Below are 112,385 nucleotides of genomic sequence, written 5' to 3'. Positions count from 1 at the left end.
CTTATCGGAAAGCGCCTCCGTGCCGACACGCAGCCGAGCGGCCAGACGTCGTTTGAGGTCCTCCCGGTCCGGTACCTGACGGGCGGCCTCGGTCGACGTCGGCGCTGTTTCCACGGGTGTCCTCTTCCTCTGCCTTGTTTCGGTCTTCGCGTTGTCACTCGGGAATCCGTGCCTGTCAGGCCACGTGGCCAGGACGCCGAATGTTCAGGACTCCGCCGACGCGGCCGGTCTCACTCCGGGAGGGAGCTCACCGGCCATGGCGGCGGCACCCAGGCTGAGCCGTCGCACCTTGCCGCTGGCCGTCCGCGGCAGCGCGCCTCGCCGTGCGATGTAGACATCACTCACCGGCACCCGGAACTCACGGAGTACGGTCAGCCGGGCGCTGCTCACCAGAGCGGCCTCGTCCACCATCCCGGTGGCTGTCCTCCGGGCATCCGCCAGTTCCAGGAACAGCACGAGGTCCTCAGTTGCCGCTGTTTCCCGTGCCACGGCGACCGCGGCAACAGCTCCGAGGTGCTCCGGCGAGGCATCGAGAACCGTCTGCTCGATGTCTGTGGGGGCCAGCAGCCGTCCCGCGTACTTCACGGCTTCCTTCGAGCGCCCGATCACATAGAGCTCGCCGCCGGCCAGCGCACCGAGGTCCCCGGTGGGGACGAGGCCGTCGTCCCCGGCCGCCGGACGTCGTACACCGTCGGGGCCGATCGTCCAACGGGCCGCCGATTCTCCACCGATCCGGATCTCGCCGACTCGTCCTTCGGGCAGTTCCCGCCCGTCCGGGGCTACGATCCGCACCTCGGTGCCCGGCAGCGGGGCGCCGTGCCCGATGAGTTCCCGCACGCCGCCGCTGTCGTCGGCCGACTCCGACGAGGATCGGGGCCGAGGCAGCGGAACCAGTCGTCCGCGCTCCAGCTCGGCCGTGTCGAATCGGCGCACCGCCGAGCCGACCAGCGGGGCCCGGCAGGCGACCGCGACACAGTTCTCCGCCAACCCGTAAGCCGGCAGAAGCACATGGCGGCGCATCCCGTGCCCGGCGAACGTCTCCTCGAACCGCTCGCAAAGCCGCGGCGCGACACGCTCCGCGCCGATGACGGCGACACTCAGCGCGGACAGGTCGACGCCGGCCAGCCGGGCGGGCGCACGCCCCGCGGCGCGGGCAGCCATCTCGTAGGCGAAGGGAGGTCCGGTGGTGTGCGTGGCGCCAAAGTCGCCCAACTGCTCGATCCAGCGCAGCAGATCACGTACGAACGAACCCGGTGGCAGCGCCCGGAAGGCGAATCCCGCGTACAGACTGGCCCAGAAGCTTCCGATCAGGCCCATGTCGTGGGAGAGCGGGAGCCACGACACCGAGCGCCCGGCTGCCATGAGCCCGATGCGTTCGGTGATGGCGTGCAGGTTCACGGCCAGGTTGCGGTGGGTGAGAACGATTCCTCTGGGGGCGGCCAGACTGCCCGAACTGAACTGGACCATGGCGACGTCGTCCGGATCGGGCGTGGGTGCGGGCGCTTCCGCCACATGGGCGGCGACCCGCTCCGGTACGTCTGCCAGAGACAGATGCGCCACCGTCAGTCCGGCGGCGCGAGTCTCCTCCGGGCCGATCACCGGTGCGCCGTCCGACACGTACCAGCGCGCTCCGCCGACCCGCAGCGCGGCCAGCGCCCGGAACCGTTCCTGGGTATTGGCGCCGAGCCCTCTCGGCACACCGGTCGGCACCAGGACAGCCCCGCAGAGCGGGATCGCCAAGGACGCCACCATCGCCACCGTGGTGCTGTCCATCTCAAGTGCGACGGCGTCGCCCCGTTTCACCCCATGCCCGGTGAACCATGCGGCGCGTTCCACGACGCGCGCCCAGAACTCGGGATAGGTCAACTCCGCGTCCCCGGCCACCCCCACAGTGGCCGACACCCCCGAGCGAGCGTGCGTGCGGAGAACCTCGGTCAACGTCGCACACGACCGCGCAAGGTCCCCGTCGTACGCCACCAACTGTTCCTCCTCGACCCGCTTTCAGGACTGCTTCTCCTCAACGAGCAAAGGCGCTACGAGTAACTGACTGAATACGTCACGTACTTAGAGTGGTACGGTGCCGCTCCCGGCGATGCCTCCCATACACAAGACCGATGTGCCCTGCGCGCCCTCGAGCCGGTCGCACCGGGGACGAGCAAGGAGTCGTACGGTGACCCGCTACAGCTTCGACGATCTCGCCGGACAGAGGTTTCTGGTCACCGGTGCCACTGGCTTCGTCGGGCGACGCCTGTGTGCCCGACTCACCGCACAGGGCGCCCGGGTCACGGCCCTGGTGCGAGAAACCTCCGTCCGGTCCGGCCTCCCCTCCGACGCGCGGCTGATCGTGGGCGATCTCACCAGCACGGAGGGTGCCGAGGCGGTCCGCGAGGCGGCCGACGGTGCGGACTGTGTCTTCCATCTCGCCGCAGTGGTCAAGTCCCGCTCCGCCGAGGGCTATTGGCACTGCAACGCAGCGGGCTCCGGGCGACTCGCCGAGGTGCTGGCCTCGCTGCCGTCCCCGCCGCGCTTGGTCGTATGCTCCTCGCTCGCCGCCGCCGGCCCTGCCCGACCGTGGCAGCCGCGGACCGAGGACGAGCCTGCCGCCCCCGTATCCCACTACGGGCGCAGCAAGCTCGCCGGAGAGCTTGCTGTCCGGGAACTGGCCGGCCTCCTGACAGTGGTCGCGATCCGGCCGCCCATCGTGTACGGGCCGGGCGACCCGGCGTTCCTGCCGTCACTGCTGCCGATGATCCGCAGTGGGCTCGTCCTCAAAAGCGGTTTCGGGCCGAGGCATTACTCCGTCATCCACGTCGACGACCTGTGCACGGCGTTGCTCGCGGCTGCGACCCGGGGCAGAACGATGTGTCCCGACGTCCCGGACTCGGGTGTCTACACGGTCTCGGACGGCACGGAACACACCTGGCAGGGGATCTGCCGGACAGTGGCCGACGTGCTGGGCCGCCGGCCCCCGCTGGTGCTCCCCGTCCCGCACACCGTGACGCGAGGGGTCGCCGAGTGTGCGGAAGCACTGGGGCGGCTGCGTGGTTTCGTACCACCCCTCAACCGGGACAAGACCCGGGAACTGCGCTGCGCGGCATGGACGTGCTCAACCGAACGAGCCCGCACGGACCTCGGGTTCGTTCCGTCGATCCCACTGGCCGAGGGAATTGCCGCCACGCTTGCGACTGCCGCGTCGGCCCGGCCGTGAAGCGGGAACGGATCGCCGACAGCAGGCCGCCGAGCCCGGGCCATCTGGAGCCGGGCAACGGTCATGAGCTGGCCTTTCGGATGCCGCGTGCCGCGCGCAGACCGATCGCGCAGGCCCCGCACGCGGCCCCCCCAGAGGGCATTGACGGCGAAGAGCGGGACGATCGCCTGCGGCTGGGCGAGAGGTCCCTGGATCTCACCGCTGAGTATCGGCGAGAGCACCGCGCTCAGGACCAGTGTGGCCGACGCGTAGGCAACGCCGGTGGTGACAAGGGTCAGCAGCGGGTCGGTGACCCGCCTGCGCGCGGTGGCAAGAACCCACACCAGTGAGATGCCCAGGGTGAGCAGCAGCGGCGTAAGGGGCTTGCCCAGTGACTCGCTGAGGCCGACGACGGAGAACAGCGGTCGCAGCAGGCCGCCAGGCGCAGGTCCAGGGCGCGCAGGCGCCGGAGGAGGCCCGGGCGGGTGTCTGTGTTCATGCGTTCATCGTCGGCCGGCGGCCGGCGGCGGGCGCAGGGGCGACGGCCCTCGGAGGACACTTGCGCTACCCCCTCGGTTGCGGTGCCCGGGGTCCGGCTTACCCCCGTGGTTGCGAGGCGGGGCCGCACTCTGTGCGCGGGACGCAGCCCTGGCCTGTACGGTCTTCGTGCCGGTGGCCGCGGCCAGCCCTTGAAGTCCCGGTCCACCAGGGCCTTCTCCAGGCGGTTCCCTGCACCATTCGGCCGCCTGGTCGAGCAGGGCAGTGCCGGGCTGCGTGTACGGACTGGGTGTCGGTGATCACAAGGGACGGGTCCTCTAATCGGCGCCCCTTCCCTGACTTGGCAGCGAAGGAGTTCCTGGATCCGTTGGTCGAGCCCGTCCTCGCGCCACAGGCCGAAGCAGTAGAACACCGCCGACCAGGCCGGGAAGTCATGAGGCAGAAAGCGCCACTGACAATCTGTCCGGTTCTGATAAAAAGAAGATCGCGTTCACGACCTCCCGGAGGTCACAGGACCCGGGGTCCCCGGTCGCTGACCACGCCACCCGGTCCTGTTTCCAGGCCGTGATCAGCGGCTCGATCAACGCCCACTCAGAGATGCGATCGCGAAGTGCCGCACCTCAAGTGGCGCCACGAGGTACTCGTCCTCGCCCGGCAGAACCACAGGCTGGTCACGCCACTGCTCACCGGCGAAGCCGACCAAGTCCTCCTCGCTGCGCCAGCGACTGACGTACAGCAGTGAGCCGGGCGGCGCGAGCAGCACCTCGTGGTCGACCAGCCCTGAATACTGACCGGGAAACTCGCGCACCGCGGAGACGATCCAGTCGTGGAACGCTTCGAAGCGTTCAGGACGTACGCGTGCCTCACTCACCCTGACGATCACGGCCGTCAGCGTTGCACACAGGCAGCCGCGGCGCCAGCCTTGTGCCGCTGCGGAACTGCCAGTTGACTGGTGTTGTTCCGGCCCGAGGCCGCTACCATCGATGCGCAGTGGGCCCGCCTGGAGCCGTCGTTGCCGACGGCCAAGAAGCCGGGACGCCCTCCGATACGGACCAGGCGACAGCTGATCGACGCCATACGGTGGCGGACGCGGACCGGGGCGCCGTGGCGGGATCTCACGCACTCGCCCCGATCGCGTGCTGGCCGACAAAGCCTACGCCTCCCGCAAGAACCGTGCTTACCTGCGATGACGCGGGATCCGCTGCACCATCCCGGACAAGGCGATCACGTCCGCAACCGCAGGAAGTCCGGCGCCCGCGGCGGCCGTCCGCCGAAGTTCCAGGCCGTCAGCGGTGGCCAAGCACGTTGACTACCCGTCCGCTGGGGTCGCGGACGAAGAACCGCCGCACGCCCCACTCCTCGTCCTGCAAGGGGTGAATGATCTCCGCACCGCTCTCCCGCATGACCGCATAAGCCGCGTCCACGTCGTCCACCTCGACGCTCATGTCGGAGGTGACAGGCGCGGTCTTGTCGCTGGTCATGACGCTGATCTGCGCTGCCGGGCTGGACGGGGAGGCGAGCGTCATGATCCAGCCGTGGTTCATGACTTCCTCGAAGCCCAGCAGGCCATAGAACTCCCGGCTCTCCTGCGCGGCCTCCGACTGGATGTTGGGCACAACACGACGAACGGCCATCGACGACTCCAAGTGAGAACGAACGTGTCTCTATGTCTCCCCAGGAGTACTACGGCACGTCCGTCGCCGCACGCACTTTCGCAACACGCCCTGGTCTTCTGAGTTGCGGATGTCCTTCTCCAGGGCCTGGACGGACTTGTGGACGCCTCGTCGTATCTGTTTGTTGGTCAGCTCGGCGAACCATCGCTCGACAAGGTTCAGTCATGACGAGCCGGTCGGTGTGAAGTGCAGGTGGAACCGGGGGTGGCCCAGCAACCACTTCTCCGGGTAGAGGCCCTCGACGTCGTGGACCTTGTGTGGAACCGAGTTGAGCAGTTTCGTCCTTGTTCGACGCACCACCAGCGCAGGCCGGGATGATCCGACATCGCAAGGCCCACGCCTGCGGTGCGCAACGACGCCGCACCCACCCCTCAAGTCCGGCCCGCTCCTGACTCAGAAGACCAGGGAGGCGGATGTCGCCTCTGCCAGGGCGCGGGTGTATTCGAGATCCCAGACCAGGCTGAAGGCCGCCAGCGACGGTCGATCGGCGTGTAGGACGTGGAGCAGGCATCCTGCTCCGATCGCGCCGGTGACGGCGCACCGGCGAGCCGCCGGCGTCCGGCAGACCCGACGGGCGAGGCGCAGCAGCCAGTGCCGATGACGCAGGTCCTCGCGCACCGACGACAGCCGCCCGGAATCGGGCACGAGCTGATCGATGAGAACGTCGAAAAGTGCGCTGAGGGCTGGGACGCGGGTCCATGTCCGGAGGGTGCGATCGCTGTCGTGCCAGACGACGGCGACAGGGTCGAATGCGAGCCGGCAGCCCAGTCGGAAGAGCCGGAAGCCGAGTTCGATGTCCTCCTGTCTGGCCAGACGTTCGTCGAAGCCGCCGACGGCACGGAAGTCCGCGCGACGGACCGCGAGGTTGCCGGTGTAGCAGTGGGTCCACGTCGGGGTGCTCTCGCCGCGGCCCAGCCGAGCGTATTCCCTCCCAGACGATCGGCGTCCCAGTGTGTCCAGGGCGGAAGGCGCCGCCCGGGCGGGGAAAGGATCGGGCCGAGGGACACCACGGGTCCGGCGGCACGGGCCAGTGCGGCGTGGTGCCGGGCGACCAGCTCGGGATGGGAGATGCAGTCGTCGTCGATGAACAGCACGTACGGTGCGTCCGACAGGGCCACACCCTTGTTGCGGCTCGCTGTAGGCCCCACCGACTCCGCATTGCGGATGACCCGGATCGGGCGGGTGGGGTGGGACGCCTCGACGCGAGGCGCCACCGGGTCCCGGCCGCCGTCATCGACCAGGATCACACCGAAGTGCTCGAAACTCTGGCGCCAGAGCGCGCCGAGACAGGCCGCCAGCTTGTGGGCCGGGCGGTCACGTGTCGCGATGACGACGTCCAGCTCGCCGGCTCGCACTGATCCCTGCATGTCCGCCATCACGTCCGCCTTCCCGGTATGTGTATGTTCAGCGGTCGTCCACAGCCACATCGCGGCGCGACCTGTCGTGCTCGGGGGGTATGTAGTGGGAGAACCAGACCGTGCGGTGCACGTCTCCGATGGCGAGCAGGTCCGACACGGTGATGTTGCGCAGTCCGCGCCGCGCCAGTCCGCCGATGAGGAGTTCCGTCATCCTGGCGCGGTCGAACGGAGGGTTGGGACTCGCACCCTCGTCGATGCCCGCGCGGCCGTCATGCGCAAGGACGATGCTCCCTCGGTGGCCTGGGTGATGACACTGTCCGCGACGTCCTGCTCGTTTCCACCGCACCAGTCGAGGCTGTCCAGGTCCCAGACGACACAGTCGAGGCCGACGTCCCGTACGCCGAGATAGCTCCGCACTGTCTGTGCTCCGAACGGGGGCCGGAACAGCCTGACGCGGGCGCCGGCGTCGCGGCCTTTCACTCCTCCACGCCAGTGGCTCATGTCGAAGCCGGACTGCGGACCTATGACAACAGGGCTCCTTGGCCTGAAGAGGGTCACCGGCGGATCGTCGGCGCGATCGCGGATCTGCACTTCGCCCCCAGCGAGATGGCCGCGGCCAACCTCGTACGCGAGGGGGTGGCACCAGACCGGATATTCCTCACCGGGAACACCGGCATCGACGCGCTCTACTGGGCCCGCTCGCAGCCGCGTCAAACGGCCGCGCCCCCCGAAGGGCAACGTCGAATTGTGATCACCACGCACCGGCGCGAGAGCATACCCGACGGGATTGGATCCATCTTCAACGCTGTCCGGCAGCTGGCGAGTCTCTACCCTGACGTGCAATTCCAATTGGTGCGTCACCCTTCTCCGCCAGTCATCCGGATGATCCAGCAGACCCTGAACGGGACCCGTCCCCGGAACGTCGAGGTGCTGGCGCCATGCAGCTACATCCCGTTCACGCATATGCTCGCCGACTCGTATTTGATAGTGACGGATTCGGGCGGCATCCAGGAGGAAGCACCAGCCTTGGGAAAACCGCTTCTCGTGGTCAACCGTCGCACGGAACGCGAGGAGCCCCTCAGGGCTGGGACATCCAACCTCGTCGGAACCGATCAGAACGACATCGTCGCAGCGGTGGCCGCCCTGCTCGAGGACCCCGTCCACTATGCGCACATGGCCAATCGCCATGACCCTTATGGGGATGGCCTCGCCGGTGAGCGGATCGTGAAGGTCCTCGGCGAGGTGATGGCGCCATCGGTGGGGACGGAGTTCCGGCGATGACGGGGGCGTCCTCGATCACTGGTACCGGGTTGTCTGCCGAGACAGCAGAGGCTGCCCGGTGCATCGAGCGATGGTTACTGCAGAGCGGGGTTCAGATCGAGGAGGGCCCCCAGCGCGGAGCGGTCGCCGGATGGCTGGACCGGGAAGGGAATCCAGAGTTCGTCTACCTCGAGATCACCGGCTACTACCTGAACGCGATGGCCTGGTTGGCGTCGGGCGCGGCGAGCTCTCCGGACCGTGCCGCGGATGCACATGAGCACGGTCGGCAGGCGTTGGACTGGATCACCCGCACCTTGTCGGAACAGGGAGTTCCGCCGACGCGGCTGTACCTGTCGGCCGGTCGCTCCGATTGGCGGAACAGCGGCGTGTTCACGTTTGACCTGGCGATGGCAGCGCGGGGAGTCGCATGCTTCGGGGACGTCGCCCGGCACGGCGCATGGCAGAAGCCTGCCGCCGGCCTCTGCGCCATCATCGAAAGCATGTGTTCGGGAGCGTCCGTCCTGCGGTCCCACGACGCGGTCGCCGGCGCGCCACTTCCCGACCGTTGGTCGACGCAACCGGGTCCGCACCACCTGAAAGCGGCTGCGGCCTTGCTCCGGATGCCTGATGGCGTACTCAGGACACCTCTCAGACGGGTCTGCCACCGGACCTGCGATCACGGGGAGGCGATGTTGCAGGAAGCCTGGCCGTGCCGCGAGTTGCACCCGCTCCTCTACGGGATCGAGGGCCTGCTCATCGGGGCGCTCCATACGGAAGGCGAGGCGCTGGAGGTCGTCGAGAGGCTCTACGCCCGCCTCATGGCACTGCAAGCCGCTGACGGAACCCTCGCGGAGACCGTGGGAGGGGGGATCGTGCGTTCCGATGTTCTCGCCCAGGCCTTGCGCATCGGCCTCCTGCTGCGCGGCCTTGGATACCTGCAGGGGGACCACTGGGCCGGACGTCTGGAGGAGCTGACGCGGGCGCTGCTCGGCTTCGTCCGACCGGACGGAGGAGTTCTCTTCTCAGGCGATCAGGACATCGCCAACGTCTGGTGTGCGATGTTCGCCCATCAGGCGCTGGTCCTTCGCTCCCGCAGCGACGATCAGGTCCCCCTGACCGCAGTCGTCTGGGAGTTGTTGGTGTGAGCTCGGCGCATGTCGCCGACGGCGTTCCCTCGGCCGGCCCCCATTGCCCGCCTGCTGAGAAAACCTCAGTAGGCGCCTCGGCGCTCGAGCACGGCCGGTACCGTCCTGACCAGGAGCATGATGTCCATCGCGAGGCCCCAGTTGGCGATGTAGTCCAGATCCATCCGCACCTGTTCAGCGAACTCGACATCGGAGCGGCCGCTGACTTGCCAGATGCATGTGATACCGGGCTTCACAAGCAATCGCTGCCGCCCTCGCGGACCATAATGCTCACACTCCTCCGGAAGAGGAGGGCGCGGGCCGACGAGACTCATCTCGCCGTGTATGACGTTCAGCAATTGTGGCAGCTCGTCGATGCTCCACCTGCGAAGAACGCGTCCCACCGGCGTGACCCTCGGATCGTGACGAATCTTGAAGATGGGACCGGCGCATTCGTTCAGTTCCAGATACGCCGACCGCTGACGCTCCGCATCCAGACACATCGAACGAAACTTGAACATCCTGAAAGGCTTCCCGTCGCGGCCGGCTCGCTCTTGCAGGTAAAAGACCGGCCCCGCGGAAGACAGCTTGATCGCGCATGCTGCCACCAGCACGATCGGCGACAGCAGGATCAGTGCCAGCAGGGCGACAACAATGTCAAGAACACGCTTCCCGAGCAGTTGGCGGCTGCTTGCTGTAAGAAGGCCGCAGTCGAGACGTGGCGGGATATCGGCATCTGCGATCGAGGCGGCCCCCGAGTGGACCCGTACGTCAGAGACTTGATCGGGGGCAGCGGAGTCCTGACGAGTGTCCAAGTGGGGCTGCGTGCGAACATCTAGCGAACAGGACGGACCCTCTGGGCTGGTTTGGTCGGGTTCGGGGGGCACGCAAGCAGTCTGCGGTGGCGCCGAGGCAGGATCATCGGTAATCGGACCCAATTTTTCGCGGCGGGATACCCAGATACGCCCAGCGACGACGCCGCTACTTGGAGCGCCGGTCGCAGGCTTAGCGGGTCGTTCCGAGCTCTGTTGCGGTCAGGACCGTGATCCTCCGTCGTGGCCTCAATTGGGCCTGCTGGCGGGGGCTGGGGTGGATGTCAGTGATGCCTGCAACGATGCTTCGCATGACCAGCACAAGCGACACCGCAACTCAAGCCGCTGACATAGCGGAAGGGCTCTTCAACCTCTCGGGAGGTGTCGGTGCGGCGTCTGTGTCCGTCCTGGCCTACCTGGCCGGAGCGGATCGCCTCGCCCGCCGCGAGGCTTTCCGTCCCGTGTACGAGGCGATCGTGGCGCGTATCGGCGCCCCCACCCTGCTCGGCGGCAGCGTCGCGGGGCCGAGCGTGCGCTGGTGCACTCGTGAACGGGTCCTGCTGCTGTCCGGCGACCATACTCGTGCCGAGCTGTCGGCGCACGACGCCGGCGCGTTCGAGGATGAGGAATGGAAGGTCTTTGACCGCACTCACCCCGGCCTTTTCCCCGGGGAGTCTCACCACTTCGACAAGCTGCCCTACATATGGCAGCTCGACCGCGAAGGTCCTGGTACAGCTTCGTCGTGGACGTACAACGGGGTTATCGTCGCGGGAGATTGGGATCATGCGGTCACGGGTCTGGAGCTCATGCTCGCCGCGTGGGTGGAGCAGTACCCCGTACAGGCCCCGGGTGACTGGATCGGTTTCAACCTGTGGACCGCTCGCGACTGGGGCCGCGACATGATCGTGTCGTACACGCCCGGCGACCACGGGCACGAACTGGCCGTCGGTATCCACGACCGGGGCACCGAGCAGACCCAGGAGCGACAGGCACAGATGCGCGAACGCGGCTGGCAGACCCTGGATGAACACCAGTATTGGCGTACCGACTTGCCGGAGACCGATCCTGACGCGCCCCGGCGGATCGCTGAGCTCACCATCGCAGAGTGTCGTGCCCGCAAGGCCACCTGTCCGGACGAGCTGCGGGCTCATGACATCAGTGCGGGGGACCACGGTGACCTGTGGCTCACCGGGCTGGGGCTGCCGACACACCCCTCCCGCGGCGAGCACTTCTGAGCCCGGGCCCTAGTAGCGTCTGACCAAGTGATCGGACTGTCATCGTGCCGCTGGCTTCTCCTCTGCTCGCAAGGTCTGCTGGCAGGTTCCCGGATCGCGCGGCGGAACAGGACGCTTGCGGTCGACGCTGCTCTTTCAGGCGTCCGTGCGCTGATTGGTCCGGTGCAAGGATGTGGCACCGGACCAACGGTGAGTACGTGGCCCGGCAACGGGCTCCCGCACGTCCCTCGGTGGAGACGTTAGGCTGGGTGGGTGGTCAAGCCGTTCGCGACCATGACACCGGCGGCCAGGTTTGTTTTCGGGATGGGGTCCGAGGAATCGAGGCTCCAGGCGCTCCTCGACGCGCACGGTGGCATGCTCTCTCTGTGGAGAGTGGACGCGCTGAGTCAGTGGGACGACGCCGCGCGTCTCGCTTCCGACGTCCTTGACGCAGAAGAGAGTCGACGTGCGGCGCGCTTCCGCCGGAGCGCGGATCGCCGGTGCTACGTCGTGGCCCATGTGGCGCTGCGAGTGCTGCTCGGCGCCCATCTGGGAATCACGCCCGGTGCGGTACGACTGATCCGGGAGGACTGCCCGTCTTGCGGTGACGCGCACGGCCGCCCCGCGGTGGACGGCGGAGGGGTGCACTTCTCACTGTCCCACAGCGGCGACCTGGTGCTGATCGGGACCGCCGAAGCGCCGGTGGGCGTGGACGTGGAGCGAGTGGCCCGAGCGGACGTCGTCGCGGAGGTCTCGCCTTCACTGCACGCGGTGGAAGTCGCGGAGCTGGCGGCTGAGCCTTACGCCGGTAGGTCACTGGCGTTCGCCCGGATGTGGGTGCGCAAAGAGTCGTACCTCAAGGGGATCGGAACCGGTCTCTCGCGCAGCCCCGCCCTCGACTACGTTGGTGCTGGGCCCCTGCCCGGGCCGCAGGGATGGACCCTCGGCGACGTGGCGATGCCGGCGGGCTACGTCGCGGCATTCGCCATCCGTTCGCCCGGCCACCTCTCGTCCTGACGCAGAACGAGAACGACTCCGTGGCCCCACCCCACAGAGCGAGGGTTCCGTCGGCGATGAAGCGGCCTCGGCCCCGCGTCGGCGGGGACAGCGCACACGTGGGGTAACAGGCCGGCTTCGGCTGGCAGTCGGCCGCCGTCCACGCCCCATATTTCCGCTTCGGTCCTAGCCGCCCTCGTAAAGCCACAGGAACGTGCCCCCTGCATGCAACTCACAGCCCCTCACCGAGTGAAGATGCCATGAAGGGCGCGTAAAATGGTGAAAGTGCCGTAACGCATCGCGGACCGCGCTGGAGGCGGCGCACATGACAGATCCTTACGGCTTCCTCAGGACCCCGCGCAGGCCCAGCGGGGCACGCCCCGTCGAGGAACGACTGAACGACTGGAACGAGGTCCACGCAGGGCAGCCGTTGCTCCCTCTCGTGTCCCAGCAGGCAGGGCGCTGTATGGACTGCGGCATACCCTTCTGTCACAGCGGCTGCCCGCTGGGGAATCTCATCCCGGAGTGGAACGCGTACGCGGCGCGTGGCGACTGGCGAGCCGCGGCCGAGCGGCTGCATGCGACCAACAACTTTCCCGAGTTCACCGGGCGGCTGTGCCCGGCACCGTGCGAGGACGCTTGTGTACTGGCCGTCAACGCCGATCCAGTCACGATCAAGAACGTCGAACAAGCCATCGCCGACCACGCCTGGGAGCGGGGGTACGTACCACCACGGCCGCCGCCGCGGCTGAGCGGGAAAGTCGTGGCCGTCATCGGGTCGGGACCGGCCGGACTGGCGGCAGCTCAGCAGCTCACCCGGGCCGGCCACACCGTTGCCGTGTACGAGCGCGCAGACCGCATCGGCGGGCTGTTGCGCTACGGCATTCCCGATTTCAAGATGGAGAAGTGGCAGCTGGACCGCCGTATCAAGCAAATGAGGGCCGAGGGCACGAAGTTCCACACCGGCGTTCGGGTCGGCAGTGACCTGGACGCCACCGAGCTGTGGACGTGTCATGACGCGGTGATCGTCGCCGTCGGCGCAACGGAGCGGCGAGAACTGCCTGTTCCCGGCCGCGAACTGCGCGGCATTCATCAGGCGATGGACTACCTCACCCTGTCCAACCGGACCAGGCAGAGCGGCTGCACCTCGCCTCCCCTCACCGCCGAGGGGAGGCACGTGGTGATCGTCGGCGGCGGGGACACCGGATCGGATTGCCTGGGCACCGCACTGCGCCAGGGTGCGGCCTCCGTGACGCAACTGGACATCAACCCCGTGCCGGGCGACACCCGGCCCGAGACCGAGCCGTGGCCCGTGTACCCGAAGGTCCACCGGATCTCCCACGCCCATCACGAGGCCCGGGAGCGCCACGGCACGGATCCGAGAGTCTTCTCCTGCGCCACCTTGAGTTTCGAAGGGGAATCGGCGGGCCACGTGTGCGCGGTGCACCTGACCGAGGTGGAGTCGGCGTCCAGAAGACCGCTGCCGGGCACCGAGCGGACGATACCGGCCGAGCTGGTGCTGCTCGCCCTCGGGTTCCGCGGCCCCGAGCGGGACAGCGGCCTGATGGAGCAGCTCGGGCTCGCACTGGACGGCCGGGGGAACTTCGCCCGGGACACCGCCTTCGCTGCCGCGTCGGCGGAGCAGCACAAGGAGCAGCACAAGCGGACCGGGCGCACCGATGCGAAGGGAGTGTTCATCGCGGGGGACGCGGGACGCGGCCAGTCGCTGGTGGTGTGGGCCATCGCGGAGGGGCGGGCCGCGGCGGCGGCCACCGACCACTACCTGACCGGCTCCACGGTGCTCCCGGCCCCGGTCTTCCCGGCAGACCGGCCCCTGACGGCGTGACTCTCCTCTGATCGCTCATCAACTCTCCGTAGGCAAAGGAGTTTGACGGTTAATCGGCTTCGAGTGGCAGCCCGGCAGTGGATGGCGGAGACTCGGAGATGATGATTCGCGACCGGAGGAATTCTCTTCAGGGGTTCGCATGGAAGAAGAATCTGTCGAGGTTCTGACGCCCGCACCGGATGAATCCGCATGTGCCGAGCGCGGATACGCCGGCCCAGTAACCGACACCGAGAAAAACTTCGCCGAAGTGCTGGCGGAGGTTGTGCGCGTCGAACGGGTGTCGGTAGACAGCCACTTCTTCGACGACCTGGGGGCAAATTCCCTCGTCATGGCTCATTTCTGCGCGAAGGTCAGGAAGCGCGCGGACCTTCCGTCGGTCTCGATGAAGGACATTTACCGGAGCCCGACGATCCGAAGTCTCGCGGTGGCACTTGAGGCAACCGCCCCCGCCGCTTCGGAATCATCAATTCCGGCGCAGGCCCAGGTGGTGGAACCGGCCGGGACATTGCGGTACGTCCTTTGCGGAACGGCCCAGTTGCTGCTTTTCCTCGGCTATTCGTGCCTGGCGGGAATCGTCACCGCACGGGGTTACGGATGGGTCTCCGGCGGATCGGGACCGCTCAGCATCTACCTGCGTTCGCTTCTCTTCGGCGGCGCCGCATTCGTGGGCCTGTGCGCCTTCCCGGTCGTCGCCAAATGGATCCTGGTCGGCCGGTGGAGAGCATGTGAATTCCCGGTCTGGGGGCTGACGTATCTGCGCTTTTGGACGGTCAAGGTTCTGCTCCACGCCAACCCGATGATCCTCTTCGTCGGCAATCCCCTGTACGTGCTGTACCTGCGGTCACTCGGCGCCCGGATCGGCAAGCGCGTCACGATCCTTTCGCCCACCGTCCCGGTCTGCACCGACCTGCTCAGCATCGGCGCCGGTACGGTGATCCGCAAGGACTCGCACTTCCTGTGCTACCGCGCACACGCCGGACGTATCGAGACCGGCGGAGTCACCCTGGGCCGGGACGTGTTCGTCGGCGAGAAGACCGTCCTCGACATCGACACGTCAATGGGGGACGGCGCGCAGCTGGGCCATACGTCGGCGCTGTACGTCGGCCAGCGGGTCCCGGACGGCGAGCGCTGGCACGGATCGCCCGCCCAGCGCACCGAAGTCGACTACGTGCGGGTCGCCCCCACGCACTGCGGCACGGCGCGCCGTGCCTGGTTCGGCCTGCTCACCGTGGGCCAGTTGTTCCTGCTGTACGTGCCACTGACGGTTGGCGGCATGTACATGTTGCTCACCGAGCTCCCGGCGCTGGACGACGTGCTCGCCCCCGGCACCGTGGGCTTCACGTCGCCGGCGCTCTACCTCGACGCGCTGATCGTCTCCCTCGTGCTGTTCTTCGGCTTCGTCGTCGTCGGCCTCGCCGCGTTGCTCACCGTTCCGCGCCTGCTGAACCTGGTGATGAGGCCCGACAGGATATATCCGCTGTACGGCCTCCATTACTCGGTGCACAGGGCGATCACACGCCTGACGAACGTGAAGTTCTTCCTCTGGCTCTTCGGGGACAGCTCCTACGTCGTCGACTATCTGCGCGGTCTCGGGTACGACCTGTCGAGGGTGGAGCAGACCGGGTCGAACTTCGGCTCGGACGTGCACCACGAGACCCCCTATCTGGCCTCCGTGGGCAGCGGAACAATGGTGGCCGACGGGCTTTCCATCATGAACGCGGAATTCTCCAGCACGTCATTCCGCGTGTCCCGGGCGTCGATCGGTCCGCACAACTTCCTGGGAAACCACATCGCCTATCCCTCGGGTGCGAGGACCGGCGACAACTGCCTTCTCGGGACGAAGGTGATGGTTCCTCTCGACGGCGAAATCCGCGAAGGCGTCGGACTTCTCGGCTCCCCGAGCTTCGAAATTCCCCGCTCGGTGGAACGCGATTCCCGGTTCGACCATCTGCGGACCGGAGAAAACCTGCGCCGGAACCTCGCCGCGAAGAACCGCTACAACATCCGCACCATGGGCTTGGGCCTCTTCATACGGTGGCTTCACTTCTTCTTCCTCACGTTGATCGGTCTCGCCGCCGTCGACCTGTACGGCGTATTCGGGCAGCTGGTGATAGCCGTGTCGCTGGTCCTCGGCCTCCTGTCCACCGCGGCCTACTTCATCCTGCTGGAGCGCGCCATCACCGGATTCCGCCCGCTGAAACCCCGGTTGTGCTCGATCTACGACCCTTACTTCTGGTGGCACGAACGCCTGTGGAAGGTTCCCGACCACTACCTGAACATATTCAACGGAACCCCCTTCAAGAACGTGATCTGGCGGTCGCTCGGAGTACGGATCGGCAACAGGGTGTTCGACGACGGCTGTTATGTGACGGAGCGGACGCTCACCACCATCGGAAGCGACTGCACGCTCAACGCCGGGAGCAAAATCCAGTGCCATTCGCAGGAGGACGGCACCTTCAAGTCCGACCACAGCGCGGTCGGCGCGGGCTGCACCGTCGGTGTCGGTGCCCTCGTCCACTACGGCGTGACGATGGGCGACGGCGCGGTGCTCGCCGCCGACTCCTTCCTGATGAAGGGCGAGGACGTGCCGCGACACGCTCGGTGGAGCGGAAATCCCGCCGTGGAGTCGCGCGATGGCCACGACGATCCCGCGACGCGGCGACGGTGAGCGGAGGGAGAACGGGCATGCGGACCGAGGCCGGCCGGAATTTCTGGAGCGGTGTGCTCACCGCCGGTGGATCCACCGCGCTCCCGCGTTGGGCGCCGGATCCGGTGCCGGGGATCGCCACGTACGAGACGACGGTCCCGGACGACGTCGCGGCGGCGTTGCACCGGCTCGCCGAGGATCTGGCGATGCCGGTCACCTCGGTGGTGCTCGCCGCGCACGCCAAGGTGCTCGCGGCGCTGTCCGGCGACCTCGAGGTCAGCACGGGCTACGTCGCCGTCGGGGGCGCCCCGCCGCTGCCCTGCCGGCTCACGACCGCACCGGACTCGTGGCGGGAACTGCTGGTACGGACCCGCCGGGCCGAGTCGCACATGCTGGCGCACAAGGACTTCCCGGTCGACGACCTCAGGCACGAGCTGCGCCTGGCAGGACCGTCGACCGAGGCGGTGTTCGATCCGGTCGACGGCGACGGCGACCTGCCCGGAGACGTCGTACTGGGGCTGGGGGTGTCGCGAGACGGCGAGAGGCTCGCACTGCGGTTGCGGTACCGCACCGACGCGCTGGACGCGGACACCGCCGGCCGGATCGCCGGCTACCACCTCACCGCGCTCGCGTTGATCGCCGCCGATCCGGACGCGGGGCACCGGCGGCAGAGCCTGCTCTCCGCCGAGGAGCTCCGGTTCCAGACCGAAGGACTGGCCGGGCCGCACCGGGACCTGCCGGACCGCAGGATTCACGAACTGTTCGAGGAGCGGGTACGGGCCCACCCGCAGGCCGTCGCGGCCATGCACGGCGAGCGCCAGTGGACGTACCGGGAGCTCAACGAACGAGCCAACCGGCTCGGACGGGCCCTGCTGGCCAGGGGGTTGCGCCGCGAAGGTGTCGTCGCCGTGGTGACCGAGCGCAACCTGGACTGGCTGGCCGCCGTCCTCGCCGTCCTCAAGGCCGGCGGGGTGTACCTGCCCATCGAGCCGCACTTCCCGGCCGAGCGCATCGCGGCCACACTGTCCCGCGCCGGATGCGCGCTCGTGCTGACCGAACGCGGCAGCACCGCCACGCTCGACCAGGCCCTCCGCCGGCCGTCCTTGGGCTCGCCGTCCCCCGGCTCGCCGCCCGGAGTGCGGAAGCTCTACGTCGACGAGGTCTACGCCGAGGCCCATGCCGGCGCCGACCTCGGCGTCCGCGTGGCAGCGGACCAGGCGGCGTACATCTACTTCACCTCAGGCTCCACCGGCGAGCCCAAGGGCGCGATGTGCGAACACGCCGGCATGCTCAACCACCTCTACGCCAAGATCGACGACCTGGAGATCGGCGAGGGCCAGGTGGTCGCCCAGACCGCACCCCAGTGCTTCGACATATCGCTGTGGCAGCTGCTCTCCGCGCTCGTGGTGGGAGGGCGGACCCTGCTGGTCGAGCAGGAGGTGATCCTGGACGTCCAGCGGTTCGTGGACAGGATCGCCGACGGCCGGGTCACGGTCCTTCAGGTCGTGCCGTCCTACCTCGACGTCGTACTGTCCTGCCTGGAGCAGCGCCCCCGGGAACTGCCGGACCTGCGATACGTATCGGCCACCGGCGAGGCGCTCAAGAAGCCGCTCGCGCAGCGCTGGTTCGCTGCCGCACCGGGGATCCGGCTGGTCAACGCCTACGGGCTGACCGAAACCTCGGACGACACCAACCACGAGGTCATGGACCGGGTTCCGGACACCGAGCGGGTGCCGCTCGGCCGGTGCGTCAACAACGTGCGTGTCTACGTCGTCGACGAGCACCTGTCACCGGTGCCGCTCGGCGCCCCCGGCGCGATCGTCTTCTCCGGCGTCTGCGTCGGCCGCGGGTACGTCAACGACCCCGAGCGCACCCGGCAGGCCTTCATGACCGATCCGCACGGCGCCGGTCGGCGCCTCTACCGGGGCGGCGACTACGGCCGCTGGCTGCCCGGCGGCAAACTGGACTTCCTCGGCCGCCGGGACAGCCAGGTCAAGATCCGCGGCTTCCGGATCGAGATCGGCGAGATCGAGAACACCCTGCTGCGGGTGCCCGGTGTCCGCGACGGTGCGGTGGTCGTCGCCGAGCGGCCCGACCGCAGCACGCACCTGGTGGCCTTCTGCACCGGCCCGCGGCCGCTCGACACCGGCGTCCTGCTGGACCGGCTGGGCGAGTCGCTGCCCGCGTACATGGTCCCGTCGGCCGTCCACTGGCGGGAAGACCTGCCGGTGACCGCCAACGGCAAGACCGACCGGAAGACCCTGACGGCGCTGGCCGCCGAACTCGACACAGCCGGCGAGGACCGTGGTGCGCCGATGACCACGGCCGAGCCGATGACGCCGGCCGAACAGCGGCTGGCGGCCGCCTGGGCGAAGGTGCTCGGCATCCCGCAGCACCGGATCGGACGGCTGGACCACTTCTTCGACCTGGGCGGCACATCGTTGTCGGCGGTGAAGCTGGCAGTCGCCCTGGACCGTGCGGTGTCCCTCAAGGACGTCGCACGACACCCGGTGCTCGCCGACCTGGCCCGGCTGCTCGACGGCGGATGCGAGCGGTCCTCCGGGCTCCTGCAGCCCCTGTCGGAACCGGACGGTGCCCGGACCGGCGCCCTCGTCTGCTTCCCCGACGCCGGCGGCGGCGCGGTGAGCTTCGAGCCGATGGCCAGGGCCCTGCAGGGCAGCGGACCGGCGGTGTACGCCGTCGAGCCGCCGGGTCACGACGTGACCGCCGACGGCGGACCCTTCGCATCGCAGGCGCAACTGGTCGAGGAGGTCAGCGCCGAGATCGCCCGCCTCGGCCTCACAGAGATCCTGCTGTGGGGCCAGTCCTCGGGTGCCGCGCCGGCTTTGGAGACGGCGAAGAGGCTTGAGGAGCGCGGGGCCGGCGTCCAGCGGGTGTTCGTCGCGGCGCAGCTGCTCGGTGACGCGGCCGCCCGGCGTGCGGCCGTAACCGAGCTGACCGGGCGGAGCGACAACCGGATCGCCGCCGAGCTGAGCGCGGACAGCCGCTACCCCGGGCTCGGTGGGCTTGATGCCGGGCAGGCCGAGCGCGTCGCCGCCGCCTACCGGCACGACGTTGTTTCCGCCCACCGCTATTTCGCGGACGCCCTGGACAGCCCGCCGGCGGTGAAACTGTCCGCACCGGTCACGGTGGTCGTGGCCGCCGACGACCCGATCACCGCGGGCTTCCGGGAGCGGTACCTCGACTGGCAACTGCTGGCCGACCACGTCGAACTGCACGAGCTCGCCAACGGCGGTCACCACTTTCCGCGCACTCGCCCGGCGGAAGCGGCGAAGGCCGTGCTGCGCGCCGCCGAACAACCGACTTCCTGTATGTGACCGACGCGAGTCGAAAGGAGAACGAGATGTCGATCTCATTCCCGGCGTCACCGCTCGCGCTCGACCTGGGCCCCGGCAGACCCCCGCTGCTGAGGACCGGGACCGTGGGCGACCCGGCCCACTGGGCGGCCGAACACGGGGACGCCCTGCACGCCTCCGTCGCCGAGCACGGTGCGGTCCTGGTACGCGGCCTCGGGCTGCGCGACGCGGACGGGACCGGCACAGTCTTCCGACGGCTGGCCAAGGGCCTGATGCCCGAGAAGGAGGCCTTCGCGCCCCGGCGGAACTACGCGCCCGGCGTGTACTCCTCGGCCAAGTGGCCGCCGAACCAGCCGATGTGCATGCACCACGAACTGAGCTACGCCCTCGAGTTCCCCGGCCTGATGCTGTTCGCGTGCCTCGGCGCGCCCACCGAGGGCGGGGCGACCGCGGTGGCCGACTCGTCGGCCGTACTGCAGTCGCTGCCCGGCGAGCTGACCAAGCGGTTCGAGCGGGAGGGCTGGCTGCTCACCCGCAGCTACAACGACGAGATCGGGGCATCCGTGGCCGAGGCGTTCGGCACCGAGGACCGCGGCGCCGTCGAGAGCTACTGCCGCGCCAACGCGATCGAGTTCGACTGGCAGCCGGACGGGGCCCTGCACACCAGGCAGCGCCGCAGCGCTGTGGTGCGCCACCCGGTCACCGGCGCACGCTGCTGGTTCAACCAGATCGCGTTCCTCAACGAGTGGACGATGGCCCCCGAGGTGCGCGAGTACCTGGTGGACGTCTACGGCGCCGACGGTCTGCCGTTCAACACCCGGTTCGGCGGCGGAGATCCCATCGGCGAAGCCGTCGTGCAACTGCTCAACAAGATCTACGAGGACAACACCGTACGCGAGCCGTGGCAGGCCGGCGATCTGATGCTCGTCGACAACGTCCGCACCGCGCACAGCAGGGAGGCCTACGAGGGACCCCGCGAGGTGCTCGTCGGGATGGCCGACCCGGTGCGCCTGGCCGACTGCTCGCCGACCGTGGAGGTGACCACGCGATGACTGCCAGGCGTTCCCCCGCGATGGAATTGATCCCCCGCGAGCCGGTCGGCGCGCCGACGTTCGCCGTCATCTCCGGTGCCCAGGTCGAGGGCGTGCTGCGGGGGCGCGAGAAACAGATCGTGGAGCTGGTGGAGGCCACGTACCGGCTGCACAGCGCCGGTGAGTGCGTGAACCCGCCGTCCTACTTTCTGCGGTTCCCCGACCGCCCGTCCTCCCGGATCATCGCGCTGCCCGCCTCGATCGGGGAGCCGATGCGGGTGGACGGCCTGAAGTGGATCTCCAGCTTCCCGGAGAACGTGGCGGCCGGCATCCCGAGGGCCTCGGCGGTGCTGATCCTCAACGACCCTGCCACCGGCTACCCCTTCGCCTGCCTGGAAGGCTCCATCATCAGTGCCACCAGAACGGCCTCCTCGGCGGCCCTGGCGGCCCAGTGGCTCAGCACCGGCCGACCGCGTCCGACCCGCGTCGGGTTCGTGGGGGCGGGCCTTATCGCCCGCTACATCTACGACTTCCTCGCGGCCACCGGCTGGTCGTTGGACGAGGTCGGTGTGTACGACGTGTCGGCCGACAGCGCGGCCGGACTCCGCTGCTACCTGGAGCAGTCGCAGACCACCGGCCGCATCACCGTGCACGACAGCGCCGAAGAGCTGATCCGCTACAGCGACCTGGTGGTCTTCGCCACCGTCGCCTCGCAGCCGCACGTCAGCGACCTGGCGTGGTTCGAGCACAACCCGTTGGTGCTGCACGTGTCGCTGCGCGACCTGGCACCGGAGATCATCCTCGCCTCATTCAACATCGTCGACGACGTCGAGCACTGTCTCAAGGCCAACACCTCACCCCACCTGGCCGAGCAGCTCACGGGCAACCGGAACTTCCTGCACGGCACGCTGGACGACGTGATGGCCGGACGGGTGACGGTCCCGAGGGACCAGCCGGTCGTGTTCTCGCCCTTCGGCCTCGGGATTCTCGATCTGGCGCTGGGCAAGTGCGTCTACGACGAGGTGGCCCGCTCGGGAGCGCTGCACGTCGTCGACGACTTCTTCCACGAACTGCGGCGTTACGGATGAGCAGCCGAGCGCCCCTTCTTCCCAGCCCTGGCGCACCAAGAGGAATCCCATGAACCACCGGTCCCCGACAAGCCCGTCGGTCACGGAGCCGCAGGACTGCCACCAACAGGCGGCCAAGACTGCTCCGCCGCAGATCAGGAGGCCATCGTGCCAGTCATATCCGTTCCCCAGGCCTTCAATGAAGAGGACCTCTACGTCGACCTCCGGCCGATCTTCAGGACCTCGCTCTTCCTGAAGTGCGAGGGCTTCAACTTCGCCGGCTCGATCAAACTGAAGACCGCGATCGAGATGGTCGAGACCGCCGAATGGGACGGCGTCCTGACGCCCGAGTCCATCATCGTCGAATCTTCGTCCGGGAACCTGGGCGTGGCGCTGAGCGTTATCGCCGCGAGCAAGGGCTACCGGTTTCTGTGCGTGACTGACTCCCGCTGCAACCTGGCGACGAGACTGATGATGGAAGCGCTGGGCAGCCAGGTCCACATCATCTCCACCCAGAACCCCCACGGCGGCTTCCTCGGCGCGCGGATCGACTACGTCCGGGCGCTGTGCGACTCCGACGAGCGGTACGTGTGGCTCAGCCAGTACACCAATCCGAGCAACTGGAAGGCGCACTACCGCAGGACGGCACCGGAGATCGCCCGCGCATTCCCGCGTCTGGACGTACTGTTCGTCGGGGCCGGCACCACGGGCACCCTGATGGGCTGCGCCCGTTACTTCCGGGAGTGGCACCGTCCAGTGCGGATCGTCGCACTCGACAGTGCCGGCTCCGTGTCCTTCGGCGGTCCCCCCGGCCGCCGGATGATCCCCGGACTGGGCATGAGCATGCGTCCACCGCTGCTCGACGAGTCCTACGTGGACGAGGTCATCCATGTCGAAGAGGTGAACACCATCCGCGCCTGCCGTCGTCTGGCCAGACACGGATTCCTGTTCGGCGGCTCCACCGGCACGGTGGTCAGCGGCGCGATGGGGTGGCTGAACCAGCACGACACCCGTGACCTCACCGCGGTGGCCATCGCCCCCGACCTGGGGGAGCGATACCTCGACACCATCTACCAGAGCAACTGGCTGCAGGCCCTCTACGGCCAGGACATGCTCGACTCCGACGAGCCGCCGGTCGGTTCCCGGACTGCCGACACCCACCCCCGCTGACGGGGCGCCGCAGCCGCCTGGCCGGCAAGGGCACCAGACCGGCATCGGCCCAAGTCAGGCGCCCTTCTCCGCCGCCTCTCAGAAGAAGCCGAGCTTCTTCGGGGAGTAGCTCACCAGCAGGTTCTTCGTCTGCTGGTGGTACACCGTCTGCATCGCTCTGACCAGTACAAATGCGCTGTGTGGAGGGATACGGGCAGGAGATGGCCCGGGTATGGTCCGAATCTTGGGAGGGGGACCCGACCAGCGGTCTCAGTTGCTTTGCTGTTCCGAGGGCAGGGCCGTGAGAGGTGCGGGGTTGCGGCTGGTCCAGTGGTGGCGGTGGTGGCGAACGTGGTCGGAATTTATGTAGTGCCACTGATGGCGTTTGAGCTCGGCTCCAAGGCAGTCCTTGACGGTGTCGACGATCGTGAGGTCCTCGGTCAGGACGTATGCTCCGCCGTCGAAGCGGACGTGGCAGTTCGGGCAGAGGCACAGCAAGTTCTCGGTGAGGTCGGGCCGATGAACGGGTACTGCTCGTCCTGGTCCTCGACAGGGAAGGCGCCACGGGCGGACATGCTGGTCATGTCCCAGTGCAGCCGGGAGACGTCAACGACCCCAGCCACATCCAGCCGGCGCAGAAACCCGGCAGCGACAGGCAGAGCGCCCGGACGCTTCTCCACCACTGACGTCACCGTGCACTCAGGACGCCGGCGCTGGGAGCGTTGCCGCGGGGGCCGGGAAGTCATCGACACAACCGGACCAACGCCATACGAATCAACGACCCGCGAAGTACGGGACTAGAGGCACTCCGGCAGCGCCGGGCGTTCCTTGGTGCGTACGGCGGGGAGCCAGGCCGTGGGGGGCTTGGAGCCGGCCGGGAGGCGGACGCGGAACCAGCGGGTGGACCGCCGGTCCTCCTCGTCGATGATGGGCTCCCCGTCGGGCGCCTGGCAGTCGGCGGTGAGAACGTCGCCGTGCCACACCCTGGTCGGTACGACGTTCTCGGCGGTGTAGGGCTGCACGGGATCGACCGCCAGACCCAAGCTGCACCGCGGGTCCCGGTCGGCCCGCTCCTGGCAGCCCCGCTCCGCGTTGTACACCCGGATCGTGCGGGGCGTCGTGGCGCCCGCACCCGGGGTCGCCCGTACCGCGTCTGAGCACAGGGCCGCGCCGACGATCCCGCACAGCGCGGTGGCCAGGACGGCGGCGCGGGCCCGGCCACCCAGCCGTCCCGCCCCCGCATCGGGTGTCTCCTGGTGAGCGGCGATGCGGGCGAGCAGGCTCTCGGCGGTGTGGGGCGCGCGGGTCTCGTGGGTCGGGGCGAGGCAGTCGGCGGCCAGCGCGCGCCAGAACGGCGGTACGGCGTGGTCCATGCGCAGCGGCGCACGCCCCTCGCCGTACTCCTGGACTGCGGCGCCCCGCGCAACGGGTGTGGCCCCGGCGAACGGTGAGCCGCCGGACGCGAACACCTCGTGGATGACGATGCCCAGCGCCCAGATGTCCGCAGTCGGCCGGACCCGCACGCCGAGTTCGCCGAGGGGCGCCCTCCAACGCTCGGGCGGGAAGTAGTCCAGGGTGCCCATGGGAGGCGCGTACCCGTGTGTCCCCGTCAGCTCGGTGGCCAGACCGAAGTCCGAGAGCTTCACGGAGCGGTCGCTGCCCAACAGGACGTTCTCCGGCTTGAGGTCCGCGTGGACCCAACCCGTCCGGTGGAGATGGGCGAGTCCCTCGCAGATGCCCGCGATCAGCCGGCCGCGATCGGCGTCGGGCACCCCCGCGTCGATCAATTCTCGCAGGCTGCCGACGGCCCGTTCCATGATCAGCACGATCGCGCCATCCAGGGCGGGGCGGTCGGGTGCGGCGAGAACGAACGACTCCAGCAGGTCGATCAGTCGGGGATGGCCGGCCCTGCGCCCGAGTTCGACCTCGCGGTGGGCGGATTCCACGATCCTGCGCGCCTGGCGCGGCGCGAGCCCGGCGGTCGGCATGATTTTGAGCGCGACGTCGGTGGGGCCCGGGGGCTTGGTGGTCCCGCCGGTCTGGTCCGGGTGTCCGCCGGCGGGCCGCGCCGCGTACACCGTGGACCACCCCCCGGCACCGATCAGCTGGGTGACCACCCATTTTCCGACCTGATAGCCGGGTGGGAGCAGGTCCGTCCGGTCGCATTCCGTGGTGCCCCCCAGGCCGTGCGGCGGTCTCATCGTGCGGTCTGCCGCTTCCGCCCGCCGGCCCCTGCCAGGGGCGGCAACAGCGCGAGGTGCTCCTCCCGTACGAGTCCGAACCGCAGCGCCAGCCCGACGATCTCCTCCCGCTTGCCGTTGCGGCGGTCGCCCTTGCCGGGTTCGTGGGCGTCCGGGACGCCGATGCGCAGCTTCTCCTCGGCGAGGTAGTCGATGTGGGAGCTGACCGCGCGAGCGGTCAGCTCGCCACAGGCGAGGTGCCCCCTGAGCCGCTCGACGATCTGGGGAGTGGTGGGGACCGCCACGCGCGACTGGTCGCGCAGGCGCGGTTCGCAGAGCGCGACCAGGACGAGGAAGTACGTGGCGGTCTCGTCCAAGGAGTACGCGGTGACCGTGTTGCTGCCCCAGGGGGCACCCATGGCCTCCGGGTCCAGGTAGACGTGGTCGGGAGCGAACACCTGGAAGGAGATCGTGACCTCTCCGCGTGTGGGCAGCACGACGCGTGAGAACTCGAACGGGATCGACGCCCCGACCCGTCGCGGCGGAACCCTCAGGTATTCCCCCGCTCCCTCCGGGTTCTCCACGAGATAGCTGTGGGTGGTGCTGTGGTTGGTCAGCTGCCAGTGGTCCTCGGTCACCCGGATCTCCCCGGCGAGCCGGGAGATCGCCGGGTCGTCGAGGCGCAGTTCGACGGGAATCGCTGTGGAACCCCGTCCGAAGCGGGCGCTCTCGCCGGGGCCCAGCCTCAACGTCACCGCGTCATCGTGCGGTTCGCCGCCATCGGCGCCACCGCTTCCCTGTGGCAGATGGACGATTACGCCGCTCACCGCTGCCCCCGTTCCCCGCGTCGCTTGTTCGACCAGCGGAACGATACTCATCTCTGAGGGGCATTCACCGGCGTACTTCGGCCAATCACCGCAGTCGGCCGCCCGGGGCCGTGGATACCTCGTTCCCGACCGCGCACAGTGGGGAAAGTCACGGAACGGGGAGGGCAGGAGCGCCGGTCAGGGGGAGCGGCGGCGCTGATGAACCGCCGAAGCCCCGTGCACTTGGCGAGATTCGCACGCTCTGCTCACAGGGTGGGGCTTCCCGACACCAGGGGCGCGACCGTGCGGTCTCCGAAGGCCGTCCACGGCTGCCACCCGCCATTGGGCCGGGCCTGGACGCGGGTTCGCATCCGGCCCGCGGCGGTGACCGCGAAAACGTGCAGCCGCCCGGCGGCGTCGGGCGCCGCCGTGGGCGTGGCGACGAGCCGGACGCCGGGCTCGCCGGACTCCGCGCCGGGGTGCGTGTCCCCGCCGGGGGCGACCTGCCAGCGGTGGCCGAGCCGGGCGCCGCCGGGTGTCAGGGAGAACGCCTCCAGCCGGCCGTCGGCGTTGACGGCGAACGCCGGGGCGGCGGCGCTCCAGCCGAACAGCGGCAGCCACTCGCCCCAGCCGCCGCTCGGCACGGTCTGCCGCCGGACGAAGGTGCCCACGCCCGACGGTCCGATCGCGGCGACGGTGAGCCGGCCGCTGCCGTCCCTGGCCACCCGGGGCGCGGCGCCGGCCGCGGTGCCGAACCGGTGCCATGACGCGGTCCAGGGGCCGCCCGGCGCTTCCTGCCAGCGGTGGTCGATGCCCGAGCCGCCGGGGGCGAGGGTGAAGACCTCCAGCCGGCCGTCGGCGTTCGCCGCGACCACCGGTGGCGCGCCCGCCGCCCCGCCGAATCCAGGCTCCCACGAGTCCCAGGCCCGGGATCCGGCCGACCTCTGCCGTCGCCGCGCGACGGAGGCGCCACCGGGGCTCAGAGCGAAGACCTCCAGCCGGCCTTTGGCGTCGCGGGCGACGGCGGGGGCGGCACCGGCCGGGCCGCCGAACTCCTCCCAGTCGTACCAGCCTCCGTCCGGCCGCTGCACCCGGTGGTGCAGGTTGACGCCGCCCGGGGCGAGCGAGAACACCTCGAGCCTGTTGTCGGTGGTGTGGCCGAGCGTGGGAACCGCACCGGCGGGCCCCCCGAAGGGCTCCCACTCCGACCAGCTGTCCGTGTGCGGGTCGATCTGGACACGCCGCAGCATCGCGCGGTCGGTGGCGTCGAGTGCGAACACTGTCAAGCGGTCGTCCACGTCGAGACCGGCCACCGGGTTGTCGGGGCTCTGCCACGGCGGTGGCGTGTCCTGCCAGGTCAGGGGCGCCATGTACAGCCCGTTGCGGAACCAGCCCGCGGCGCTGGCGTACCAGCTCTCCCCGTCGTGGACCACCTCGACGGCGTGACCGGGCACATGCCCCGCGTATCCGGCGAGCTCGAAACGGAACGGGTCCCGCGACGCGAGGACGTCGGTGCCCTCGTAGCCGTTGCGCGGGCCGATGAACAGGTAGTACCAGCCGTCTCGTTCGACGACGTACGGCGACTCGGTGACCGAGACGGTCGCGTCCGTGCTCGCGTCGGTGAACGCGACGCCCGGGTCGCTCCAGTGCAGCAGGTCGGCGGAACGCCGGCAGGCCACGACATGGTGGCCGCCCCGGCCAGAGAGTTCGGTGTAGTACATGACCCACTCGCCGCCGGATCGCAGCACCATCGGGTCACGCGCCGCGAGGCCCCGGAACAGCGGGCCGGACGGCTCGCGGGTCCAGGTGAACAGGTCGGTCGACGTGGCGAGGTTGACTGCCGCGCCCTTCGCGCCGCCCGCGGCGTAGAACATCCAGAACCTGCCGCCCGCCTCGACGACGTGGGGCGCCCACAGGTGTTCCTCACCGAAGTAGGACGGGTCGACGGTGAGGGCGTCGGGATGGCTGGTCCACGGCCCGTGCGGGCTCGGCGCGGAGGCGTGGGCGAAGGAGATCTCCTCCGCGCTGTCCGGGGATTCGCCGCGCGGCGCGCTGTTGCCGACGATGCCGAACAGGTGCCAACGGCCCTGCGCCTCGATCAGCGTGTGGTCGTTGAGATAGCGGGGGCCCGCGGAGGTGGACGGGTCGTAGACGTACGTGAAGGGTCCCGCGCCGACCCGTTGAGGGGGCGGGGCGTCCTCGGGGGCCGCGGCGCCGGCCGGGCCGGCGCCCAGGAACGGGAGGGCGCCGGCGGCGGCCGCACCGCGCAGCAGGCTCCGTCTGCTGATCGGAAGCATGAGTTCCTTCACAGGGGTCAGTCGACCGCGGGGCCGGCGGAGTTGTTGAGCCAGATCCAGCCGGACCAGGTGGCGAAGCCGGTCTGCCATTTGTGGAAGGTGCCGGTGTTGCTGGTACCGAAGACCTCGATGCGGCCGTCGGCGTTGGCGGCGGTGGTGACCTCGGTGCCGCCGGTGCCGAAGGACGCCCAGTCGCTGTAAGGGGCGTTCACGGCGGTCTGCCAGATGTGCATGGCGGTGGTGCCGTTCATGGCGAAGACTTCGACGCGGCCGTCGGGGGTGCGCTCACTGGTGAGCTGCGAGTCGGCGGGGCCGCCCACCGGTTTCCACTCCGACCAACTGGACGGGCTGGTTTGGTACCTGTGGAAGACGCCGACCGGGCCGGAGGCGAAGACCTCCAGGCGGCCGTCGGCGTTGTGGTCGACCGTTAGGTCCCGGCCGCCTTCGCCGAATCCGGTCCACGAGGACCAGCCGCCGTTGGGGGCGCTCTGGTACCGGTGCTGGAAGGTGGCGCCGCTGAGAGCGAAGACCTCCAGGCGTCCGTCGGGTGTCTTCCCCATCTCCACCCGGCTGTCGGCGGGGCCACCGCCTGCGGACTCCCATTCCGACCAGCCGCCGTTCGGGGTGACTTGATACCGGTGGAAGAGCCCGGCCGGGCCCGAGGCGTAGACCTCGATGCGGCCGTCGGCGTTGACGCCGGCCGCGGTGTCCCGGCCGCCAAGGCCAAAGGACTCCCATCCCGACCAGCCGCCGGCCGGGCTCGACTGCCAGCGGTGCTGGAAGGTGCTCCCGTTGATGGCGAGCAGTTCCAAGCGGCCGTCGGCGTTCGGCGCGAGGGCGAGTTCGGCGTTGCCGGGCCCGCCGAGCGATTCCCATTCCGACCAGTTCCCGTTGACCTCCTGCTGCCAGGCGTGGTGAATGCCGTCGGCTGCGGCGGCGAACACCTCAAGACGCCCGTCCGCCGACCGGGCCGACACGACCCGGCCCGACTCCGATGGATACACCGGCGGTTTGGGCCGCGGGCCGGTGCCCGGGGTGCAGGGCAGGATCACGCCGCGCTCCGCGAGGTAGACCTCGGGGTCGATGCCGTAGGAGGTGGACCGGTCCCCCCAGATCCGCAGATGCAGGTGGGGGCCGGTGGAGTTCCCCTCGGAGCCCATCAGGGCGATCTGCTGGCCGGCCGCGACGCGGTCGCCGACGGAGACGTCCCGCCGCACCATGTGCCCGTATTCGGAGATCCTCCCGTCGGGGTGCAGGATCCGGATCCACTGGCCGTAGTCGCCGGTGTACCCGGAGATGGTCACCTCGCCGTCGCCGACGGCGTAGATCGGCGTTCCGACGGCGCTGGCGATGTCGACGCCGTTGTGGCGGCTGTGGAAGTGCTGGGAGACCATACCGGTGGCCGGGCAGGCCGCGGTGGCGGCGACGGCGGTGGTCCGGGCGGCCGCGGCCGGAGTCGCGGGCAGCAGCGTCGGTAGCAGCAGGGCGGCTGTCAATGCGAGAACCCAGGTCAGTGCGTGTCGGGAAAGCCCTGGAAGCACGAGTCCTCCTCCCCTTGGCAGTCGGGGTGAGTGGGATGGACGGTTGGGGTCGTGCGGACGGGCGGTACGGAAGCTAGCAACAGCGCGGCCCCGAAAGACCCCGGAAGGTTACGGACTGACAGGCGCGATCACGTTGACTAGCCGCCCGTTGTCGCTGGTCATCGAGATTTCATCGGTTCTCCTTACCGTGGCCGCGTTCAGACGACGGCCCGTACGACAGGGGGAAGGACTGCGATGGCACGCAGGAGATACAGAGCGAGGCTGCCGATGGCGGTCATGGCCGCTGTGGTGGTGATGAGCTCGCTGGCGGCCACCGGGTCGGCGGCCACAGGCGTGGCCGCCGACGACGGACCGGGCCCTGACAAGCCGATGATCCGCTACACCGAGTACGGAATTCCGCACATCATCGCCTCGAACTGGGAGGGGCTGGGAACGGGCTACGGATACGCGGCGGCCAAGGACAACATCTGCACCCTGGCCGACACCTATCTGATGGTCACCGCCCAGAGGTCCCGCCACCTGGGGCCCGACGGCAGGGCAAGTCCCGGCCAGAACCAGAACACCACCACCAACCTCAACAGCGACCTGTACTTCCAGCGCATCAAGGACAACGGGGTGGTGGAGCGGCTCCTCGAGAAGCCCGCTCCCGACGGACCGGAGCCGGAGGTCAAGGAAGCCATTCGCGGCTATGTCCAGGGATACAACAGGTACCTGACCGAGACCGGCGTGAACAACATCACCGACCCGGCCTGCCGCGGTGCGGCCTGGGTGCGGCCCATCACGGAGCTGGACGTCTACCGCCACGCGCATGCCGAGATCATCATGGGCAGCGCCGACGCGCTGCTGGACGGCCAGGTGAACGCCGCACCCCCGGGGGCCTCGCCCACGGCGCAACCGGCGTCCTCACCCGCGAAGACCGCCGCGAAGATCCGCGACGCGATGGCGGTGAGCCGTGAACAGAGCATGGGCAGCAACGCGTTGGCGGTCGGCTCACAGGGTGTGTCCGGTGGCACCAGCATGCTGCTGGCCAACCCGCACTTCCCATGGCAGGGCAAGAACCGGATGTGGCAGAGCCAGCTGACGATCCCGGGCAAGACCAACGTCTCCGGGGCCAGTCTCCTGGGATTCCCCGCGGTCAACATCGGCTACAACGAGAACGTAGCCTGGAGCCATACGATCGCCACGGTGGCCCCGTTCGGGCTGTTCGACGTACAGGTGGATCCGCTGAACCCCACCAAATACCTGGTGGACGGCGCCTGGGAGCAGATGTCCTCGCAGCGGGTCGGGGTCGACGTACGGCAGCCGGACGGCTCCCTGTCCAAGGTCACCCGGACGTTGTGGTCCACCCGCTACGGCCCGATCACCACATCGATGCAGGGCGTCCCGCTGCCGTGGGTGGTCAGCGCGCACGCGGTACGCGATGTGAACATGGATAACCTGCGAGCGCTGAACAGCTGGTTCCGGCTCAACCAGGCCACGGACGTCCATGACGTGGTGAACACCCTGGAGACCACGCAGGGCGTCCCCTTCTTCAACACCGTAGCCTCCGACCGCAAGGGCAACGCGCTGTACGCGGGCATCCAGGCCACCCCGAACATCACCGACGAGCACGCGCGATCATGTCTCACGCAGACCGGTCAGCTGCTGTTCAACCAGTCACTGCGGCTGCCGAATGTGCCACCGATCTCCATCCTCGACGGCAAACGCAGCGCGTGCGACTGGCCCGAGGACCCGAACGCGGCCGCGCCTGGCCTGCTGGACCCGCACAAGCAACCGCGCCTGATCCGGTCCGACTTCGTGGGCAACGCCAACGACAGCGCCTGGCTGGCCAATCCCGAGCAGCCGCTGGCTTTCCCGCGGGTGATGGGTGACGCCTCGGCGCCCCGGTCCCTGCGTACCCAGGAGCTCATCCTGACCGCGCAGAACCGCATCAGCGGCACCGACGGTCTGCCGGGCAAGGGCTTCACACCGGAGACCATGGGGAAATTGCTGTTCGCCGACAACAGCAGGGCGGCCGACCTGGCCCTCAACGCCACGGTGACGATGTGTCAGAACGCTCCGTTCGGGCTCATCCTGGTGGACGGCAACCTGGTCAACGTGAGCGAGGCATGTCCGATCCTGGCGGCCTGGAAGAGCCACGACTACACGGCGGACAGCCGGGGGTCCTGGCTCTTTGCGAACTATTGGTCCCTCCTGCTCAATGGCCAGGGGGTGGAAAAGCTGCCGTGGCGGGTGCCTTTCGATGCCAAGGACCCGGTGCACACGCCCAATTCGCTCGACTCCGGCAGCTCCGCCGTCCGCGAGGCATTCGGTCGAGCCGTGCTGGCACTGCGCAAGGCGGGCATTCCACTCAACGCCCCACTGTCGGACATCCAGAAGGTCATCCGCGGCGGTGAGCAGATCCCGATCCACGGCTCGATCAGCCAACTCGGTGTGCTGAACGTGATCACTCCCGGCCAGGTCGACGGAAAACTGGACATCCTCTACGGATCCAGCTTCGTCCAACAGGTGCGGTTCACCGCCGACGGTCCGCCGCAGGCGTCCTCCGTCATGGCCTACTCCCAGTCGGCCAACCCGAATTCGCCGCACTACGCCGACCAGACCAAGTTGTTCTCGGCCGGCACGTGGGTGACCGAGCGGTTCACGGAGGACCAGATCGCGGCTTCACCGGAATTGCGGACCAAGGTTTTGAACTGAGAATGCAGACAACCTCACAAAGGGGAACGCAGTGACAAGAAGAGCACATTGGCGCCGACTGGCGGTGGCGTGGATGCTCGCCGCCGTGGCCGTGGTCGCGCCGACGGGTTCGGTACAGGCCGCCGACGGAGACACCAGGCCGCCGCCGATGGCGAACGGCTTCGGCCTGACCCAGGTCGGCGCGGCGACAGGAAGTGCCACCAACTTCTACCTGACCGTGACCACACCCGAGGTCGCGGGGGAGCAACACATCAAGATAATTCTGCCGAGCGGCTACTACGACGCTCCGGACCGGCGCTACCCGGTGCTGTACTTCCTGCACGGTTCGCCTGACGATCCGGTTCAGCAGACGTATCCGGCGCTGTCGATGTCCGATCAGATGATCACCGTCATCCCGGACGGCGGCGCTCGGGGCTGGTACGCCAACTGGCTCAACCAGAAGACCGCGGCCGGTGCCCAGAACTGGGAGAACTTCCACCTCAAGCAGGTGGTTCCGTTCATCGACGCGAATCTGCGGACCATCGCCACCAAGAAGGCCAGGGCCATCGCCGGCATCTCCATGGGCGGCTTCGGCGCCTTCCGCTACGCCCAGGTCCGTCCCGACCTGTTCAGCCACACCGCGTCCCTGTCAGGAGACATCGACATGTCGGCCAGGTCCATGGACCTCCGGCTGGCCGTCGTCGCCACCCTCATCGACGCGGAGGGCGCGGCCTGCGGCTCGGCGTCCGGATTCTGCGACCCCAAGAACTCTTCCTACAAGCCCGCTGTGGACAGTGACGCCGCGTTCGGTTCGCCCTACCCGGTGTTCAACGCGGACTGGCGCTGGAACGAGGTCGACCCGTCACAGCACATGGACAGACTGGCCAAGGGCGGAGTGAAGGTCTCCGTCTACGTGGGCGACGGAGGCGGCTCGCCCCTCGAGCCGGAGTTCTGGGTCGCGGGCGCGGCCAAGAATGTCAAGGCCGCCATGGACGCTCTGCGCATGTCCTACTACTACGTCAACTACGGTGACGGGGCCGGATGGGGCACCCAGTGCAACGGCGGCCACAACGCAGGCTGCTGGGAACAGGACCTGCGGGACCTGATCCCCAGGCTGGAAAGGGAATTCGCCGCCTGACGGCAAGGGCCCGCCGTCGTCCCGCCCGCCGCTGGCGCGGTCTGCGGGACGACGGCGGGAGCGCGTTCCGGAGCTTTCATTCCCGGATCGGGGCCCCAGCCACGACGACGGCTAGGTGATCGCGGGGCCGGCATCGTTCAGCCAGGCCCATTCCGACCAGATGGCGAAGCCGGTCTGCCATCGGTGATAGACACCGGCGTGGCTGGTGCCGAACACTTCGATGCGGCCGTCGGCGTTGTTGCTCGCCCCGACCGACGTGCCGCCGCCACCAAAGTTCTCCCACTGCGAGAACCCCGCGTTCGGGCCGGTCTGCCAGGCATGGCTCGCGGTGGTGCCGTTGATCGCGAACACTTCCACCCGCCCGTCAACCGTCCGCGACGTGGCCAGCTCGGCCTGGGGGATCCCGCCGGTGTCGGCCCACGCCGACCATGAGGTCGGGCTGGTCTGCCAGCGATGGAACACTCCCTCGGCGTTGGAGGCGAACACCTCGAGTCTGCCGTCCTGGTTGTAGCTGGCGGTGACGGCACGTCCTCCGGTGCCGAAGTTCTCCCAGGAGGACCAACCGCCGTTGACACCGGTCTGGTTGAGGTGCTCGAACGTCGAGTCGGACAGCGCGAAGACCTCGAGCCGTCCATCGGGCGCGTTCTCCATGGCGAGTCGCGCGTTGACCGGGCCGCCGCGGGTGCCTTCCCAGCCCGCCCATCCGCCGCTGGGCGCGGTCTGCCAGCGGTGGAACACCCCTTCGGCGTTGGAGGCGAACACTTCGATCCGGCCATCGGCGTTGTTGCCCGCCGCCAGTCGGTGCCCCCCGGTGCCGAAGTTCTCCCAGGCGGACCACCCGGCACTGGGCCCGGTCTGCCACATGTGATCGAACGTACTGTCCGAAAGCGCGAACACCTCCAGTCGGCCGTCCGCGTTGGACGCCACCGCCAGCTGGGCGTTGCGCGGACCGCCCGCGAGCCGCCACGGGGACCACGCGCCGTTCACCGCGGTCTGCCACGAGTGGTACACGCCGTCGGAGCCGGCGGCGAACGCCTCGAGGCGTCCGTCCGCGGACCGCCCGGACACGACCCGGCCGGAACCGTACGGGTGCTTGGGACCGCTGCTCGTACCGGCCCACAGGGCGTTGGCGATCAGTGTGGCGTCGCCCGCCTCGATCCCGTACAGGTGGCGCAAGTCCTCTCGCGGTTGCTGCACGCGCCAGCACACCTCGCCGATCGGCGCGTGGTTCCACGAGCCGCCCGGATACACCTCGTCCGCCGCGTTGAAGAAGGCGTTGGTGGCGTAGGCCGGGTCCAGGCGCTGCTCGCGACTGCCCCACCAGCCCTGCTGCTGGAACAGCCCGATGCTGGTGTGGTCAACGGCCTGGGAGTAGTTGTTCATACTGGTTTCCACGATGATCGTGGCGATGGCGATCGCCGCCGCCTTCGGGCTGAGCCCGCGGTCCTTCACCGCCTGTGTGACCATCCGCGCGCAGGACATCTTGTACGCGTTGAGATAGCCGGCCATCTTCGCATTGAGCTGCGGGTTGAGCTGGTCGGCCATGATGCCGTCGGTGACCGAGGGACCGGCCGGATCACACGGGGCGGTCGGAATGGCCAAGCCTTGTGGACCACTGAAGTACCGGGAGACGCCGTACCGGTCGTCGCCCGGCCGCGGATCAGGGCCGGGTCGGGCGACGGCGACCGAGGCGGTCATCCCGATGACCAGCGCCCAGATACCGGCCACCCAGGCCAGTCTGGTCAATACGCGGTATAAACCGGGTCTTTCCATAGTGTGCCCCTCCGTCGAGAACTCCGGTCGTTGGCGGCCGACAGTGGAGGGCACCGATGAAATACCGATGGAATCGGACCCCTCGCGTTGCATCGGGGCGCGTTTCATCGGGATGTCATCGGCCGCTGCCAGTGTCGTGACGCATAGGCACACCACATGGGGAGGATCGAATGCGAGCGAAGAGGATGACGGCCGCGTTGGCCGGACTTCTGCTGACGGCAGGGCTGTCGGTGACACAGGCGTCCACGGCGCAAGCCGCCACGGCTCCGTGCGAGGGCACCTACACGATCGTCGTCGGCGGCACGGGAAGCTCGTGGCACAACGACAACTTCACCGGCAACATCCAGCAGCACGTCGGGTACCCCACCCAGATTCCCAACGGCGCGAGCGCCCGGGCAGGCGTCAATGAGCTGAACCGGCTGGTGCGCGACCAACGCGCCGCGTGCCCGGGCCAGCATGTCAAGATGGGTGGGTACTCCTTGGGCGCCGCGGTGGTGCACATCTGGGTCACCGAGAACTGGCAGACCTTCGACAACGTCAACGCCATTCTCATCGCGGATCCCAAGCGCCAGGCCGGACCCGGTGCCAACGGGGGATCCGTGCCGTTCGGCGGCATCATTGGCGCTCCGCTCGCCGGCGCCGACAAGTTCTTCGGCAACGTACCGGTCAAAACGATCTGCCACTGGGACTACGTCTGCGACGAGTCCGCCGGCATCTGGACGTACCCGGGCAACCACATGAACAACTACCCCCACGACTTCAACATGGATCACCACAACGACAGCGCCAACGAACAGTGGTACAACGGCGCCTGGCATCCCGCCTCCTGGTGATCAGGAGACGGTGGAGGAGCCGGCCCAGGGGTTGAGGCCGAGGCCGGCTTCGTCACCGCACAGAATCATCTGGTGCGCCCGCCGCAGCATCCGGCTCGGGAGAACCCCGAGGTCGTCGGCGAGACGGCGGCGGGCGCGCTCGAACACCGTCAGGGCATCGGCCTGGCGTCCGTTGCGGTACAGCGCCTGCATCAGCATCGCGGCCAACGGCTCGTTGAGGGGGTGCGCCGCCGACAGGGCGAACAGCTCGGCGATCGCCTCCGCATCCTGGCCAAGGCGCAGCTGCCACTGCAACTTGCGCTGCACGATGGCAATCCTGCGCTCGGTCAGCCGCAGCCTTTCCAGTTCGGCGAGCGGCCCTGGCAAACCGGCCAGGGGCTCCCCGCGAAACAGCCCCAGCGCCAGGGCGCAGAGACGGACCGCCTCAAGCGGTTCGCCCGCCCGATCGGCCTTCCCGATACGGGTGACCAGCTCCTCCACGCGTGCCACGTCCACGTCCACCACGCCGGGGACCAGCTGGTATCCGCGGAGACCGCGTGCGATGACCGAGTCCGGGCCGTCCCCGGCGCGCAGGGCCTTGCGCAACCGGTAGATGTACACCGGCACCACGTTCGCGACCGGAGGCTCCATTCCCCATACGTCATCGAGTAGTTCCTGCTGGCTGAGGGACCGCCCCGCGCCCAGTGCCAGGGCCGCCAGGACGGCCTGCTGGCGCAGGTGCCCCAGGTTGAGGGACTGCCCGTCCCGCCCCGCCTGCAGCGGCCCGAGCAGGGAGACCTGCACCTTCGGTCCCGCCGCTCGCACGGCGATGGCCCGTGGAACCGGTCTCACCGACCGTGTGCGGGGGCCGCGTCCGGGGGCGGCCAGACCGCAGTCGAAGGCGTGCACGATGGCGGCGGCCCGGTCGCGCAGACCGAGCTTCACCAGGATGCGCGCGAGGTGCTCGGCCACGGCGTCCTCGGAGAGGGCGAGCGCGGCGGCGATCTCGTCGTCCCGCAGGCCGCAGCCCACCGCGGAGAGCACTCGGCGTTCCTGATGCCTGAGCACGGCGGCGGTAGGGCGGTCGGTGGTGGTGGTCGGCATCGCAGCTCCCCGGGCTCCGGACGGGTCGGTCTTGCGGGCGCCGTCGACAAGGTAGTGGGGGGAGCGCCGGGCCTGGCATCCGGAACGATCCGGAGTGACACACGCGTCCGCATGTCATCCACACTCGCGGAGAATCCTCTCAACGGGCTCAGGTGGAACGCTCCGGCGGTCAACGAGGAAGTGAACCCGGCTGCCGTTCCCAATCCGGCCCAGGTCGCCCGGCTGCTCGCGGCGGTTGCCCAGCAACGTGGGCGCGGTCCTCACCTTGAGGCGTTCTTCGGCTGTATGTACTACGCGGCCATGCGGCCGACGGAGGTCATTCACCTCCGGCTCGATCAGTGCCATCTGCCCAAGACCGGGTGGGGGATGCTCAACCTGTCGGGCGGTGTCGTCACCGCAGGCAAGGTGGACGGACGACGGCGCGGTGTACGAGGTGCACTCGCTCAAGCGCCGCGCGGCTCCGCGACCCGGCCTGTGCCCGTCCCGCCGCAGTTCGTATGCATCCTCCGTGCACACATCGAACGGTTCGGCGTGGCGCCGGACGGCCGGACGGAGCTGCGTATGGCACGACATGGGCGCGGGCACGGAAGCACGTCCTGACCCGCACGGAACTCGCCTCCGGGCTGGCCAAGCGGCCCTACGATCTCCGGCACGCCGGGATCTCGTTCTGGGTGTACTCCGGTGTGGACCCGGCCGAATGCGCTCGCCGAGCGGGCCAGAGCATCAATCTTCTCTTTCGCCACTACGCCAAGTTCCTGGACGGCGTCCGGGAGCAGGCCAACCGCCTCATCGAGCAGTCCATGCAGGAGTGGGACCGCGTCAGCCAGGACGCGGCGCCTGCGGGGTAAGTAGGGGTTTTGGTCCGTGACTGGTCCGGAAGCGCTGGTCAGAAGCGGGATGGCGGTGGGAGGAACTGGGAGACAACGTAAACGGGGCCCTGCTCTGAGCGGGGCGAGCCGAAGGCGCCTGACGGGCAAACGTCCAGGTCAGGCGCCTTCTTTCGTGCCTCTAGAAGAAGCCGAGCTTCTTCGGGGAGTACGACACCAACAGGTTTTTCGTCTGCTGGTAGTGCTCCAGCATCATCTTGTGGTTCTCGCGGCCAATGCCTGACTGCTTGTAGCCGCCGAAGGCCGCGTGCGCCGGGTACGCGTGGTAGCAGTTCGTCCAGACGCGGCCTGCCTGGATCGCACGGCCAGCGCGGTACGCCGTGTTGATGTCGCGCGTCCATACGCCGGCTCCGAGGCCGTACAGCGTGTCGTTCGCCGTCCTGATCGCGTCGTCGAAGCCCGCGAAGGACGTCACCGCGACGACCGGGCCGAAGATCTCCTCCTGGAAGACCCGCATGCGGTTGTCGCCCTCGAAGATGGTCGGCTGCACGTAGTAGCCGCCAGCCATGTCACCGTCGTACTCCAGCTGCTGACCACCCGTGAGGACCTTGGCTCCTTCCTGCTGCCCGATGTCCAGGTACGAGAGGATCTTCTGGAGCTGGTCGTTCGAGGCCTGGGCGCCGATCATCGTGTCGGTGTCCAGTGGGTGGCCCGCGGTGATCTGTTCCGTACGGGCGATCGCCGCCTCCAGGAACTCGCCGTAGTGGCCGCGCTGGATCAGCGCGCGGGACGGACAGGTGCACACCTCGCCCTGGTTGAGCGCGAACATCGTGAAGCCTTCGAGTGCCTTGTCGCGAAAGTCGTCGTCGGCGTTCCAGACGTCGTCGAAGAAGATGTTGGGGCTCTTGCCGCCCAGCTCCAGTGTCACCGGCTTGATGTTCTCGGAGGCGTACTGCATGATCAGCCGCCCCGTCGTCGTCTCACCCGTGAACGCGATCTTCGCGACGCGCGGGCTGGACGCGAGCGGCTTTCCGGCCTCCACGCCGAAGCCGTTCACGATGTTGACGACGCCAGGAGGCAACAGGTCGGCCACCAGGCTCATCCAATAGTGGATGGACGCCGGCGTCTGCTCGGCCGGCTTCAGGACGACCGCGTTTCCGGCCGCCAGTGCGGGCGCCAGCTTCCAGGTCGCCATGAGGATGGGGAAGTTCCAGGGGATGATCTGCGCGACCACACCGAGGGGCTCGTGGAAGTGGTACGCGACGGTGTCGTCGTCGACCTCGCTGAGCGAACCCTCCTGCGCCCTGAGCGCACCCGCGAAGTAGCGGAAATGGTCAATGGCGAGCGGGATGTCGGCGGCCAGGGTTTCGCGGATCGGCTTGCCGTTCTCCCAGCTCTCCGCGACCGCGAGCTCCTCCAGATGCGCTTCCATACGGTCGGCGATCCTCAGCAGGACGTTCGCGCGGTCGCCCGCCGCCGTACGCCCCCATGCGGGAGCGGCGGCGTGCGCCGCGTCCAGGGCGCGCTCGACGTCCTCGGCGGTGCCGCGGGCGATCTCGGTGAAGGGGCGGCCGTTGACCGGGCTCGGGTTCTCGAAGTACTGGCCGCGGGCCGGAGCGACGTACTCACCGCCGATCCAGTTGTCGTAACGGGGCTGGTACGAGACGATCGCGCCGTCGGTACCGGGCGCAGCGTAACGGGTCATCTCCGTGGCCTCCCTCTGGCGCCGCCCGCCGTTGGGCGGCGCTCGGCGTGAGGCTAGGAGTCCGTACGTTGCGATCAGGTTGCGGGGCGAGGCGAGGTGCTGGGCGGTTCAGGTCGCCTTGAGCATGTCGGCGCACTTCTCACCGATCATCATCGTCGTGATGCACGGGTTGACCGTCGTCAGAAACGGCATCACCGACGCGTCGGCCACCCTCAGCCCTGTCACGCCCTTGACCCGCAGCTGCGGATCGAGCGGCGAGCCGGCGTCGTCCGTCGCGCCCATCCGCACGGTGCCCGCCGGGTGGTAGACGGTGTTGTGGGTCTCGCGGATGTACGCGAACAGCTCCTCGTCGGTCGTGGCGTCCGGGCCGGGCGCGAGCTCGGCGCCGGCCCAGTCGGTCATCGGCGCCTGGGCGGCGATCTCGCGGGCCAGGCGCAGCCCGTACGTCATGACACGAATGTCGTGCTCGTGTGTGAAGTAGCGCGGGTCGACCTTCGGCTTGTCCCGGTAGTCGCGGGTGCGCAGGCGGACCGTTCCCGTGGAGCGTGCCCGGGTGATGTTGGGTGTCAGACAGAAGGCGTTGTCCGTCGTCGGATAGCCGCGCCGGTACGTGTTCAGGTCGAACGGCACCGAGCCGTAGTGGAACATCAGGTCCGGCCGGTCCAGGCCCGGTTCGGTGTCCGCGAAGATGCCGATCTCCCACCACTGGGTGGAGGAGGTGACCATGGGCTGCTTCGCCTCCCACATGATCACGCCCTCCGGGTGGTCCTGGAGGTGGGAGCCGACTCCGGGGGAGTCCACCCGTACGTCCACACCACAGTCCCTCAGGTGGTCGGCGGGCCCGATGCCGGACAGCATGAGCAGCTTCGGCGAGTCGATGGCCCCACAGGCCACGATCACCTCTCGCCGGGCGGCGACCGCCCCGGTGTGAATGGTGTCCGGCTGGAGGTACTCGACGCCTGTGCAGCGCCGGCCGGTGGCGCCGCCGTGGCCGGCGGCGTCGTTGCCGTCGTCGAACAGGAGCCGCCTCGCCAGCAGCCCGGTACGCACCTCCAGATTCGGCCGCTTGCCGAGGACCGGGTGGAGGTACGAGACGGACGCGGACGAACGGGTCCCGTCGTCCCGCGAGTTGATCTGGAACCAATGGGCACCGCGCACCACCGTAGTGCCGGTGTTGAACGGTGTGGTGGGGATGCCGACGGCCGTGCAGGCCTGGAGCAAAGCCGCTCCGCACGGGTCTTTCGGCGGGATCGTACGGATGGTCACCGGTCCGGAGCGGCCGTGGTGGTCCCCGGGCGCGTCGTTGGTCTCCAGGCGCCGGTAGAGGGGGAAACAGTCGGCCGCGCTCCAGCCCGTACAGCCCAGTGCGGCCCACTCGTCGAGGTCCTCGGCCGGTGCCCAGAAAGCGATGCAGGAGTTGTGCGAGGAGCAGCCGCCCAGCACCTTGGCGCGGGCGTGCCGCATGAAGCTGTTGCCGTTCTCCTGGGGCTCCACCGGGTAGTCCCAGTCGTAACCGGACTCCAGCAGGGCCATCCACCGGTCGAGCCGCAGGATGTTGTCGTCGCCGACGTCCGAAGGGCCTGCCTCCACCACGCAGACGGTGACGTCCGGGTCCTCGGTCAGGCGCGCGGCGACGACGGCGCCGGCTGTACCACCGCCGACGACGACATAGTCGTACTCGGCCAGGACGCTCTCTGAGGGCATCTCTTCTCCAGGCAGGCAGGCAGGAAGATTCGGTGTGTTCAGGGGGCGGCGGACGCAGGCGGTGGCGGAGCGTCCACGGCCTCGAAGCGGTGCTCGTCCAGTACGCCGGTCTTGTGCCGCTGCACGAACCAGTAGTAGGCGAAGCCGCCGAGCGCGACGATGCCGATGAAGAGGAACGCGCCCCACCGCAGATACCAGTGCTGCGGCCCTGTCGCGTTGTACACCTCGGCGCGCGGCCACGCGAGGTTGATCGACATGGCCGCGCCCCACACCACGGCGACGATGTTGACCGGCAGCCCGAACCTGCCCAGCGAGAAGTTGCCTTCGACGGGCTCCCAGTCACCGCGGAGCCGCTTGATCAGCATGGGCACGGTCACCATCAGATAGGCCACGTAGATCATGATGATCGCGATGCTCGTGATCACGGAGAAGATCTGCGGCTGATTGATGTTGATCACGAGGATGACGACGGCCACCACGCCGATCACGACGGCGGGCACCACGGGCGTGTGGAAGCGGGGGCTGACCCGGGCGAGCACCGAGCCCGCCGGCAGGTTGTTGTCCCGTGCCATGGCGAACATCAGCCGGATGCCGGCGGCATGTACGGCCAGTACACAGACTGTGATCGCGACGACCACGGACCACAGGAACATCTCGCCGATGGTCGAACCGAGGGTCTCCAGTACCACGTACTGCAGACCGCCCGTGGACAGCTCCTTCGCGGCCAGATCCGGCACCGCCATCAGAGCGAAGAGCAGGATGAACCCGCCGATGAGGAAGGACGCGACGAGCGCCCGCAGGATGGCGTGGGGCGCGTTTCGGCCTGGGTTGTGGGACTCCTCGCCGAGTGACGACGCCGTGTCGAAGCCGTACATGACATACGCGGAAGCCAGCGAGGCGGTGAGGAACGCCCCGAAGTAGCCGAGGTTCTGGCCGCTTCCGAGGCCGTACGTCTCCGTCAGGGCGGTGGCCGGGCCGCGGGTGATGTGTGCCGCGAGGAAGATGATCAGGGCGACGGCGGCGATCAGCTCGATGAACACTCCGGCGGAGTTGATCCGTGCCATGAGTTTGACGCCGAAGGCGTTGACGAGGGTGGAGAAGAGGACGAGCACCGAGCCGAGGAGTACGGCGTTGGCGGCCGCGTCGGTCTTGCCGGTGCCGTCGCCGACGAACTGGAACCAGTCGTCGATCTGCGGGAGCGTGATCTGGTACGCGAGTGCCACGGCCGCGAGCGTCACCATGGTCGCCGTCATCATCATCCAGCCGCCGAGCCAGCCGATGTGCGGGCCGCCCATGGTCTTGGCCCAGTTGTAGACCGATCCTGCGACCGGATAGCGGGCGGCCAGTTCGCAGAAGCACAGGGCCACCATCAGCTGGCCGGCGAAGACCATCGGCCATGACCACCAGTAGGCGGGGCCGCCGAAGCTCACACCGAAGTAGAAGAGCTGGAAGGTGCCGGTGAGGATCGAGATGTAGCTGACGCCGGCGGCGAAGGTGTGGAAGTTGCCGAGCGTACGCACCAGCTCAGGGCGGTAGCCGAGCTCGCCCAGGGCGTCGTCGTCGTGCTGCGTCTGGGTCCGGGCCGGAACATCCGGTTCCGGAGCTCCCGGTCCCTTTCCGGCGGCGTCCGTACTCATGCGAACCACCTCATTCGAACCACCTCAGCGGATTCGGCGCGAGATTGCGCCAGATGTGTTTGGCCTCCTGGTACTCCGCCAGTCCGGCCGGGCCCAGTTCACGGCCAAAGCCGGACTGCTTCATTCCGCCCCATTCCGCCTGGGGCACGTACGGGTGGAAGTCATTGATCCATACGGTCCCGGCCCGCACCCGGGACGCCACGCGCTGGCCGCGCGCCACGTCCTCGGTCCAGACCGCGCCGGTCAGCCCGTAGAAGGTGTCGTTGGCGAGCGCGACGGCCTCGGCCTCGTCGTGGAACGTCTCTACGGTGAGTACCGGGCCGAACGACTCGTCCCGTACGACCGACATCCCGGGCGTGCAGCCGTCGAGCACGGTCGGCAAGTAGTAGAAGCCGTCCCGCAGCGCCGGGTCGTCGGGCCGGGTGCCGCCACAGCGCAGCACCGCGCCCTCTGCCAGCCCGGCCGCCACGTATGCCTCGACCTTGTCGCGGTGCGCGGCGGAGATGAGAGGTCCGGTGCGGGCGTTCTCGTCGAAGGGGCCACCGAGCGGGATCGCCCGCGCGCGTTTCACCAGCTCGGTGACGAACGCGTCGTGCAGTTCGTCCTGGACCAGCAGCCGGGCCCCGGCCGAACAGACCTGGCCGGAATGCAGGAAGATCGCCATCAGGGCGTAGTCGACCGCGGCCTCGAAGTCGGCGTCGGCGAAGACGATGTTGGGGTTCTTGCCGCCCAGCTCCAGGGCGACCTTCTTCACGGTCGGAGCGGCGGCAGCCATGATGCGGCGTCCGGTGACGAGCCCGCCGGTGAACGACACCATGTCGACGCGCGGGTCCTCGCTCAGCGGCGCGCCGACGATCGGTCCGGCGCCCAGGACGAGGTTGGCGACGCCGTCGGGCAGTCCGGCCTCGGCCAGCAGCTTCATCAGCATGATGGCGGTGTGCGGGGTCAGCTCGCTGGGCTTGAGTACGAACGTGTTGCCCGCCCCGATGGCGGGAGCGACCTTCCAGGCTGTCTGAAGGAGCGGATAGTTCCATGGCGTGATCAGTGCGCAGACCCCCACCGGTTCGTGCACCACTCTGCTGTCCACGTCCGTGTTGCCCGTATCGACGATCCGGTCGGAGCCGCCGGACGCTGTCAGGTTGCCGAAGTAGCGGAAACAGTGGGCGATGTCGTCCATGTCGTACTGGCTCTCGACGAGCCGCTTCCCGGTGTCCAGGGATTCTGCTCGCGCGAAGGCGTCCTTGTCGCGTTCCAGCAGTTCCGCGACGCGCAGGAGCAGCCCGCCGCGCTTGTCGGCGGGAGCCGTGGGCCAGGGGCCGCGGTCGAAGGCGTCACGGGCCGCCGCGATCGCCGCCGAGACGTCCTTGGGGCCCGCCTCGTCGACGGTCGCCACCAGGGTGCCGTCGGCGGGGCAGCGGATCTCGCGAACCTGCCCGTCGACGGCGGCGGTCCATTTGCCACCGATGAACAGCTCCGGCATGGGGATTCCTCCGGGTTCGGATGGGCGGGCACCCGGGTGGCGCCCGTTCCGGACGCGCTTCTGCGGTGCTTCGCCAGAAAAGAGCGCTCCGTGGAACGACCCTAAGGAGGCCCGGACGTCTTCGCAGTGTGGGAGCCGTCATCCGGCAGAAGGGACGTCGATCGTGAGGCGCCGGTCAACCGCCGCCCTGCCAGGTGTCGAGCTCGCGTACGCGCGTGAGCGCGGCCGGCCGCTGTTCCCGGGGGAGTACGGATGCGAGCGCCTGCCAGACGCGCAGATCGTCCTGCCCCCACGGGCTGTACGCCCAGTCCGAGAGCAGCCCGGGATCGCCGCGGGCTATCAGGGCGTCCCGTAACTGGTCCTCCAGGCGCCGTCGCAGACGTACCACCCCGGGGGCCAGGGAGGCGGGCAGCAGCGGGCCGGCGTACCCGCTCATGGCTGCGGTCGTGGCGCCGGACGCCAGGCGCCTGGCGACGGTGTCGAAGTCCGTGTCGACGGGAGTGGCGAGCCGGTAGGGGCGGGAGAGGAGCAGTGCGGGGCCGAGCAGATGGCGTAACCGGGAGAGCTCGGCGCGCAGGGTGACGGGGGTGACCGATTCGTTCTCGTACAAGGCGATGACCAGCTCGTCGCCGGTGAGGCCCTCGGGGTGGCGGGCGAGCAGGACCAGGATCTCGCTGTGGCGGCGGCTGAGACGCACTTTGCGGCCCTCTACGACGAGCAGAGCCTCGTCCCTGCCCAGTGCCCCGAGCTGGACGGGGGAGCGGTCGGGCGGTGCAAGGAGTGCGAGCCGGGACTCGGCCGCACACGCGACCGCCTGGACGAACGCCAGGCTGTGCGGATGCGCGAGCCCGTTCCCACCGGTGATGTCGACGGCTCCCAGGAGCCGTCCGGTGTGCGGATCGTGCACGGGAGCGGCGGCACAGGTCCAGGGCTGCACCGGCCTGCTGAAGTGCTCGGTGGCGAAGACCTGTACGGGCCGGTCGAGGGCGACGGCCGTACCCGGCGCGTTCGTTCCCATCGCGGACTCGGACCAGCGGGCGCCCGGCACGAAGTTCAGCCGCCCGGCGCGCCGGCGGGTCCCCGGGTGTCCCTCGACCCACAGCAGCAGGCTCTGCGCGTCGCACACCGCGAGCAGATGCTCGCCGTCGCTCACGAATGCGCCCATCAGCTCGCGGAACAGTGGCATCACCCGGGCCAGCGGATGCTCGTCGCGGTACGAGCCCAGGTCACCGTCGGTCAGCTCCACACGGGCCGTCGAATCGGGGCTGACGCGGGCCCGCGCGGACCGCCGCCAGGACTCGCCCACCACGGCCCTTACGCGCCGCTCCAGCCGCCCCGTTGCGGTGAACGCCTCGTGGGCCCGGCGCAGTTCACCGATGCGCTCGCCAGGATCGGCGCCGGATTCCAGGGCCACCCATGTATCGATCACTTCGGCCTCCCGGGCCATCGTGACGGAGGTGCGGTGACCCGGCAAGCACGCACCGTTCGTTCAGGGCCGTGGCAGGGCGGCCGCGTCTCGCGCAGCTGCTGGTGGAGGCCCTGGTGTGGTTCCCGCAGGCAGCCACTCCTTGCGGACCTTCGCAACGCAGGCGTAGCCGCGCGCCGGCCAGGGTGATCAGGCCGTTGCGCCGGCAGAGTTCAGGAGGACGGTGGCGAGTGCCGCCGCCGGATCCTGATCGGCCGGGCCGGCAGGCGTCCACCGCCCGCCCTCCTTGCGGTACGGCCACCAGCGTCCGTCTCGGCCGCACCGCAGCTGGGCGTCCGCACCGACGACGGTCCACCGGTTGTGCTGGGCCCGCAGCTGTGGACGATCATCCTCCTCCCACGCCTCAGCCAGCCGTGTACGGGCGCGCGCGAGGGCCTCCGGCTCCGGCGACCACTCCTCCTCCAGTACGGCGAGCGCGGCACGCCCTCCGTACTGCCAGGCCCGTACGGCCAGGGTGAGGTCGGCCCGTTCCCGTCCGGAACCCGACGCGAGACGTGCGACGATCCGTGGTCCAGGCCCGCCGGCGGCCAGCCGCACCGCGTCCTCCTGCGGCGTCAGTGGCTCTTCAACCGGCTGCTGTTCATGCCCGTCCGACAGCGCCTCGGCCAGGAGACGACGCGCACGCCCGGCCGCGTCCTTCGCCAGGAACTCCAGCGCCGCGACATCGATCCCCGGCGCGGCCCCCGCCTCCGTGTCGAGAGCCGGCGGCCGGCCAGGCTCTTCAGGGAGTGGCGGAGGAGCCGGCAGGGGCGGCAGCATGTCCCGTGCCGCGAACGCCTCGTCGGCCCGCACACCCTCCGGCTCAGCCCCGCCGCCGTCCCCTTCCGGTGTCTCCTGCGGAGAGGCCAGGGCGGCGCTGCGGGTCTGCAACTCGTCGAGCAGTTCCCGCTCACCGCGCCCCCGCAGCAGCAGCAGGACGAAGGGGTCCTGATCCAGCAGACGTGCCACCTGGTAGCAGAGCGCCGCCGTGTGCGGACAGTGATCCCATGCGTCGCACGAGCACTCGGGCTCCAGATCGCCGATGCCCGGCAGGAGTTCCGCTCCCGCAGCCGCCGCGTCCTCCACCAGATGAGGCGGCATCTCCCGGTCAAGGAGCGCGGCGATGTGCCCTGCCCGCTCGACCGCCATGTCGAGGAAGCGGTCCCACTCCTCGCCGCTCAACCGCTGCAACAGCACATCACCGCGGTACGCCGAGCCGTCCTTCTCCCGTACCACCGCCGTGATCCGGCCGGGACGTACCGACACGGCGCCGACCGCCCCCTCGCGCGCGTACCTGCGGCCCCTTCTGAGCTGTTCGCCGTCGAGGGCGGTGTCCTCCAGCGCTTTTATCCACGCACGCCCCCACCACGTCTGCGCGAAACCGCGCCCCCGCGCGGGAGGCAGTGCATCGAAGGTGCGCTCCGTTTCCCCCGCTGCTCACCTGTCTCGTCCAAGTCGCTCATCGTGTGCCCCCTCGCAGCTCCACCAGGTCCGCCAGCTCCGCGTCGGTCAGTTCCGTCAGCGCGGACTCGCCGTTCCCGAGAACGGCATCCGCGAGCTCCTTCTTGCGCGCGAGCATTCCGGCGATCCGGTCCTCGATGGTTCCTTCGGCGATCAGCCGGTGCACCTGCACCGGCTGGGTCTGCCCGATGCGGTACGCCCGGTCCGTGGCCTGAGCCTCGACCGCCGGGTTCCACCAGCGGTCGTAATGCACGACATGGGCGGCCTTCGTGAGATTGAGCCCCGTGCCCGCCGCCTTCAGCGACAGCAGGAAGACCGGGACCTCACCGTCCTGGAACCGCTGGACCATGGCTTCGCGCTCCGGCACGGGCGTACCGCCGTGCAGGAACTGGGTGCTTGTGCCGCGCGCCGCGAGGTGCTTCTCCAGCAGCCGCGCCATCTGCACGTACTGCGTGAAGACCAGCACGCTCGCGTCCTCCGCCAGGATGGTGTCGAGCAGCTCGTCCAGTAGTTCCAGCTTCCCGGAGCGGCCCGCGATCCTGGGCCGCTCCTCCTTCATGTACTGCGCAGGGTGATTGCAGATCTGCTTCAGCGCGGTGAGCAGCTTCACCACAAGCCCGCGCCGGGCGAACCCGTCGGCCGCCGCGATCTCGGCGAGCGTCTCGCGGACCACCGCCTCATACAGACCGGCCTGTTCCGCGGTGAGTGACACGGCGTGGTCGGTCTCCGTCTTCGGCGGCAGCTCCGGAGCGATCCCGGGATCGGACTTCCGGCGCCGCAGAAGGAACGGCCGTACCAACGTGGACAGACGCTCGGCGGCAGCGGGGTCGTTGCCGCCCTCGACCGACTGTGCGTAGTGCCTGCGGAACGTTCCGAGCCGGCCGAGCAGCCCGGGTGTCGTCCAGTCGAGGATCGCCCACAGCTCGGAGAGGTTGTTCTCAACAGGTGTGCCGGTGAGCGCCACGCGCGCGTGGGCGTCAATCGTGCGCAGTTGCCTGGCGGTCGCTGAGTACGGGTTCTTGACGTGCTGCGCCTCGTCGATGACGACCATCCCCCACGGCTCGGTCCGGGTGAGCCGCGCGGCGTCGCGCCGCATGGTGCCGTACGTCGTGAGGACGAACTCTCCGTCGGCCAGGGCGTTCAAGCCGCGCGAGGCGCCGTGGAACCGGCGTACGGCGGTCCCTGGAGCGAACTTCTCGATCTCACGCTGCCAGTTGCCCATCAGGGACGTGGGGCAGACCACCAGTGTCGGGCCCGCCGTCCGCTCGTTCGTCTGCCGGTGCAGATGGAGGGTGATGAGCGTGATGGTCTTGCCGAGGCCCATGTCGTCGGCGAGGCAGCCGCCGAGCCCGAGGGACGTCATGTGGTGCAGCCAGTTGAGGCCGCGCAGTTGGTAGTCGCGCAAGGTCGCCGCGAGTGCGGCCGGCTGCGGAACCTCCCCGTGCCCCGGCCCCTCTGGGTCGGCGATCCGCTCTCGCAGCCCCGCCAGCCACCCCGATGCCTGTACGTCGACCTGGCGGCCGTGCAGCTCCGTGCGGCCTGTCAGCGCGGCACTGAGTGCATCGATCGCGGTGACCTTGCGGTCCTGTGTCTCCCGCGCGCGGCGGGCCTCTTCGGGGTCGATGAGGACCCACTGGTCGCGCAGGCGCACGACCGGCCTGGTGGCCTCGGCCAGTTGGTCGAGTTCCTCCCGGGAAAGCTGCCGGCCCCCCAGCGCGAACCGCCAGTTGAAGGCGAGCAGAGCGTCGGGTGACAGGAAGGACGGCATGCCGGACCGCGTCTTCCGCGGATTCTCCGGATCTTGCGGGCTCTCGCTCTCGCCGGGCGGCCCCACGACCGCGCGTGCGGTCAGTTCGCGTGCCAGCTCCTTCGGCCAGTGCACCTGGACTCCGGTGGCCGCGAGCGCCCGGGCGGCCTCACCGAGCAGCTCGGTGACCTCCTCGTCCGCCGGCTCGATCGCGTCGGGCACGGCAGCGGACAGAAGTGGCGCGAGCGGTGGCCACGCGCGGGCGGCGCGGCGCAGGGCCAGCAACGCGTGCATACGGGCGCGCGGTCCGAACGCCGGACTGGTCGGGCTCGTGCCGGCCCACACCTCCGCGGCGTCAGCGACCAGCGAAGGGTCGCTGACACTGTGCATCTGGAGAACGACACGGAAGGCGGGCCCCGCCTCGACGGACAGCTCCACCCGCAGGGAGATCCGTACGCCCGCGTCGTGCCCGGCGGCGACATCCGCCGCCCAGGCACGCTGCTCGGGAAGCCGCCGCGGCTCGGCGCCGGCGTACGCGGGACCGGCCGCGGCCGTCTCCGCGGCGGGCGTACGCGGCAGCCCGTCCGCGACCGCGTCGAGGAACGCGCGCAGCAGCTTCTCGGGAGCGGGCAGCCGTAGCGGCCGTTCCGCGGCATCGAGGGGTACGGCGTGCGCTGCGGGTGGCATGGAGGCCGCCAGCTCGCGCATCCGTTCCTGGTCCCCGGCGGTGAGCGGTCCGGCCCGCCAGGCGTCGTGATCGGTGGCGCTGAGTCCCGGCAGGAGCAGCCCGCGAGCGGCCAGCTGGAGGGCGACGAGCGCGGCCGCACCCCAGAAGGCGGCGGCAGGGTCGGCTTCCGCGGATGCGCGGGCTCTGGTCAGGACCGGCAGAGCGTCCCGTACAGGCAGCAAAAGGGCCCGTACGGTGTGCGCCGTGGCGCCGTCCGTGACGACGGCCAGCTCCTCCACCGTGCCAGGGGCGGAGGGGAGCCCGCTTCCGTCGGAGCGCCAGAAGGCCACCCTGCCTGTGCGCGCCGGGTCGGCGGGCAGGAACACCACGGAACATCGGGTGAGTTCGGAGATCTCGGAGAGCGTTGCCGCAGGAGGCCGGTGCACAGCGATGCCGAATTCCTCAAATTTGACTAGTGGCTTTCGAAGACGCCGAGAGTACAGCACCCGGCAGCCGAAGGCGCACCCAGCCCCTCCTTGACGAACTGGGGCTGGCACCACCGGAACCCGGGGGCTGACGCCATGGTCATCAAAGGTGCTGGTGCGTAGTTTCATCAGGTCAGAGCTAGGTCCTACAGATCCGGAGACCCTTATGCCCCAGGCCGCCACTGTCGCGGAACCCACGACAGGCACCTCGGGGAGCGATTTCGCCCCGCTCCTGCGAAGCGCCAGGGACCAGGGACTCCTGGAGCGACGAACCGGCTGGTACGCGCTGGGAATCGCGGCCAACCTGCTCGCCATGGCCGCCGTCGTCACCGGACTCGTGCTCATCGGTGACTCCTGGTGGGCACTCCCGCTCGCGGTGCCCCTGACCGCGCTGTGGGCCCGCACCGCATTTTTCGGTCACGACGCGGGACACGCGCAGATAACGGGCGATCGCAGGGTGAGCCTGGCTGTCAGCCTCGTCCACAGCAATCTGCTGCTCGGTATGAATCAGGCGTGGTGGAACGACAAGCACGTACGCCACCACGCGAACCCGAACCACATCGACAAGGACCCCGACGTCGGCGTGGGGGCACTGGTCTGGACGCAGAAACAGGCCGAACAGCGTGAAGGTTTCGCCCGCTGGCTCACCCGCAACCAGGCGCGCTTGTTCTTCCCGATGCTGCTGCTCGAAGGCATCGCCCTGAAGATCTACGGCTTCCAGTACCTGCGCCGGCAGCCGGCGCGTGAGCGTGCGCTGGAAGGCTCGCTGCTCGTGGCCCACCTTGTCGGATACCTCGCCTTCCTGCTCACCGTCATGTCGCCCGGCAAGGCGGTTGCGTTCGCGCTCGTGCACCACGCGCTCTTCGGCCTCCACCTGGGAATGGCATTCGCGCCCAACCACAAGGGAATGGAAATGCCCGACCCCGACGGCGAGCGCTGGGGCCACCTGCGCCGGCAGGTCGTCACTTCACGCAACGTGCGCGGCGGGATACTCACCGACTGGTTCCTCGGCGGCCTGAACTACCAGATAGAGCACCACCTCTTCCCGAGCATGGCGCGTCCGAATCTGCGGCTCGTGCAGCCGCTGGTGCGTGCGCACTGCAAGGCGGTGGGTGTGTCGTACGCGGAGACCGGACTGATCGACTCGTACCGGCAGGCGCTGACGCACATGCACGAGGTCGGCGCGCCTCTCAGGACCGACGGGACCGGCGACAGGGCCGAGCGGAACGCGACCGTCTAGCGGACCGCGCGGCGGAACTGTGGCGCGGGCGCGCACGTTACCGGAGCATGAAGCGGCAACAGCCGCGAAGGAGGCGTCGAAGATGTCGAAGAGCGCGAAGGTCGCCGCCGGTGGAGTAGTGGCGGGGATCGCCCTCATGTGGCTGGTCGGGTTCTGGCCCGGCCTGCTGATCATGATCGGTGTGCCCGTCGCGGCCTATCTGATGCTGGACAGCTCGCAGCGCCGCAGGCTGCGCAGCGTCTCACGCAAGCAGATCGGCCGCTGATGGGTGGCACAGTTACGGCGGTCAGCAGCAACGGTGAGTATGCGTTCACCAAGCCGAACCGCGACAGCATCACGCTGCTGGCCGGGCTCGGCGTGGAAGGCGACGTGCACGCGGGGACGACGGTCAAGCACCGTTCCCGGGTCGCGCAGGACCCCACCCGGCCGAACCTGCGCCAGGTGCACCTCATACACGCGGAACTGTTCGGTGAGCTGCTCCAGGAGGGCTTCACGGTCGAGCCGGGCCAGCTCGGCGAGAACATCACCACCAGCGGAATCGACCTTCTCGGGCTCCCCGAAGGCACCCTCCTGCACATCGGAGAGGAAGCGGTGGTCGAAGTCACCGGCCTGCGCAACCCGTGCCTGCAGATCGACGCCTTCCAGGACGGTCTCCTGAAGCACGTCGTCGGCCGCGACGCGGCGGGCAACATCGTGCGCAAGGCCGGGATCATGAGCGTCGTCAGGGCGGGTGGGGTGGTACGGCCCGGCGACCGCATCGGAGCCGTCCTGCCGGCACAGCCGCACCGCCCCCTGGACCGCGTCTGAGCCCCGGCTCAGCCCAGCGGGCAGGAGTTGACCACATCACCGCCCGCGGGCCTGGCGATCGTCCGGTCCGCGGGCGGGGTCCTGCCGTCCTCCACCCACGCCACGAGCGCCGTGAACGCGGAGCGGTAACACGGCAGGACCGGCCGCAGCCGCTCCGGATACGTGTCGTAGAGCGAGTCGACATGGGTGCCGCCCTCGACGGTGTAGTAGCGGTGCAGCAGGTCGCGACCCCGCTCTCCCACCATCCGCTCGTACACGTCGGAGTCGGTGGCGATCGGGAGCAGCGTGTCCAGATCACCGTGCAGCGTGATCAGCGGTTTGCCGATCCGCCCCGTCAGCGCGACCCGCCCCACGGCGCGATGCACGGAGTCGGGGCGCGCGGCGTAGTCGTACTCCGCGTCCGACGCACAGGGCGCCAGGATCTCCGGCAGCGTCGTCCCGGCCGATGACCCCGGGCAGGCCGGGTCGTACGACGGATCGAACTCCGCGCGGTAGACCTTCTGCGTCAGCCCCCAGTACGCCTTCTCGTGGTACGGCCACAGGAACTGCGAACCCGGCGCGAAACCGGCCTTCAGAAGATCCTCGTCCTCCGCCCGGCCGAGGCTCCGGGCCACGGCGACCGGCAGTGAGCCCAGGAGACCCCCGCCGTCGGCGGTCCACAGAGCACCCTCCCAGTCCACCCCGCCGTCGTAGAGCCCGGGATGGTTCTCGAGCTGCCACCGGGTCAGATAGCCGCCGTTGGAGATGCCCGTCATGTACGTCCGCCGGGGCGCGTGCCCGTACCACTGCGCGACGGTCCTGCGCGCCGCACGCGTCAGCTCCGTGGTGCGCCGGTTCCACTCCGCCACCGCGTCGCCGGGCCTTTTTCCGTCCGTGAAGAAGTCGGGGCCGCTGTTCCCCTTGTCGGTCGCCGCGTACGCGTAGCCCTGAGCCAGCACCTGGTCGGAGATGAGGGCATCGGTCGCGTACTGCTTGCGCGTTCCGGGCGCACCCGTGACGACCAGACCGCCGTTCCAGCGGTCGGGCATCCGGATGACGAACTGGGCGTCGTGCCGCCACCCGTGGGTGGCGTTGAAGCGCGAATCATCGGGGAAGTAGCCGTCGATCTGCAGGCCCGGCACACCGGAGGGGTTCTTGGTGCCCTTCGCGGACAGCCCCACCTGGTCGGCGGTGTCGGTGTACGCCGTGCCGGCCAGCCCCGCCGTGGTCAAGTCACGCAGACAGGCCACGCGTTGACGTTCCGCTCCCGGCACGGCCGGACGGTCCTGCTCCGCGCAGGAACCGGCCGCGGGGGCGGGGCCTGCCGCGCTGGCGGAGCCGACGGTGGTCAGCACCATGAGAAGTGCGGCGACGAGTGGGACGCCTCTGGACGGGCGCATGGGGAACCTCCGGGTTCGCTGCGGGAAGAAGGGCACAGCGCCACATCCTGCTGTCGCATCGCCCGGTCCGGCCATGGGCCCGGCCCACACGGCGCGGGACTCGTACATGGGTGCCGTCCTCGACGTCCTACGCCTCCTGCGCGGCCACGGATCGGCATCCGTGGCTCGAAGCACTGGCAGCACTGCGCGAACATCCGGACCCCGCCCCGGCACGTCTGTGGAAGCGCTCCTCGTCGATCCGGGGAACGCGTACTGAGCGGCAGGGCCGCCGTCAGGCAGGCCGTACGGCCATCTTGTCGAGGGCCTCCAGCAGACCGGGCAGTTCGGGCCCCCGGCCGACGGGAAGGACCTCGCCCGGCTCCTCGTCCAGGAGCACGAAAGCGATGTCGTCGGTCCTGGCCACAACGGACCAGCCAGGACCGTCGGCGCGGAGCGTGCGGGCGTCGCCTGAGGCGAAGGTCGAGCGCACCCGTCCGGGCGGCGGCGGGGCGTCCAGATAACCGTGCAGCTCCTTGATCACACGCCGCACACCGGAGTGCGGCTTGTCACCGGGAGCCACGAACGTCTGCTTGTCGTCGATCTGCTCGCGCCAGGCCGCCCACTGGAGCGCGATCTCGTCGGCGCCGAGCCGCCGCTGGGCGGGCCCCCATTCGCCGGTGTCGGGCGGTGCGAGAGGCGACGGCCCGCTCGCGCCGTCAGGTCCGTTCTCGGGAACGGGGTCGTGCGGGTCCGGTATGCCGGGAGCGGCCACCGCGAGCGCGAGCGGCCAGCCCGGCAGACCGGCGACGACTGTGCGCTCGTCGGGCGACAGGTCGTACTCCATACCGCAGTCCCAGGACGCGATGGCGACCGCCACCAGCGACACGTCGTCGATCACGACGGTCCAGCGGGCGCCCGTGCCGTCCTGGCCGAGCACCAGCCCGTACCCGTCGGCGTACGGCTCCAGACCGAGCGCCGCGCAGGCCTCGGGATAGTCGTCACCGAGCACGCTCGGGAACTGCGCGGGCGTCAGCAGCACCGCGGTCAGCACGAACAGTGCGTCCTCGGCGTCCTCGGCAGTGTCCGGCCCGGTCACGGCGCCCTCCTCATCCCATCGGATCGGTCGTCGGCGCACCCTAACCAGTGAGTAACCCCGTCGTCGAGGTCCACGGGACGAAAGAACGCGACGTCACGCTGCCGGAAGACCGAGGAGGCTACGGGCCACGCTGTGCGGTGACTCGCCGCGCTCCCGCGCCAGCGTCATGACCGCCCGGCAGGCCAGTTCATTGACACCGAAGGAGAGCGCCTCCGGCGAGACCCAGCCGGCTGCCTCCTCGATACGGGGCTCGTCGTCCTCCGCGCAGGCGGACACGTAGGCCGCGGCGGCCTCGAAGATGTTGTGCTGCCGCGTTTCCGGGTGTGCCTGGCGCACACCGCCCGGACGCGGCCCGAAGAGCTTCCGGAGTCTGTCCCATACGCTGTCCAGCACGTCGGCCACCTTCCCCCTGAGTGGTTCCCTCACGGATCCTTCATGTGTGCACTCCCAACGTAGAGTTGGACGCCGGGCGACAGAAGGGGGACGGTGCGTTGAAGCGTTACGACCGGCTGCAAGAGATCCAGCGGCTGGACCCGGAGAAGGACTTTCTGACGATCTACCGGCTCACCGCGACGTACGAGTTCCCCTGGGACTACACACGCGCACTGGAACTGGCCCTCTATCGCACGTACGCGGTGCCCAGCATCGGCCGGCTCCTCGCCGAGACGGCAGAGCTGACGGACCGCTCCCAGAAGCGCTACGACGACACCGCGCTGCTCCTGGACACCGTCCTGGAGCACGGCTTCGACACCGAGGACGGCCGCACCGCCATCCGCCGCATCAACCAGATGCACCGCAGCTACGAGATCAGCAACGAGGACATGCGCTACGTGCTGTGCACGTTCGTCGTCATGCCGAAGCGCTGGATCGACTCCTACGGCTGGCGGCGGCTGTCCGACCACGAACTCCGGGCGTCTTCCGCGTACTACCTGCATCTCGGCAAGCACATGGGTATCAAGGACATTCCGCAGTCCTTCGAGGAGTTCGAGCGCTGTCTCGACACGTACGAGGCCGATCACTTCGGCTGGGACGAGGCGGCGCGCAAGGTCTCGGACGCGACGCTCGCGCTCATGGCGTCCTGGTATCCACGCCCCCTCGCGCCGCTGGTGCGCGGCGCGAGCCTCGCGCTCCTCGACGACGCGCTCCTGCGGGCCTTCCGCTACGACACGCCGCCGCCTGCCGCCCAGGGGCTGGTCAGGGGCGCCCTGCGGATGCGTGCCCGCGCCGTGCGCCTGCTGCCCCCGCGCAGCAGGCCCCGCTACGCACGGCAGAATCCCGAGATCAAGGGCTATCCCGGCGGCTACACGGTCGCGAACCTGGGGACGTTCCCGACTCCCGGCACGGGTGGCTGTCCGGTTCCGCACGCGGAGCGCCCGGCGGCGGCCGCCACCGAGTGACCGGGCCGGGCCGGGCCGGGTCGGGTCGAGTCGGTTCCCGGCTCAGTCCTGGCGGACGGCCAGCGCCAGGAACCGGTCGCTCTCGTCGGTGTACGACGTCATGCGCCACCCCGAACCAGCGAGCAGCGGCCGTAGGTTGGGCTCGGCCCGCAGATCCTCCGGGGTGATCTGCCGGCCCTGGCGGGCCGCGAGGGCGGCGCGGCCGATGGGGTGGAACAGCGCCAGCAGACCGCCCGGCCGCACCGTTCTGGCCAGTTCGCGCAGATTGTCCGCCGGTCGCGGGAGATGAGCGATCAGCCCGGCCGCGAACACGGCGTCGAGGGCGCCCGTCCGTACAGGCAGCCGGGTGACATCGGCGACCAGCAGCTGTGCCGCGCGATGGCGGCCCGCGTGCACCGCCGCCTCCAGCATCGCCGTCGTCAGGTCGGCGCCCAGCACCGAGCCCTTCGGGCCTACGGCGTCACGCAGGAACGGCAGTGCCCGCCCCGTGCCGCAGCCCGCGTCGAGCACGGTGTCACCCGCCCGCAGCCCGAGGGCGGCCACCGCGGCGGCGTAGGCGGGTCCGTCGTCCGGGAAACGGGCGTCCCAGTCCCCGGCCCGAGCCGTGAAGAACTCCTGAACGTGCGTGTGCTCATCGGCCATACGCTCATCGTCTCCCAATGAGCTCCCAGCGCGCGCCCCCTTCGGGACTGGCGTCCCCGGGCCACGGGAAGGATGCACACCGCCCGGCTGCCCCCGGAGGGCGTGCTTGCCGCGACGACGTCGGTGGGGAAGGGTTGTCCTCGATCAGGACAACGGGGAACAAATTAACGGGGAGGCCGCGACATGGCGCTGAACAAGGGACTCGACTGGCTTCTGGACGACCTGACCGACCGGGTCGAGCACGTGCGGCACGCACTGGTGCTGTCCAACGACGGCCTGGTGACCGGGGCGAGTACGGGTCTGGCACGGGAGGACGCCGAGCATCTGGCCGCAGTGTCGTCCGGACTGCACAGCCTCGCCAAGGGGTCGGGCCGGCATTTCCGGGCCGGGAAAGTCCGTCAGACGATGGTCGAGTTCGAGGAGGGAGTCCTCTTCGTCACGGCGGCGGGCGACGGCAGTTGTCTGTGCGTGCTGAGTGCCGCCGAGGCCGACATCGGGCAGATCGCGTACGAGATGACTCTGCTCGTCAACCGCGTCGGAGAACACCTCGGCGTCGCCGCGAGGCAGCCGGGGATCGGCACGGTAACGGAGTTCTGACCTGCGCGTATCCGCCCGGCCGGGGAAGTTATCCACAGGCCGGGCGGGCGACGTGCCATCCAGGCTACGGTCGTCACCGAGAGTATTCACATCTCACGGGGAGACGATCATGGTCGTACAAGAAGCACACCGCGCCGCCGTCGTGACGCAGGCCGGCAAGCCGCTGTCCGCAGCGCGGGCCAGCCAGGAACTGGGGCTCAAGCGCAGCGAGTTCGACCTGGCCGTCCTGCTCGGCCACATCCGCACCACGGCTGACGCCGACGGCAGCCACCGCCGGGTTGCCCGCGAGGAGATCGACAGGCTCCGGGCGGCGGACCGGAATCAGGAAACGCTGCGTGAGCGGGTACGGACCGTAGGCGCCACCGAGGGCGCGCAGCTGATGGGCGTCAGCCCCGCCCGGTTCGGCAAGCTCGCCCGCGCCGGATACCTCACGCCGGTCAAGTTCTACCTGAACCGCTACCGGGCGGTCGTCTGGCTGTATCTCGTCGAAGAGCTGGAGGAGTTCGCCACTCGCGAGCCCGGTCTGCTCACCGGCAGGTCTCCGCAGAGGATGCGCGCCGTGCTCGACGCGGGGGAGGACCGACGGGCTCGCAACTGGCGGGGCCGACGTCTCGGCCTGCTCACGCGACAGACCGAGGACCCGTGGGAGCAGGCGGCGATCACCAGCTCGGCCCTCGACCCCGTCCAGCTTGCGGAGGTCGTCGACGACCCCTACGAGCGCGCCTACCTCAACAAGCTCAGGCCAGGGCTTGTGGGGCGCCACGGTGAATCGCCCGCAGCCCGCGAGGCCATGGACCGGCTGCTGCCGGCCGACGATCCGGACGAGATCCTCTGGCAGCGGGTGAGCCTCGCGCTGCTCCTGGACGAGGCGCGCGACCACCGTTCCGCTCCACGCCCTGAGGCCCGTCGCCCGCTGCCTCCCCCTCTCCCGGAAACCTCCCGGGGGCTGCGCGCATGGCTGCGCCGCAGGAAGCTTCCTGGCGACCAGCCACCGTCATGACGGTCACGGGATTCGGGATCCTGTGGGGCGAATGAAGGCTGCGCTCGGCGGTGGCACTTCCCCCTTCTCCTGGAGCTGCAGCCCGGGAGCCGCGGTCACTGCCGACGCGCTGTTTATCCGCCGATAAAAGGAGTTGCTCTGGGTTAAGATCGAGTCGTTCTACAGAGAAGGCTTTCACGGAAGGCTCGGCACGGAGGCGGTGAACGGATGCTCGCGGTGGACGTGAGGCAGTCGCTTCGCAATGGCCAGACCGTTGCGGAAGGAGCGGCCCGGTGGTGGCGCTTTTCCACCGAGACCGTCGGGAAGCACGGCGACTTCCTGCTGGCCTTCGTCGATGGCGGCGTCTGCGTCGGCGCCTTCCGGATCGTCAGCTCCGAGCCCGACGTCGCCGCGGGCGGCAAGTACGCCTTCGACCTCGCACCGGCCGCCCGCTTCCAGTGGGCCCTGGGGCACAGACTCCCGCTGCCCCCGGGGCGCAATCCCGCCCGCATCCTCACCGGCCGGCACCTGCGCGAGTTCCTGGACGCCGCCCCGCACCGCCCGTCCGCGCCCGACAACGACTGACGACGACCGACACCGAAGGAGCAAGCGCCGCATGGCCAGCAAGCCCGACCCCGTCGACGCCCTCCTGAGGTCAGGGCCGCGCCGCACTCACCTGCCCGAGCCGGCCGAGCGCGCCCGGCTGCGCACTGACTACGGCCTCACCCAGAGCGAGATCGCCGCCGCGCTCGACGTCACGCGGGCCACCGTGGCCGGATGGGAGGCAGGCCGCAGCGAGCCTCAGGGCGCCACCCGAGCCGCCTACGCCAAGCTCCTGGAAGGCATCGCCACCCAACTGGCAGCCGCGCCCGAACCGCGAACGGCCTGCGCCGCGCAGGATGCACAAGCAGCAGCCGCTCCGCCGGAACGGTCAACTTCCCCTGCAGTGCCGGAGAACCCGGCCGCAATGCCGCCCCCGGCCCGCACGCCCCCGTCGGCGCCGCGCCGCCCGGCCGCGACGAGGCCCGCGACGAGGGAGCCCGCCGACACCGCTGTGGCCGTCGATCCGCGCTTCGCCAACGGCCCGCTCGCGGTGCTGGACGGTGACGGATCGGCGTACTGCGTAGGCGGCCTGGTGCTCGACTGCCCGGCCACGACGATTCCGGCCCTGGTCGAGTGGGCCCTTACCGAGGCGCAGCTGGGGGCGCCCCGGCTCAACCGCAACGGCAAGGACGCCGACCCGCTGGTCGTCATCACCGCCGCGGCCGCCGAGCGGCTCGGCCTGCCGGCCGCCCTGGAGGACCGGCGAGGTCTTCGCCTGCCCGAGGACCACAAGGTCAACAAGCAGATCGCCCGGGCGAACTGGAAGACGACCAGGCGCGGTTTCGGCCCCTGGGCCAGGGTGTACCGCCCGGCGCAGGCCGGCCGGCGCCAGTGCGTCCAGTTCGCGATCGTGCCCTGGGGCGCGCTCGACGCACGTGCCTGGGGTGCGGCCGCGGGGCTGCCGGCTGCGGAACTCGCCCAGGTACTGGGCGAGTACGCCACCAGAGTCATCACCCCGCGCGGTTCCTGTGCCGTGTCCGGCCTGGAGCTGATGACCGCGCTGCGCCCGCCGACCCGCGCGGTCAAGGACGCGGCGACCGGTGCGTGGTCGTCCGGCCCGAACCCCGGTTCGCTCACCACCCCGGTGGACCCCGCGCCACCGGAAGCACCGGACGAGCACCCCGTCGTCGCCGCCCTGTACCCGCGCGGCCACCGGCGCACCCCCGACGAGGTCCTCGACGAAGAGGCGTACGAGTGGATCCGCGATCCCGAGTTGCTCACCGACGAGGAGTGCGCCAAGCCCTACGCCGTCGGCATCGACGTCAACATGGCGTTCGCCGCCGCGGCGAACCGGCTGAACGTCGGCCTCGGACCGGCCGCGCACATCCACAATCCGGCATTCGACCCGAAGCTGCCCGGCAGCTGGCTCGTCGACCTGTCCCATATCGAGATCGACCCGCGCCTGCCGAACCCGTTCACCCCGCACGGCGTCCGGCCGGACGGCCCCGCCTGGTACGCGACGCCGACCGTCGCCTACGCCGTGGAACTCGGGCACCGGGTACAGCCTGAGCAGGCATACGTCCGCCGCGAGCACGGACCGTACCTGGACTCCTGGTACTCGCGGCTGCGTGACGCGTACATGGCCACCATGGAACGGCTCGGTGTCGTCTCCGGAATGGGTGAGGCCGAGTTCCTCGCGGCGATGGACCGGCACAAGCAGGTCGACGCCGGGCAGGCCGCCGTCCTCTCCGCCATCAAGTCCACGGTCAAGGGCGGCATCGGCAAGCTGCGCGAGCGCCCGCAGGGCTTGGGTTACCGGCCGGGCGAACGCTGGCCGGCCCTGGAGCGCCCGACCTGGCGCCCCGACATCCGCGCCGCCGTCATCTCTGCCGCCCGGATCAACATGCACCGCAAAATGCTCAAGCTCGCAGGCGTCGGACTCTTCCCGGTGGCCGTCCTCTCTGACTGTGCCGTATACCTGTCCGACGGCCCCTCACCGCTGGATTTCCTGCCCCGCACGCCCGAGGACAAGCCACTGCCCGGGGGATTCCGCCTCGGCGTCTCGCCGGGGATGGTCAAGTGCGAGGGCAGCCAACCGATGATGTGGGCTGTGCAGTTGCTCGATCAAGGCCACAACCCCGCCCGGCACATCAAGGGCAGCGACGCGTCGGCCGACGGGGAATAGGAGACTAGGGGTCAGCGATGGGCATTCTGGGCGACAGCCTCGACAAGGCCGAAGCGAGCACGTTCACCCGGCCTCTTCCGAAGTCCGCGCAGGCGCAGATGCGGTTCCTCGTGAAGCACGAAAGGGGTTCCACCAAGGCCGTGGCCGAGCGGCTCGGCACCTCCCAGCGCACGGTGGAGCGCTACCTCAAGGGTCAGTTCAAACGGCCCCGCAAGGACCTCGCCGCCCGCCTCGTCGCCGAGGTGGGCAAGAACTGGCAGCCCAGGGTCCGCGACCGCGCCAAGAAGCAGGCCGCCAGCACCACCGGGATCGTGATCGAGACCCGCGCGCGGTTCGGATTCACCGCGGCGCCGGGCACTACGGACGACAGCCGGCTGCGGCTCATCACCCAGCACCTGCCGCCCGCGTACGCGAGCCGCCTCTTCGACGCGCAGGCCGCGGGCGCCACCGAACAGCAATTGCAGCGCATCGCCGCCGAAGGCCTTCAGGAGGAGTACTTCAAGGACCGCGGGCGCCGAGCCCCCGGCCTACAGGTGGAGCTGACCGACATCGACTACATCGAACTCGACTACAGCTGATGCCTCACGAGTCCCGAGGCCGCCCGAGCCTGAGCCGGGTCAATTCAGTGGTGCACGGGACTCCAGGACTCTGGCGGTGAAGGCCGCCAGGTGAGCTCGCATGTGCTCACGAGCCACCGACACCGTCGAGCGCCTCACTGGCCGCCCACCGCGCAACTTCCGCGCTTTCGCGGAACGGGAAATGGGTTGACTCCGGAGCTGAGAACTTCCGGTTCGCGTCCTGGCTCAGCCCTCGTGGCCGCGATGCTCAGCGATGTGCCACGTACGCCGGGACCCGCGACGGACTTGGTGTGGACCTGTCGCTAGAGTGCGTTGCTTGATCGACGTGCCGTGGAGCGAAGGGGGAGGAATGAGTGGGCAACTGAGGGACATCGCCAGCGAGTTGGCCGAGGTGCTGTGGCGTGAGCACACCGTGTACCGGGACCGGTCGGGGGGCGTGGTTATCCGGGGTGAGCATGTGCAGCGCTGGATCAGCCTCGCTCCGGCGGGAGGCCGCGGCGAGATACTCGTGCGCGCGGGCCGCATACTCGACGGCGGCACCACGGCTCCGGCGCGTTCGGAAGCGATAGTGCCGCTCGCCGCCGGGACGGGCGAACTAGCCACCACCTGCCGCCGCCTGCTCGCGGAGGCCGCTGTCGATGCGGCGCCGCGAGTGCCGGGCGGCCCGTCGCGCGCCGGCCGCTCGAAGGGCGCCGACGGCTCCGGTCGCTCCAGACGGTCCGGCCGCATCAGCCGGTCCGGCAAGCAGCGGCGGCGAGGAAGGCACACGAGCTTCAGTTCCTGGGTCGTCCTGGTCTGTGTGGCGGGGGTCGTCGCTCTGTACCTCTACAGCGCCGGAGCGTTCGGCCGGTAGCAGCAGGAGCGCGCGCGGGGGACACGGATTCCAGTCAGACGGGCTTACGGGCCTCGATGAGGAAGCGGGTCGAGTGGGCCACGAACGGCCCCTCGCTCTCGATCTTGTCGTGCAGTTCCCGCAGCCGGTCGCGGTACCGGTCGACGGTGAAGCCGGGGACCATCCAGATCACCTTCCGCAGGAAGTAGATCACCGCGCCGATGTCGAAGAACTCGGTCCGCAGCCGCTCGAATCGCAAGTCGGTCACCTCCAGGCCGGCCGCCTCGGCGTCCCGGCGTTCGTCGTCGGGATGGCGTGCGCGGCGGACTTCCCCGGGCTGTGGACCGAGGAAGTACTCGACGAGTTCGAAGACGCTGGAATGGCCGACGTGCTGGGCGAGGTACGTGCCACCGCCCTGAAGCACGCGGGCGATCTCCTCCCACCACACCGTCGCCGGGTGACGGCTGGTCACCAGGTCGAAGGCGCCGTCGGCGAACGGCAACGGAGGTTCGTCCGCGTCCGCGACGACGACGGCGCCGAGCGGGTGCAGCAGCCTGGTCGCCTTGGCGACGTTGGGCGGCCTGGACTCCGTGGCCACCATCACCCGCGGCAGCTTCGGCGCTCCGGCGAGCACTTCCCCGCCGCCGGTCTGGATGTCGAGGGCGGCGGACGCGTGGGCGAAGTGCTCGCTCATCGTGCGCTGATATCCCCACGAGGGGCGTTGCTCGGTGGCGCGGCCATCAAGCCAGGAGAAGTCCCAGCCGTCCACCGATACGGCTTCGGCCTCCGATACGAGGTCGTCAAAAGTGCGTGACATACCCGGATCATTTCGGCGGAAATGGATGAAGTCAAAGAGAATTTTCCGCGCATCCCTGCTGGCAGGAGGCGTTTTTTTGCGTACCGGAGATCGCTCGTCCGCGCGGACAACCGCCCATGGGCGTCCGTACGGCGCCAAAACGGTGGCCGGCAGGCACGCAGGGCGGCGCCACCTGCCGCAGAAGGTGGCGCGTGGCGTTGGGCGAGACACCCGAATGCCACGCGATTACCCGAAAACGTCGAAGTCGAGCACCGGCTCCACGTGCAGAACCCGGATTTTGCGGTTACTCGTAGGTCATGGCATCGAAGTGGCGACAAGAGCATGGAGACGACGATCAGGGACGTGATCGCCCGCAGGCGGAAGCCGCGTCGGCCGGGGAGCCCGGCAGCCGTGCGGGGCCGGACCCACAGGTGGAACGGAACGCTCCTGACAAGCCCACCCAGATGGGCAAGAAGTCGTGGGGCGGCGTGCTGCGCCGCACCGCGGCAGAGTTCAAGGACGATGAGCTGACCGACCGCGCCGCGGCGCTGACGTACTACGGGATCCTGGCGCTGTTCCCCGCACTGCTGGTGCTGGTGTCGATCCTGGGCATCGCGAGCGAGTCGGCGACCAAGAGCGTCCTGGACAACATCGCGAAGCTGACGCCCGGCTCCGCCCGCGACATCATCACCGGGGCGGTCGAGCAACTGCAGGCCAGTGGCAGCGGTACGGGATCGATCCTGGCGATCGTCGGTCTGCTGGTTGCGCTGTGGTCGGCGTCCGGATACGTGGCCGCGTTCATCCGCACGTCCAACGCGGTCTACGACATCCCCGAAGGCCGGCCGGTCTGGAAGCTCACGCCGTTGCGGCTTGTCCTGACGCTGGTGCTGATGATCCTGGCGTGCGTCAGCGCGCTGATCGTGGTGTTCTCCGGCGGCCTCGCCCGGCAGTTGGGTAGGACCCTGGGCATCGGGGACAGTGCCCTGAACGTGTGGTCGATCGTGAAGTGGCCGGTCCTCGTCCTGCTGGTCACCATCATGATCGCCCTGCTGTACTGGGCATCACCGAACGCCAGGGGCCGCGGCTTCCGGTGGGTCACCCCCGGCAGCTTCCTGGCCCTGGTGATCTGGCTGATCGCCTCGGCGGGCTTCGCGCTGTACGTGGCGAACTTCGCTTCGTACAACAAGACGTACGGCACCCTGGCCGGTGTGATCATCTTCCTGGTGTGGCTGTGGATCACGAACCTGGCGATCCTGCTGGGCCTGGAGTTCGACGCCGAGATGGCCCGTGAACGCGCGATCGCCGGCGGCCACCCCAGCGAAGAGGAGCCCTACGTCGAACCGCGTGACACACGCAAGTGGACTGATCAGGACCGCAAGCAGATGGGCAGCGACTGACTGTGCCGGGACGCCTGAGCAGAGGGGTGGACGGGGTTGACGTCGCGCGGTCGAAACAGGCCGTCACGCGCCTCCTCCACGACATGCGCCGCCTCGACCGGCAGCTCACCCACCGGGCCGCCTCCTGGGACTCGCCCTGGACGCGCCAGGTGCTCCCGGCGGTGGAGGCGGCTGCCGAACGGACCAAACTGTGGTGGGGCGTGGCCCTGGCCATGGCTGTCGCGGGAGGCGCGTCGCAGCGCAAGGCCGCGGCCGGGGGAGTGGTCAGCATGCTCTGTGCCCAACTGGTGTCGAACGCGGTGTGCAAGCAGTTGTACGAGCGGCGAAGGCCACCCACGGACATGATCCCGCACGACGGTGCCGACAACCGGCCGGACAGCTCGTCCTTCCCGTCCGGGCACACCGCCGCCGCCGTGGGTTTCACCACCGCGGTGGCCTTCACCTCGCCGTGGGTGGGGGCGGCAGCCGCGGTTCCCACCGTGATGGTGGCCGTGGAGCGCGTCCAGGCCGGGGCGCACTACCCAAGTGACGTCGTGGCCGGCGCCGCCATCGGTGTGGGCAGCGCCTTGCTGGTGCATCACGCGCCCCGCCTGCTGCTCCGCGCCCTGTTGTAGGGCGGGTCTGTTCGGCGGCGGCGCGTGGGCTGTCCGCTGGCGGGCACACGAAGTAAGGGCTACGACTTGATTGACAGCCACCAGCGGGCAGGTCGAGGAAAGGCAGGTCACGACGATGAGCACGTCAGTGGACCAACGGCCCCACACGGACACCGGGGAGTCTCACGGGGAGTCGGTGGGCGATCTGGTCAAGCACGCGTCGGAGCAGATTTCCCAGCTGATGCGGCAGGAGCTGCGCCTGGCGCAGGCCGAGATGCAGCAGAAGGGCAAACGGTTCGGGCTGGGCGGCGGTCTGCTGGGCGGAGCCGGCGTGGTGGGTCTGCTGGCCCTGCAGGCCATCGTGGCCACCGCGATCATCGCCCTGGACCTGGTCTGGCCGTTGTGGCTCTCGGCGCTGGTCGTCACCGGCGCCCTGCTCTTCGTGACGGCGGTGCTCGCCGCCGTGGGCAAGAAGCAGGTCAGCCGAGCCACGCCGGCCACTCCCGAGCAGGCCATCCACAGCGTCAAGGCCGACGTGGCCGAGATCAAGGAGAGGGCACGTCGATGACAAAGGCAAAGGGCAACGGTTCCTCGCCCAACCCCGACGAACTGCGGGCGCAGGTGGAGAAAACCCGCGAGGAGCTGGGCCGTACGGTCGAAGCGCTGGCAGCCAAGGCCGACGTAAAGGCGCAGGCACAGCAGAAGGCGGCGAAGGTCAAGAGTGTGGTGCAGGACAAGGCCGCGCATGCCCTCCATACGGTGCACGACAAGACCCCCGGGCCGGTACGGGACAAGGCCGCCTCTGCCAACGAGCAGCTGACGGACACCGCTCTCATCCTGGGACGCAAGCTCCACGGCAGGGGTTCGGAGCCCGGTCCGCAAGAGGGCCGGCCCGGCGGCAGGACCACGCGCCCCGGCCGTGATCTGCTCGTGTTCGCCGGTTTCGCCGCGCTCGCCGCCGTAATCGTGGTCGCCACGCGACGCAGCAGGAGGTGCTGATGAAAGCGTCCAAGGTCGCGTACAAACCGGTCGGCCTGGTGATGGGCGCCGTGAGCGGCGCCCTGGCCGGCATGGTCTTCAAGCAGGTGTGGAAGGTCATGGGGCACGACGAGGACGCCCCCGACGCCACGGACATGGAGCGCGGCTGGCGGGAGGTCGTGATCGCCGCTGCCGTGCAGGGTGCGATCTTCGCGGCGGTCAAGGCGGCGGTCGACCGCGGCGGTGCCACGGCCGTACAACGCCTGACGGGAACCTGGCCGGGCTGAATCGGCCGACCGACCGGCCGGCCCGGCGCTTCGGGGAGGAGCCCTATGGTCCGCTCGCCGGCGGAGCCCATCGGGCTCCTTTTCGCGCTTCAGGCCATACGGCGATCGTTCGCCGCGATGGGGAGGTCGTTGATGCTCGCGTAGCGGCGTCGCATCAGACCGTTCTCGTCGAACTCCCAGTTCTCGTTGCCGTAGCTGCGGAACCACTGGTCCTCGTGGTTGTGCCACTCGTACTCGAAGCGGACGGCTATGCGGTTGTCCGTGAAGGCCCACAGCTCCTTGCGCAGGCGGTAGTCCAGCTCGCGCCGCCACTTGTCGCGAAGGAACTCCACGATCTCCGCGCGCCCGCGCAGGAACGTGTCGCGGTTGCGCCACTCGGAGTCCTCCGTATAGGCCAGGGAAACCCGCTCCGGGTCCCGGCTGTTCCAGCCGTCCTCGGCCGCCTTGACCTTCCGCAGAGCCGTCTCGGCGGTGAACGGCGGGAACGGCGGCCTCTTGTCAGTCATGACTCTCCCCTTCACAGGCGGGAGAATGATCATTCTCCCCGGCCTGCGGGTAGCCTAAGAGAACTGTGATTCTCTTGCAAGGGGAGAGTTGGCATGGAAGCCGCCGAACAACAGACCCGCATCCTCGACGCAGCCGAGACGCTCTTCTACGGGCGTGGACTGCAGGCGGTCGGCATGGCCGAGATCCGCGACGCGTCGGGGGCGTCCCTCAAACGCCTCTACCAGCTCTTTCCTTCCAAGGATCACCTAGTGGAGGCCTACTTGCGCCGGCGCGACGTGCGATGGCGCGCATCGCTGGCGAGTTACGTCGAGGCCCGGCCGCCGGGTGAGGAACAGATCCTGGCGGTCTTCGACTGGCTGCGGTCCTGGTTCCGGGAACCGGGCTTCCGCGGCTGCGCCTTCGTCAACTCCTTCGGGGAACTGGGCGCCACATCGGACGAAGTGGCCGCCGCCGCCCGCGACCACGTAGACGCCCTGAAGGACTACCTGGCGCGTCTGGTGGCCGATGCGGGCCACGCCGACTGGCTGGCGCGGGCGCTCCTCCTGCTCGTGGAAGGCGCGATCACCACCGCCGCCGTCTCCGGGGACAGTGCCGCGGCAGAGCATGCCCGCGAGACGGCGCGCAGACTGCTGGACCTCGCTCCGGACAGCTCAAGCGGCGACGCACCGGGCCGCCGCTGACCAGAGCGGCCTTCACCGTGTCGTCGCGGGGACGTGGACGGTGCCGCTGTGGCTGATGGTCAGGGGCGGGCTGCACGCGCCGTGCGGCAGCTCGGGCGAGGTGATGCGTACGCGGTACGGTCCCTCGGGCAGCTCCGGCACCACGACGGACGCCCGCAGCGCACGCGGGTCCACCTGTGAGGCCAGTACCGCGGCCTCGGACCACTTCCCCTGCTCGGTCCTGCGCTCCAGCAGGACGCAGCACGGATACCCGAGACCTCCCGTTATCCGCCAACTGATCTGGCGTCGCTCGACCCAGTTCCAGCACTCCCCTCCGGTGGGCGCCCGTACGAGCAACGTGTCCGATGCCGGTTCGGGTGAGGCGGTACGGGGCGGGAACAACGCGTCGGTTGCCCGCTTCAGTTGAGCTCTGGCCAGCGCGATCCAGCGCATTCTCTTCCTTCCGTGTCGCTCCACTCCCGCGGCGGCGGACCAGCGGGCGCGGGAGCGGAGCATCATCGCCGTCATCTTCTGATTTGGGTGTTTCCGTCCGAAAAGTCGGCGACACGGGACTAAAGTCCCGTCCGGCAGGGACCTTCGTCACCAGCCGGCCGGGTGTCGGCGAGCGTTCGCGTGGGTCCGGGGCGGAACCTACGATCGAGATGAACGGATCTTGACGTGCGACGCCGGGAGGTCACCGTGAATGTCCTGGACATCAGGGCGGTGACGCTCTTGTGAGCTTCTCCCCGCCGGGCCCGCCGGGCCCGCCGGGCCCGCCCGACCTCCCTGGGCTCCCCGGCCCCGGCCTCCCCGGCATGCCGGACCTGCCGCACGACGTGGAGGGCCTCAAGTCGCTCATCGAACGCGAGGTCGCCGCGTTGCGCGCGGATGTACGGCGTAAGACGAAGGCACGCCTGCCGCTCTCGACCGCCATCACCCACGCGTCGCCCCTCAGCAGCCGGTCACTGGAGACCTTCACCTCCGGAAGACCGGAGCCGGCCGGCGACAGCCGGGCCGAGGAGGGCGAGGCCTCGTGGGCCTGCCTGCGCTCCAGCCTGTCGGCCATCCCGGTCTCGGCGGCGCTCCTCGACCCGGTAAAGGACGAGACCGGCGAGATTACGGACTTCGTCATTCGCGCCGGAAACCACGTCCGCTCCTCGCAATGGCTCGAAGCACCGGACAGCCAGGTGGGGCAGCGGTTCCTGAAGGCCCGCCCCGGCGCCGCGACGAGCGGGCTGCTGGCGGCGCTGACCGCGGTGGTCAAGTCCGGGCGCGCCCTCAACGGACTGACCGTCGACTACACCGAGGAGCGGCACGGCCGGCTGCACCGGGCCCCACTCCTCTATTACGCCGCCCCCTGCGGCAACCAACTGCTGACCACCTGGCTCCCCGCCCGCGGCCAGGCCGAGATCCTGACCCTCGACGCCCAGCACATCGCCTCCATCGGCTGGGGCCACTGGGACCTGCTCTCCGGCACCGTCAACTGGTCGGAGGGACTGCACCGCATCTTCCGTACGGACCCGAGCATGCCGTGGTCCCTGACGGAACTCTGCGACGCGGTCCTGCCCGGCGAGGTGCCGGCGCTCGCCGAGCTGATCAGCGCTGTCCTCGCCGGCGAGGAACCTTCCTGGACGCGCATCCGCTTCCGTGTCTTCGGCGAAGTACGCACCCTGGACCTGCTCGGCAGACCCGTCGCCGGAACCGACGGCCGCCCGTGGGCCGTGCACCTCGTGGCGCGCGACCTGACCCCGCCAGATGCGCAGCCGGCGCCGCCTAGCCGAGACCCAGCGCGAGACGGAGGCGCTGCGCCAGCAGGCCGAGGCGGAGCGGCGTATCGCGTCCGTCCTGCGCGAAGCACTCCTGCCGACGCACTCCGCCGAGCTCGCCGAGCTGGGGCTGACCGTGGCCGCCGCCTACCTGCCTGCCGAGCCCGACGCGGCGGTCGGCGGCGACTGGTACAAGTGCAGGCGCCTGCCGGACGGGCGGGTACTGGTCGCCATCGGAGACGCGGTGGGCCACGGGCTGGACGCCGTGGCCCGGATGGCCCAGCAGCGCCACGCCCTCGCCGGCCTCGCCCAGACCGGCGCCTCGGCCGGCGAGATGGCGACCTGGCTGAACGAGCTCGTGTGCAGTGATCCGACAGCGCTGACCGCGACCATGATCACCGGACATATCGACCACGACCATGTCCTGCGCTGGGCGTGCGCCGGCCATCCGCCCCCGCTGCTGCGGCGCGGGGACGAGGTGTCCCCTCTCCCGTCGGATCACCTGGGCCCCCTGCTCGGCCTGATGCCCGGGTACGCGTACGAGACCGCGCCGGTGCCCCTGCGCGGCGGTGACCTGCTGCTCCTCTACACCGACGGTGTGGTCGAACGCCGGGGCGAGGACATCACCGTGGGCATCACCAACCTCAGCCGGAGCCTGTCGGGGAACGCGGGGCTTTCGCCCGAGGAGACCCTCGACCGGATCATCGCCGATTACACGCGCACGGCCCACGACGACGACGCCTGCCTGCTCGCCATCCAGGTCGACTGAGGCGCGCCGGGCGGGAAGAGCGGCTGGAAGTTCCCGGCCCGGAACGCGGTGACGCGGGCGCCGATGCTCAATCGCCGAAACGCAGCACGAAGCGCTTCTGCCAGGGAGTTTCCACCGCGCGCGGGTGGTAGTGCCGACGGGCGTACGTCACAGCCTCCTCCGCCGGCACCCCGTCCAGGACGGCCAGGCACGCCAATGCCGTCCCCGTACGCCCGCGACCGCCGCCGCAGGCGATCTCCACGCGCTCCGCGGCTGCCCGCCGCAAGGCTTCCTGGAGTACGTCCCGTGCCTGGCGGCGGTCGTGCGGAAGCCGGAAGTCCGGCCAGCGCAGCCATCGGGCTTCCCACGTGGTCGGGGGCGGCTGCTTGCCCAGGAGGTAAACGGCGAAGGACGGAGCCGGCCCCGGGGGAAGCGGATGACGCAGCCCCCGGCCGCGCACGAGCAGGCCGGAGGGCAACTTCATGACTCCGGTGTCGGACGAGCACCACTTCTCGGTCATGTGAGCACTCTATTGACGCCGCGCTCAACCCGGCGAGCGGCAACGACTGCGTCAACATCGACAAGGAGTCACCGCGCCGCCAAGTGGTCACCGCGCCGCCGTGCGGGTAGCTCGCCCTGGCGGCCCCCGATTGAATGATCAAAATAGCGGGGGGTTAGCATATGAGCGCCGCCTAGCTCGAAAGATAAACCTGTGACTGTCAATGATGACTCGTTCACCAACTGGAAAAACCGCGAGGAGATCGCGGAGTCGATGATCCCGATCATCGGGAAGCTGCACCGGGAGCGGGACGTCACGGTCCTGCTCCACAGCCGCTCCTTGGTGAACAAGTCGGTGGTCAGCATCCTCAAGACCCACCGATTCGCCCGGCAGATGGCCGGCGGGGAGCTCTCGGTCACCGAGACTCTGCCGTTCCTGCAGGTTCTCACCACGCTCGATCTCGGCCCTTCCCAGATCGACATCGGCATGCTCGCCGCGACGTACAAGACCGACGACCGCGGTCTCTCGGTGGAGGAGTTCACCGCCGAGGCCGTCGCCGGCGCCACCGGTGCCAACAAGATCGAGCGCTGCGAGTCGCGCGACGTCGTCCTCTACGGCTTCGGCCGCATCGGCCGTCTCGTCGCCCGCCTGCTCATCGAGAAGGCCGGCTCCGGCAACGGGCTGCGACTGCGCGCCATCGTCGTCCGCGGGGGCGGCGGCCGGGCCGTCGAGGATCTGGTCAAGCGCGCCTCGCTGCTGCGCCGCGACTCCATCCACGGTCAGTTCCAGGGCACGATCACCGTCGACGAGGCGAACAGCAAGATCATCGCCAACGGCAACGAGATCAAGGTGATCTACGCCAACGACCCGTCCGAGGTCGACTACACGGCGTACGGCATCAAGGACGCCATCCTCATCGACAACACCGGCAAGTGGCGCGACCGCGAGGGCCTGTCGAAGCACCTGCGCCCCGGCATCGACAAGGTCGTCCTGACCGCGCCGGGCAAGGGTGACGTCCCCAACATCGTGCACGGCGTCAACCACGACACGATCAAGCCGGACGAGCAGATCCTGTCCTGCGCGTCCTGCACCACCAACGCGATCGTGCCGCCGCTGAAGGCGATGGCGGACGAGTACGGTGTGCTGCGCGGCCACGTGGAGACCGTCCACTCGTTCACCAACGACCAGAACCTGCTGGACAACTACCACAAGGCCGACCGCCGCGGCCGCTCCGCGCCGCTCAACATGGTCATCACCGAGACCGGTGCCGCCTCCGCCGTCGCCAAGGCGCTGCCCGATCTCAAGGCGCCGATCACCGGCAGCTCGATCCGCGTCCCGGTGCCGGACGTCTCGATCGCGATCCTCAGCCTGCGGCTCGGCCGCGAGACCACCCGCGAGGAAGTCCTCGACTACCTCCGCAACGTGTCGCTGACGTCGCCGCTCAAGCGCCAGATCGACTTCACCAGCGCCCCCGACGCGGTGTCGAGCGACTTCATCGGCTCGCGCCACTCCTCGATCGTCGACGCAGGCGCCACCAAGGTCGAGGGCGACGACGCGATTCTCTACCTGTGGTACGACAACGAGTTCGGCTACTCCTGCCAGGTCATCCGCGTCGTCCAGCACGTATCCGGGGTGGAGTACCCGACCTACCCGGCCCCCGCGGTCTGACCTGTTCGGACTGTCGCCGCCCGGCAGAGCGCCGCGACCCCCTGCCCCGACTGCCGCGTACGGCGGCCGGGGCCAGGGGGTCGCGGGCTGAGGTCAGGCAGACGACATCTTCGGCATCTGGCCCTTCGTCGTCTTCATGTCGATCACGGCGAACGCCGCGCCCTGCGGATCGGTCAGCGCCGCGAACCGGCCGAACGGGCTGTCCATCGGCCCGAAGTGCAGCTCGCCGCCGCGCTCGGTCGTCTTCGACACCGCCGCGTCGCAGTCGTCAACGGTGAAGTACACCTGGATGTACGGCGGGATCTCCGGCGGGAACTCGTCCGTCATCCTCATCCTCCCCAGTACGGTCTCGTCACCGACATTGAAGACCTTGAAGTCCATGGTGTCGTCTTCCATCCGCTGCACGCTGTACGGGAAGACGGCGGGGAAGAAGGCGTCCGACTTCTCCGGGGCGCGCGTGAAGACCTCGGCCCACGCGTACGAGCCCGGCTCGCCGCGCTTCTCGAAGCCCTCGTGCGCGCCCGCCTGCCAGGCACCGAACGTGACACCGCTGGGATCCTTCGCGATCAGCATGGAGCCGAAGTCGCCGACCTCCATCGGCTCCATCACCACCTCACCGCCGTTGTCACGGATCTTCCGGGCGGTGGCGCCTACATCCGGCGACGCGAAGTACAGGCACCAGGCCGACTGGCTCTCCTGGCCGGGCATCGGCGGGACGACCGCCGCCACCGCCTTGCCGTCCGAGTACGCCTGCGTGTAGTTGCCGTACTCCGTCGCACTCTCACCGAAGGTCCAGCCCAGCACGTCGCCGTAGAAGCTCTTGGCGCCCTCCACATCGGTGAACATCGCGTCGGCCCAGCATGGGGTGCCCTCTGGTAGTGCCGCCATGGATTCGCTCTCTCCTGCTCGATGATTGGTCCGGTTTGTTGCGGTATCCAGTCATTGGTCGAGCCGCGCGAGATGCGCGCCGGGACGGGACGAGCGCGCGGCGCCGAGCACGCCGCGCGTCATGCTCCCGTGCGACAGGCAGCTTCAGGAAGGCCGCGGTGGGGCTACCGAAGAGCGCACGACGAGGCGCGCGCGGAGCGTGTGCGTATCGCGGCGGGGTTCGGCTCCTTCGAGGGGATCGAGGAGTACCTCGGCCGCCTTCGCGCCCAGTTGGTGCACGGGCGTACGACCTCCTCGGTGGCCCGCTCCTCGGTCTTCGGCCCGATCATCACGAGCTCGGGGTCGAAGGGGATGCGCGCGTCGTCCAGCGCGTCGAGGTAGCCGCGCAGACGCTCCCCGTCGGTCCACAGATTGCGCGCCGTGCCGGCGAGCAGTTCACGCCGGGTCCGGGGTGCCTTCGCCACGGGCGGCCCCCATACGAATCCGATGCGGCGGTGCCCGGCCGCGATGAGCGTCTCGACCGCCTCCCGCGCCGCGTCCCGGTTGTTGATGACGACGGCATCGAGATCGAGCGACGCGATCGCCCGGTCGACGAGCACGACCGGGATGCCCCGGTCCAACGCCGTGCGGATATGGGCTACTTCACCGCGCCCGACGGCCGCGGACCCGACGATGACACCGTCGACGCGCTTGTCGATGAGCACGTTCGTCGCCGCGATCTCCTCGTCGAGATTCTCATACGTGCTCAGCACGATGGTGTCGAAGCCCCTGGCCCGGGAGGTCGGGTCCGCAGGGGCGGGATCGCTCAAGCGCTGCTGATCCTGTACACCGCCTTCCGCGTCCCTTTCACCACGTTCCTCATCCGCGCCTACATGATCGACCTGCCGCGCGAGGTCGACGAGGCGGCCGAGATCGACGGCGCGAGCCGGTGGACCGCGTTCTGGCGGATCATCCTGCCGATGTGCAAGCCGATCATCACCTCCACGGTGCTGCTGCACGTCCTCTTCGCCTGGAACGAGTACCTCTTCGCCATGGTGTTCACCAACGGCAGCGACGTACAGACGCTCCCGGTGGGCCTGACGAGCCTGATGAGCAAGCACGGCACCGACTTCCCCGTCGTCTTCGCCGGCATGGTGATCGCGGCGGTACCGGTGGTGCTGCTCTTCGTCTTCGGCCAGCGCTACATCGTCAAGGGTCTCGCCGACGGAATCGGGAAGTGACCGGTTGTCACCTTCCGGTGAAGGCCGAAGAGGTGACAATCCGCAACCAGGCGGGTGACCCCCGCACGTGGCGGTCACGCCGGAACTCCTTCCAGGCGTTGAGGTGGGTTCGCGCATTCGCCCACTCTCATCTCCTGGAGGTTCCATGCTCCGTATCCGTGCCCGACAGCTGTCCGCCGCTGTGACCACCGCTGCCATGGCGATGGCCGCCACGGGTGTCCTCGCCTTCACCGCGCAGGCGGCAGCGGCCCCCCTGCCCCGGGCCGAGTCCAAGACGGACTCCAAGGAGGACTCCAAGGCCAAGGTGCTCAACTGGCTCGCGCACAAGCACTCGGACACCATGGCGCGCTCGCTGCGCAAGGGTGATGACTGGACCTCGTACGCCTACCTGTACGAGTTCAAGAAGGGCAAGCCCGGCAAGAAGATCGGTGACGCCACGGCCCACTGCAGCGCTGTCGAGGTGACCCCGCACGCCGTCGTCGCGCAGTGCCAGAGCGTTCTGCGCACCGACCACGGCAGCATCACCCTGAGCGGCACGGCCGACCACCGCCGCTCCGGCACGTACGGCGGCGACGCGGCGATCACCGGCGGCACCGGCAAGTACACGGATGCCGAGGGGCAGGCGGAGGCGGTCTTCTACGGCGACTACGCCAAGTTGCGCATCACTCTCGACGACTGAGCGCACGGGTGATTGACGGCCGATGGTGCCTGGGTGAGAGGTGAGCGGGAACAAGCTAAGGGTGCCTGAAGTTACCGACCCTTTGCTGAACCTCGTCCGGCGGCACAAAGAACCCGTGGTCGTACAGACCGTGCGGTCCACCGTCGCCGCGGTGATCTCCTACGTCGTCGCCCTGATGCTCAGCAGTGAACCGGCGCCGCTGACCGCACCGCTGACCGCACTCCTGGTCGTCCAGGTCACCCTGTACGCGACCCTCACCACCAGCATGCGCCGCATGAACTCGGTGGTGGCCGGGGTGGTCATCGCCATCGGCTTCAGCTCGCTGGTCGGGCTGAGCTGGTGGAGCCTCGGACTGATCATCCTCGCCTCGCTGACCATCGGCCGTTTCGTAAAAGCCGGTGAGTTCGTCCCCGAAGTGGCGATCAGCGCCATGCTGGTGCTGGGTGTGACGCGAGTGGCGGCGACGGCCTGGGACCGGGTACTGGAGACGCTGATCGGGGCGGTCGTCGGACTGCTCTTCAACGTCCTGTTCGCGCCACCGGTGTGGGTGCAGCCCGCCAGTGCGGCCATCGAGGGTCTCGCGGGCCGCATGCGGGACTTGCTGATGCGTCTCGGCGACCAGGTACGCGGCCACACCACCGTCGCGGAGGCCGCTGAAGTGCTGCACGAGGCGCGTCGGCTGGATCACGACATCGTGGAAGTGGACGCGTCCCTGCGACAGGCGGAGGACAGCCTGCGCCTGAACCCCCGCGTCAAGGAGGGACTGCTCTTCCGGATCGTCCTGCGCACCGGCCTGGACACCCTGGAGATCTCGGCGGTGGTGCTCCGCACGGCGTGCCGCACCCTCACCGACCTTGCCAAGGCGCGGACGGAGGAGCCGCTTTTCCCCACCGAGATCGCCACCGCCCTGCGGGAGCTGTTCATCCACATGTCCCGGGCGATCGAGAGTTTCGCCGTACTGATCACCACGCAGGTCAGCGCCAACGCGGAAGAGGCGGAGGTACGGCTCAACAAGGAGCTCGCCGCCAGTCGCGCCAGCCGCGAGATCGTCGCCCACCTCCTCCTCGACGGCGTCCGGGAACACCCGCGCCAGTGGCAGCTGCACGGAGCGCTGCTGGCCGAGATCGACCGGATCCTGGACGAGCTGGACGTGGAGAAGCGGTCCATGCGGCTGGTCGAGGAGCTGGACCGGCAGTCCCGCGAGCAGCGGGAGAAGTACCCGCTGGTGGCCAGGCTCCGGGGCCGGATGCGCGTCGGACGGTCGCGCGAGCTGTCCGAAGAGACCTTCGACTAGAGACGCGATGATCGGGTACCCGCACCTACGTGCCAAGATCCGCGCGGCAGGCACGCTGCCGCGCGTCACCCAGGAGGAGGCGCAGATGAGCACGGTGAAGGAGACGGTAGAGGTCGAGGTCCCCGTCCGCACCGCCTACAACCAGTGGACGCAGTTCGAGGAGTTCCCGAACTTCATGGAGGGGGTTGAGGAGGTCAGGCAGATCGACGACCGTCACAACCACTGGACCACGAAGATCGGGGGAGTGAAGCGCGAGTTCGACACCGAGATCGTCGACCAGCTCCCCGACGAGCGGATCACCTGGCGGACCACCAGTGGCGATACGCGGCAGAAGGGCATGGTCAGGTTCCAGCGCGTCGACGACACGCATACACGGGTGGAGCTCGTGATGGACGTCGAAGCGAGTGGAGCGGCGGAGAAGACCGCGGATATGACTGGCATGATCGACCGGCGCATCAAGGGTGACATGCGGCGCTTCAAGGAGTTCATCGAGCACCAGGGCGGCGAGTCCGGGGGCTGGCGCGGCCGCATCAAGCCCGGCTGACGGCCGTACGGAGACAGCGGCCCTGGCGCGTGGCGCCAGGGCCGTCGCCGTACAACAAACTGAGCGCGGGCTTGTCAACTTTGCTGCCGCGAGCTGTATAGGTGTTGTCGCCATGTGCATCCCGTATACGGGAAAGGAGTGACCGATGATGCTCATGCGTACCGATCCCTTCCGCGAGCTCGACCGCCTCACCCAGCAGCTGGTCGGCACCGCCGCGAGGCCGACGGCCATGCCGATGGACGCCTACCGGGACGGTGACACCTTCGTTGTCGAGGTGGACCTGCCCGGTGTGGACCCGGAGTCGATCGACCTCGACGTCGAGCGGAACGTGCTGACCGTGAAGGCCGAGCGCAGCTCCCACGCGGGCGAGGACGCGGAAGTCCTGATCGCGGAACGCCCGACGGGATCCTTCAGCCGCCAGATGTTCCTGGGTGAGACCCTCGATACCGAGCGCATCGACGCGTCGTACGACGCCGGTGTGCTGCGCCTGACCATTCCGGTCGCGGAGCAGGCCAAGCCGCGCAAGATCTCCATCACGGGCGGAAGCGCCCCCAAGCAGATCAGCGGCTGACCGAGAAGGGGCGGGACCGGGGCCCGCGGTCCAGGTCCCGCCCCTCTCGCGTCCGGTTCCGTCCGCGCGGCACCGGGCGCGATGCGCACAGCACAGCACGACTTACGTACCACGAGTTACGTACGAGGAAAGGCCGGCGGCATGGTGATGAAGTGGGATGCGTTCCTGGCCGCCGTCCAGGAGCGTGGCCAGTATTCCTCACGGCAGGAAGCCGAGCGGGCGACCCGCGTGGTGATCGCACTCCTGGGTGCGCACGTCGTGGGCAGCGAGCGGGCCGAACTCGCCGCGCGGCTGCCGGAGACGTGCGCGCTCCTGCTGCTCAACCCGCTCCCGGCCGCCGAGCCCCTTACGGCGCAGCGGTTCGTGCGGGCGACAGCGGCCTGGATCGAAGGCGCCACGGAGGAGACCGCGAAGTGGGACGTCAGCGCCGTCCTCAGCGTGGTGGCCGATGCCACCGACGACGAATTGATGCGCCGTGTCCTGCTTCAGCTGCCCCCGGGTTATGACCTCCTTTTCGGGCGTCCCCAGCCATAAGGTGCTGGCGCCCCGGAGAGGGGGCATGCTGAATTCGGACACCACTCGGACACCAACTGGATACTGTCCCGACACCGTCAGGACACCATTCCAACTCCGTGAGGATTAGTAAAAACAGCAGAGAGGCAGGTAGCCACAGTGATGCGGTGGAACGAACTCGTACAGCAGGTCCGCGCCTCAGGGCAGTACGCCACCGACGCCGAGGCGGAGCGCGTCCTGCGCACCGTACTGACTGTGCTGGGCACACAAACCAATGGCGACGAACGTCGCGAACTGGTGCGCCTGCTGCCTGTGGAGGCGGCCGTCATACTCGCCCGTCAGACCCCGGCGGCCCGTTCCCTGACCGCGCCGGAGTTCGTCGACACCGTCGCCGCGAGACTCGGGGGACTGACCGCCCCCGCCGCACGCTGGGGCGTGAGTTCCGTACTCGGCGTCGTGGCCGACTGCGTGGGCGACGACCTCACGCGGCGCATCACCGCGGGCCTGCCCAGGGGCTACGCCCTTCTCTTCGGCCGCGCGGAACTCGCCCCGGCCGCCGCCTGAGCTCTCTTTTCCTTCGGCCGGTGACCGCCAACGGTCACCGGCCGTCGGCGTGTCCGGCCGCGTCCTCGGCACGGCGGCGAGCTTTGCGGGCCGCCGTGCCGGCTTCCCGGGCGCGGTCCCGCGCCGTCACGACCGCTTCGCGGGCAGCCTTCTGCCGCTCCTTGGCCTCCTTCAACTGCTCGGCCAGCGCCGCGACCTCGCCCTCCGCTTCCTCCAGCCGGGCCCCGGCCTGTGCCAGCTCCTCCTCGCGGGCCAGTGCCTCCTGCTCGGCCGCCTTCGCCTCCTGCTCGGCCCGAGCCAGCCTCGCGCGCCGCGCCGCATTTTCCTCCTCTGCCTTCCGCTCGTCGGCAGAGGAGCCGGGAGGAGCCTTCTGCGGCACGGCGTCCGGGGCCGTGGCAGCGGTGAACCCGACCGGTGGGCTGAGCGGTTTGGTGAGCCGGCCCGCGGCCCACTCCTGCGCGGCCCCGGGATCCGCCAGGACGGCGTGCAGCGTGCGTTCCACCTCGTGCTGTACGTCCTCACTGACCGGGTGTCCGGCATCGGCGGCCAGTTGCTTCGCCTGCCGGCCCAACGCGCCGACCAAGTCGTGCTGGCGCCGGCCGAGCTCGCGCAACTGCTCGCCGTCGAGATCACGATGGGCCCGGCGCATGCCTTCGCCGAGGCTGATCAGGGGCTGGACCTGTTCAGGCTGCCGGCGTACGAGCAGATTGCTGGCCCAGGCCGACAGCGTCGGTCGCCGCAGCGCCTGAATCCGCGCTGCCAGCTCACGGTCGCCCGCTGTACGGGCCGCCGCCGCCCGCTCATTCCTGGCTGCGGTGAAGTCGGCCGGGGCCAGCCCGTACAGCTCATCGGTGATGCTTTCCAGGTCCACGATTTCTCCAGTCTGTCCCTCCGGGCGCAATGAGGCTCGCGGCGGTCAGCGATCGGCGTAGCGCGCGCCGGTATACGGGTGACTTTTCGGTCGGCGGAAAGCAGCGTGGGCGGCCGAATGGCACCATCGGCCTGGTTTACGACGCATGACGGCACGAGAAAGGGGTTGACCGTGGCGCGAGAGGATCTGGGAGCTCTGCTGAGAGGGCTGCTGGGGGGAGGCGACGGAGAGGCGAACCTCCTCGGCTCGCTGCTCGGCTCGCTCGGCGGCAGCACGGCGGGGAGCGGTAATCCGCTCGACGGTCTGCTGGCGGCGCTCGGCGAGGGAGGTCTGGGGCATCAGGCCCACTCATGGGTCTCAGCGGGCGCCAACGAACCGATCGACGGCGAACAGCTCGCACAGGCGCTGCCGCCGGACACGCTCCAGGGCGTGGCCCAGCAAGCGGGGCTGCCCACGGATGTGGCCGCCGACCAGCTCGCTCAGGTCCTGCCGCAGGCGGTGGACAAGCTGACACCGGGAGGCCAGCTCCCGCAGGACACGTCACTGGAAGACCTGATCAAGGCCCACACCCCCCACACCCCCTGACTCTGCCCGACGCCGCTTGTCGATGGGACAGAGTCGAACCCTCAGTCGCCGCGGCGGTTCGCCGCGGCGACTACTCGGGAGCAGGCTCCTGGGACTCCTGCTCGTCGCTGTCGTCCCGCTCGCCCTCCGCCTGCGAAGGGGTCGTCTGGTGCAGGTCCTCGTGGATCTCGCCTTCGCGCTCGCCCTCTGCCTGGGAAGGGGCCGGTGACTGCTCGCTCATCGGTGCGGTCCTCACTGCTCGGAGTCTGCCTGGTAGCCGTCGAAGCGCTCGGCCGTTCACACGCCATTTTCGGTGCTCGGCACCCTTTCTGCGATCTGGCGGTGGGGACTCCCAGTGGTCGAACCGAAAACGGTCTACCGGGCCAGGCTCACTCTGTGGGGTCGTTGCGCAGTTCCTCGTTGAGACGCAGGGCTTCTTCGAGCTGGTCTTCCAGGATGACGATGCGGCACGCGGCCTCGATCGGCGTACCACTGTCGACGAGCTCGCGGGCGCGGGCCGCGATGCGCAACTGGTAGCGGGAGTAGCGGCGGTGGCCGCCGTCGGACCGCAAGGGGGTGATGAGCCGGGCTTCGCCGATGGCCCGCAGGAAACCGGGCGTGGCTCCGATCATCTCGGCGGCGCGGCCCATGGTGTAGGCGGGGTAGTCGTCATCGTCGAGTCGGTCGGTGGTGTGCAGGTGGGTTTCTTGCGTCATTTGCACCTCTTCTGGGACGCGTCGAGGGGCCCCGACGCCGTACGGCACCGGGGCCCCGAGGGACTTCCATGTATCGCTGAGTTCCTGGTTACGTGAGGAAGCCTAGCCAGACACGTCCCGCATGTCTATCGTCACCACGACAGATATCCCGGTACGCCGCGCGAGAGGTCAGCCGGCGCCGCCGCCGTCGACGCGCAGCCGTACCTGTTCCTCCAGGCGTTCGAGGCTGTGATCCAGGGCGGCGTTCACGGACTTCTCGCCGGGGTCGTGGTCCTCGTCGAAGAATGAGAGATGCACCGTCACCTCCGTGGCGCCGCTGCCGATGCCGGCCACCTGGAGCCACCCGGTGTAACTGCCTTCTTCCCGGGTGCCCCACTCCAGCCGCATCTGGTCCTTCTGCGCGCGCAGGAGCGCTGAAGTGTCCTCGTCCGTGCGGTCCTCGTGGACGGTGACGGCAGGCAGTTCCTCGGCGTGCACATGCAGTGCTTCCGGCAGCCACTGGTCCAACTGGTCGATATCGGCTGCCAGGTCGAAGACATGCTCGGGCAGTGCGGGCATTGTGCGTGAACGCTCGTATTCGGTCATCACCACACCATTCCTCGGCTCGAAACCGTTCGACGAACGCATGCCCGGCCTGCCGGACGTGAAGCCGTGCCGCCGTACAACCCACCCGTTCGCCGTGCCCATCGAGTGCGTGGGGGCTTCGGACCGAGCGCGATGCGAAGGGCGCGTGCGTGATCCCTTGACGTGCCCGCCGAGCCCTCACATACTGGCGGCCAAATCGATTTGGCCGAATCGATTTGGCCCCCGTCCCGGGCCGGATCACGGTCGAAGCCGGAGCGAGCCGAACGGAGCTCGAAAGTGTCCAGTCCCCGCCCCGCGTCCCTTCCCGCATCCCCTCACCCCGAGGAGATCCACCCCGTGGCGATCCACCCCGTGGACGAATCCCGGCCGATCGGCAGGATTCTGCTCTTCGGCATCCAGCACGTCCTTGTCATGGCCGCGACCCCGATCTCGGCGATCTTCCTGATGAGCGCGACCCTCCGCCTCGATCCCGGTCTGACCGTCAACCTGCTCTCGGCGGCCTTCCTGCTCTCCGGAGTCGGGACCCTGATCCAGTCGCTGGGGCCATGGAAGTTCGGCCCCAAGCTGCCGTTCGTCATGCTGCCCGGCGGCGCCCCACTGATCCTGTTCCTGGCGATCGCCGAACAGCACGACCTCCCCACCGCGACCGGCGCGGTGATCATCACCGCCGCGTTCTACTTCGTCGTGCTGCCTGTCTTCTCCCGGCTGCTCAGGTTCTTCCCCGCCCTGGTCATCGGCACGATGATCGTCATCGTCGGTGTCAACCTGGTGAAGGTCGGCGCGCTGCTCGTCACCGGCCGCCCAGGACAGCCCGGCTTCGCCGACACCACCAACCTGCTGCTCGGCCTGGCGACGATCGCCTTCACCGTCGCCTTCTACTGGCTGTTCACCGGAACGCTGCGGCAACTCGCCGTCATGCTCGGCCTGATCGCCGGTACGGTCCTCGCCTTCGCCCTCGGCGCGGTCGACACCGGCCCGGCGGCCCAGGGCGGCCTCCTCAGCGTGCCGGAGCTACTGCCCTTCGGCTCGCCCCAGTTCAACCTGCTCGCCGCGCTGCCGCTGATGCTCTACAGCCTCGCCTCCATGGCGGAGGCCACCGGACAGACCGTCATCAACGCGGAGGCCGTCGGCAAGGAGATCGACAAGCGCGAGGACGTACCCAAGACCATCCGCGGCGACGCGCTCACGTCCCTCTTCGGCGGTTTCTTCGGCCTGCCGCTGCTGGTGACCAGCGGCGAGAACATCGGCATCGTCCGCGTCACCGGCGTACGCAGCCGGTACGTCACGGCAGCCGCCGGCGTGGTGCTCATCGCCATCGGCTTCCTCGCGCCCATCACCCGCGCGATCAGCATCGTCCCGTCAGCCGTCGTCGGCGGCACCGCCATGGTCGTCTTCGCCGTGATCACGGTGCTCGGCGTACAGATGCTCGGGCGCGCCGACCTCGACCGGCACACCAACACCTTCATCTGCGCCGTCGCCATCGCCCTGGGCCTGCTGCCCATCCTCATCCCTGGTGTGTACGGCGGCTTCGCACCCAGCGTCCGGATCCTGCTCGAAAGCGGCGTCGCCGTCGGGGCCTTCGTCGCCGCCGTACTCAACATCCTGTTCCACCACGTACGGCCGCGGCTCTCGCGCAAGCCGGTCCCTGCCGCCGCCGTCCCGGCCCCGGCCCAGGCCCAGGCCGAGGAGGCCGAGGGAAGCGAGCCCGCCCCCGCCCAGCACTCCTGACCCACCCGTAACAGAAAGAGCCCGATGACCGACCAGCACGACCTGACCCCCGACCGCCTGCGCGCCGACGGCGCCCTCCTCCTGGAACCCGACGTGGTGCTGACGCCCGACGGGCCGATGGACCACTACGCGGCCGTCGTCACGGGCGACACCTTCCTCGCGGTCGGACCGGCCGAACGGCTGGAGCGGACGTACCCGCACCTGACGCCCGTACGGCTGCGCGGACACATCCTGATGCCCGGCTTCGTCGACTCCCACCACCACCTCACCCAGACCTTCGGCGCGGCCCTCGCCTTTGGTGAGCCCTCGGAGATCTTCCGCCGGCTGTGGGTGCCCCTGGAGGGCGCTCTCGACGAGGAGGAGGTGTACGTCGCGGCAAAACTGGCCGCGCTCGAATCGCTGCGCGGCGGATTCACCACCGTCGCCGAAGCCGGCACCCGGGCCCCGGTGGACGTGGAACTGGTGGCCGCGGCCACCCGCGACGTGGGGATCCGCTGCGTACTCGGCCTCGTCTGCAACGACGCCGACAGCGACCCCGACACCTCGACGACCCTGGCCAACGCCGAGAAGCATCTGGTCCGTTACTGCACCGAGGAGCTGATCCACCCGTCCCTCGCCATCTCCGTCCCCGAAGCCGCCACGGCCCGCACCCTGCATGACACCGCCCGGCTGGCCGCGGCGGCGGGAGCCGTCGTCCAGATCCACGTCAACGAGCATCTCGCCGCCGTGGAACGCTCCCTCGTCCAGCACGGGCTGCGGCCGCTGGAGTACCTCCACGAAGTGGGCGCCCTCGGGCCCCAGTTGCTCGCCGCACACGCCACGCTGCTCACCCCGCGCGAACTGACCCTGCTCGCCGACAGCGGAGCCGCGGTGAGCTACAACCCCGTCGCCAGCGCCTGGAAGGGCAACGCGGTGGCCCCGGCGACCACCATGGCCGAGCGCGGGATCCGGTTCGGACTCGGTACGGACGGCACTCGTGGTGACGCGTTCCGCCTCACCGAGGCGGCCGAGTTCGCGCAGCGGCTGGCCTACGGCCTGGCCACCGGGGACTCCTCCTGCGGCGCGGGCTGGACCTGGCTGGAGCACGCGGGCCGGGGAGGCGCCGACGCCGTCGGGCTGGGCGCCCGTACCGGCCGGATAGCCGAGGGAGCCGCCGCCGACTTCCTGCTCGTCGATGTGAGCGGTCCTGAGATGCGGCTGTCCTGGGACCTGCCGTGGGAGCTCGTACGACGCGGCAACCGCGACCAGATCACCGCCGTCTTCGTCGCCGGCCGGCTGCGTCTGTGGCGCGGCTGGCCGCTCGACTGGGACGGCCCGGCGCTGGTGCGGCGGGCCGCCGACATGAGCCGGGACGTGCTGCTGCGGGCTCCGGTGACCCGCGTCCACCCCACGTCCACCGGCGCTCGGCACGCTCATGCGGAGCGGAGCACGGCACAGTGAGTACGGAGACGATGGCGATCCTCGCGGTGACGGTGGCCATCGCGGCGTTCGTCCAGGGAAGCAGCGGTCTGGGCTTCGCCCTGATCGTCGCGCCCGTGGCGGGACTGCTCGATCCCGGACTCGTCCCGGTGTTCGTACTCGCGTCGATGATCCCGCTCAACCTGTACGTCGCGTGGCGCGAACGGGACTCCCTCGACCTGCGCGGGGCGGGCTGGATCACCGCGGCGCGGCTGGCCGCCACACCGGGCGGGCTCATGCTGCTGTGGGTCATCCCGGACCGCAGCCTCGGCCTGTTCGTCGGAGGGGCGACCGTGCTGGCGGCGGTGGTGAGCCTGGCCGCTCCGGCGTTCACACCCGGCCGCCGGGCGTACGTCGCCGCCGGGGCCGTCACCGGACTCACCGAGACCGCGACCGGAGTCGGCGGCCCGCCTCTCGCGCTGGTCTACCAGCACCGGCCGCCGGCGGAGCTGCGCTCCACGGTGGCGGTGTGCTTCCTCGTGGGCGAAGTGGCCTCGCTGGCACTGCTGTTCGCGACGGGGCAGGGGAACCCGGACGAACTGGGTTCGGTGGTGCTGCTGTTGCCCGCGCTCGCGGCGGGGGCATGGCTGAGCCGCCTGGTGCACCACCGTTTCGACGCCCGCAGGATGCGCCTGTTCGTGCTGGTCTTCGCCCTCGTCTCCGGGGCGGTGCTCATGCTGTCGCCGTGACGCGCAGCGACGAGGCCCGGGGGATCACGCGCGGCTCGTACGCCGTCGCGACCGGCGTGCCCTGGGGCCCCGCGCTGTCCGCGAGGTCCACCGCGGCGCCCAGGCGGCCGAGCAGCAGCTCCACCGCGTCGGCGGCGGCCCGGTCCAGGTGCAGGTCGACGGCGGTCAGCGGGGGTTCACAGGTCCGGGCCCGCAGACCGTCGTACCGGGTGACGACCATGACGTCGTCCGGGATCCTGCGCCCGCTGTCCCGGATCGCCCGTACGGCACCCACCGCGAAGGCGTCCACGAGCGCGCACACCGCGTCGGTCTGCGGGTGGTCGGCCAACAGGGCGGCGCAGCGGTCGTACCCGGCCTGCTCGCCGCCCTCCTCGGGGGCCGTCGCGACGACCGGCGCCCACCCGTGCTCGGCGGCGGCGCGCTCGAACGCGGCGCGGGCGTCGACCGCGGAATGTCGGGCACCGGCGCCGATGATCAGCGCCGGACGCCGTGCTCCCTGCTCCCGCAGGTGCGCCAGCAACAGCTCGACGACGAGGCCGCCGCGCAGATCGACGTACGGCGCGTCGTCCTCGGGCGACACGGGCCGGCCGAGCGCGACGTACGGCAAGTGGCGCTCCCGCAGCTGCGCCACGGCCATGTCGTGCTCGTCGGGTTCCACGACGATGGCGCCGTCGATGTCCAGGGAGTACAGCGCCGAACCCGACTGCACGGGCGGCACCAGGACGAGCGCGTAGTCGTGTACGAGCGCGCGCTCGGCGGCAGCGGCGGCGACCTCCATGTAGAAGCCGAGCCGGGACGGCCCACCGGCCACCGCGAACGGCATCGACGACGCGAGCGCGATGGCCTTCGCCTGCCCTCGCCGCAGCCGCTGCGCCCGCAGATTCGGCCGGTAACCCAGCTCGGCGGCCACCTTCTTGATGCGCTCGCGCGTCCGGGGGTCGACCTTGCCGAGCCCGTTCAGGGCGTGCGAGACGGTCGTCCGCGACACCGAGGCGGCCTTGGCGACATCGGCGATCGTCGGCGGCCGGGCACCGGCACCGGAACCGGAAGTGGGCATCTGCGCGGACGCTCCTCGCTCGCTCTGACGGGTGAGTGACCTGGGCAGCCACATCTTCGACAGCCACATCTTCGCCGACCGGCCGCCCTCCGCACACGTGTACGCCGGATTGTCAGCGGTGGGTGGCGCGATGATCTTCACGAGCGATACGTACGACAACCTGCCGTACCTCTGCGGCCTCGTTGCTCCGTTGGGCGGCAAACGGGCGGGCGGCGGCGTGGGCTTCCGCCGGGAGGAACCGCCGCCCGTCACGATGCCGAGCGGTGGACAGGTTCCGCCTCGGATCCCGGCGGTGAACAGGAGACCTTGTGACGGCTGCACCAGGTGTCGCCATCCCGCACGAACCCGTACCGGGCGGAGGCGGTCCGGGGCCGGGGAGCGGGAAGGGGGTCCGAGGTCTCCTCAGGTCGGGGACGACCGTCTGGACGGCGGGGCTCTGCCTGCTGCCTCTGGGGCTGCTCGCGGCAGCCGCATGGCTGGGCCGCCACGTCCGGCCCACCGCCGACGAGTGGTGTTTCCTGCCCAAGGTGCGTGAGCTCGGCGTCTGGGGGATGGTCGAGAAGTTCTACGCCACCGACAACGGCCGGGTCGGCAATGGCCTGCTCGTCGGGATGTACGCGAAATTCCCGGTCGCCGGCCACCAATGGTTCGCCGTGGTCACCGGCGCCCTCATGCTGGCTGTCCTGTGGGCCCTGACCGTCCAGCTGCTGCGCAGGGCCGGCCAGTCAGTGCCCCGGGGAGTCCCGCTGCTGGTGGCGTCCGTGATCACCGTGGTCTTCCTCTTCGCCACTCCCAACACGTACAAGACGTTCTACTGGCCCGCCGCCTCCGTCTCGCACACCCTGGCTCCCGTGCTGGCCTGCGCGGCGGCCCTGCCGCTCCTGAGCGCGCGCGGTCGGCGGGGGAGGATCACCGCCCTGGTCGTCGTGCTCCTGGCCGGCGTCTTCATGGGCACGCTCTCCGAGGAAGCCTCGGTCGTCTGCGTCGTGGTGCTCGCGGGCGTCGTAGTGCTCGGCCGCTGGATCTTCACGGAGCGGGCCCTGGCCGTCGCCCGCTGCTGGGCACTCGTCGGCATCGCCGGCATCGGCATCGGCATGTTCGTGCTGATGACGTCCCCGGGAGGGCGCAAGCGGCGCGAGCGGTTCGGCCTCGAAACCACCTCCATGCTCGCCCCGGAGTCGCTGATCGCGTCGCTGCGCGGGTACGTACACATCCTGGAAACCGTCTTCACGACCTGGCAGTACGTGGGAGCGGTCGCGGCCGGAGTGCTGCTGGGCCTGCTGGCGCGCGGCCGGGCAGGTGCCTCGCCGGTCCTGCTGCCGTGCCGGCCGCTGCTGTGGACATCCTTCGGCGCGCTGGCCTTCCTCGTCTCGGGCTACCTGTGCACGGTCATCACCTATCCCGTCTTCGGCGCACGCGTGATGACCGCCCAGCGGACCTGGAACGACTACCTGCTGCTGTACGTCCTGTTCCTCGTCGGCGCCGGCGCCTTCCTGGGGCGTGCGCTGCGCCTGCGTGAGCGGCGGACGGGTGTGGTGGCGAAGGCGGTCGCCGCGGCGGTCTGCGCCGCGGCCGTCCTGGGGCTGGCCGTCCCGCTCCACCACCTGGGCCACGACATGCGCGTACGGGCGTACAAGTGGGACCGTCAGGACCAGTACCTGCGCGCGCAGGCGGCGAAGGGCGCGAAGACCGCCCCCTACACGCCGCTGTCGGTCGCCGGGACGCTGGAGCCGTTCGGCGGTCAGGGGCGCAACGTCTGGCCGGCCGGATGCGTCGCCGACTACTACCGCCTCGACAAGGTCACTTACTCGAATCGGCTTCCGTGACCTGTTGCTCGGGCCCCTGCGGCCGCGGCTGCGCCGGCGCTTGCGTTCCGGAGGCCCGGGTGGCAGCCGCGCCGGAGGTGATCGCCCACCGGGCGAGCAGGAACGACAGTGGTGTGACGAGGACACCGGCGGCGAGCGCGGAGATGTTCTCCGGCATGCCGAGTCTGCTCACAGCGACGTACAGCAGGATCCCGCTGCCCACGACGTTGGCCACGGCCGACAGGGGGTACCGGACGAAGGCACGCCAGGTCGGCTTAGTGCGCAGGGTGACATACGAGTTGAGCAGGAACGATCCGACGATGCTCACCGCCCAGCCCACACCATGGGCGACCAGATACGGCAGCCAGATGTTCAGCGAGGCGTACACCACGTAGTAGACCGCCGTGTTGACGACGCCGATCGCGGCGAAGGCGGCGAACTGGCGCAGGCCCCGGGCTTTCATACCTCCGGCCGCGCCTGTCCGGCGGGTTCGAGCGAGAGGCCCGAGTCGAGCACCGCGGCCGACTCGTTTGTTTCGCGGACCACATAATGCGGTCGGCGCTTCGACTCGTCGTAGATCCGCCCCACGTACTCCCCGATGATCCCGAGGGTGGCGAGCTGGATTCCGCTGAGCGCGACCACGGCGGTGATCAGAGTCGCGTAACCGGGGGTTTCGACCCCGTCCAGGACGACGTTCGCGATGATCCACAGGGCGTAGACGAGAGCGGACAGAAAGAGCCAGAGGCCGGTGTGGATCGCCAGGCGCAGCGGGCGGCTGTTGAAGGAGATGAGCCCGTCGATGCCGTAGTTCAGCAGATGGCGGCCGCTCCACTTGGACTTCCCGGCGGCCCGCTGGACGTTCTCGTACGTGAAACTGACGGAGTCGAAACCGATCCAGGAGAAGAGTCCCTTGGAGAAACGGTTGCTCTCCGGGAGGGACAGGAGGGAATCGACGGCACGGCGTGACAGCAGACGGAAATCGCCCGCCCCGTTCATGATCTCGACGTTCATGCAGCGGCGTACGAGGTGGTAGTAGGCGCGGCAGAGCGCCCTCCGCAGAGCCCCTTCGTTCGTACGGTCGCGCTGGGCGATGACCTGGTCGTACCCATGCTGGTGCAGCTCCAGCATGCGGGGGATGAACTCGGGAGGGTGCTGGAGATCGGCGTCCATGAGGACCACCGCGGCGCCCCGGGACATGCGCATGCCCGCCAGCATGGCGGATTCCTTGCCGAAGTTCCGGCTGAAGGACGTGTAGCGCACCCTTGGATCCGCTCCGGCGAGGTCCTTGAGGATCGCTATGGTGTCGTCGCTGCTGCCGTCGTCGACGTAGCAGATCTCGAAGGTCGCCCCTATCGGCTCCAGAGTGGTGATCAGAGCGTCATGGAACGTCTCGATCACCTCGCTCTCGTTGTAGCACGGCACGACGATCGAAATCTGGACCATGGTCATTTCACCCCATGCACACTGTTCCCGGTACATGCGCTGCCGCCTCCAGTGGAACGCGGGGACGGGCCGTGGGCCGTTCCAGGCACTCCAGACGGGTGACGTCAGCCGCGATGACAGCGTGCGGGCTGTGGGGTGAAAAAGGACTGGGCAGGCTCAGCTGCCCAGTTCCGCGACCGTCGTGTTCAGCGTGCTCGCAAGGGCGGTGATGTCCTGGTCGGACGGCGTCCGGGTACCGATGCGCCGACCGAGTTCCCTGGCCGAGACCACCTCGATGGCTCCCCGGTAGTCGCCCCTGTCCAGCTCGGTCGCGGGGATCACCTCGGCCCGGCCCTGGACGACCACCAGCGTCGGCTCGTCCGCGCGCGGGCGCAGGAGGTCCCGGACATGTTCCTCAGTGATCACGGCGCTCGCCTTTCCCGCTTTTCCGAGGTTACTTGTGGCGCTTGCGGCGGGCGGGGGTGTGGGTGACGTCGCCCTTGGCGGAGCGCTGCGCGCCGCGCTCTTCGCCGGACGATTCCACGCCTTCCAGGCTTTCGCCGCCGGCTGTTCCGCCCTTGGTCTGGTAGCCCTCGCGGGCGCTCGCCGTTCCGGGTACGACCCGTTCCTGCGCCTGGCGCTCCGCGCCGGAGTGGGCGCCCGGGCCCTTTTCCGTGCGCGGCCGGGGCTCACGGTCCGGATCGCGTGAATCCTTCTCACTCATTGCGCACACCTCGTTCCTGGGTGTTGACCCTTGATGCCTGCGGGTCGTCGCTGATTAGGAGGTACCCCTGTGGCGGGAGTGATAACTGTCAGGCCGGGGTGAGGCCGGGTCTGCCCGCTTCGGTGACGAACGAGGCTGCCGTGGTGAGCGTCCCGCCGGGCTTGGTGACCCCTGAGACCGTTTTGAAGTCCACCCGTGCCCGGTCTGTTCCCAACGTGATGACGGTGTATCCACGGCGGCCGTTGTAGTACTTCAGGTGCGGGTTCGCCTGGGTGAGGTCGTCCCAGTTGGCGGGCTTGTCGGCGCCGTCCCGGCCGCTGGCGACCGACGTCGTGGAGATCTCGGTGCCGATGGTGCGCGAGGCCGGGTCCTGGAAGTCCTTCTTCAGGTCGAAGCCATAACCGACGTGGGCGTCACCGTCCAGCACCATCAGATTCTTGATGCCCGCCGCTTCGGCTCCGTCGAGGATCCGCTGTCGAGAGGCGGGATAGCCGTCCCAGGCGTCCATCGAGAGCTTGAAGTCGGCGGTCGGCTTGTCGCGTCGCTGCGCGAAGGTGACCTGCTGCGGTACGACGTTCCACGTGGCGCTCGAATCCTTCCATCCGTCGAGCAGCCAGCGCTCCTGCGTCTCGCCGGTGATGGTGCGTGACGGGGCCTCGGCTTCCGGGCGGGCCTTCTGCCAGCCGTCCCCGTGGGCCTGTTCCGAGCGGTACTGACGGGTGTCGAGGATGTCGAACTGGGCGAGCTGCCCGAATTGCAGGCGCCGGTAGAGCCGCATGTCGGGGCCCTTGGGCTGCTGAGGGGCGCGCAGGGGCTGGTTCTCCCAGTACGCGCGGTACGCGCCGGCGCGCCGGAGAAGGAACTCCTCGGGCGGCACGCTGTTCTCGGGGGTGTCGCCCGCGTAGTTGTTCTCGGTCTCATGGTCGTCCCACGTGACGGCGAACGGATGCGCGGCATGTGCGGCGATGAGATCCGGGTCGGACTTGTACAGCGCGTACCGCAGCCGGTAGTCCGCGAGCGTCATGGCCTCGCGGTTGAAGTGGGCGGGCAGCACGCGGTCGGTGTATGCGCGGGAGCCGCCGGCGCTGTCGACGGCGTACTCGTAGAGATAGTCACCGAGGTGGAAGACCACGTCCAGGTCCTCACCGGCGAGGTGCTTGTACGGGGTGAAGTAGCCGTGGTGGTACGCCTGGCAGGCCACGGCCGCCAGCTTCAGCCGGGAGGTCGCCGTGCCGGGCGCGGGAGCGGTGCGGGTACGCCCGGTCGGGCTCTCCCACGTCCCGGTGCGGAAACGGTAGTAGTACGGGCGCCCCGGATCGAGCCCGGTGACTTCGACATGCAGGGTGTGGTCGAACTCGGGATGCGCCGTGGCGGTACCGCCTCTGACGATGCGCAGGAACGTCTCGTCGTGGGCGAGTTCCCACGTGACCACCACACGCTTGTCGGGCAGACCGCTGTCGGGTTCGAGCGGGCGGGGAGCGAGCCGGGTCCAGAGCAGCACGCTCTCGGGCAGCGGGTCCCCCGAGGCGACGCCCAGCGTGAACGGATTCTCCGCGATCTTCCTGGCATCCAGCTCGGGCACGCTCGCCGCGCGGGCGGCCGGCAGGTCGGTGGCGAAGGCGAGTGCGGCGGCGGCCGCGGTGAGCGTGAGGAAATGACGGCGTCCCAGGCGTCGGACAGCGGCGCGCAGATCGGGCTGATGACTATTCATATGCCGCGTGGTATGCCCGTTTTGTGCTTACCTTGATCGCCGCATTCGAGTGGTACCGGTGAGGGCGGCCCGGATACGGGCCGCCCTCGGTGTCTGTGGTCGCCTGTCAGGCTCCGTTGGTCGCCTCGGGTTCCTTCTGGCGGCGCAGGAGAGCCGAACCGGCCAGGACAGCGCCGACCGCGGCACAGGACACCGCTGCGGCCTCCGCCCACGCGAAGGACTCACCCGGACTGCTCTCCAGCAGGTTCACCGTGCCGACGCTCGCCACCGCGTGCAGGGCGACGATGCCGATGGCGGTCGCCGCGCTCGCGGCCCAGATGCGCATGGTGTCGCGTACGGCCAGCCACACGCCGAGCACCAGGCAGAGGATGGTGACGGCGATGGCCAGCGCGTCCGCGTAGCCACCGGAGCGCAGATGCGCGAGGTCCGTCGGCAGGTGGATGACGCCGCAGGTGAAGAGAAGGACGGCCGCGGGCCACCGGAGTACGGAACGAAGGGCCGGCGAGGCGGTGTCGGCGCCCGGTGCGGCGGCGAGCGTGCCGCCGACGGACGGGACGACGCCACGGGGGCCCATGGTGGGCAACGCGGGACGGCCGCTCGTCCGCTCGTCGGCTGCGGCGGCCTTCTTGTCGGCGGTGCGGTCGCCCGGTGTCCTGTCACCGTCGAGCGTTGCCCGTTTCTTGCGGGCGGGGGCCGCATCGCTTGCCGGGGAGCGGTGGTCGCTCTCCTCGTGGCCGAGGATGTTCACCAGCTGTGCCACGTCCTCGATCGGCCTGCCCAGGGCCGCGGCGCGCAGCGTCGTGTCGGCTTCGTCGACCTCGTGCGGGTGCTCGGTGAGCATGGCGACCAGCTGCCGGACCTCGTCCAGTGGGCGGGCCACGGCTGCCGCGCGCAGCGCCTCGTCACCGGGGCTGGGCACTTCCCCGGTCCGCTTGAGCAGGCTCACCAGCGCGGCGACTTCCTCCAGCGGCCGGCAAGTGGCTGCCGTCCACAGCAGCATGCGTATGGGCTCCTCGCTCGAGTCCCGGTCCGGGTCTTCTCGCGGACCGGCATCCGCGGCGGCCTCGTTCGCGGCGGCCACCTTCGCGGCGGCCACCTTCGTGGCAGCCTCGCGCGCGGCAGCCACCTGCGCGGCGGCTTCGTTCGCGGCGGCCACTCTCGCGTTGGCCTCGTTCGCCGTGGCCTCGTTCGCGGCGGCCGCGTAGGCGTCGACCACGTACGCGGGGGCCGCGTCGTCGGGGGGCCTTGAGCGGTCGTCGTTGTTGGGCGTAGGGGGCATTGTCGGGTCGGTTGTCATGGCGCGGCTCCGTTCGCCGTACTGCCGGTGGCACACACCGTTTCGGTTGTCGTGCGCCACCTGGACGCACGCTTTGGTCTATCAAAGGGGCATTTACGTCTATTGCGCCATCCGGGCATGGCAGAAGAGGGTTTTTGACGCTCAGGTTCTTGACGCTCAGGTTCTTGACGCTCAGGTCGCGGATGTGTCCTGGTCCTCCGTTTTGACCCTGGGCAGGAGCAGCACTCCCCAGGTGACCATCACGGCGCCGATGCCCTCCGGGACCAGCCACCACCCGGTGCGTACCTGATCTCCGTACACCAGCATTCCGAGCGCCACGCTGACCAGGGCTTCCCCCAGCGTGAGGGCGGGCTGGGAGGCCACCAGGGGCCCGGATTCCATGGCGTTGGCCAGGAGGAAGAGGGAGCACGCCCCAGCCGCCACGAAGCCGTAGGTCTGCCAGCAGGCCAAGAAGGCCCCGGCGCCGTGCTGGTCGAATGTGGTGGTGGAGAACTTCATCAAAGTGGCCGTCAGGGCGTAGCCGATCGCGGAAGCCGAGCTGAACAGAGCCGCACGTGCCATCCCGCGCGGCCGTGGCAGGGCGGCCAGCACACAGAGCGTCATGGCGCCGCCCGTCGTCAGCAGCGTCAGTACCCACACGCCCGGCGCGACAACGCCGTGGCGTTCGTACGGAGATGCCGCGGCCAGCGCCAGACCGAGGCCGACGGCGATCATCGCTGCCGCCGTCCAGCCGGCCGCGGGCAGCCGTCGCCGGGAGATCATGGAGGCGATCAGCAGGGTGAAGGGAAGTTCGCTCACCAGGATGGGCTGGACGAGCGACATCGAGCCCAGGGTCAGGGCCAGCGCCTGGCACGCGGCGGCGACGACAATGACGGCGATCCCGCCGAGCCACGCCGCGCTGTGAACCAAGTGCGGAATAAGCCGGAAACTGAAGGCATCGCCCGGGGGCACGCGTCGCGCGGCGATCCTCTGCAGCACCGTGCCGGTCGCGTTCCCCAGTGCTGCGAGCACGGCGAACAGCACGGAGAGTACGGATGCCACGCGGCGGTTCCTCCGCTTCCTCCCGTTCTCCGGGTGCTATCGCAGCCTGGCCGCCGGCACCAAGCCGGCCGCCGCGTCCCGCTGCCATGGCCGACGCCCGACGGATGCGAGGAGTTCACGGGCGAGGAGGGTGAACCACAGTCCTACCAGGAGCAGATGAGCCCGCTGCGGGACACCGTGCCAGCCGGGGTGGCCGATCAGCGGGCCGATGGTGATCACGGCGGACACCAGCGCGCCGGCAAGCAGTCGTGGGCCCCAGCGGCGGATCACCGGTGCACGGGCCGGTTCGGATGCGGCTGCCAGGCAGAACAGCACCATGCAGGCGAAGAGGGAGAAGTGGACCAGCCCGCTCGTGACCGTGTGCCAGGGATGCACGGCTTGGCACGTCGGTTCCAGGGAGGGTGCGCATCCCATGGGCAGCAGGACGTCGGCCAGGGACGACGCCCCGAATCCGAACAGCGCCCACCAGCCCGTACGAGCCGCCGGGCCGCGCCCCGGATCGCGCGCCAGGAGCGCGCCGGCCATGACGAGTACGGCGCATGCGATCTCCATCCGGCCGAACAGCACCCTGAAGGGCTGGTCGGCTGCGAAGAGCTCGCTCACGTAGGAGTGCCGGTAATCGAGTCCGGTCGGCAGCAACAGCTCCAGAAGCCAGCCGTTGTACAGCAGCGCCGCCCCGGTCAGCATGACGGCCGCCAGTCTCTGGCGTCCGCCGGCCGGCCGGTAGAGCCGCGCAGGGTGTCCGGACACTCCGAGCGGCGCGTTGCGGGTCAGTTGCATGGTGACGCTCCGAACCGGGCGGTCTTGGCGACACGCGCCGGCGGGGCGCTCGGATCAGTGAACGTGGCCGCGGTGCCACCACGCGGAAGAGGCATGGTCATCGCCGCTGGTTTAGCGGTCCGCGCGCGCCCAGTCCAGCACCGGGTGCCTTGTCTCACCCGTGTGGAGGGGGGATCCGCCTGCCGCGTCGCCACCCGACCGGCCCGCAAAGCATGACGTGGGCAGGTCACAATTGACGGGGCTACGGTCCCAACTACCTGACAGCGAGGTACACATGACAGTCAGAAACACACGCTTACGCGTTACGCGGCCTCTTGGCGCCGCCGCCACCGTGCTCGTCGCCACGGTCGCGCTCTACATGGCACTGGTCGCCTTCGGCAACATCACCGACTTCGGCACAAACCAGGAATTCGTACGGCACGTCCTGGCGATGGACACCACCTTCAAGGACGAGGACCTCATGTGGCGGTCCATCGATTCGCCCATGGTGCAGAACATCGCGTACATCGCCATCATCGGTTGGGAAACCGTGGCGGCGCTCGTACTCATCGCTGCGACCGTCCAGTGGGCGCTCGCCCTGCGCAGTGGTGAGTTCGGCCGGGCGCGGCGCGTAGCAACCCTTGGGCTGCTCATGGTGCTACTGCTCTTCGGCGCGGGCTTCATCGCCGTCGGAGGCGAGTGGTTCGCCATGTGGCAGTCCGACGCCTGGAACGGCCTGGACGCTGCCACCAGGAATTTCCTCGTCGCAGGCCTGACTCTGGTGGTCGTCCATCTGCCGGCCGGCGCCGACCCGCGGCGCCCCGGCGATTGAGGCAGGCGGCTCCGCGTGGTGCTTCGCGGGCGCGTGAGGGCGGGACGCAGTCGTCCCGCCCTCACCAGGACGACGTTCAGTCAGGGCTGGGGCGGCCGCTCCTGGCCCGGGCCCTGCTCCCTGCCGAACTCGTCTCTCAGCTTGTCCTGGCCGGTGTCGACCTGACTCCTGTACTTGCCCTGGGTCCGGTCGTCGACGGCGTCGCCCGCCTTGTCGATGCCCTTTCCGGCCTGGGACTCGTGGCCCTTCATCATCTGCTTGAGCTTGTCCATCATGGACATGGGTCAGCCTCCTCGCTGGTTGCCCCCCACCCCTACAGGGTCCCCGCACCCCATGCGGTCCGCATCTGCGAGCGCGGTCAGCCCGCGTCCAGCCAGCCCCGCGCTCGCAGTTCCGCGACGAATCGCCCGTACGACTCGTCCAGCGCCGCCCGCTCCCGCTCCACCGGCTCGACCGGGCGCCCCGCCGCCGTCATCGCCGCCGCGCTCGCCGAGAGGTCGGGGTGCAGGGTGCCGGCGGCGGCGAGCAGGGCGGCGCCGAACGCGGTCTCCGCCCGGTCGGCGACGCGCAGCGGCCTGCCCAGGACCGTGGCGCGGATACGGGTCCACAGGTCGCTGCGGCTGCCGCCGCCCGCCGCGTGCAGGGGTCCCCAAACCTCGATGCCCAGCGCCTTGACGCGCTCCAGGGCGAGCCGTTCCAGGAAGGCGACGCCCTCCAGCGCTGCCCGGTGCCGGTCGGCCTCGTCCTGCGGCGTACCGGCACAGAAGCCGCGCGCGTCGCCGGAGACGAACGGGAACCGTTCGCCCTCGCGGCGCAGCGGGTAGTTCAGGCAGGAGGCCGGACCGCGGGCGTCGGCCGCCGCGTCCAGTCGGGGCAGGTCGCCCGGATCGACCGAGGCCAGCGCCTCGCCGCCGGTGTTCGAGGCGCCGCCGGGCAGCCACCAGCCGTCGGGGTGACGGTGGCTGTAGAGGGCGCCGGCCGGGTCGGTGACCAAGGCGCGAGAGACGCCCTTGAGGACGTACGTCGTCCCCAGTACGCCGACGAACTGTCCCGGCTCCACGGCGCCCGTGGCGATCTGGCCCGCGCAGCCGTCCGTCATGCCGAGGCGGACCGGGCAGCCGACGGGCAGGCCGGTCTCGGCCGCCGCCCGGGCCGAGACCGTACCGGCCTGCGTGCCGGGAGCCTGTACGGAGGGGAGGAAGCCCGCGGGAACACCGAAGGCGTCAAAGACATCGGTGGCCCACTCACCCGCGCGCGGGTCGTAGCCGGTCTTCAGGGCGTGGCTCCAGTCCGTGGGGACCGGGTGACCGGTGAGTTCGCGGCCGAGCAAGTCAGGTGTGTGCAGGACGAGTTGACCGGGGCGGGCCCGGTTCGCGTACCAGACGAGCTTCCCGAGTGCGGCCGTCGGACCGACCGTCAGGCCCAGCGCCCGCCACCGTCGCGCGCCCAGCTCCTGTGCCTTGGCGTTGATGTCGGCGGCCCGCCGGTCGTCGTACATCAGGGCCGGACCCACGGGCTCCCCGTCCGGGCTGGCGAGCACCAGGGTCCCGGAGGTGGCACAGACGGCGACCGCCACCACCTCCCGGCCGCCGCCGGACAGGGCGGCCGTGGCCTGACGCAGGGCGGCGGCGGTGGCGGGCCACCAGGTCCGGGCGTCCTGCTCGCTGTGGCCGCCCGCGCCGCGTACCGGCTGAGGGAGCGGCGCCCGCCCCTCGGAGAGGACCCGTCCGCGGGCGTCGGCGCACACCACTCTCACCGCGGCGGTGGCCACATCGATACCGGCCACGACGGGGACGGGGGAGCGGGGTGCGTCGGCGGTGCTGCTCATGGGCGGGACGGGTCCTTTCGTGTACGTGCGTAAAAAGGCGTACGGATCAGGTGGTGGCGCGGGCGGCGACCGGTACGGCGGCTTCCTGAAGGGACTTCCCCTGCACGATCGCTTCCTCCGAAGCCCGCGGCAGCTTCAGGAAAAGCGTGAGCACGGCGGCGACGACGTACAGTCCGGCGAAGATCAGTACGACGCCGTCCCGGCCCAGCGGCCCGAGGAAGAGCGAGACGATCGCGGGACCCACGAAGGCCGCGCCGCCCGCGCCGAGGTTCAGCAGCGCCATCGCGCCGCCCTTGTTCTCGGGGGCCAGCGACGGCATCAGCGCGGAGATCGGTACGAATCCGGCGAGCGTGGCGCCGTAAATCATGCCGACGCCGACCGCGACCCAGTAGTTGTCGGTCATCAGCTTCGGTACGAAGTACAGGGCCAGGACGCTCAGCGCGCAGCCGACCGCTCCGAACCAGCCGATGGTGGTGCGCCAGCCGATCCGGTCGCTGACCAGCCCGAAGAGCAGGTTGAAGAAGATGTTCGTGGCGAACATGATCGAGAGAAGGCGCAGCCAGTCGCCGTCGCTGAAGCCCATCTCGTCGGTGAAGAAGGCGGGGAGGATCACCCAGAGGCCGAACTGCGGGGCGGTGTTGATGATGCGCACCACGCAGCCGACGGCGACCTTGGGGTTGGTCCAGGCGATGGACAGGCTGCGGGTCAGCGACTGCACCGGCTTGACTCCGGGTGGCGCGAGCCGGGAGTACCCGGTCCGTTCGCGTACGCCGAGGAGGCAGAAGGCGCCGCCGATCGCGATCAGGGCCAGCGCGACCCAGAGCGTGCCGAACTTTCCGAAGAGCGGGTTGGTGACGGACGCGGTGAGCGAGCCGAGCGTGGGCAGCCCGCCGGTGAAGGCGAAGTAGAACCAGCCGACGGCCGCGCCGAGCCGGGCCACCGGGGCGGTCGCGGTGACCCACACCAGGAAGGAGAAGGCGAAGAGCGGGTAGCCGAAGCCGCGCAGGCCGTAGAAGACCAGCATCAGCGTGTAGTTGTCCTGGGCCGCGCCGAGCGCGAGGAAGAGGATGTCGAAGACGATCCAGATGGCGAGGCCCAGCTGCATCACCCGCCGAGGACCCCACAGTTCTGACAGGGCGCCCGACAGCCAGGAGGCGAGCATGACCGTGACGCCGTACGCCGTGATCACATAGCTCGCCCGGACTTCGCTGCCGGCGCCGTTGCCCTCGATGAACGGGGCGATGAAGCCCGACTCGACGCCGTCGCCGATCATGAAGATCAGGACGCCGATGAAGCCGAAGAGGAGCGGCCTGGGGATCCCGATGCGATCCCAGACCGTTCCTCCCGTGCCTCCCGTACGCGCGGCTGGTGCGGCGGTGCTGCTCATTGCTCGTGCCTCCACATTGAGTGCCATGGGCCGGGCCCGCGGACGTAACAGCCGCGACCGGGAATGCATCATGGCCTCTGTGAAATTAACACGCAAGAGTTTAAGAAATCTTGTTGTCAGCCGCCGGCCGCGACTCGGACGTCCGTGCGCTCCTTGAGCGCGGTCAGCAGCTCGCCGCTCACCCCGTCGTCCACCACCAGGTGGTCGAAGTCCTCGACAGGCGCCAGCCGGTGCAGCGCCGTCCTGGCCAGCTTCGTACGGTCCATGAGCAGCACCTTGCGTGTGCCGGAGGCCAGCATCGCCCGCTTGACCAGCACCACGTCCTGCTCCTGGTGATACGTCATCCGGGCGTCCATCGCCGAGGTGGAGACCAGCACCATGTCCACAGAAAGTGCCTCGATGGCCTCCAGGCAGGGGACGCCCAGGAACGAGTCGTGGGTGTGCGAGTACTCCCCGCCGAGCGAAATGAGGCGTATGTCCTCGTGGCCGGCGAACAGGTCGATGACCCGGCGGGCGTTGGTCACCACGGTCAGCGGGGCGTGCTCCACCAGCAGCCTGGCCAGCGCGAGCGCGGTCGTGGAGTCGTCCAGCATCACCGACATCCCCGGCTCGACGAGGTCGGCGGCGGTCTTCGCGATGGCCTCCTTCTCGGCCGTGTTGACGCCGAGCCGGTAGTCGAGATTCGACTCGAAGACCGTCGAGGGCAGCGCGGAGACCCCGCCCCGGAACCGGCGCAGCACCCCGCGCCTGGCCAGCTCGTCCAGGTCGCGGTGCACCGTCATCAGGCTCACGCGGGTGAGCTCCGCGAGCTCCGCCCCACTCGCCGTGCCGTGGTGCAGCACGTGCTCGGTGATCATCTGCCTGCGGGCTTCCGCGCCGGTCGTCGTCATGAGGCCAAGTTTCGCGTACCGCCATGGACAGGTGCCCAGGTGGGGACGTTGAGCGAGCGCAGGGCGGTGCCGGCGTCCGTCACCTCGATCTCGGTCACGGCCGCGTTGTCGAGCCGGGGGAACACCAGGCGGTAACGGCCGACCGGGATCGAGAGCATCGCGCACAGCGCCATGCGCAGCAGCGTGTTGTGCGCCACCACCAGAACCGTGCCGCCGGGGTGCTCGCGCGCGAGGCCGCGCAGCGCGTCCGAGGCGCGGGCCGCGGCGGCGGACGGTGGCTCGGATCCGGGGAAGGCGCCGAGCTCGGCGTCCTCGCGGAAGCGGCGTACGGCCTCCGGGTCATCGGCGCTCATCTCCGCGATGGTGCGGCCTTCCCCCCAGCCGAAGTCCACCTCGCGCAGCGCCTCGACGATCTCCGGTTCCACGCCGAGGGCCCGGGCGGCGGGCAGGGCGGTCAGCCGGGCGCGGCTGACCGGCGAGCACGCCACGGCGTCGACGCCACGCTGCTCGGCCCAGCCGGCGAGATCCTCGGCCTGCCGCAGCCCCTTGGCGGTGAGCGCGACGTCGGAGATGCCTGCGTACCGGTTCTCCGCGTGCCATTCGGTCTCTCCGTGCCGTACGAGCAACAGGCGTGACGCCATCGGTGATCTCTCCCTGCGGTGCATTGATTCTTCAAAACAATGATGTTAAATCTATCAGCGCCAGTGTTAGTGGCGCTGCGGCAAAGCTGACGCGCATCGCCACCGCGACCCGAAGAAGGGCTCCCGCTCCATGCGCATCCTCGCCGCCGGCGATCATTTCGTACGCCCCGACCTCCTCAGCGCCGCGCTGCGCGAGGAACTCGGCTCCGCCGCTCAGGAGATCACCGAACTCACCCTGCCCTGGCCCCACGAGCCCTTCGGCCCGGTCGGCGACGTCCACGAGGCGAGCGGTACGGAGGAAGAGCTCATCGAGGCGCTGGACGGCGCCGAGATCTGCGTGACCCAGATGGCGCCCTTCACCGAAAAGGTCTTCACGGCCTGCCCGGACCTGCGCATGGTCGCCGTCTCCCGCGGCGGCCCGGTCAACGTCGACCTCGCCGCCGCCACCAGCCACGGCGTCGCCGTCTCCTTCGCGCCCGGCCGCAACGCCCCCGCCGCGGCCGAGTTCGCCATCGGCCTGATGCTCGCCGCCATGCGCCGCATCACCACGGCCGACGCCGAGCTCAAGCGCGGAAAGTGGCGCGGCGACTTCTACGCGTACGACGAGGGCGGCATCGAACTCGACGGCGCCACCGTCGGCCTCGTCGGCTACGGCGCGATCGGCCGCATCGTCGCCCGCGTCCTGCGCGCCTTCGGCTCTCACGTCCTGGTCGCCGACCCCTACACCGACCCGGCGGCCGCCCGCGCCGACGGCGTGGAGCCGGTCGAACTCGACGAACTCCTGCGCCGCAGCAGCGTGGTGAGCCTGCACGCCCGCCTCACCCCCGAGACCCACCACCTCATCGACGCCGCCAAGCTGGCACTGCTCCCCAAGGGCGCCGTCCTCGTCAACTCCGCGCGCGGCGGCCTCCTCGACTACGCCCCGCTGCCCGATCTGCTGAAGAGCGGCCGCCTCGGCGCCCTCGCCCTCGACGTCTACGACATCGAACCGCCACCCGCCGACTGGCCGTTGCACGACGCCCCGAACGTCGTCACCGCCCCGCACCTGGCCGGCGCCACCCAGCAGACCGCGCACCGCGCCGCCGCCATCACCGCCGCCGAAGCAGGCCGTTTCGTACGCGGCGAGAAGCTCGCGCACCCGGCCAACCCAGAGGTTCAGGAGGCCACGCGCCCATGAGCGTGATCATCGGCGTCGACATCGGCACCTCCGTCACCAAAGCCGTCGCCTTCGACGGCGAAGGGACCCCGCTGGCCTCGGCCGCCCGCCGCAGCAGCGTGGTGCGGCTGCCCGGCGGCCGCGTCGAACAGGACCTCGACGACGTGGTCCGTACGGTCGCCGAGGTCGTACGGGAGACCACCGCCGCACTGCCCGGACCGCCCACCGCGCTCGCCCTCACCGGCCAGGGCGACGGCCTGTGGCTGCGCGACGCCGACGGCCGCGCCGTGCGCCCGGCCATCTCCTGGATGGACGGCCGAGCCTCGGATCTGGTCGCGCGCTGGCTGGAGAACGGCACGGTACAGGAGGTGTACAAGCACACTGGATCCGGCATGTTCCCCGGCTGCCACGCCCCGCTCCTCGCGCACCTCCAGGAGTACGAGCCGCAGACCCTGCGCCGCGCGGTCACCGCGGGGTACTGCGTCGACGCCGTCGCTCAGTGCCTCACCGGCCGGGTGAGCGTGGACGCGTCCGACGCCACCCTGCCCTTCCTCGATCCGGTGAGCCGTACGTACTCGCCCGAAGCGCTGGCCGCCTGCGGAATCGAGGAGCAGGCGCGTCTGCTGCCCACCCCCGCCGCGCCCGGAACCGTGCTGGAGCTCGACGCCCACGGCGCCGAACTGCTGGGGCTGCCCATGGGACTTCCGCTGACCGCGGGACCGTACGACCTTCCGGCCTGCGCGATAGGCAGCGGCGTACGCGACGTGGGCGACGGACTGCTGATCGTCGGCACCACCCTGGCCTGCCAGGTCCTCACCGACCGGGCCAGGACAGACGGTTCCACCGAACCGGCCGGCATGTGGCTGTGCACACCGGACACCGACCGCTGGCTGCGCGCGATGCCCGCGATGGTCGGCACAGCGGCCCTGGAATGGCTCCTTACTCTCACCGGCGCCACCACTGCCGACCTCGACGGACTGCTCGCCGAGAGCCCTCCGGGCGCGAACGGCGTCACCGCGCTGCCCTTCCTCTCCGACGCGGGGGAGCGCGCCCCGTTCGTGGACCCCGCCGCCCGTGGCCGGCTCGACGGGCTCACACTCGGCCACACCCGCGCCGACGCGGTACGCGCCATGTGCGAGGCCATCGGCTACGCCGCCCGGCACTGCCTGGAGGCCGCCGGCCTCACCGGCACCCTCGCCGCGTGCGGCGGCGGCACTCGGTCGGGCCCGTGGGCGCAGCTCTTCGCCGACATCCTGGGGCGTCCGGTCCGTATCCCGCGGGACAACGAGGTGGGGGCGCTCGGCGCGGTACGGGTGGCGCGTCGCTTCCTCGGCGAGGCGCCGGAGCAGAAACCGCAGTTGTTCCGGACCGTGGAGCCGCGGCGGGAGTCACGCGGGGTGTACGAGGACGGCTACGCCGCCTACCGCTGCGCACTCGACGGGGCGCGCCCTCGGTGGGGCGGGCGGTAGGGCGCCGTTTCCCGCGCCAGGCCGGGCTAGGCCTTGGAGAGGGCGGCGGCCGCACGGGCCTCGCGGATCGGGGCTCCTGCCTGGTGGAGGCTGGTGAGCGCCTGCCGGTACGAGGTGATCAGGCTGGTCTCCAGGTAGCTGATGCCGAGGTCCCGGCAGTAGTCCCGGACGATGATCTGGGCCCGCCGCAGGTGCGGGGTGGGCATGCTGGGGAACAGGTGGTGCTCGATCTGGTAGTTCAGCCCGCCGAGCATGATGTCGGTGAACCAGCCGCCGCGCACATTGCGGGAGGTGAGCACCTGGCGGCGCAGGAAGTCGGGGCGGTCGTCGCCGGTCAGGATCGGCATGCCCTTGTGGTTCGGGGCGAAGATGGATCCGAGGTAGACGCCGAACAGGCACTGGTGGACGGCCAGGAAGGCGATCGCCATGCCGGGCGGCAGCACCAGGAACAGCGCGGTCAGGTAGACGGCGAAGTGGCCGAAGAGCAGCGTGCCTTCGAGGGTGCGGTTCTTGAGCGTGCGGTTGGCCAGCGCCCGTACGCCTGCCACATGCAGGTTGAAGCCTTCCAGCGTGAGCAGCGGGAAGAACAGGAAGGCCTGCGAGCGGCCGAGCAGCCGGGGCAGTCCCTTGGCCGCGCGCGCCTGGTCCTGGGACCAGACCAGTACGTCGGGGAGGACGTCCGGGTCGAGCTCCGCGTGGTTGGGGTTGGCGTGGTGGCGGGTGTGCTTGTCCTGCCACCATCCGTAGCCCATGCCGATGCCGAGGTTCCCGGCGAGGCGGCCGGAGCGCTCGCTGGCCTTGCGCAGCCGGAACACCTGACGGTGGGCCGTGTCGTGGGTCACCAGGGCGACCTGGCCGAAGACCACGGCGAGGAAACCGGCGACCGCCAGAGTCCACCAGCTGTCACCGACGAGTACGAAGGCGATCCAGCCGCCGGCGTAGAGGGCGGTCACCGCGGCGATACGAGCTGTGTAATAGCCGGGGCGGCGGCCCATCAGCCCGGCCGCGGTGATCTCCTTGGACAGCTTCGCGAAGTCACTGCCGGATTTCTGCGAGGCCAAGGGTGAGGGCGGAGGTCGTACCGAAGTCTGCACTGGCATGGAGAGGAGTCCTTCTGGTGGAGGCACGGGGGCGGGCGTAAGAGGGAATCCCGGGGATGCGCCCCGGTGGGGTGACGCTCAGCGGCGTCGCCGACGGCCGGAGGGGGCCACAGGCGCGCGGTGGGGGCTCGCGGCGCCAGGTATTGCGCGGATTTCGCGCCGCACCATCGGTCTGGGGGCCGATGGCCGGGGAAAGGGGGGAATCGGTCGGCCGGACCGGCGGAGCCGAGTGGATACGGGCGATCCGGCTTTCGGCGGCGTAGATGACGGCTCTTCCCTTGCCACGGTAAACCACATCCGATCGGCGGCCCGGCCGGAACGGGCCTTTCCGCCCTCCCCGGCCTTGCCCCGGCGCTACCCGGTCAGGGGTGTTCCGCTGGGCCTGCGCGCCGCGGCAGACGCACGTGGCCCCGCCAGGGCCCGATTTTGCAGCCTGTACGGCGTAGGAGCCCCGACCCGGCGGAGGGGCCTCTCTGCCCGCCTCCGCAGCCTGGCGCCCTGTGGTACGAATCACCTCCGGCCACGTCTCGCGGAGCTCCTGACAGCAGGTAGCCCTGGTCAGCGGGCAGGTCTGCGTACCGGTCCAGCCGCGCCCGAACAGCCGCAGCGGACGGCGGTCCAAGTCGCGCTCCTGGATGTACGCCTTGATCCGGTCCTCCGGCGGCCTGCCGGGGATGACGGTGCCGGGCCGGCTCTGGTGAAAGCTGCTTCAGACTCCGTCGGCCGGTCAACGCGAGGCGGGGATTACCCCACCCGGTCCTCCAGGTGCCGGGCGAGACGGTCGAGGAAGACGCGCTGGCCCGACACGAGCCGGTCACGGGCGCTCGCCGGCCCGCACCATGCGACCTGGTCGATCTCCGGGAACTCCCGCAGCACACCCGAGCCTCTCGGCCACTCCATGGTGAACGTCCCGAAATCCGCCAGCGCGGGGTCGAGATCCGCCTCCAGAGCCCAGACCGTGACGATTTTCCCGCTCGGCTGGCGGGACTCACCGAGGGCAATGAGCTCTCCATCGGGCACCGGCAGGCCGAGCTCCTCCGTGAACTCCCGGCGGGCAGCGGCCTCGGGCGTCTCGTCCGGCTCGTACTCACCTTTGGGGATCGACCAGGCCGCGGTGTCGCGGCCGGCCCAGAATGGACCGCCCATGTGACCGATGAGCACCTCGGCCCCGTCGCCCGAGGTACGGAACAGGAGGAGCCCCGCGCTTCGCTTGCCCGACATGCCGTCAAGTCTGCGCGCCAGGCCCGTCTGACGCCATCGGGCGAAGCCGTGTCGCGCTCCTCGGATGCGGAGGTATCGGGAGCGAAACGCGGCGGAAACCCTGTGTGCGGCGGCAGGCCTAGGCTCGGGGGTACTGACACCCCGGCGGACTGGAGCGCCGAGCGATGGCGGGAACTTCTGCTGGCCGGCCGGGGACGCAGGATGGCCGGCCGGACGACGCCCACGGCCGTGCCGTCGAAGGAGGCCTGCGGGACGTGAGCGAACGCAGCGCCACCTGACAGGGGCCCGGCGGGGCCCCGCGGGGCCCGTTGGTGTGCGCGGCGGCGCGTTCCGGCTGTTCATGTGCCGTTCCGGGGTACATGGGGGCCATGGATCAAGTGGTGCTGGCAGGGATGTGGGGGCTGGTGGCCGGGTCGGCCCTGCTGCTCGGGGCGGTGCTGGGGTACGCAGTGCGCATCCCGCAGTGGGTGGTGGCGTCGGTGATGGCGTTCGGTGCGGGGGTGCTGCTGTCGGCGGTCTCCTTCGAACTGGTCGAGGAGGCGTACGACCAGGCCGGGCTGGCTCCGGCAGCCATCGGGACCGTGGGTGGGGCCGTCGCGTACACGGCGGGCAACGTATGGCTGGCGCGCCGCGGGGCCCGGCACCGCAAGCGTTCCGGCCACCGGCAGTCGCAGCCGTCGGAGGCTCAGCAGGCCGGTTCCGGGCTGGCGTTGGCGCTGGGCGCCCTGTTGGACGGCGTACCCGAATCGGCGGTGATCGGCGTCAGCCTTGTCGACGGTGGGGCGGTGAGCATGGTGACCGTGGTAGCGGTGTTCATCAGTAACGTGCCGGAGGGTCTTTCGAGCTCCGCCGGCATGCGGCGGGCCGGCCGCGGCAAGAAGTACGTCTTCGGCATCTGGGGCGCGATCGCAGCCGCGAGTACGGCAGCGGCGGTGGCCGGCTACGCAGTCGTCGGCGGGTTGCCGACCGCGGTGGTGGCGGCGGTGACGGCCGTGGCGGCGGGGGCGATTCTCGCGATGATCGCCGACACCATGATTCCGGAGGCGTTCGAGGACGCCCACCTGGCGATCGGCCTGATCACCGTCAGCGGCTTCCTGGTCTCCTTCGCGCTGTCACACGCATGAGCTGCGTGCTCTTCGCGTCGCTTTCACCACTCGAATGACAGGGTGCCGAGAGGCAGCCGCGTGAAGCGGATGGTGTCGTGATACGTCGTCAGCCCCGTCTCGTAGAGCAGGCCCACCGTGGCTGTGCTCGTCTGCACCAAGTCCGAATAGCCCGCCGGGTCGTCCGACAGGGACCGGACCGGCCGCCACGAACGCCCGCCGTCGTCGCTGGCACGCACCTGCATCCGGAGCCGTTTGTCCGGATCCGACGGGCCGGAGTACAGCAGCGGGCTTCTCCACGGCCGGCCGGAGACCTGGAGCACACTGCCCTGGACCGTCGGACCCGTCAGCTGAGGCTGCGGTCGGAAGGGGACGGCCAGGGTCAGACCACCGTCGGTGCTGTAGGCGTCGGCGCGGGTGCCCTCGGCGGCCCGGTCGTGGTCACGGGCGTTGATGTAGACCGTGCCGTCCGGTAGCTCGGCGAAGGTGCTCTCGTTGAGCGCGAGAGGACCGCCGGCCGACCTGCTCACGTAACCGACGTGCCAGGTGTGCCCGCCGTCGTCGCTGTAGAGCGAGTGGCCGCCGCTGCGCCCGTTCGTGCCCGCACTGTGGTTCGCGGGCACCAGCAGCCGCCCTCGGTGGCGCCCGTGCCGCAGGGCGGCGCCGTGGCCGGGGCCGACGGCGTACCAGCGCCAGCCGGAGGGCTTGACCGACTCGGTGATGTCCCGCTGCGGCGACCACGTCCTGCCGCCGTCGGTACTTCGCTGGACGTACACCCGGCGGACCGAGGCGGCGGCCCTGCCGGACGTCACCTGCCGCTTCGTGGCGCCGCCGATGGTCCGGCACGTCACCAGCACGATGTCTCCGCTGCGGGGATCGATCACCGGCACGGGGTTGCCCACCGTGTCCTTCCCGGCGTCGGCGACCAACTGCGGTGGCTGCCAGGTGCATCCACCGTCGAGGGAGCGCCGCAGGACCAGGTCGATGTCACCGTTGTCGGCTGCGGAATCGCGCCGGCCCTCGGCGAACGCGAGCAGCGCGCCGCCGGGTACCTGGAGGGCGGCCGGGATACGGAAGGTGTGGTAGCCGGAGGCGCCCGACCGGTAGGGCACGGATGCCGGGCACGGCGCCGCGTGATCGTACGCCGCGCGACCTGGCGTCGCGTGATCGTACCCCGCTGGTTCGGGCGGCTGAGTCACGGCCAGCCCTGCTACCAGCGTCAGCAGGAAGGCCAGTCGCCGGCTGGCAGTGGCACGAAGTCTCATCGCGTCTCTCGGTCCGGTGCGGCTTCGCGGAGGCGTGTGGGAGCCCGACTCCGACTGTCCGCATGGAACATAGCGACAGAGAGCTCCCGCACCTGCCAGCGCCACGCTGTCAGCGGCGCGGTGGGAGGCGGTGCAGGCGGACTTCGCTCAGCCGCCCGTCCTCGGCGACGGCGGTCATGTAGGTGCAGTAGGGCTGTCGCCGCCGGTCGGTCGGCGAGCCGGGGTTCAGCAACCGCAGCCCGCCCGGCGTTGTGCTGTCCCACGGAATGTGACTGTGACCGAACACCAGTACATCCAGGTCCCCGAAGCGCTCCGCACACCGGCGCTCCCGCCCTTGAGCGGCTCCGGTTTCGTGTACGACGCCGAAGCGGAGCCCACCGACCTCCGCCCGCGCCACTTCAGGCAGCCGGGCACGCAGCTCCGGGCCGTCGTTGTTGCCGTACACGCTGATGAGGCGCCGTGAGTGCGCGTCGAACAGATCCAGGGCGGCCACGTCCACCCAGTCGCCGGCATGGATCACGACATCGGCTTCCTGCGCCCGCGCGAGGAGTTCGGGGGGCAGCTCCCTGGCGCGTTTGGGCAGATGCGTGTCGGACGTCAGCAGGAGGCGCACGTACACCACCGTAGGCGGGCCTGCCACCCCTGGCACCCGGAGGCTCTGGCCTGCGGGGATAGCGGTGGGTCACCGTTCGGAATGCGCGGATGCGCCGACGCTGTTTCGCTGGTTCGGCCCGCTCTGTCCTGTCACCCGAGGAGTGATTATGAGCGCTGCAGGTGAGTCCGGCGGTCGTGCCCAGGAGTTGCGCCAGCTGGCGCAGGAAATGGACCAGGCCGCGGAGCGTGCCCCTGACCCGGAGCAGCGCAAGCGGCTCAAGGACAAGGCCCGCCGCCTCAGGGAGCAGAGCGAGCAGGCAAGCAGCATGGGCGGCGGGGACATATACCCCCCGAAATAAGCCCGCCCCTGCGTATGGCACCGGCCGGTGGCTGCCCCCGCGCCCTCAGGCGTGCGAGAGGCCACCGGCCGGTCATGTGCAGTGGCAACGGCACGGGCACCGAAGCCGGTCCGATGAGCGCTGATGTGCGTACGGAGTCCGACCGCGTGATGCTGTTGGCGTGAACACTCATGACCAGGGAGCCGACAGCCCGGAGAGCGGTGCTGGTACCGGTACCAGCACTCAGGTGCCCACCGTGGGGGTGGAGGAGGAGTACTTTCTCATCCACCCCCGGACGCGTCAGGTGCAGCCTGCGGGCGCCCGCGTCGTGGCCCGCGCCTCCGCGGTCCTTGGCGACCTCGTCTCGGGTGAATTCACCCAGTACCAGATCGAGGGCAAGACGCCCCCGTGCTCGGGCCCCGAGGAGCTGCGCAAGGAACTGACCCGGGTACGCGCGGCAGCCGTCGCGGCCGCCCGTGAGGAGGGCCTGCGGCTGTGCGCGTCCGGCACGCCGGTCATGGGAGGCGGAGTACCGGCCGACATCGGTGACCACCCGCGATACCGGGCAGGGGCGGACCAGTACCGAGCCCTGCTCGACGACTTCGCCATCTCCGCCTTCCACGCCCATGTGCATCTGCCCGACCGGGAAGTGGCCGTGCTGGTCACCAATCACCTCAGGCCGTGGCTGCCGCTCCTCGTGGCGATGAGCGCCAACTCGCCCTTCCACCAGGGACGCGACACCGGATACGCGAGCTGGCGTGCCGTGATGAGGAGCGGTTTCCCGTGCCTGGGGCCGCCGCCGTACGCCGCGTCGCTGGAAGAGCACCAGCACATCGCCGAGGCGATGGCGGAGTCTGAGGCCATGCTGGAGGCCGGCATGCCGTTCTGGGACGTCCGGCCGAACCCGCGACTGCCGACGCTGGAGATCCGCACCATGGATGTCCTGCCGGACATCGACGACACGGTGGCTCTCACGGCGCTCATCAGGGCGCTCGTGGTGACGGCGGAGGCGAAGGTCGTACGCGGCGACCCAGGCCCTCGTACCTCCGGCGAACTGCTGCGCGCCGCGTACTGGCGCGCGGCACGGGACGGCTGGTCCGGCAAGGGCGTCGACGCGCTGAGCGGACGGATCCTGCCAGCCTCGGTGCAGGCGGAGCGACTCGTCGAGTACGTGCGTCCCGTGCTGGAGGAGTACGGGGAGATGGGCGAGGCGGCGGCGTTCCTGCGGCGCCTCGACAGCCGGGGCTGCGGCGCGCAGCGTCAGCGTGCCGTGGCCGCCACGGGGACCGGGCCCGCCGCTGTCGTGGACGACCTCATCGCGGCGACTGCTGGGCAACGGTAGGTCAGCGCCTCCGGGAGCGTGCCCGGCTCAGCGGGGCGTGAGGGTCGTCACCAGGACGTCGCGGTACGCGGGCCGGCCGGGGTCGAGCGGGCGGATCGGCGAGACCTGGTGCAGGGTGCGGCGGTCGTCACCGAGGAGCAGCGTTCCCGGCTCGCTGAGCGTCGTCGCGAGCGCTTGCTTGCCGTCCGGGTCGAACACCGAGCTCTCGCCGCCGTCGGCGTTGTGCCGGCCGACCAGGAGCGAGGAGACGAGCGTGACGCCGTCCCGGTGAAGCCCTTCTGGGGTCGGCTGCCCTTGCCCGTCGGCCGAGGCGACGACACGGAAGGGATGTACCTTCACGCTCCATTCGCCAGTCTGGTCAAGGCAGCCCGCGAGGCCGCCCAGCAGCCTGATCAGGGACCGCAGAACGGGATCGGCCGCGAAGGCGTCGGTCAGCGGGTCGAAGTGGCGGTCCACCTGGACGTAGAGCGGATTGGTGTCCTGCGGCTGTACGAACGGGATGTGCGGCAGGAGGGTCAGTTCCCCCGTGGCCGCCGCGAGGGAGAAGTGCCCGTACCGACGAAGCCGGCATGTGCCGCTTTCGGCCGCGTATCTGTCGGGTGACAGGTTTGCCCAATGCGCGCGGAAGCGCTCCCAGGCCTGCCGGTCCGTTCCCGTACAGGCTGTCACGGCGTCCGGCGGCATCAGATGCACTCCGGTCGAGGTCAGGGCCTGTCGGGCGGCCTCCACCAAGCCGGTCCGGGCGGTGTCGGCGGCGGCACCCGCGGTGGTGCCGAGGTCGAGGTCGAGATTGCGGTCGCGGTCCAGGTCCAGGTCGTCCATTGACATGTCCGTCCACTTCAGCGGTGCGGTGCCCTGCGGCGCTCCGGCTTCAATGGTCGGGCGCCAGGCGGCGGGCCGCATCCCGGCCGCGCCCGCGGGGCCGGCTCTCCTCGCCTGTCCCGCGCACCTGCCGGCGAATTGCGAAGCCCATGGGCCGGCGGGACGCTGGATATGTCAGCCCTCCGGCGTACGATCCGCCTGCGGCATGGCCAACGAGGTGCCGGGCGCCGGCGCACAACCGCTCACCGGCGGCCCGTCAGGGGAGAGGCCCGGTGGGAAGCGGTTCCGCGTCTCGGCAGGGAGATAGCCATGGACGGCACCACTCTGGAAGCGATGAGGACCGCCCTGCGCGGCCCGGTCATCGGTCCGCAGGACCCGGAGTACAACGAGTCCCGCAAGATCTACAACGCCATGATCGACCGCCGCCCGGCGGCCATAGTGCGCTGCTCGGACGCGGCCGACGTCATGGAGGCCGTCAATTTCATCCGGGACAACGGCCTCGAAGTGGCTGTCCGGGGTGGTGGGCACAGCGGCCCCGGCTTCGGCCTGGTGGAAGACGGCGTCACCATTGACCTCTCGCCCATGCACTGGGTGCGCGTCGACCCCACCGCGAAGGCCGCGCGGGTCGGCGGCGGCGGTCAGGTCGGCGATCTCGACCACGCCGCCCACGGCTTCGGTCTGGCCACCCCCGGCGGCGTGGTGTCCACGACAGGGATCGGGGGTCTGACCCTCGGCGGCGGTCACGGCTACCTCACCCGCAAGTACGGGCTCATGGCGGACAATTTGCTGGCGGCGGACGTCGTGCCGGCCGACGGCAGTTTCGTCACCGCGAGCGAGACCGAGAACCAGGACCTCTTCTGG

General features: G+C 69.7%; 109 protein-coding genes and 3 pseudogenes (2 of these 112 running past the window's edge). 54 read left to right on the top strand and 58 right to left on the bottom strand.

Annotation, left to right across the window (positions count from 1 at the left end; all coding sequences use genetic code 11):
- Both J7E96_RS38170 and J7E96_RS14185 read right to left on the bottom strand, forming a co-directional pair.
- On the bottom strand, nt 1-114 hold the 5' portion of the coding sequence (locus J7E96_RS38170; protein WP_308295947.1) for an acyl carrier protein. Its footprint begins 192 nt before the window's first position; only the first 114 of its 306 coding nucleotides appear in the window; it begins with the start codon at nt 112-114; its stop codon lies beyond the left edge, outside the window.
- A gap of 90 nt (nt 115-204) precedes the next feature.
- Nucleotides 205-1,902, bottom strand: coding sequence for an AMP-binding protein (locus J7E96_RS14185; protein WP_215131105.1), 1,698 nt, complete (start codon nt 1,900-1,902; stop codon nt 205-207).
- Nucleotides 1,903-2,170: 268 nt separating this feature from the next.
- Here J7E96_RS14185 and J7E96_RS14180 point away from each other — a divergent pair, with 268 nt between their 5' ends.
- Nucleotides 2,171-3,208 carry an NAD(P)-dependent oxidoreductase gene (locus J7E96_RS14180; protein ID WP_308295946.1) on the top strand — a complete coding sequence of 346 codons (1,038 nt, stop codon included), beginning with the start codon at nt 2,171-2,173 and terminating at the stop codon, nt 3,206-3,208.
- Between the two features lie 720 nt (nt 3,209-3,928).
- Here J7E96_RS14180 and J7E96_RS38435 read toward each other — a convergent pair.
- Nucleotides 3,929-4,284: pseudogene (locus tag J7E96_RS38435) on the bottom strand (transposase); the annotation flags it as partial.
- Nucleotides 4,266-4,568, bottom strand: coding sequence for an antibiotic biosynthesis monooxygenase (locus J7E96_RS14170; RefSeq protein WP_308295945.1), 303 nt, complete (start codon nt 4,566-4,568; stop codon nt 4,266-4,268). The pseudogene J7E96_RS38435 and the gene J7E96_RS14170, both read right to left, overlap by 19 nt.
- A 69-nt stretch (nt 4,569-4,637) precedes the next feature.
- Between J7E96_RS14170 and J7E96_RS38780 the strand changes: the two genes are divergently transcribed.
- The gene (locus J7E96_RS38780) at nt 4,638-4,994 is read left to right on the top strand and encodes a transposase (protein ID WP_374196667.1); all 357 of its coding nucleotides are present in this window, start codon (nt 4,638-4,640) and stop codon (nt 4,992-4,994) included.
- Here J7E96_RS38780 and J7E96_RS14160 read toward each other — a convergent pair.
- The 6 genes and pseudogenes from J7E96_RS14160 to J7E96_RS14140 form a co-directional block, all read right to left on the bottom strand.
- Entirely contained in the window at nt 4,972-5,319 is a 348-nt protein-coding gene (locus J7E96_RS14160; RefSeq protein WP_215131101.1) for a VOC family protein, read from the bottom strand. The two genes, J7E96_RS38780 and J7E96_RS14160, sit on opposite strands and share 23 nt — an antisense overlap.
- Before the next feature lie 105 nt (nt 5,320-5,424).
- Nucleotides 5,425-5,577, bottom strand: a pseudogene (locus J7E96_RS14155) (IS630 family transposase); the annotation flags it as partial.
- Nucleotides 5,578-5,751: 174 nt separating this feature from the next.
- Complete coding sequence (locus J7E96_RS37330; protein ID WP_251069858.1) at nt 5,752-6,003, bottom strand: hypothetical protein; 252 nt, start codon at nt 6,001-6,003, stop codon at nt 5,752-5,754.
- 341 nt (nt 6,004-6,344) lie between these two features.
- Nucleotides 6,345-6,725, bottom strand: a pseudogene (locus tag J7E96_RS38775) (glycosyltransferase family 2 protein); the annotation flags it as partial.
- Nucleotides 6,726-6,762: 37 nt separating this feature from the next.
- Nucleotides 6,763-6,927 carry a hypothetical protein gene (locus J7E96_RS14145; protein ID WP_215131097.1) on the bottom strand — a complete coding sequence of 55 codons (165 nt, stop codon included), beginning with the start codon at nt 6,925-6,927 and terminating at the stop codon, nt 6,763-6,765.
- Nucleotides 6,924-7,196, bottom strand: coding sequence for a hypothetical protein (locus J7E96_RS14140; protein ID WP_215131095.1), 273 nt, complete (start codon nt 7,194-7,196; stop codon nt 6,924-6,926). The genes J7E96_RS14145 and J7E96_RS14140 overlap by 4 nt, the downstream gene beginning before the upstream one ends.
- Before the next feature lie 12 nt (nt 7,197-7,208).
- Between J7E96_RS14140 and wecB the strand changes: the two genes are divergently transcribed.
- Both wecB and J7E96_RS14130 read left to right on the top strand, forming a co-directional pair.
- A complete protein-coding gene (gene wecB, locus J7E96_RS14135) occupies nt 7,209-7,997 on the top strand; it encodes a non-hydrolyzing UDP-N-acetylglucosamine 2-epimerase (RefSeq protein ID WP_215131093.1) in 789 nt (262 codons plus the stop codon).
- Nucleotides 7,994-9,121: a hypothetical protein gene (locus J7E96_RS14130; RefSeq protein WP_215131091.1), complete on the top strand. Its 1,128-nt coding sequence runs from the start codon at nt 7,994-7,996 to the stop codon at nt 9,119-9,121. The genes wecB and J7E96_RS14130 overlap by 4 nt, the downstream gene beginning before the upstream one ends.
- Nucleotides 9,122-9,186: 65 nt before the next feature.
- On the opposite strand, the gene J7E96_RS14125 is transcribed toward J7E96_RS14130, so the two are convergent.
- On the bottom strand, nt 9,187-9,915 hold the full coding sequence (locus tag J7E96_RS14125) for a sugar transferase (protein ID WP_215131088.1): 729 nt from the start codon (nt 9,913-9,915) through the stop codon (nt 9,187-9,189).
- A 308-nt stretch (nt 9,916-10,223) separates the two neighbouring features.
- Here J7E96_RS14125 and J7E96_RS14120 point away from each other — a divergent pair, with 308 nt between their 5' ends.
- From J7E96_RS14120 to sbnA, 8 genes are all read left to right on the top strand, one after another.
- Nucleotides 10,224-11,147: a hypothetical protein gene (locus J7E96_RS14120; protein WP_215131086.1), complete on the top strand. Its 924-nt coding sequence runs from the start codon at nt 10,224-10,226 to the stop codon at nt 11,145-11,147.
- 252 nt (nt 11,148-11,399) lie between these two features.
- The gene (locus tag J7E96_RS14115) at nt 11,400-12,143 is read left to right on the top strand and encodes a 4'-phosphopantetheinyl transferase superfamily protein (RefSeq protein WP_308295944.1); all 744 of its coding nucleotides are present in this window, start codon (nt 11,400-11,402) and stop codon (nt 12,141-12,143) included.
- Between the two features lie 304 nt (nt 12,144-12,447).
- Nucleotides 12,448-13,968: a glutamate synthase subunit beta gene (locus J7E96_RS14110; protein WP_215131083.1), complete on the top strand. Its 1,521-nt coding sequence runs from the start codon at nt 12,448-12,450 to the stop codon at nt 13,966-13,968.
- A 139-nt stretch (nt 13,969-14,107) separates the two neighbouring features.
- Nucleotides 14,108-16,636, top strand: coding sequence for a Pls/PosA family non-ribosomal peptide synthetase (locus J7E96_RS14105; RefSeq protein WP_215131081.1), 2,529 nt, complete (start codon nt 14,108-14,110; stop codon nt 16,634-16,636).
- 17 nt (nt 16,637-16,653) lie between these two features.
- Nucleotides 16,654-19,953 carry an amino acid adenylation domain-containing protein gene (locus J7E96_RS14100; protein ID WP_215131079.1) on the top strand — a complete coding sequence of 1,100 codons (3,300 nt, stop codon included), beginning with the start codon at nt 16,654-16,656 and terminating at the stop codon, nt 19,951-19,953.
- 26 nt (nt 19,954-19,979) lie between these two features.
- Complete coding sequence (locus J7E96_RS14095; protein WP_215131077.1) at nt 19,980-20,984, top strand: TauD/TfdA family dioxygenase; 1,005 nt, start codon at nt 19,980-19,982, stop codon at nt 20,982-20,984.
- Nucleotides 20,981-22,051, top strand: coding sequence for a 2,3-diaminopropionate biosynthesis protein SbnB (sbnB, locus tag J7E96_RS14090; RefSeq protein ID WP_215131075.1), 1,071 nt, complete (start codon nt 20,981-20,983; stop codon nt 22,049-22,051). Before J7E96_RS14095 ends, sbnB begins: the two co-directional genes overlap by 4 nt.
- Before the next feature lie 147 nt (nt 22,052-22,198).
- The gene (gene sbnA, locus J7E96_RS14085) at nt 22,199-23,200 is read left to right on the top strand and encodes a 2,3-diaminopropionate biosynthesis protein SbnA (RefSeq protein WP_215131073.1); all 1,002 of its coding nucleotides are present in this window, start codon (nt 22,199-22,201) and stop codon (nt 23,198-23,200) included.
- Nucleotides 23,201-23,449: 249 nt separating this feature from the next.
- Here the strand turns inward: sbnA and J7E96_RS38770 are convergent, their stop codons facing one another.
- The 5 genes from J7E96_RS38770 to J7E96_RS14065 all read right to left on the bottom strand — a co-directional run bounded on the left by J7E96_RS38770 (nt 23,450) and on the right by J7E96_RS14065 (nt 30,003).
- Complete coding sequence (locus tag J7E96_RS38770) at nt 23,450-23,770, bottom strand: HNH endonuclease (protein WP_374196673.1); 321 nt, start codon at nt 23,768-23,770, stop codon at nt 23,450-23,452.
- 206 nt (nt 23,771-23,976) lie between these two features.
- Nucleotides 23,977-25,380, bottom strand: coding sequence for a serine/threonine-protein kinase (locus J7E96_RS14080; RefSeq protein ID WP_215131071.1), 1,404 nt, complete (start codon nt 25,378-25,380; stop codon nt 23,977-23,979).
- Nucleotides 25,377-26,186 (bottom strand): serine/threonine protein kinase, encoded by an 810-nt coding sequence (locus J7E96_RS14075; RefSeq protein WP_215131069.1) that lies wholly within the window; start codon nt 26,184-26,186, stop codon nt 25,377-25,379. Before J7E96_RS14075 ends, J7E96_RS14080 begins: the two co-directional genes overlap by 4 nt.
- A 245-nt stretch (nt 26,187-26,431) precedes the next feature.
- A complete protein-coding gene (locus J7E96_RS14070; RefSeq protein ID WP_215131067.1) occupies nt 26,432-28,462 on the bottom strand; it encodes a family 43 glycosylhydrolase in 2,031 nt (676 codons plus the stop codon).
- A 17-nt stretch (nt 28,463-28,479) separates the two neighbouring features.
- Nucleotides 28,480-30,003 (bottom strand): peptidoglycan DD-metalloendopeptidase family protein, encoded by a 1,524-nt coding sequence (locus tag J7E96_RS14065; protein ID WP_215131065.1) that lies wholly within the window; start codon nt 30,001-30,003, stop codon nt 28,480-28,482.
- Between the two features lie 234 nt (nt 30,004-30,237).
- Between J7E96_RS14065 and J7E96_RS14060 the strand changes: the two genes are divergently transcribed.
- Entirely contained in the window at nt 30,238-32,700 is a 2,463-nt protein-coding gene (locus tag J7E96_RS14060) for a penicillin acylase family protein (protein ID WP_215131062.1), read from the top strand.
- A 73-nt stretch (nt 32,701-32,773) separates the two neighbouring features.
- On the top strand, nt 32,774-33,817 hold the full coding sequence (locus J7E96_RS14055) for an alpha/beta hydrolase family protein (RefSeq protein ID WP_215131375.1): 1,044 nt from the start codon (nt 32,774-32,776) through the stop codon (nt 33,815-33,817).
- Nucleotides 33,818-33,928: 111 nt separating this feature from the next.
- On the opposite strand, the gene J7E96_RS14050 is transcribed toward J7E96_RS14055, so the two are convergent.
- Nucleotides 33,929-35,590 (bottom strand): peptidase M23, encoded by a 1,662-nt coding sequence (locus tag J7E96_RS14050; protein ID WP_215131373.1) that lies wholly within the window; start codon nt 35,588-35,590, stop codon nt 33,929-33,931.
- A 170-nt stretch (nt 35,591-35,760) separates the two neighbouring features.
- On the opposite strand from J7E96_RS14050, the gene J7E96_RS14045 reads away from it, so the two are divergent.
- On the top strand, nt 35,761-36,423 hold the full coding sequence (locus J7E96_RS14045; RefSeq protein ID WP_215131061.1) for a cutinase family protein: 663 nt from the start codon (nt 35,761-35,763) through the stop codon (nt 36,421-36,423).
- Here the strand turns inward: J7E96_RS14045 and J7E96_RS14040 are convergent, their stop codons facing one another.
- Nucleotides 36,424-37,506 (bottom strand): BTAD domain-containing putative transcriptional regulator, encoded by a 1,083-nt coding sequence (locus J7E96_RS14040; protein ID WP_215131059.1) that lies wholly within the window; start codon nt 37,504-37,506, stop codon nt 36,424-36,426. It abuts the gene before it with no gap.
- A 111-nt stretch (nt 37,507-37,617) separates the two neighbouring features.
- On the opposite strand from J7E96_RS14040, the gene J7E96_RS37325 reads away from it, so the two are divergent.
- Both J7E96_RS37325 and J7E96_RS37320 read left to right on the top strand, forming a co-directional pair.
- Nucleotides 37,618-38,106, top strand: a complete 489-nt coding sequence (locus J7E96_RS37325) for a hypothetical protein (protein ID WP_251069855.1) — start codon at nt 37,618-37,620, stop codon at nt 38,104-38,106.
- Nucleotides 38,107-38,177: 71 nt separating this feature from the next.
- Entirely contained in the window at nt 38,178-38,354 is a 177-nt protein-coding gene (locus tag J7E96_RS37320; RefSeq protein WP_251069854.1) for an integrase, read from the top strand.
- 160 nt (nt 38,355-38,514) lie between these two features.
- Here J7E96_RS37320 and J7E96_RS14030 read toward each other — a convergent pair whose 3' ends face one another.
- The 7 genes from J7E96_RS14030 to J7E96_RS14000 all read right to left on the bottom strand — a co-directional run bounded on the left by J7E96_RS14030 (nt 38,515) and on the right by J7E96_RS14000 (nt 50,645).
- Nucleotides 38,515-40,038 (bottom strand): aldehyde dehydrogenase family protein, encoded by a 1,524-nt coding sequence (locus J7E96_RS14030; protein ID WP_215131057.1) that lies wholly within the window; start codon nt 40,036-40,038, stop codon nt 38,515-38,517.
- A 108-nt stretch (nt 40,039-40,146) separates the two neighbouring features.
- Complete coding sequence (locus J7E96_RS14025) at nt 40,147-41,742, bottom strand: GMC family oxidoreductase (protein WP_215131055.1); 1,596 nt, start codon at nt 41,740-41,742, stop codon at nt 40,147-40,149.
- 38 nt (nt 41,743-41,780) lie between these two features.
- Entirely contained in the window at nt 41,781-43,379 is a 1,599-nt protein-coding gene (locus J7E96_RS14020; protein WP_215131053.1) for an APC family permease, read from the bottom strand.
- A gap of 10 nt (nt 43,380-43,389) precedes the next feature.
- On the bottom strand, nt 43,390-44,859 hold the full coding sequence (locus J7E96_RS14015) for an aldehyde dehydrogenase family protein (RefSeq protein ID WP_215131051.1): 1,470 nt from the start codon (nt 44,857-44,859) through the stop codon (nt 43,390-43,392).
- Nucleotides 44,860-45,034: 175 nt separating this feature from the next.
- On the bottom strand, nt 45,035-46,288 hold the full coding sequence (locus tag J7E96_RS14010; protein WP_308295943.1) for a GAF domain-containing protein: 1,254 nt from the start codon (nt 46,286-46,288) through the stop codon (nt 45,035-45,037).
- 186 nt (nt 46,289-46,474) lie between these two features.
- The gene (locus J7E96_RS14005) at nt 46,475-47,728 is read right to left on the bottom strand and encodes an SWF or SNF family helicase (RefSeq protein ID WP_215131369.1); all 1,254 of its coding nucleotides are present in this window, start codon (nt 47,726-47,728) and stop codon (nt 46,475-46,477) included.
- A 55-nt stretch (nt 47,729-47,783) separates the two neighbouring features.
- Nucleotides 47,784-50,645, bottom strand: a complete 2,862-nt coding sequence (locus J7E96_RS14000) for a DEAD/DEAH box helicase (RefSeq protein WP_215131049.1) — start codon at nt 50,643-50,645, stop codon at nt 47,784-47,786.
- A 205-nt stretch (nt 50,646-50,850) separates the two neighbouring features.
- On the opposite strand from J7E96_RS14000, the gene J7E96_RS13995 reads away from it, so the two are divergent.
- From J7E96_RS13995 to J7E96_RS13985, 3 genes are all read left to right on the top strand, one after another.
- Nucleotides 50,851-51,924 carry an acyl-CoA desaturase gene (locus tag J7E96_RS13995; protein WP_215131047.1) on the top strand — a complete coding sequence of 358 codons (1,074 nt, stop codon included), beginning with the start codon at nt 50,851-50,853 and terminating at the stop codon, nt 51,922-51,924.
- Between the two features lie 82 nt (nt 51,925-52,006).
- Entirely contained in the window at nt 52,007-52,189 is a 183-nt protein-coding gene (locus J7E96_RS13990) for a hypothetical protein (protein ID WP_215131045.1), read from the top strand.
- Nucleotides 52,189-52,731, top strand: coding sequence for an MOSC domain-containing protein (locus J7E96_RS13985; RefSeq protein ID WP_215131043.1), 543 nt, complete (start codon nt 52,189-52,191; stop codon nt 52,729-52,731). Before J7E96_RS13990 ends, J7E96_RS13985 begins: the two co-directional genes overlap by 1 nt.
- An 8-nt stretch (nt 52,732-52,739) precedes the next feature.
- On the opposite strand, the gene J7E96_RS13980 is transcribed toward J7E96_RS13985, so the two are convergent.
- From J7E96_RS13980 to J7E96_RS13970, 3 genes are all read right to left on the bottom strand, one after another.
- Nucleotides 52,740-54,110 carry a tannase/feruloyl esterase family alpha/beta hydrolase gene (locus J7E96_RS13980; protein ID WP_215131041.1) on the bottom strand — a complete coding sequence of 457 codons (1,371 nt, stop codon included), beginning with the start codon at nt 54,108-54,110 and terminating at the stop codon, nt 52,740-52,742.
- Nucleotides 54,111-54,381: 271 nt separating this feature from the next.
- On the bottom strand, nt 54,382-55,185 hold the full coding sequence (locus tag J7E96_RS13975; RefSeq protein ID WP_215131039.1) for a hypothetical protein: 804 nt from the start codon (nt 55,183-55,185) through the stop codon (nt 54,382-54,384).
- Nucleotides 55,186-55,278: 93 nt separating this feature from the next.
- Nucleotides 55,279-55,521, bottom strand: coding sequence for a hypothetical protein (locus J7E96_RS13970; protein WP_308295963.1), 243 nt, complete (start codon nt 55,519-55,521; stop codon nt 55,279-55,281).
- A 155-nt stretch (nt 55,522-55,676) separates the two neighbouring features.
- Here J7E96_RS13970 and J7E96_RS13965 point away from each other — a divergent pair, with 155 nt between their 5' ends.
- Nucleotides 55,677-56,582, top strand: coding sequence for an oxygenase MpaB family protein (locus J7E96_RS13965; RefSeq protein ID WP_215131037.1), 906 nt, complete (start codon nt 55,677-55,679; stop codon nt 56,580-56,582).
- Nucleotides 56,583-56,624: 42 nt separating this feature from the next.
- On the opposite strand, the gene J7E96_RS13960 is transcribed toward J7E96_RS13965, so the two are convergent.
- Nucleotides 56,625-57,224, bottom strand: coding sequence for a class I SAM-dependent methyltransferase (locus tag J7E96_RS13960; RefSeq protein ID WP_215131035.1), 600 nt, complete (start codon nt 57,222-57,224; stop codon nt 56,625-56,627).
- A gap of 183 nt (nt 57,225-57,407) precedes the next feature.
- Here J7E96_RS13960 and J7E96_RS13955 point away from each other — a divergent pair, with 183 nt between their 5' ends.
- The 6 genes from J7E96_RS13955 (at nt 57,408) to J7E96_RS13930 (ending at nt 62,959) form a co-directional block, all read left to right on the top strand.
- Entirely contained in the window at nt 57,408-57,821 is a 414-nt protein-coding gene (locus J7E96_RS13955) for a roadblock/LC7 domain-containing protein (RefSeq protein WP_215131033.1), read from the top strand.
- Nucleotides 57,822-57,930: 109 nt separating this feature from the next.
- Nucleotides 57,931-58,821, top strand: a complete 891-nt coding sequence (locus J7E96_RS13950; RefSeq protein ID WP_215131032.1) for a DUF6397 family protein — start codon at nt 57,931-57,933, stop codon at nt 58,819-58,821.
- 222 nt (nt 58,822-59,043) lie between these two features.
- Nucleotides 59,044-59,385, top strand: a complete 342-nt coding sequence (locus J7E96_RS13945; RefSeq protein WP_308295942.1) for a hypothetical protein — start codon at nt 59,044-59,046, stop codon at nt 59,383-59,385.
- A gap of 31 nt (nt 59,386-59,416) precedes the next feature.
- Complete coding sequence (locus tag J7E96_RS13940) at nt 59,417-61,528, top strand: helix-turn-helix transcriptional regulator (protein WP_215131029.1); 2,112 nt, start codon at nt 59,417-59,419, stop codon at nt 61,526-61,528.
- 17 nt (nt 61,529-61,545) lie between these two features.
- Nucleotides 61,546-62,106, top strand: a complete 561-nt coding sequence (locus J7E96_RS13935) for an XRE family transcriptional regulator (protein ID WP_215131028.1) — start codon at nt 61,546-61,548, stop codon at nt 62,104-62,106.
- Nucleotides 62,107-62,455: 349 nt separating this feature from the next.
- Nucleotides 62,456-62,959 carry a hypothetical protein gene (locus J7E96_RS13930; protein WP_215131027.1) on the top strand — a complete coding sequence of 168 codons (504 nt, stop codon included), beginning with the start codon at nt 62,456-62,458 and terminating at the stop codon, nt 62,957-62,959.
- Nucleotides 62,960-62,993: 34 nt separating this feature from the next.
- On the opposite strand, the gene J7E96_RS13925 is transcribed toward J7E96_RS13930, so the two are convergent.
- Nucleotides 62,994-63,755, bottom strand: a complete 762-nt coding sequence (locus tag J7E96_RS13925; RefSeq protein WP_215131026.1) for a methyltransferase domain-containing protein — start codon at nt 63,753-63,755, stop codon at nt 62,994-62,996.
- Nucleotides 63,756-64,051: 296 nt separating this feature from the next.
- Between J7E96_RS13925 and J7E96_RS13920 the strand changes: the two genes are divergently transcribed.
- The 5 genes from J7E96_RS13920 (at nt 64,052) to J7E96_RS13900 (ending at nt 66,989) form a co-directional block, all read left to right on the top strand.
- Entirely contained in the window at nt 64,052-65,131 is a 1,080-nt protein-coding gene (locus J7E96_RS13920; protein ID WP_215131025.1) for a YihY/virulence factor BrkB family protein, read from the top strand.
- A 26-nt stretch (nt 65,132-65,157) separates the two neighbouring features.
- On the top strand, nt 65,158-65,745 hold the full coding sequence (locus tag J7E96_RS13915; protein ID WP_308295941.1) for a phosphatase PAP2 family protein: 588 nt from the start codon (nt 65,158-65,160) through the stop codon (nt 65,743-65,745).
- A gap of 115 nt (nt 65,746-65,860) precedes the next feature.
- Complete coding sequence (locus tag J7E96_RS13910; RefSeq protein ID WP_215131024.1) at nt 65,861-66,292, top strand: phage holin family protein; 432 nt, start codon at nt 65,861-65,863, stop codon at nt 66,290-66,292.
- On the top strand, nt 66,289-66,723 hold the full coding sequence (locus tag J7E96_RS13905) for a DUF3618 domain-containing protein (RefSeq protein ID WP_215131022.1): 435 nt from the start codon (nt 66,289-66,291) through the stop codon (nt 66,721-66,723). Before J7E96_RS13910 ends, J7E96_RS13905 begins: the two co-directional genes overlap by 4 nt.
- On the top strand, nt 66,723-66,989 hold the full coding sequence (locus J7E96_RS13900; RefSeq protein WP_215131020.1) for a DUF4235 domain-containing protein: 267 nt from the start codon (nt 66,723-66,725) through the stop codon (nt 66,987-66,989). The genes J7E96_RS13905 and J7E96_RS13900 overlap by 1 nt, the downstream gene beginning before the upstream one ends.
- 89 nt (nt 66,990-67,078) lie before the next feature.
- Here the strand turns inward: J7E96_RS13900 and J7E96_RS13895 are convergent, their stop codons facing one another.
- Entirely contained in the window at nt 67,079-67,495 is a 417-nt protein-coding gene (locus J7E96_RS13895) for a nuclear transport factor 2 family protein (RefSeq protein ID WP_215131017.1), read from the bottom strand.
- A gap of 93 nt (nt 67,496-67,588) precedes the next feature.
- On the opposite strand from J7E96_RS13895, the gene J7E96_RS13890 reads away from it, so the two are divergent.
- Nucleotides 67,589-68,176 carry a TetR/AcrR family transcriptional regulator gene (locus tag J7E96_RS13890; RefSeq protein WP_215131015.1) on the top strand — a complete coding sequence of 196 codons (588 nt, stop codon included), beginning with the start codon at nt 67,589-67,591 and terminating at the stop codon, nt 68,174-68,176.
- 12 nt (nt 68,177-68,188) lie between these two features.
- On the opposite strand, the gene J7E96_RS13885 is transcribed toward J7E96_RS13890, so the two are convergent.
- The gene (locus J7E96_RS13885) at nt 68,189-68,683 is read right to left on the bottom strand and encodes a hypothetical protein (protein WP_215131013.1); all 495 of its coding nucleotides are present in this window, start codon (nt 68,681-68,683) and stop codon (nt 68,189-68,191) included.
- Between the two features lie 1,227 nt (nt 68,684-69,910).
- Here J7E96_RS13885 and J7E96_RS37315 point away from each other — a divergent pair.
- Nucleotides 69,911-70,690, top strand: coding sequence for a PP2C family protein-serine/threonine phosphatase (locus tag J7E96_RS37315; RefSeq protein WP_251069853.1), 780 nt, complete (start codon nt 69,911-69,913; stop codon nt 70,688-70,690).
- A 67-nt stretch (nt 70,691-70,757) separates the two neighbouring features.
- On the opposite strand, the gene J7E96_RS13875 is transcribed toward J7E96_RS37315, so the two are convergent.
- Nucleotides 70,758-71,189 (bottom strand): protein-tyrosine phosphatase family protein, encoded by a 432-nt coding sequence (locus J7E96_RS13875; protein WP_215131011.1) that lies wholly within the window; start codon nt 71,187-71,189, stop codon nt 70,758-70,760.
- Nucleotides 71,190-71,381: 192 nt separating this feature from the next.
- Here J7E96_RS13875 and J7E96_RS13870 point away from each other — a divergent pair, with 192 nt between their 5' ends.
- On the top strand, nt 71,382-72,836 hold the full coding sequence (locus J7E96_RS13870) for a glyceraldehyde-3-phosphate dehydrogenase (protein ID WP_215131009.1): 1,455 nt from the start codon (nt 71,382-71,384) through the stop codon (nt 72,834-72,836).
- Nucleotides 72,837-72,929: 93 nt separating this feature from the next.
- Here J7E96_RS13870 and J7E96_RS13865 read toward each other — a convergent pair whose 3' ends face one another.
- Together J7E96_RS13865 and J7E96_RS13860 are read right to left on the bottom strand one after the other, a co-directional pair.
- Nucleotides 72,930-73,724, bottom strand: a complete 795-nt coding sequence (locus tag J7E96_RS13865; protein ID WP_215131007.1) for a VOC family protein — start codon at nt 73,722-73,724, stop codon at nt 72,930-72,932.
- A gap of 164 nt (nt 73,725-73,888) precedes the next feature.
- Complete coding sequence (locus J7E96_RS13860; protein WP_251069852.1) at nt 73,889-74,533, bottom strand: substrate-binding domain-containing protein; 645 nt, start codon at nt 74,531-74,533, stop codon at nt 73,889-73,891.
- Between J7E96_RS13860 and J7E96_RS13855 the strand changes: the two genes are divergently transcribed.
- The 7 genes from J7E96_RS13855 (at nt 74,456) to J7E96_RS13825 (ending at nt 79,109) form a co-directional block, all read left to right on the top strand.
- Nucleotides 74,456-74,944, top strand: a complete 489-nt coding sequence (locus J7E96_RS13855) for a carbohydrate ABC transporter permease (RefSeq protein ID WP_308295962.1) — start codon at nt 74,456-74,458, stop codon at nt 74,942-74,944. The genes J7E96_RS13860 and J7E96_RS13855 overlap by 78 nt on opposite strands.
- Nucleotides 74,945-75,089: 145 nt before the next feature.
- Nucleotides 75,090-75,623: a hypothetical protein gene (locus J7E96_RS13850; protein ID WP_215131001.1), complete on the top strand. Its 534-nt coding sequence runs from the start codon at nt 75,090-75,092 to the stop codon at nt 75,621-75,623.
- A 61-nt stretch (nt 75,624-75,684) separates the two neighbouring features.
- On the top strand, nt 75,685-76,917 hold the full coding sequence (locus J7E96_RS13845; RefSeq protein WP_215130999.1) for an aromatic acid exporter family protein: 1,233 nt from the start codon (nt 75,685-75,687) through the stop codon (nt 76,915-76,917).
- Nucleotides 76,918-77,002: 85 nt separating this feature from the next.
- Entirely contained in the window at nt 77,003-77,461 is a 459-nt protein-coding gene (locus tag J7E96_RS13840) for an SRPBCC family protein (protein WP_215131362.1), read from the top strand.
- A gap of 145 nt (nt 77,462-77,606) precedes the next feature.
- Nucleotides 77,607-78,032 (top strand): Hsp20/alpha crystallin family protein, encoded by a 426-nt coding sequence (locus J7E96_RS13835; RefSeq protein WP_285439451.1) that lies wholly within the window; start codon nt 77,607-77,609, stop codon nt 78,030-78,032.
- Nucleotides 78,033-78,173: 141 nt separating this feature from the next.
- Nucleotides 78,174-78,566, top strand: coding sequence for a DUF2267 domain-containing protein (locus J7E96_RS13830; protein WP_214967933.1), 393 nt, complete (start codon nt 78,174-78,176; stop codon nt 78,564-78,566).
- Between the two features lie 141 nt (nt 78,567-78,707).
- Complete coding sequence (locus J7E96_RS13825) at nt 78,708-79,109, top strand: DUF2267 domain-containing protein (protein WP_215130997.1); 402 nt, start codon at nt 78,708-78,710, stop codon at nt 79,107-79,109.
- A 34-nt stretch (nt 79,110-79,143) separates the two neighbouring features.
- Here J7E96_RS13825 and J7E96_RS13820 read toward each other — a convergent pair whose 3' ends face one another.
- Nucleotides 79,144-79,980, bottom strand: a complete 837-nt coding sequence (locus tag J7E96_RS13820; protein ID WP_215130995.1) for a hypothetical protein — start codon at nt 79,978-79,980, stop codon at nt 79,144-79,146.
- Nucleotides 79,981-80,151: 171 nt separating this feature from the next.
- Here J7E96_RS13820 and J7E96_RS13815 point away from each other — a divergent pair, with 171 nt between their 5' ends.
- Nucleotides 80,152-80,565: a YidB family protein gene (locus J7E96_RS13815; RefSeq protein ID WP_215130993.1), complete on the top strand. Its 414-nt coding sequence runs from the start codon at nt 80,152-80,154 to the stop codon at nt 80,563-80,565.
- Nucleotides 80,566-80,635: 70 nt separating this feature from the next.
- On the opposite strand, the gene J7E96_RS13810 is transcribed toward J7E96_RS13815, so the two are convergent.
- The 3 genes from J7E96_RS13810 to J7E96_RS13800 all read right to left on the bottom strand — a co-directional run bounded on the left by J7E96_RS13810 (nt 80,636) and on the right by J7E96_RS13800 (nt 81,845).
- Nucleotides 80,636-80,785, bottom strand: a complete 150-nt coding sequence (locus J7E96_RS13810) for a hypothetical protein (RefSeq protein WP_215130990.1) — start codon at nt 80,783-80,785, stop codon at nt 80,636-80,638.
- A 148-nt stretch (nt 80,786-80,933) separates the two neighbouring features.
- Complete coding sequence (locus J7E96_RS13805) at nt 80,934-81,260, bottom strand: MerR family transcriptional regulator (RefSeq protein ID WP_215130988.1); 327 nt, start codon at nt 81,258-81,260, stop codon at nt 80,934-80,936.
- Between the two features lie 168 nt (nt 81,261-81,428).
- The gene (locus J7E96_RS13800) at nt 81,429-81,845 is read right to left on the bottom strand and encodes an SRPBCC family protein (RefSeq protein WP_215130986.1); all 417 of its coding nucleotides are present in this window, start codon (nt 81,843-81,845) and stop codon (nt 81,429-81,431) included.
- Nucleotides 81,846-82,181: 336 nt separating this feature from the next.
- Here J7E96_RS13800 and J7E96_RS13795 point away from each other — a divergent pair, with 336 nt between their 5' ends.
- From J7E96_RS13795 to J7E96_RS13785, 3 genes are read left to right on the top strand one after another with little or no spacing between them, the layout of a single operon-like run.
- Nucleotides 82,182-83,573 carry a uracil-xanthine permease family protein gene (locus J7E96_RS13795; RefSeq protein ID WP_308295940.1) on the top strand — a complete coding sequence of 464 codons (1,392 nt, stop codon included), beginning with the start codon at nt 82,182-82,184 and terminating at the stop codon, nt 83,571-83,573.
- A 24-nt stretch (nt 83,574-83,597) separates the two neighbouring features.
- Entirely contained in the window at nt 83,598-85,013 is a 1,416-nt protein-coding gene (locus J7E96_RS13790; protein ID WP_215130984.1) for an amidohydrolase family protein, read from the top strand.
- Entirely contained in the window at nt 85,010-85,720 is a 711-nt protein-coding gene (locus tag J7E96_RS13785) for a sulfite exporter TauE/SafE family protein (RefSeq protein ID WP_215130981.1), read from the top strand. Before J7E96_RS13790 ends, J7E96_RS13785 begins: the two co-directional genes overlap by 4 nt.
- Here J7E96_RS13785 and J7E96_RS13780 read toward each other — a convergent pair.
- On the bottom strand, nt 85,704-86,777 hold the full coding sequence (locus J7E96_RS13780) for a LacI family DNA-binding transcriptional regulator (RefSeq protein WP_215131356.1): 1,074 nt from the start codon (nt 86,775-86,777) through the stop codon (nt 85,704-85,706). The two genes, J7E96_RS13785 and J7E96_RS13780, sit on opposite strands and share 17 nt — an antisense overlap.
- 308 nt (nt 86,778-87,085) lie before the next feature.
- Between J7E96_RS13780 and J7E96_RS13775 the strand changes: the two genes are divergently transcribed.
- Nucleotides 87,086-88,603, top strand: coding sequence for a DUF6056 family protein (locus tag J7E96_RS13775; RefSeq protein ID WP_308295939.1), 1,518 nt, complete (start codon nt 87,086-87,088; stop codon nt 88,601-88,603).
- On the opposite strand, the gene J7E96_RS13770 is transcribed toward J7E96_RS13775, so the two are convergent.
- The 8 genes from J7E96_RS13770 to J7E96_RS13735 all read right to left on the bottom strand — a co-directional run bounded on the left by J7E96_RS13770 (nt 88,578) and on the right by J7E96_RS13735 (nt 95,557).
- On the bottom strand, nt 88,578-89,045 hold the full coding sequence (locus tag J7E96_RS13770) for a GtrA family protein (RefSeq protein WP_215130979.1): 468 nt from the start codon (nt 89,043-89,045) through the stop codon (nt 88,578-88,580). The genes J7E96_RS13775 and J7E96_RS13770 overlap by 26 nt on opposite strands.
- Nucleotides 89,042-90,025, bottom strand: a complete 984-nt coding sequence (locus J7E96_RS13765) for a glycosyltransferase family 2 protein (protein WP_215130977.1) — start codon at nt 90,023-90,025, stop codon at nt 89,042-89,044. Before J7E96_RS13765 ends, J7E96_RS13770 begins: the two co-directional genes overlap by 4 nt.
- A gap of 156 nt (nt 90,026-90,181) precedes the next feature.
- A complete protein-coding gene (locus J7E96_RS13760) occupies nt 90,182-90,430 on the bottom strand; it encodes a hypothetical protein (RefSeq protein ID WP_215130975.1) in 249 nt (82 codons plus the stop codon).
- Between the two features lie 28 nt (nt 90,431-90,458).
- Nucleotides 90,459-90,728: a hypothetical protein gene (locus tag J7E96_RS13755; RefSeq protein ID WP_215130973.1), complete on the bottom strand. Its 270-nt coding sequence runs from the start codon at nt 90,726-90,728 to the stop codon at nt 90,459-90,461.
- An 88-nt stretch (nt 90,729-90,816) separates the two neighbouring features.
- Entirely contained in the window at nt 90,817-92,439 is a 1,623-nt protein-coding gene (locus J7E96_RS13750) for an alkaline phosphatase (protein ID WP_215130971.1), read from the bottom strand.
- Nucleotides 92,440-92,545: 106 nt separating this feature from the next.
- Nucleotides 92,546-93,736 (bottom strand): hypothetical protein, encoded by a 1,191-nt coding sequence (locus J7E96_RS13745; RefSeq protein ID WP_251069850.1) that lies wholly within the window; start codon nt 93,734-93,736, stop codon nt 92,546-92,548.
- Between the two features lie 171 nt (nt 93,737-93,907).
- The gene (locus tag J7E96_RS13740) at nt 93,908-94,777 is read right to left on the bottom strand and encodes a DMT family transporter (protein ID WP_215130969.1); all 870 of its coding nucleotides are present in this window, start codon (nt 94,775-94,777) and stop codon (nt 93,908-93,910) included.
- Nucleotides 94,778-94,813: 36 nt separating this feature from the next.
- Entirely contained in the window at nt 94,814-95,557 is a 744-nt protein-coding gene (locus J7E96_RS13735) for a DUF998 domain-containing protein (RefSeq protein WP_215130967.1), read from the bottom strand.
- 274 nt (nt 95,558-95,831) lie between these two features.
- Here J7E96_RS13735 and J7E96_RS13730 point away from each other — a divergent pair, with 274 nt between their 5' ends.
- Nucleotides 95,832-96,368, top strand: a complete 537-nt coding sequence (locus J7E96_RS13730; protein ID WP_215130965.1) for a DUF2165 domain-containing protein — start codon at nt 95,832-95,834, stop codon at nt 96,366-96,368.
- An 80-nt stretch (nt 96,369-96,448) separates the two neighbouring features.
- Here the strand turns inward: J7E96_RS13730 and J7E96_RS13725 are convergent, their stop codons facing one another.
- The 5 genes from J7E96_RS13725 to J7E96_RS13705 form a co-directional block, all read right to left on the bottom strand.
- Nucleotides 96,449-96,649, bottom strand: coding sequence for an antitoxin (locus tag J7E96_RS13725; protein ID WP_215130963.1), 201 nt, complete (start codon nt 96,647-96,649; stop codon nt 96,449-96,451).
- A gap of 77 nt (nt 96,650-96,726) precedes the next feature.
- On the bottom strand, nt 96,727-98,196 hold the full coding sequence (locus J7E96_RS13720; protein WP_215130961.1) for an FGGY-family carbohydrate kinase: 1,470 nt from the start codon (nt 98,194-98,196) through the stop codon (nt 96,727-96,729).
- A 46-nt stretch (nt 98,197-98,242) separates the two neighbouring features.
- Nucleotides 98,243-99,583: an MFS transporter gene (locus J7E96_RS13715; protein ID WP_215130959.1), complete on the bottom strand. Its 1,341-nt coding sequence runs from the start codon at nt 99,581-99,583 to the stop codon at nt 98,243-98,245.
- A 116-nt stretch (nt 99,584-99,699) separates the two neighbouring features.
- Nucleotides 99,700-100,473, bottom strand: coding sequence for a DeoR/GlpR family DNA-binding transcription regulator (locus J7E96_RS13710; protein ID WP_215130957.1), 774 nt, complete (start codon nt 100,471-100,473; stop codon nt 99,700-99,702).
- Nucleotides 100,470-101,114 carry a histidine phosphatase family protein gene (locus J7E96_RS13705; RefSeq protein WP_215130955.1) on the bottom strand — a complete coding sequence of 215 codons (645 nt, stop codon included), beginning with the start codon at nt 101,112-101,114 and terminating at the stop codon, nt 100,470-100,472. Before J7E96_RS13705 ends, J7E96_RS13710 begins: the two co-directional genes overlap by 4 nt.
- Nucleotides 101,115-101,244: 130 nt before the next feature.
- Here J7E96_RS13705 and J7E96_RS13700 point away from each other — a divergent pair, with 130 nt between their 5' ends.
- Together J7E96_RS13700 and J7E96_RS13695 are read left to right on the top strand one after the other, a co-directional pair.
- On the top strand, nt 101,245-102,291 hold the full coding sequence (locus J7E96_RS13700; protein WP_215130953.1) for a 2-hydroxyacid dehydrogenase: 1,047 nt from the start codon (nt 101,245-101,247) through the stop codon (nt 102,289-102,291).
- Nucleotides 102,288-103,739 (top strand): FGGY-family carbohydrate kinase, encoded by a 1,452-nt coding sequence (locus J7E96_RS13695; protein WP_215130951.1) that lies wholly within the window; start codon nt 102,288-102,290, stop codon nt 103,737-103,739. The genes J7E96_RS13700 and J7E96_RS13695 overlap by 4 nt, the downstream gene beginning before the upstream one ends.
- A 26-nt stretch (nt 103,740-103,765) precedes the next feature.
- Here J7E96_RS13695 and J7E96_RS13690 read toward each other — a convergent pair whose 3' ends face one another.
- Together J7E96_RS13690 and J7E96_RS13685 are read right to left on the bottom strand one after the other, a co-directional pair.
- Nucleotides 103,766-104,839 (bottom strand): acyl-CoA desaturase, encoded by a 1,074-nt coding sequence (locus J7E96_RS13690; protein WP_215130948.1) that lies wholly within the window; start codon nt 104,837-104,839, stop codon nt 103,766-103,768.
- 744 nt (nt 104,840-105,583) lie between these two features.
- The gene (locus J7E96_RS13685) at nt 105,584-106,060 is read right to left on the bottom strand and encodes an NUDIX domain-containing protein (protein ID WP_215130946.1); all 477 of its coding nucleotides are present in this window, start codon (nt 106,058-106,060) and stop codon (nt 105,584-105,586) included.
- Nucleotides 106,061-106,428: 368 nt separating this feature from the next.
- Between J7E96_RS13685 and J7E96_RS13680 the strand changes: the two genes are divergently transcribed.
- Nucleotides 106,429-107,184, top strand: coding sequence for a ZIP family metal transporter (locus J7E96_RS13680; RefSeq protein ID WP_215130944.1), 756 nt, complete (start codon nt 106,429-106,431; stop codon nt 107,182-107,184).
- Nucleotides 107,185-107,207: 23 nt separating this feature from the next.
- Here J7E96_RS13680 and J7E96_RS13675 read toward each other — a convergent pair whose 3' ends face one another.
- Both J7E96_RS13675 and J7E96_RS13670 read right to left on the bottom strand, forming a co-directional pair.
- Nucleotides 107,208-108,275 (bottom strand): sialidase family protein, encoded by a 1,068-nt coding sequence (locus J7E96_RS13675; protein ID WP_308295937.1) that lies wholly within the window; start codon nt 108,273-108,275, stop codon nt 107,208-107,210.
- Nucleotides 108,276-108,537: 262 nt separating this feature from the next.
- Nucleotides 108,538-109,041: a metallophosphoesterase gene (locus J7E96_RS13670; protein ID WP_215130941.1), complete on the bottom strand. Its 504-nt coding sequence runs from the start codon at nt 109,039-109,041 to the stop codon at nt 108,538-108,540.
- A 148-nt stretch (nt 109,042-109,189) separates the two neighbouring features.
- Between J7E96_RS13670 and J7E96_RS13665 the strand changes: the two genes are divergently transcribed.
- Nucleotides 109,190-109,381: a DUF6381 family protein gene (locus tag J7E96_RS13665; RefSeq protein ID WP_215130939.1), complete on the top strand. Its 192-nt coding sequence runs from the start codon at nt 109,190-109,192 to the stop codon at nt 109,379-109,381.
- Between the two features lie 160 nt (nt 109,382-109,541).
- Nucleotides 109,542-110,702, top strand: coding sequence for a glutamate--cysteine ligase (locus J7E96_RS13660; protein WP_308295936.1), 1,161 nt, complete (start codon nt 109,542-109,544; stop codon nt 110,700-110,702).
- 27 nt (nt 110,703-110,729) lie between these two features.
- Here J7E96_RS13660 and J7E96_RS13655 read toward each other — a convergent pair whose 3' ends face one another.
- A complete protein-coding gene (locus J7E96_RS13655) occupies nt 110,730-111,524 on the bottom strand; it encodes a 2OG-Fe dioxygenase family protein (RefSeq protein ID WP_215130936.1) in 795 nt (264 codons plus the stop codon).
- A gap of 309 nt (nt 111,525-111,833) precedes the next feature.
- Between J7E96_RS13655 and J7E96_RS13650 the strand changes: the two genes are divergently transcribed.
- Nucleotides 111,834-112,385, top strand: partial view of an FAD-binding oxidoreductase gene (locus J7E96_RS13650; RefSeq protein WP_215130934.1) — the 5' portion only. The gene runs 831 nt beyond the window's last position; the window shows 552 of its 1,383 coding nt (coding positions 1-552); the start codon lies at nt 111,834-111,836; its stop codon lies off the right edge, out of view.

This window comes from Streptomyces sp. ISL-96 (assembly GCF_018614035.1).
Classification (GTDB): Bacteria; Actinomycetota; Actinomycetes; order Streptomycetales; family Streptomycetaceae; genus Streptomyces.
This window is presented reverse-complemented; position numbering and strand designations above follow the sequence as displayed.

Coding starts and splice junctions, on each gene's coding strand:
- J7E96_RS13735 (WP_215130967.1), bottom strand. CDS start 95,557: ATGCAACTGACCCGCAACGCGCCGCTCGGAGTGTCCGGACACCCTGCG.
- J7E96_RS13960 (WP_215131035.1), bottom strand. CDS start 57,224: ATGGCCGATGAGCACACGCACGTTCAGGAGTTCTTCACGGCTCGGGCC.
- J7E96_RS13955 (WP_215131033.1), top strand. CDS start 57,408: ATGGCGCTGAACAAGGGACTCGACTGGCTTCTGGACGACCTGACCGAC.
- J7E96_RS13995 (WP_215131047.1), top strand. CDS start 50,851: ATGCCCCAGGCCGCCACTGTCGCGGAACCCACGACAGGCACCTCGGGG.
- J7E96_RS13705 (WP_215130955.1), bottom strand. CDS start 101,114: ATGGCGTCACGCCTGTTGCTCGTACGGCACGGAGAGACCGAATGGCAC.
- J7E96_RS13770 (WP_215130979.1), bottom strand. CDS start 89,045: ATGAAAGCCCGGGGCCTGCGCCAGTTCGCCGCCTTCGCCGCGATCGGC.
- J7E96_RS13750 (WP_215130971.1), bottom strand. CDS start 92,439: ATGAATAGTCATCAGCCCGATCTGCGCGCCGCTGTCCGACGCCTGGGA.
- J7E96_RS13805 (WP_215130988.1), bottom strand. CDS start 81,260: ATGACGCAAGAAACCCACCTGCACACCACCGACCGACTCGACGATGAC.
- J7E96_RS13690 (WP_215130948.1), bottom strand. CDS start 104,839: ATGCCAGTGCAGACTTCGGTACGACCTCCGCCCTCACCCTTGGCCTCG.
- J7E96_RS13665 (WP_215130939.1), top strand. CDS start 109,190: ATGAGCGCTGCAGGTGAGTCCGGCGGTCGTGCCCAGGAGTTGCGCCAG.
- J7E96_RS14060 (WP_215131062.1), top strand. CDS start 30,238: ATGGCACGCAGGAGATACAGAGCGAGGCTGCCGATGGCGGTCATGGCC.
- J7E96_RS13695 (WP_215130951.1), top strand. CDS start 102,288: ATGAGCGTGATCATCGGCGTCGACATCGGCACCTCCGTCACCAAAGCC.
- J7E96_RS13930 (WP_215131027.1), top strand. CDS start 62,456: ATGAGTGGGCAACTGAGGGACATCGCCAGCGAGTTGGCCGAGGTGCTG.
- J7E96_RS13990 (WP_215131045.1), top strand. CDS start 52,007: ATGTCGAAGAGCGCGAAGGTCGCCGCCGGTGGAGTAGTGGCGGGGATC.
- sbnB (WP_215131075.1), top strand. CDS start 20,981: ATGACTGCCAGGCGTTCCCCCGCGATGGAATTGATCCCCCGCGAGCCG.
- J7E96_RS13900 (WP_215131020.1), top strand. CDS start 66,723: ATGAAAGCGTCCAAGGTCGCGTACAAACCGGTCGGCCTGGTGATGGGC.
- J7E96_RS14030 (WP_215131057.1), bottom strand. CDS start 40,038: ATGACCCGTTACGCTGCGCCCGGTACCGACGGCGCGATCGTCTCGTAC.
- J7E96_RS14070 (WP_215131067.1), bottom strand. CDS start 28,462: ATGCTTCCGATCAGCAGACGGAGCCTGCTGCGCGGTGCGGCCGCCGCC.
- J7E96_RS13725 (WP_215130963.1), bottom strand. CDS start 96,649: ATGTCCATGATGGACAAGCTCAAGCAGATGATGAAGGGCCACGAGTCC.
- J7E96_RS13910 (WP_215131024.1), top strand. CDS start 65,861: ATGAGCACGTCAGTGGACCAACGGCCCCACACGGACACCGGGGAGTCT.
- J7E96_RS13890 (WP_215131015.1), top strand. CDS start 67,589: ATGGAAGCCGCCGAACAACAGACCCGCATCCTCGACGCAGCCGAGACG.
- J7E96_RS13765 (WP_215130977.1), bottom strand. CDS start 90,025: ATGGTCCAGATTTCGATCGTCGTGCCGTGCTACAACGAGAGCGAGGTG.
- J7E96_RS14045 (WP_215131061.1), top strand. CDS start 35,761: ATGCGAGCGAAGAGGATGACGGCCGCGTTGGCCGGACTTCTGCTGACG.
- J7E96_RS13895 (WP_215131017.1), bottom strand. CDS start 67,495: ATGACTGACAAGAGGCCGCCGTTCCCGCCGTTCACCGCCGAGACGGCT.
- J7E96_RS13810 (WP_215130990.1), bottom strand. CDS start 80,785: ATGAGCGAGCAGTCACCGGCCCCTTCCCAGGCAGAGGGCGAGCGCGAA.
- J7E96_RS37325 (WP_251069855.1), top strand. CDS start 37,618: ATGTCATCCACACTCGCGGAGAATCCTCTCAACGGGCTCAGGTGGAAC.
- J7E96_RS14130 (WP_215131091.1), top strand. CDS start 7,994: ATGACGGGGGCGTCCTCGATCACTGGTACCGGGTTGTCTGCCGAGACA.
- J7E96_RS13780 (WP_215131356.1), bottom strand. CDS start 86,777: ATGCCCACTTCCGGTTCCGGTGCCGGTGCCCGGCCGCCGACGATCGCC.
- J7E96_RS13850 (WP_215131001.1), top strand. CDS start 75,090: ATGCTCCGTATCCGTGCCCGACAGCTGTCCGCCGCTGTGACCACCGCT.
- J7E96_RS13865 (WP_215131007.1), bottom strand. CDS start 73,724: ATGGCGGCACTACCAGAGGGCACCCCATGCTGGGCCGACGCGATGTTC.
- J7E96_RS13680 (WP_215130944.1), top strand. CDS start 106,429: ATGGATCAAGTGGTGCTGGCAGGGATGTGGGGGCTGGTGGCCGGGTCG.
- J7E96_RS14080 (WP_215131071.1), bottom strand. CDS start 25,380: ATGAGACCGCCGCACGGCCTGGGGGGCACCACGGAATGCGACCGGACG.
- J7E96_RS13700 (WP_215130953.1), top strand. CDS start 101,245: ATGCGCATCCTCGCCGCCGGCGATCATTTCGTACGCCCCGACCTCCTC.
- J7E96_RS13710 (WP_215130957.1), bottom strand. CDS start 100,473: ATGACGACGACCGGCGCGGAAGCCCGCAGGCAGATGATCACCGAGCAC.
- J7E96_RS13745 (WP_251069850.1), bottom strand. CDS start 93,736: ATGACAACCGACCCGACAATGCCCCCTACGCCCAACAACGACGACCGC.
- J7E96_RS13830 (WP_214967933.1), top strand. CDS start 78,174: ATGGTGATGAAGTGGGATGCGTTCCTGGCCGCCGTCCAGGAGCGTGGC.
- J7E96_RS13985 (WP_215131043.1), top strand. CDS start 52,189: ATGGGTGGCACAGTTACGGCGGTCAGCAGCAACGGTGAGTATGCGTTC.
- J7E96_RS13685 (WP_215130946.1), bottom strand. CDS start 106,060: ATGTCGGGCAAGCGAAGCGCGGGGCTCCTCCTGTTCCGTACCTCGGGC.
- J7E96_RS14050 (WP_215131373.1), bottom strand. CDS start 35,590: ATGGAAAGACCCGGTTTATACCGCGTATTGACCAGACTGGCCTGGGTG.
- J7E96_RS14145 (WP_215131097.1), bottom strand. CDS start 6,927: ATGACGGAACTCCTCATCGGCGGACTGGCGCGGCGCGGACTGCGCAAC.
- J7E96_RS13835 (WP_285439451.1), top strand. CDS start 77,607: ATGATGCTCATGCGTACCGATCCCTTCCGCGAGCTCGACCGCCTCACC.
- J7E96_RS13905 (WP_215131022.1), top strand. CDS start 66,289: ATGACAAAGGCAAAGGGCAACGGTTCCTCGCCCAACCCCGACGAACTG.
- J7E96_RS37315 (WP_251069853.1), top strand. CDS start 69,911: ATGCGCAGCCGGCGCCGCCTAGCCGAGACCCAGCGCGAGACGGAGGCG.
- J7E96_RS13720 (WP_215130961.1), bottom strand. CDS start 98,196: ATGAGCAGCACCGCCGACGCACCCCGCTCCCCCGTCCCCGTCGTGGCC.
- J7E96_RS13790 (WP_215130984.1), top strand. CDS start 83,598: ATGACCGACCAGCACGACCTGACCCCCGACCGCCTGCGCGCCGACGGC.
- J7E96_RS14055 (WP_215131375.1), top strand. CDS start 32,774: ATGCTCGCCGCCGTGGCCGTGGTCGCGCCGACGGGTTCGGTACAGGCC.
- J7E96_RS14110 (WP_215131083.1), top strand. CDS start 12,448: ATGACAGATCCTTACGGCTTCCTCAGGACCCCGCGCAGGCCCAGCGGG.
- J7E96_RS13655 (WP_215130936.1), bottom strand. CDS start 111,524: ATGGACGACCTGGACCTGGACCGCGACCGCAATCTCGACCTCGACCTC.
- J7E96_RS14015 (WP_215131051.1), bottom strand. CDS start 44,859: ATGCCGGAGCTGTTCATCGGTGGCAAATGGACCGCCGCCGTCGACGGG.
- J7E96_RS13800 (WP_215130986.1), bottom strand. CDS start 81,845: ATGACCGAATACGAGCGTTCACGCACAATGCCCGCACTGCCCGAGCAT.
- J7E96_RS13920 (WP_215131025.1), top strand. CDS start 64,052: ATGGCATCGAAGTGGCGACAAGAGCATGGAGACGACGATCAGGGACGT.
- J7E96_RS14020 (WP_215131053.1), bottom strand. CDS start 43,379: ATGAGTACGGACGCCGCCGGAAAGGGACCGGGAGCTCCGGAACCGGAT.
- J7E96_RS14120 (WP_215131086.1), top strand. CDS start 10,224: ATGACCAGCACAAGCGACACCGCAACTCAAGCCGCTGACATAGCGGAA.
- J7E96_RS13840 (WP_215131362.1), top strand. CDS start 77,003: ATGAGCACGGTGAAGGAGACGGTAGAGGTCGAGGTCCCCGTCCGCACC.
- J7E96_RS13885 (WP_215131013.1), bottom strand. CDS start 68,683: ATGACGGCGATGATGCTCCGCTCCCGCGCCCGCTGGTCCGCCGCCGCG.
- J7E96_RS13925 (WP_215131026.1), bottom strand. CDS start 63,755: ATGTCACGCACTTTTGACGACCTCGTATCGGAGGCCGAAGCCGTATCG.
- J7E96_RS13875 (WP_215131011.1), bottom strand. CDS start 71,189: ATGACCGAGAAGTGGTGCTCGTCCGACACCGGAGTCATGAAGTTGCCC.
- J7E96_RS13940 (WP_215131029.1), top strand. CDS start 59,417: ATGGCCAGCAAGCCCGACCCCGTCGACGCCCTCCTGAGGTCAGGGCCG.
- J7E96_RS13755 (WP_215130973.1), bottom strand. CDS start 90,728: ATGAGTGAGAAGGATTCACGCGATCCGGACCGTGAGCCCCGGCCGCGC.
- J7E96_RS13950 (WP_215131032.1), top strand. CDS start 57,931: ATGGTCGTACAAGAAGCACACCGCGCCGCCGTCGTGACGCAGGCCGGC.
- J7E96_RS13730 (WP_215130965.1), top strand. CDS start 95,832: ATGACAGTCAGAAACACACGCTTACGCGTTACGCGGCCTCTTGGCGCC.
- J7E96_RS14040 (WP_215131059.1), bottom strand. CDS start 37,506: ATGCCGACCACCACCACCGACCGCCCTACCGCCGCCGTGCTCAGGCAT.
- J7E96_RS14105 (WP_215131081.1), top strand. CDS start 14,108: ATGGAAGAAGAATCTGTCGAGGTTCTGACGCCCGCACCGGATGAATCC.
- J7E96_RS13825 (WP_215130997.1), top strand. CDS start 78,708: ATGCGGTGGAACGAACTCGTACAGCAGGTCCGCGCCTCAGGGCAGTAC.
- J7E96_RS14160 (WP_215131101.1), bottom strand. CDS start 5,319: ATGGCCGTTCGTCGTGTTGTGCCCAACATCCAGTCGGAGGCCGCGCAG.
- J7E96_RS13715 (WP_215130959.1), bottom strand. CDS start 99,583: ATGAGCAGCACCGCCGCACCAGCCGCGCGTACGGGAGGCACGGGAGGA.
- J7E96_RS14025 (WP_215131055.1), bottom strand. CDS start 41,742: ATGCCCTCAGAGAGCGTCCTGGCCGAGTACGACTATGTCGTCGTCGGC.
- J7E96_RS13935 (WP_215131028.1), top strand. CDS start 61,546: ATGGGCATTCTGGGCGACAGCCTCGACAAGGCCGAAGCGAGCACGTTC.
- J7E96_RS14100 (WP_215131079.1), top strand. CDS start 16,654: ATGCGGACCGAGGCCGGCCGGAATTTCTGGAGCGGTGTGCTCACCGCC.
- J7E96_RS13980 (WP_215131041.1), bottom strand. CDS start 54,110: ATGCGCCCGTCCAGAGGCGTCCCACTCGTCGCCGCACTTCTCATGGTG.
- J7E96_RS14095 (WP_215131077.1), top strand. CDS start 19,980: ATGTCGATCTCATTCCCGGCGTCACCGCTCGCGCTCGACCTGGGCCCC.